Origin of the sequence: Caulobacter sp. UC70_42 (genome assembly GCF_044056025.1) — a bacterium.
In the GTDB taxonomy this organism is placed as follows: domain Bacteria; phylum Pseudomonadota; class Alphaproteobacteria; order Caulobacterales; family Caulobacteraceae; genus Caulobacter.
The window spans coordinates 220,693-336,035 of the sequence record NZ_CP171994.1 but is presented as its reverse complement, the minus strand read 5'-3'; the positions used below and the strand labels follow the sequence as shown (position 1 = coordinate 336,035).

83 protein-coding genes, 21 pseudogenes and 2 riboswitches (2 of these 106 only partly in view) are annotated in these 115,343 nt (G+C 69.1%); of the genes and pseudogenes, 44 read left to right on the top strand and 60 right to left on the bottom strand.

Annotated elements, in window-relative coordinates; all coding sequences use genetic code 11:
- Positions 1-1,026: the 5' portion of a bifunctional lysylphosphatidylglycerol flippase/synthetase MprF gene (gene mprF / locus ACHMW8_RS01885; protein ID WP_395444584.1), read on the bottom strand. It extends 1,578 nt beyond the left edge of the window; 1,026 of the gene's 2,604 nt are visible here — the first part of the coding sequence; the start codon lies at positions 1,024-1,026; its stop codon lies off the left edge, out of view.
- 329 nt (positions 1,027-1,355) lie between these two features.
- On the opposite strand from mprF, the gene ACHMW8_RS01880 reads away from it, so the two are divergent.
- Positions 1,356-1,937 (top strand): hypothetical protein, encoded by a 582-nt coding sequence (locus tag ACHMW8_RS01880; RefSeq protein WP_395444583.1) that lies wholly within the window; start codon positions 1,356-1,358, stop codon positions 1,935-1,937.
- A gap of 42 nt (positions 1,938-1,979) precedes the next feature.
- On the opposite strand, the gene ACHMW8_RS01875 is transcribed toward ACHMW8_RS01880, so the two are convergent.
- From ACHMW8_RS01875 to ACHMW8_RS01865, 3 genes and pseudogenes are all read right to left on the bottom strand, one after another.
- Positions 1,980-2,624 (bottom strand): sensor histidine kinase, encoded by a 645-nt coding sequence (locus ACHMW8_RS01875; RefSeq protein WP_395445868.1) that lies wholly within the window; start codon positions 2,622-2,624, stop codon positions 1,980-1,982.
- A 301-nt stretch (positions 2,625-2,925) separates the two neighbouring features.
- A pseudogene (locus ACHMW8_RS01870) lies at positions 2,926-3,357 on the bottom strand (sensor histidine kinase N-terminal domain-containing protein); the annotation flags it as partial.
- The gene (locus tag ACHMW8_RS01865) at positions 3,354-4,022 is read right to left on the bottom strand and encodes a response regulator transcription factor (RefSeq protein ID WP_125155640.1); all 669 of its coding nucleotides are present in this window, start codon (positions 4,020-4,022) and stop codon (positions 3,354-3,356) included. The gene ACHMW8_RS01865 and the pseudogene ACHMW8_RS01870, both read right to left, overlap by 4 nt.
- 88 nt (positions 4,023-4,110) lie before the next feature.
- On the opposite strand from ACHMW8_RS01865, the gene ACHMW8_RS01860 reads away from it, so the two are divergent.
- The 5 genes from ACHMW8_RS01860 (at position 4,111) to ACHMW8_RS01840 (ending at position 11,522) form a co-directional block, all read left to right on the top strand.
- Positions 4,111-5,145 carry an ABC transporter substrate-binding protein gene (locus ACHMW8_RS01860; RefSeq protein ID WP_395445867.1) on the top strand — a complete coding sequence of 345 codons (1,035 nt, stop codon included), beginning with the start codon at positions 4,111-4,113 and terminating at the stop codon, positions 5,143-5,145.
- Between the two features lie 267 nt (positions 5,146-5,412).
- Positions 5,413-5,500, top strand: a riboswitch (glycine riboswitch).
- A 3-nt stretch (positions 5,501-5,503) separates the two neighbouring features.
- Positions 5,504-5,595: riboswitch (glycine riboswitch) on the top strand.
- 130 nt (positions 5,596-5,725) lie between these two features.
- Positions 5,726-7,696 carry a TonB-dependent receptor plug domain-containing protein gene (locus ACHMW8_RS01855; RefSeq protein WP_395444582.1) on the top strand — a complete coding sequence of 657 codons (1,971 nt, stop codon included), beginning with the start codon at positions 5,726-5,728 and terminating at the stop codon, positions 7,694-7,696.
- Positions 7,584-8,441, top strand: coding sequence for a TonB-dependent receptor domain-containing protein (locus tag ACHMW8_RS01850; protein WP_395445866.1), 858 nt, complete (start codon positions 7,584-7,586; stop codon positions 8,439-8,441). The genes ACHMW8_RS01855 and ACHMW8_RS01850 overlap by 113 nt, the downstream gene beginning before the upstream one ends.
- Positions 8,442-8,527: 86 nt before the next feature.
- The gene (locus tag ACHMW8_RS01845; protein ID WP_395444581.1) at positions 8,528-10,480 is read left to right on the top strand and encodes a S9 family peptidase; all 1,953 of its coding nucleotides are present in this window, start codon (positions 8,528-8,530) and stop codon (positions 10,478-10,480) included.
- A 58-nt stretch (positions 10,481-10,538) separates the two neighbouring features.
- The gene (locus ACHMW8_RS01840) at positions 10,539-11,522 is read left to right on the top strand and encodes an amidohydrolase family protein (RefSeq protein WP_395444580.1); all 984 of its coding nucleotides are present in this window, start codon (positions 10,539-10,541) and stop codon (positions 11,520-11,522) included.
- A gap of 41 nt (positions 11,523-11,563) precedes the next feature.
- On the opposite strand, the gene ACHMW8_RS01835 is transcribed toward ACHMW8_RS01840, so the two are convergent.
- From ACHMW8_RS01835 to ACHMW8_RS01820, 4 genes are all read right to left on the bottom strand, one after another.
- Positions 11,564-14,893, bottom strand: coding sequence for an amidohydrolase family protein (locus ACHMW8_RS01835; RefSeq protein WP_395444579.1), 3,330 nt, complete (start codon positions 14,891-14,893; stop codon positions 11,564-11,566).
- A gap of 165 nt (positions 14,894-15,058) precedes the next feature.
- Entirely contained in the window at positions 15,059-15,706 is a 648-nt protein-coding gene (locus tag ACHMW8_RS01830) for a tetratricopeptide repeat protein (RefSeq protein WP_395444578.1), read from the bottom strand.
- Entirely contained in the window at positions 15,666-16,568 is a 903-nt protein-coding gene (locus ACHMW8_RS01825) for a serine hydrolase domain-containing protein (RefSeq protein WP_395444577.1), read from the bottom strand. The genes ACHMW8_RS01830 and ACHMW8_RS01825 overlap by 41 nt, the downstream gene beginning before the upstream one ends.
- Before the next feature lie 201 nt (positions 16,569-16,769).
- Entirely contained in the window at positions 16,770-19,169 is a 2,400-nt protein-coding gene (locus ACHMW8_RS01820; RefSeq protein ID WP_395444576.1) for a PAS domain-containing protein, read from the bottom strand.
- Positions 19,170-19,229: 60 nt separating this feature from the next.
- Here ACHMW8_RS01820 and ACHMW8_RS01815 point away from each other — a divergent pair, with 60 nt between their 5' ends.
- Positions 19,230-19,709, top strand: a complete 480-nt coding sequence (locus ACHMW8_RS01815; RefSeq protein ID WP_125155645.1) for a Dps family protein — start codon at positions 19,230-19,232, stop codon at positions 19,707-19,709.
- A gap of 16 nt (positions 19,710-19,725) precedes the next feature.
- Positions 19,726-20,964, top strand: a complete 1,239-nt coding sequence (locus ACHMW8_RS01810) for a cell wall hydrolase (RefSeq protein ID WP_395445865.1) — start codon at positions 19,726-19,728, stop codon at positions 20,962-20,964.
- A 12-nt stretch (positions 20,965-20,976) separates the two neighbouring features.
- Here ACHMW8_RS01810 and trxB read toward each other — a convergent pair.
- Positions 20,977-21,986: pseudogene (gene trxB, locus ACHMW8_RS01805) on the bottom strand (thioredoxin-disulfide reductase).
- Between the two features lie 120 nt (positions 21,987-22,106).
- On the opposite strand from trxB, the gene pseI reads away from it, so the two are divergent.
- Positions 22,107-23,159, top strand: a complete 1,053-nt coding sequence (gene pseI, locus ACHMW8_RS01800; RefSeq protein ID WP_395444575.1) for a pseudaminic acid synthase — start codon at positions 22,107-22,109, stop codon at positions 23,157-23,159.
- On the opposite strand, the pseudogene ACHMW8_RS01795 reads toward pseI, so the two are convergent.
- From ACHMW8_RS01795 to ACHMW8_RS01760, 8 genes and pseudogenes are all read right to left on the bottom strand, one after another.
- Positions 23,156-24,012: pseudogene (locus ACHMW8_RS01795) on the bottom strand (SDR family NAD(P)-dependent oxidoreductase). The gene pseI and the pseudogene ACHMW8_RS01795 sit on opposite strands and share 4 nt — an antisense overlap.
- Before the next feature lie 51 nt (positions 24,013-24,063).
- Positions 24,064-25,018: pseudogene (gene pseG / locus ACHMW8_RS01790) on the bottom strand (UDP-2,4-diacetamido-2,4,6-trideoxy-beta-L-altropyranose hydrolase).
- Between the two features lie 214 nt (positions 25,019-25,232).
- Positions 25,233-25,457 (bottom strand): hypothetical protein, encoded by a 225-nt coding sequence (locus ACHMW8_RS01785; RefSeq protein WP_125155651.1) that lies wholly within the window; start codon positions 25,455-25,457, stop codon positions 25,233-25,235.
- A gap of 46 nt (positions 25,458-25,503) precedes the next feature.
- Positions 25,504-26,650, bottom strand: a pseudogene (locus tag ACHMW8_RS01780) (mitochondrial fission ELM1 family protein).
- A 139-nt stretch (positions 26,651-26,789) separates the two neighbouring features.
- A pseudogene (gene greA, locus ACHMW8_RS01775) lies at positions 26,790-27,264 on the bottom strand (transcription elongation factor GreA).
- Between the two features lie 230 nt (positions 27,265-27,494).
- Positions 27,495-28,157, bottom strand: a complete 663-nt coding sequence (locus tag ACHMW8_RS01770; RefSeq protein WP_395444574.1) for a glutathione S-transferase family protein — start codon at positions 28,155-28,157, stop codon at positions 27,495-27,497.
- A 91-nt stretch (positions 28,158-28,248) separates the two neighbouring features.
- Positions 28,249-30,730 (bottom strand): annotated as a pseudogene (locus tag ACHMW8_RS01765) (ABC transporter permease).
- A 34-nt stretch (positions 30,731-30,764) separates the two neighbouring features.
- Positions 30,765-31,455 (bottom strand): annotated as a pseudogene (locus ACHMW8_RS01760) (ABC transporter ATP-binding protein).
- Between the two features lie 57 nt (positions 31,456-31,512).
- Here ACHMW8_RS01760 and ACHMW8_RS01755 point away from each other — a divergent pair.
- A complete protein-coding gene (locus ACHMW8_RS01755) occupies positions 31,513-32,178 on the top strand; it encodes a GDSL-type esterase/lipase family protein (protein ID WP_395444573.1) in 666 nt (221 codons plus the stop codon).
- Positions 32,179-32,220: 42 nt separating this feature from the next.
- Positions 32,221-32,652, top strand: coding sequence for a hypothetical protein (locus ACHMW8_RS01750; protein WP_395444572.1), 432 nt, complete (start codon positions 32,221-32,223; stop codon positions 32,650-32,652).
- On the opposite strand, the gene ACHMW8_RS01745 is transcribed toward ACHMW8_RS01750, so the two are convergent.
- From ACHMW8_RS01745 to ACHMW8_RS01730, 4 genes and pseudogenes are all read right to left on the bottom strand, one after another.
- On the bottom strand, positions 32,649-33,098 hold the full coding sequence (locus tag ACHMW8_RS01745; RefSeq protein ID WP_395444571.1) for a hypothetical protein: 450 nt from the start codon (positions 33,096-33,098) through the stop codon (positions 32,649-32,651). The two genes, ACHMW8_RS01750 and ACHMW8_RS01745, sit on opposite strands and share 4 nt — an antisense overlap.
- Before the next feature lie 235 nt (positions 33,099-33,333).
- Positions 33,334-33,677, bottom strand: a pseudogene (locus tag ACHMW8_RS01740) (DUF559 domain-containing protein).
- Positions 33,678-33,926: 249 nt separating this feature from the next.
- Complete coding sequence (locus tag ACHMW8_RS01735) at positions 33,927-34,262, bottom strand: hypothetical protein (protein WP_395444570.1); 336 nt, start codon at positions 34,260-34,262, stop codon at positions 33,927-33,929.
- Between the two features lie 729 nt (positions 34,263-34,991).
- Positions 34,992-36,677 carry a sensor histidine kinase gene (locus ACHMW8_RS01730; protein WP_395444569.1) on the bottom strand — a complete coding sequence of 562 codons (1,686 nt, stop codon included), beginning with the start codon at positions 36,675-36,677 and terminating at the stop codon, positions 34,992-34,994.
- A 225-nt stretch (positions 36,678-36,902) separates the two neighbouring features.
- Between ACHMW8_RS01730 and pgsA the strand changes: the two are divergent.
- From pgsA to ACHMW8_RS01715, 3 genes and pseudogenes are all read left to right on the top strand, one after another.
- Positions 36,903-37,521: pseudogene (pgsA, locus tag ACHMW8_RS01725) on the top strand (CDP-diacylglycerol--glycerol-3-phosphate 3-phosphatidyltransferase).
- 196 nt (positions 37,522-37,717) lie between these two features.
- Positions 37,718-38,596 (top strand): annotated as a pseudogene (locus ACHMW8_RS01720) (SLC13 family permease); the annotation flags it as partial.
- A 238-nt stretch (positions 38,597-38,834) separates the two neighbouring features.
- Complete coding sequence (locus ACHMW8_RS01715) at positions 38,835-39,335, top strand: SLC13 family permease (RefSeq protein ID WP_395445864.1); 501 nt, start codon at positions 38,835-38,837, stop codon at positions 39,333-39,335.
- A gap of 80 nt (positions 39,336-39,415) precedes the next feature.
- Here ACHMW8_RS01715 and ACHMW8_RS01710 read toward each other — a convergent pair whose 3' ends face one another.
- Complete coding sequence (locus tag ACHMW8_RS01710; protein ID WP_199743367.1) at positions 39,416-39,592, bottom strand: hypothetical protein; 177 nt, start codon at positions 39,590-39,592, stop codon at positions 39,416-39,418.
- Between the two features lie 367 nt (positions 39,593-39,959).
- On the opposite strand from ACHMW8_RS01710, the gene ACHMW8_RS01705 reads away from it, so the two are divergent.
- The 3 genes and pseudogenes from ACHMW8_RS01705 (at position 39,960) to carB (ending at position 45,231) form a co-directional block, all read left to right on the top strand.
- Complete coding sequence (locus ACHMW8_RS01705) at positions 39,960-40,169, top strand: cold-shock protein (protein ID WP_099575950.1); 210 nt, start codon at positions 39,960-39,962, stop codon at positions 40,167-40,169.
- A gap of 275 nt (positions 40,170-40,444) precedes the next feature.
- Positions 40,445-41,643 (top strand): annotated as a pseudogene (locus ACHMW8_RS01700) (patatin-like phospholipase family protein).
- 288 nt (positions 41,644-41,931) lie between these two features.
- Positions 41,932-45,231 carry a carbamoyl-phosphate synthase large subunit gene (gene carB / locus ACHMW8_RS01695; RefSeq protein ID WP_395444568.1) on the top strand — a complete coding sequence of 1,100 codons (3,300 nt, stop codon included), beginning with the start codon at positions 41,932-41,934 and terminating at the stop codon, positions 45,229-45,231.
- Between the two features lie 145 nt (positions 45,232-45,376).
- Here the strand turns inward: carB and ACHMW8_RS01690 are convergent, their stop codons facing one another.
- Positions 45,377-46,522 (bottom strand): alkaline phosphatase, encoded by a 1,146-nt coding sequence (locus ACHMW8_RS01690; protein WP_395444567.1) that lies wholly within the window; start codon positions 46,520-46,522, stop codon positions 45,377-45,379.
- 111 nt (positions 46,523-46,633) lie between these two features.
- On the bottom strand, positions 46,634-46,831 hold the full coding sequence (locus tag ACHMW8_RS01685) for a hypothetical protein (protein ID WP_395444566.1): 198 nt from the start codon (positions 46,829-46,831) through the stop codon (positions 46,634-46,636).
- Between the two features lie 236 nt (positions 46,832-47,067).
- On the opposite strand from ACHMW8_RS01685, the gene ACHMW8_RS01680 reads away from it, so the two are divergent.
- The 3 genes from ACHMW8_RS01680 to ACHMW8_RS01670 all read left to right on the top strand — a co-directional run bounded on the left by ACHMW8_RS01680 (position 47,068) and on the right by ACHMW8_RS01670 (position 51,115).
- Positions 47,068-47,205 carry a hypothetical protein gene (locus ACHMW8_RS01680; RefSeq protein ID WP_395444565.1) on the top strand — a complete coding sequence of 46 codons (138 nt, stop codon included), beginning with the start codon at positions 47,068-47,070 and terminating at the stop codon, positions 47,203-47,205.
- 131 nt (positions 47,206-47,336) lie between these two features.
- Positions 47,337-49,115, top strand: coding sequence for a DUF6311 domain-containing protein (locus ACHMW8_RS01675; protein ID WP_395444564.1), 1,779 nt, complete (start codon positions 47,337-47,339; stop codon positions 49,113-49,115).
- 59 nt (positions 49,116-49,174) lie between these two features.
- A complete protein-coding gene (locus ACHMW8_RS01670) occupies positions 49,175-51,115 on the top strand; it encodes a hypothetical protein (RefSeq protein WP_395444563.1) in 1,941 nt (646 codons plus the stop codon).
- 201 nt (positions 51,116-51,316) lie between these two features.
- Here the strand turns inward: ACHMW8_RS01670 and ACHMW8_RS01665 are convergent, their stop codons facing one another.
- From ACHMW8_RS01665 to rsgA, 5 genes are all read right to left on the bottom strand, one after another.
- Positions 51,317-52,042 carry a class I SAM-dependent methyltransferase gene (locus tag ACHMW8_RS01665; RefSeq protein WP_395444562.1) on the bottom strand — a complete coding sequence of 242 codons (726 nt, stop codon included), beginning with the start codon at positions 52,040-52,042 and terminating at the stop codon, positions 51,317-51,319.
- Positions 52,030-52,479 carry a GtrA family protein gene (locus ACHMW8_RS01660; protein WP_125155670.1) on the bottom strand — a complete coding sequence of 150 codons (450 nt, stop codon included), beginning with the start codon at positions 52,477-52,479 and terminating at the stop codon, positions 52,030-52,032. The genes ACHMW8_RS01665 and ACHMW8_RS01660 overlap by 13 nt, the downstream gene beginning before the upstream one ends.
- Positions 52,476-53,519 carry a glycosyltransferase family 2 protein gene (locus ACHMW8_RS01655; RefSeq protein WP_395444561.1) on the bottom strand — a complete coding sequence of 348 codons (1,044 nt, stop codon included), beginning with the start codon at positions 53,517-53,519 and terminating at the stop codon, positions 52,476-52,478. Before ACHMW8_RS01655 ends, ACHMW8_RS01660 begins: the two co-directional genes overlap by 4 nt.
- A gap of 86 nt (positions 53,520-53,605) precedes the next feature.
- On the bottom strand, positions 53,606-53,944 hold the full coding sequence (locus ACHMW8_RS01650) for a hypothetical protein (RefSeq protein WP_125155672.1): 339 nt from the start codon (positions 53,942-53,944) through the stop codon (positions 53,606-53,608).
- A 99-nt stretch (positions 53,945-54,043) separates the two neighbouring features.
- A complete protein-coding gene (gene rsgA, locus ACHMW8_RS01645; RefSeq protein WP_395444560.1) occupies positions 54,044-55,120 on the bottom strand; it encodes a ribosome small subunit-dependent GTPase A in 1,077 nt (358 codons plus the stop codon).
- A gap of 154 nt (positions 55,121-55,274) precedes the next feature.
- On the opposite strand from rsgA, the gene ACHMW8_RS01640 reads away from it, so the two are divergent.
- Complete coding sequence (locus ACHMW8_RS01640; RefSeq protein WP_395444559.1) at positions 55,275-56,066, top strand: tryptophan 2,3-dioxygenase; 792 nt, start codon at positions 55,275-55,277, stop codon at positions 56,064-56,066.
- Positions 56,042-57,235: an aminotransferase class V-fold PLP-dependent enzyme gene (locus ACHMW8_RS01635; protein ID WP_395444558.1), complete on the top strand. Its 1,194-nt coding sequence runs from the start codon at positions 56,042-56,044 to the stop codon at positions 57,233-57,235. Before ACHMW8_RS01640 ends, ACHMW8_RS01635 begins: the two co-directional genes overlap by 25 nt.
- Positions 57,236-57,358: 123 nt before the next feature.
- Here the strand turns inward: ACHMW8_RS01635 and ACHMW8_RS01630 are convergent, their stop codons facing one another.
- From ACHMW8_RS01630 to ACHMW8_RS01600, 7 genes are all read right to left on the bottom strand, one after another.
- Positions 57,359-57,928 (bottom strand): sigma-70 family RNA polymerase sigma factor, encoded by a 570-nt coding sequence (locus ACHMW8_RS01630; protein WP_125155676.1) that lies wholly within the window; start codon positions 57,926-57,928, stop codon positions 57,359-57,361.
- A gap of 130 nt (positions 57,929-58,058) precedes the next feature.
- Positions 58,059-58,907, bottom strand: coding sequence for a restriction endonuclease (locus ACHMW8_RS01625; protein ID WP_395444557.1), 849 nt, complete (start codon positions 58,905-58,907; stop codon positions 58,059-58,061).
- Positions 58,904-59,506: a hypothetical protein gene (locus ACHMW8_RS01620; RefSeq protein WP_395444556.1), complete on the bottom strand. Its 603-nt coding sequence runs from the start codon at positions 59,504-59,506 to the stop codon at positions 58,904-58,906. The genes ACHMW8_RS01625 and ACHMW8_RS01620 overlap by 4 nt, the downstream gene beginning before the upstream one ends.
- A 34-nt stretch (positions 59,507-59,540) precedes the next feature.
- A complete protein-coding gene (locus ACHMW8_RS01615) occupies positions 59,541-62,312 on the bottom strand; it encodes a class I SAM-dependent DNA methyltransferase (RefSeq protein ID WP_395444555.1) in 2,772 nt (923 codons plus the stop codon).
- A 155-nt stretch (positions 62,313-62,467) separates the two neighbouring features.
- Positions 62,468-64,381: an excinuclease ABC subunit UvrC gene (gene uvrC, locus ACHMW8_RS01610; RefSeq protein WP_395445863.1), complete on the bottom strand. Its 1,914-nt coding sequence runs from the start codon at positions 64,379-64,381 to the stop codon at positions 62,468-62,470.
- Between the two features lie 19 nt (positions 64,382-64,400).
- The gene (locus ACHMW8_RS01605) at positions 64,401-64,679 is read right to left on the bottom strand and encodes a type II toxin-antitoxin system RelE/ParE family toxin (RefSeq protein ID WP_395444554.1); all 279 of its coding nucleotides are present in this window, start codon (positions 64,677-64,679) and stop codon (positions 64,401-64,403) included.
- Positions 64,676-64,966 carry an antitoxin gene (locus ACHMW8_RS01600; protein ID WP_395445862.1) on the bottom strand — a complete coding sequence of 97 codons (291 nt, stop codon included), beginning with the start codon at positions 64,964-64,966 and terminating at the stop codon, positions 64,676-64,678. Before ACHMW8_RS01600 ends, ACHMW8_RS01605 begins: the two co-directional genes overlap by 4 nt.
- Positions 64,967-65,027: 61 nt before the next feature.
- On the opposite strand from ACHMW8_RS01600, the gene ACHMW8_RS01595 reads away from it, so the two are divergent.
- Together ACHMW8_RS01595 and ACHMW8_RS01590 are read left to right on the top strand one after the other, a co-directional pair.
- Positions 65,028-65,648, top strand: coding sequence for a TIGR02466 family protein (locus ACHMW8_RS01595; RefSeq protein WP_125155683.1), 621 nt, complete (start codon positions 65,028-65,030; stop codon positions 65,646-65,648).
- An 86-nt stretch (positions 65,649-65,734) separates the two neighbouring features.
- A complete protein-coding gene (locus ACHMW8_RS01590; protein ID WP_395444553.1) occupies positions 65,735-66,763 on the top strand; it encodes an AI-2E family transporter in 1,029 nt (342 codons plus the stop codon).
- Positions 66,764-66,828: 65 nt separating this feature from the next.
- On the opposite strand, the gene ACHMW8_RS01585 is transcribed toward ACHMW8_RS01590, so the two are convergent.
- Genes ACHMW8_RS01585 through ACHMW8_RS01575 form a run of 3 tightly spaced genes read right to left on the bottom strand, consistent with a single transcriptional unit; the run spans position 66,829 to position 69,882 of the window.
- Positions 66,829-67,401 carry a hypothetical protein gene (locus tag ACHMW8_RS01585; protein WP_125155685.1) on the bottom strand — a complete coding sequence of 191 codons (573 nt, stop codon included), beginning with the start codon at positions 67,399-67,401 and terminating at the stop codon, positions 66,829-66,831.
- A 29-nt stretch (positions 67,402-67,430) separates the two neighbouring features.
- Entirely contained in the window at positions 67,431-68,129 is a 699-nt protein-coding gene (locus tag ACHMW8_RS01580) for a DUF998 domain-containing protein (RefSeq protein ID WP_125155686.1), read from the bottom strand.
- 34 nt (positions 68,130-68,163) lie between these two features.
- Complete coding sequence (locus ACHMW8_RS01575) at positions 68,164-69,882, bottom strand: M20/M25/M40 family metallo-hydrolase (protein ID WP_395444552.1); 1,719 nt, start codon at positions 69,880-69,882, stop codon at positions 68,164-68,166.
- 357 nt (positions 69,883-70,239) lie between these two features.
- Between ACHMW8_RS01575 and ACHMW8_RS01570 the strand changes: the two are divergent.
- A pseudogene (locus ACHMW8_RS01570) lies at positions 70,240-70,474 on the top strand (flagellar hook protein FlgE).
- A gap of 60 nt (positions 70,475-70,534) precedes the next feature.
- Positions 70,535-70,639: pseudogene (locus tag ACHMW8_RS01565) on the top strand (hypothetical protein); the annotation flags it as partial.
- Positions 70,640-70,754: 115 nt separating this feature from the next.
- Here ACHMW8_RS01565 and ACHMW8_RS01560 read toward each other — a convergent pair.
- Both ACHMW8_RS01560 and carA read right to left on the bottom strand, forming a co-directional pair.
- Positions 70,755-71,114: a DUF6980 family protein gene (locus ACHMW8_RS01560; protein ID WP_125155689.1), complete on the bottom strand. Its 360-nt coding sequence runs from the start codon at positions 71,112-71,114 to the stop codon at positions 70,755-70,757.
- 12 nt (positions 71,115-71,126) lie between these two features.
- The gene (gene carA / locus ACHMW8_RS01555) at positions 71,127-72,311 is read right to left on the bottom strand and encodes a glutamine-hydrolyzing carbamoyl-phosphate synthase small subunit (RefSeq protein WP_395444551.1); all 1,185 of its coding nucleotides are present in this window, start codon (positions 72,309-72,311) and stop codon (positions 71,127-71,129) included.
- A gap of 272 nt (positions 72,312-72,583) precedes the next feature.
- On the opposite strand from carA, the pseudogene ACHMW8_RS01550 reads away from it, so the two are divergent.
- From ACHMW8_RS01550 to ACHMW8_RS01540, 3 genes and pseudogenes are all read left to right on the top strand, one after another.
- Positions 72,584-72,865: pseudogene (locus ACHMW8_RS01550) on the top strand (DUF1272 domain-containing protein).
- A 402-nt stretch (positions 72,866-73,267) separates the two neighbouring features.
- Complete coding sequence (locus tag ACHMW8_RS01545; RefSeq protein ID WP_125155692.1) at positions 73,268-76,351, top strand: TonB-dependent receptor; 3,084 nt, start codon at positions 73,268-73,270, stop codon at positions 76,349-76,351.
- A 269-nt stretch (positions 76,352-76,620) separates the two neighbouring features.
- A complete protein-coding gene (locus tag ACHMW8_RS01540) occupies positions 76,621-76,752 on the top strand; it encodes a hypothetical protein (RefSeq protein WP_233586415.1) in 132 nt (43 codons plus the stop codon).
- An 89-nt stretch (positions 76,753-76,841) separates the two neighbouring features.
- Here the strand turns inward: ACHMW8_RS01540 and ACHMW8_RS01535 are convergent, their stop codons facing one another.
- The 4 genes from ACHMW8_RS01535 to ACHMW8_RS01520 form a co-directional block, all read right to left on the bottom strand.
- Entirely contained in the window at positions 76,842-77,096 is a 255-nt protein-coding gene (locus ACHMW8_RS01535; protein WP_125155693.1) for a hypothetical protein, read from the bottom strand.
- Positions 77,097-77,301: 205 nt separating this feature from the next.
- On the bottom strand, positions 77,302-78,093 hold the full coding sequence (locus ACHMW8_RS01530; protein WP_395444550.1) for an alpha/beta fold hydrolase: 792 nt from the start codon (positions 78,091-78,093) through the stop codon (positions 77,302-77,304).
- A 351-nt stretch (positions 78,094-78,444) separates the two neighbouring features.
- Positions 78,445-80,472, bottom strand: a complete 2,028-nt coding sequence (mdoH, locus tag ACHMW8_RS01525; RefSeq protein WP_395444549.1) for a glucans biosynthesis glucosyltransferase MdoH — start codon at positions 80,470-80,472, stop codon at positions 78,445-78,447.
- A gap of 22 nt (positions 80,473-80,494) precedes the next feature.
- Entirely contained in the window at positions 80,495-82,027 is a 1,533-nt protein-coding gene (locus ACHMW8_RS01520; RefSeq protein ID WP_395444548.1) for a glucan biosynthesis protein, read from the bottom strand.
- 298 nt (positions 82,028-82,325) lie between these two features.
- On the opposite strand from ACHMW8_RS01520, the gene ACHMW8_RS01515 reads away from it, so the two are divergent.
- The 3 genes and pseudogenes from ACHMW8_RS01515 to ACHMW8_RS01505 form a co-directional block, all read left to right on the top strand.
- On the top strand, positions 82,326-83,009 hold the full coding sequence (locus ACHMW8_RS01515; RefSeq protein ID WP_125155848.1) for a heavy metal response regulator transcription factor: 684 nt from the start codon (positions 82,326-82,328) through the stop codon (positions 83,007-83,009).
- Complete coding sequence (locus tag ACHMW8_RS01510) at positions 83,006-84,439, top strand: heavy metal sensor histidine kinase (RefSeq protein WP_395444547.1); 1,434 nt, start codon at positions 83,006-83,008, stop codon at positions 84,437-84,439. Before ACHMW8_RS01515 ends, ACHMW8_RS01510 begins: the two co-directional genes overlap by 4 nt.
- A gap of 8 nt (positions 84,440-84,447) precedes the next feature.
- Positions 84,448-84,597 (top strand): annotated as a pseudogene (locus tag ACHMW8_RS01505) (hypothetical protein); the annotation flags it as partial.
- A 35-nt stretch (positions 84,598-84,632) separates the two neighbouring features.
- Here the strand turns inward: ACHMW8_RS01505 and ACHMW8_RS01500 are convergent.
- From ACHMW8_RS01500 to ACHMW8_RS01485, 4 genes and pseudogenes are all read right to left on the bottom strand, one after another.
- Positions 84,633-85,463 carry an efflux transporter outer membrane subunit gene (locus ACHMW8_RS01500; RefSeq protein WP_395444546.1) on the bottom strand — a complete coding sequence of 277 codons (831 nt, stop codon included), beginning with the start codon at positions 85,461-85,463 and terminating at the stop codon, positions 84,633-84,635.
- Between the two features lie 88 nt (positions 85,464-85,551).
- Positions 85,552-85,956: pseudogene (locus tag ACHMW8_RS01495) on the bottom strand (TolC family protein); the annotation flags it as partial.
- Positions 85,957-85,996: 40 nt separating this feature from the next.
- A complete protein-coding gene (locus tag ACHMW8_RS01490) occupies positions 85,997-87,106 on the bottom strand; it encodes an efflux RND transporter periplasmic adaptor subunit (protein ID WP_395444545.1) in 1,110 nt (369 codons plus the stop codon).
- A 17-nt stretch (positions 87,107-87,123) separates the two neighbouring features.
- Positions 87,124-90,375 (bottom strand): efflux RND transporter permease subunit, encoded by a 3,252-nt coding sequence (locus ACHMW8_RS01485; protein ID WP_395444544.1) that lies wholly within the window; start codon positions 90,373-90,375, stop codon positions 87,124-87,126.
- 145 nt (positions 90,376-90,520) lie between these two features.
- Here ACHMW8_RS01485 and ACHMW8_RS01480 point away from each other — a divergent pair, with 145 nt between their 5' ends.
- Positions 90,521-91,234, top strand: a complete 714-nt coding sequence (locus ACHMW8_RS01480; RefSeq protein WP_199743369.1) for an HAD family hydrolase — start codon at positions 90,521-90,523, stop codon at positions 91,232-91,234.
- Positions 91,235-91,342: 108 nt separating this feature from the next.
- Here the strand turns inward: ACHMW8_RS01480 and ACHMW8_RS01475 are convergent, their stop codons facing one another.
- The 3 genes from ACHMW8_RS01475 to manD all read right to left on the bottom strand — a co-directional run bounded on the left by ACHMW8_RS01475 (position 91,343) and on the right by manD (position 94,728).
- Positions 91,343-92,437, bottom strand: a complete 1,095-nt coding sequence (locus ACHMW8_RS01475) for an acyltransferase family protein (RefSeq protein ID WP_395444543.1) — start codon at positions 92,435-92,437, stop codon at positions 91,343-91,345.
- 166 nt (positions 92,438-92,603) lie between these two features.
- Complete coding sequence (locus tag ACHMW8_RS01470; protein ID WP_395444542.1) at positions 92,604-93,353, bottom strand: FadR/GntR family transcriptional regulator; 750 nt, start codon at positions 93,351-93,353, stop codon at positions 92,604-92,606.
- Positions 93,354-93,516: 163 nt separating this feature from the next.
- On the bottom strand, positions 93,517-94,728 hold the full coding sequence (gene manD / locus ACHMW8_RS01465) for a D-mannonate dehydratase ManD (RefSeq protein ID WP_125155702.1): 1,212 nt from the start codon (positions 94,726-94,728) through the stop codon (positions 93,517-93,519).
- Between the two features lie 197 nt (positions 94,729-94,925).
- Between manD and ACHMW8_RS01460 the strand changes: the two genes are divergently transcribed.
- The 4 genes and pseudogenes from ACHMW8_RS01460 to ACHMW8_RS01445 all read left to right on the top strand — a co-directional run bounded on the left by ACHMW8_RS01460 (position 94,926) and on the right by ACHMW8_RS01445 (position 100,726).
- The gene (locus tag ACHMW8_RS01460; protein WP_395444541.1) at positions 94,926-97,049 is read left to right on the top strand and encodes an alpha-glucuronidase family glycosyl hydrolase; all 2,124 of its coding nucleotides are present in this window, start codon (positions 94,926-94,928) and stop codon (positions 97,047-97,049) included.
- Between the two features lie 260 nt (positions 97,050-97,309).
- Complete coding sequence (locus tag ACHMW8_RS01455; RefSeq protein WP_125155704.1) at positions 97,310-99,469, top strand: ATP-binding protein; 2,160 nt, start codon at positions 97,310-97,312, stop codon at positions 99,467-99,469.
- A complete protein-coding gene (locus ACHMW8_RS01450) occupies positions 99,466-100,119 on the top strand; it encodes a response regulator transcription factor (protein ID WP_125155705.1) in 654 nt (217 codons plus the stop codon). The genes ACHMW8_RS01455 and ACHMW8_RS01450 overlap by 4 nt, the downstream gene beginning before the upstream one ends.
- An 84-nt stretch (positions 100,120-100,203) precedes the next feature.
- Positions 100,204-100,726: pseudogene (locus tag ACHMW8_RS01445) on the top strand (FKBP-type peptidyl-prolyl cis-trans isomerase).
- A gap of 123 nt (positions 100,727-100,849) precedes the next feature.
- Here ACHMW8_RS01445 and rutA read toward each other — a convergent pair.
- The 4 genes and pseudogenes from rutA to rutB all read right to left on the bottom strand — a co-directional run bounded on the left by rutA (position 100,850) and on the right by rutB (position 103,954).
- Positions 100,850-101,912 (bottom strand): annotated as a pseudogene (gene rutA / locus ACHMW8_RS01440) (pyrimidine utilization protein A).
- Positions 101,913-101,916: 4 nt separating this feature from the next.
- Positions 101,917-102,717 carry a pyrimidine utilization protein D gene (gene rutD / locus ACHMW8_RS01435; RefSeq protein WP_395444540.1) on the bottom strand — a complete coding sequence of 267 codons (801 nt, stop codon included), beginning with the start codon at positions 102,715-102,717 and terminating at the stop codon, positions 101,917-101,919.
- 4 nt (positions 102,718-102,721) lie between these two features.
- The gene (rutC, locus tag ACHMW8_RS01430; protein ID WP_125155709.1) at positions 102,722-103,111 is read right to left on the bottom strand and encodes a pyrimidine utilization protein C; all 390 of its coding nucleotides are present in this window, start codon (positions 103,109-103,111) and stop codon (positions 102,722-102,724) included.
- A gap of 126 nt (positions 103,112-103,237) precedes the next feature.
- Positions 103,238-103,954 carry a pyrimidine utilization protein B gene (gene rutB / locus ACHMW8_RS01425; RefSeq protein WP_395444539.1) on the bottom strand — a complete coding sequence of 239 codons (717 nt, stop codon included), beginning with the start codon at positions 103,952-103,954 and terminating at the stop codon, positions 103,238-103,240.
- A gap of 109 nt (positions 103,955-104,063) precedes the next feature.
- On the opposite strand from rutB, the gene rutR reads away from it, so the two are divergent.
- The 4 genes from rutR to ACHMW8_RS01405 all read left to right on the top strand — a co-directional run bounded on the left by rutR (position 104,064) and on the right by ACHMW8_RS01405 (position 108,754).
- Complete coding sequence (gene rutR, locus ACHMW8_RS01420; RefSeq protein WP_395444538.1) at positions 104,064-104,831, top strand: HTH-type transcriptional regulator RutR; 768 nt, start codon at positions 104,064-104,066, stop codon at positions 104,829-104,831.
- 108 nt (positions 104,832-104,939) lie between these two features.
- A complete protein-coding gene (locus ACHMW8_RS01415; protein WP_233586418.1) occupies positions 104,940-106,565 on the top strand; it encodes an ATP-binding protein in 1,626 nt (541 codons plus the stop codon).
- Positions 106,566-106,736: 171 nt separating this feature from the next.
- Positions 106,737-108,332, top strand: a complete 1,596-nt coding sequence (locus ACHMW8_RS01410) for a flavin monoamine oxidase family protein (RefSeq protein WP_395444537.1) — start codon at positions 106,737-106,739, stop codon at positions 108,330-108,332.
- A 5-nt stretch (positions 108,333-108,337) separates the two neighbouring features.
- Entirely contained in the window at positions 108,338-108,754 is a 417-nt protein-coding gene (locus ACHMW8_RS01405; RefSeq protein WP_395444536.1) for a c-type cytochrome, read from the top strand.
- A 130-nt stretch (positions 108,755-108,884) separates the two neighbouring features.
- On the opposite strand, the gene ACHMW8_RS01400 is transcribed toward ACHMW8_RS01405, so the two are convergent.
- The 3 genes from ACHMW8_RS01400 to ACHMW8_RS01390 form a co-directional block, all read right to left on the bottom strand.
- The gene (locus ACHMW8_RS01400) at positions 108,885-109,355 is read right to left on the bottom strand and encodes an SRPBCC family protein (protein ID WP_125155715.1); all 471 of its coding nucleotides are present in this window, start codon (positions 109,353-109,355) and stop codon (positions 108,885-108,887) included.
- Entirely contained in the window at positions 109,352-109,663 is a 312-nt protein-coding gene (locus ACHMW8_RS01395; protein ID WP_395444535.1) for an ArsR/SmtB family transcription factor, read from the bottom strand. The genes ACHMW8_RS01400 and ACHMW8_RS01395 overlap by 4 nt, the downstream gene beginning before the upstream one ends.
- Before the next feature lie 255 nt (positions 109,664-109,918).
- Positions 109,919-111,556: an aldehyde dehydrogenase (NADP(+)) gene (locus ACHMW8_RS01390; RefSeq protein ID WP_395444534.1), complete on the bottom strand. Its 1,638-nt coding sequence runs from the start codon at positions 111,554-111,556 to the stop codon at positions 109,919-109,921.
- Positions 111,557-111,621: 65 nt separating this feature from the next.
- Here ACHMW8_RS01390 and ACHMW8_RS01385 point away from each other — a divergent pair, with 65 nt between their 5' ends.
- Together ACHMW8_RS01385 and ACHMW8_RS01380 are read left to right on the top strand one after the other, a co-directional pair.
- On the top strand, positions 111,622-112,470 hold the full coding sequence (locus tag ACHMW8_RS01385; protein ID WP_395444533.1) for an oxygenase MpaB family protein: 849 nt from the start codon (positions 111,622-111,624) through the stop codon (positions 112,468-112,470).
- A 161-nt stretch (positions 112,471-112,631) separates the two neighbouring features.
- A pseudogene (locus ACHMW8_RS01380) lies at positions 112,632-114,273 on the top strand (DNA-packaging protein).
- Here the strand turns inward: ACHMW8_RS01380 and ACHMW8_RS01375 are convergent.
- The gene (locus ACHMW8_RS01375) at positions 114,270-114,686 is read right to left on the bottom strand and encodes an endonuclease domain-containing protein (RefSeq protein WP_395444532.1); all 417 of its coding nucleotides are present in this window, start codon (positions 114,684-114,686) and stop codon (positions 114,270-114,272) included. The pseudogene ACHMW8_RS01380 and the gene ACHMW8_RS01375 sit on opposite strands and share 4 nt — an antisense overlap.
- Here ACHMW8_RS01375 and ACHMW8_RS01370 point away from each other — a divergent pair.
- A pseudogene (locus ACHMW8_RS01370) lies at positions 114,658-115,343 on the top strand (phage portal protein) (it continues 611 nt past the right edge of the window). The gene ACHMW8_RS01375 and the pseudogene ACHMW8_RS01370 overlap by 29 nt on opposite strands.

Sequence of the window (115,343 nt, the reverse complement as noted above, 5' to 3'; positions counted from 1 at the left end):
GGCGCGGGTGATGGAGCGAAGGCCCGCGCTCGCGCGGCCTTGGGCGAGGCGGCCCAGCTGATAGGCGCCCAGGCCCAGGGCGGTCAGGCTCAGCGGCCCCACGGCGTAGATCAGGCGGTAGAGGATCAGGGCCGCGACGGTCTCGTGGGGCAGGGCGAACCGATGGCTGAGGCTCAGGACGACCGCCTCGAAGACGCCGACGCCGCCCGGCACGCCGGACGCGGCGCTGACGACGCTGCCCAGGATGAACACCGCCAGGAAGCCGGCGAACTGATCGGCCGAGGCCCCGGGCAGCAGGACGAACAAGGCCAGGCCCGACAGCGCCCAGTCCAGCAGCCCGCCGCCCAGCGCCCCCAGGCGCGTCGTCAGCGACGGGGTGGCCAGTTCGATGGCGGGCAGCAGGCGGCCCTTTTTCGGGAGGCGGGCGATCCAGAGCCCCGCGGGAGCGATGAGGATCACCGCCAGCCCGTAGAGGGGCGGCGGAAGGTCGTGGATCGCCAGCAGGGCCAACCCGGCGGCGACCGCGCCGCTGAGCGTGACCGCGGCGCCGGCCAGCAGGGTGACCGCGCCGATCTCCGACCCGCCAAGGCCCCAGGCCCGGTAGAAGCGAAGACGCGCGGCGGCCCCCGTGGCGAGGCTGAACCCCAGCCCGTTGGACAGGGCGTAGGAAACAAAGGTGACGAGGATCACCCGCCACGCCGCAAGCCGCCGGCCCAGATAGCCGAGCGCCAGTTGCTCCGAGGCCGCCAGGCACAGATAGCTGAGCAGGGTCGTGGCGACGGCGGCGCCAATCGCCCAGGGGGGAGTCGCCCGGAAGGCGGCCTGGATCGCCGACGGCGAGGCCGTCTGCACCTCGCGCCGCAGCAGCCACAAGGCGCCCAGGAAGACGGCGACCGCGAAGCTCAGCCTGAAGGCGTCGGACGCCAGGGCGTAGTGAAGCCTGGCCAGCATCCGCCGCAAAGTCTCGCGCCAGGCGGCGCGAACGCTCTGGCCGGCCTCGGGCGGTTTCGTCGTGGCGCTAGACATGTCCAAGGGCGAAGCCGCTTTCCGGGGTGTCCGACCGTCCGGGCCGATCCCGCCTCGAGGCGTGGCGAAGATAGGGCGCCGTTATTGGGGCAAGCATGGATACCCGCGCGTTGCGATGGTCACGGTGATACGGAGGTCCGCGGCGAGCGCCGCGAAGGCGAGCGGTTCCCTAACAAGCCGCGCCTGGGCTGAACATGGGTCATAGGACGCCCCCCGGCTCGGTCGGTCTTGATCTGGCGCAAGGGCGAGCAAGCAGGGCCTCCGTATCGACGGATCGGAAATACTGACATCTTGAGCGGCTCAATCCAGGAGGGGCCATGACACAGCGCATGAAGGAACTCGCCGCCGAGATCGTGCGACTTCAGAGCGAGCTCGACCGCGAGATCGAGGCGGGCCGGAAACGTCTCGGCTGGCGCCTGCGCGAGCGGGTCGTCGAATTCGAGCATGGGGTCACCATCGCTCATCGCGGTCTTCGCACAAGCGCGGCGCGCTACCTCAAGCAATCGACGCTCAGCGCGATGATCACGGCGCCGGTGATCTATTCGCTTATCCTCCCCGTCCTCATGATCGACGCCTGGGCGAGCCTCTATCAGGCGATCTGCTTTCGGGCCTATCGCATACCTCAGGTGCCTCGAAAGACGTACATTGTCTTCGATCGTCAGCGCCTCGGCTATCTGAACTGGATCGAGATCCTGAACTGCGCCTACTGCGCCTACGCGAACGGCGTCATCGCCTATGTCCGGGAAATCGCCAGCCGAACCGAACAATACTGGTGCCCCATCAAGCACGCCTTGCGGGTGCCGGATCCTCATCAGCGCTATTACGAGTTCCTCGAGTACGGTGACGCCGACGGCTATCGCGAGAGGATCGAGGCGTTCCGCGAGCGCCTCCGGGCGCCGTCCGTCGCCTGATCGGACGCCGGAGGCCGCCGGCGCCGCGCCCCGTCCTCGATCCTATGCCGCCGGGAAGCGGAGGTCGGCGACCAGGCCCGGCCTGGGATGGCGGGCGCGCAGTTCGAGATCGATGTCCAGGCGCCGGGTGATCGAACGCACGATGGCCAGGCCCAGGCCCGCGCCGGTCGACCCCTGGCCCGCGCTCCCCCGGTTGAAGGGCGCGAACACGTCGCGCAACGCGTCTTCGTCCAGTCCGGGGCCGCGATCCCAGATCACGACCCTGGGTCCGTCTCCATCCATCCTGGCCACGATACGCACCTTGCCCCCGCCATAGGCGCAGGCGTTGAAGACCAGATTGCGCAGAACCTCGCCGATCAGCACCGCGTTGCCGCGCGCGAGCCCCAGATCGGCGGGCAGGCGCGTCAGCAGTTCGACCTCGGGAAACGCGCGGGCGGCTTCGACCTGGATCGTCTTGAGCAGGGCGGCGAGATCGGCCTCGCCATCGGCCGCGGTCGCCTCGGAGCGGGCCAGGGCGAGGAACTGCGTCAGCACCTGGCGCAGGTTGGCCGCAGCGTCTCGCGAGTCGCCCAGCAGGGCCTTGTCGCGCGGCGTGGCGGCCGAGCGCTCCAGCAGGGCGAGGTTGGCGACGATGACCGACAGGGGCGTTCGCAACTGATGGGAGGCGTCGGCCGAGAAGCGCTCCAGCGCGCGGGGTGAAGCGCTCCAGGCTGCTCATCAGGTGGTTGAAGGCTTCGACGGCCGGCGACAGCTCGGCGGGGGTGTCGGCGGCGTCGATCGGCGCGAGGTCCGGGCGCGAGGCCTGGGCGCGGCGCTTCAGATCGGCCGTCAGGCGGCGCAGCGGCGCCAGGCCCCAGCCGACGGCCGGCACGACCAGAGCCGCGGCCACGGCGACCAGCAGCACAGGCAGGCCGATCAGGGTGGACAGCAGCTCGCGCACGCTGGCGCGACGCGAGTCGAGGCTTTGGGCCACCGCCACCACGACGGGCTCGCGCACGCCCGGCACCATCACCGTCGACTGGGCGATCCGCACCTCGTAGCCGCGCATTCTCGCATAGCTGAAACTGGTCTCGTTCGGCGCGGGCGCGGGCAGGCGGGGGAGGTCGTCATAGCCGGTGACCAGGCGCGAGCCCTGGCGCACCGCGTAGAACACCGCGTCGCGCTCGGGACTGTCCAGCAGGGCCAGGGACCAGGGCGGCAGGGCCACCTGGGCCTGACCGTCCCGCACGCCGATCTGGGCGACGATCGAGGTCACGGATCCGGCCAGCAGCCGGTCGGAAGACTTCTCCACGACCGCGCGGGCGGCCAGGGCGCCGGCCAGGGCGAGCGCCGCGCCCAGCAGGGCCAGGGGAACGACCTGCGCCAGCAGCAGGCGCCCGACCAGGCTGGGACGGCCGCCCTTCCAAGGCCTGGCCTTCATGGATCTATCCGGTAGCCCACGCCCCGCAGCGTACTCAGGCGCGGGCCGTCCGGCGCCAGCTTGCGTCGCAGTCGACCGACATGGACGTCCAGGGCGTTGGGCGAGGGGGCCTGTTCGTCGGGGAACACGTCGGCGGCCAGGCGGTCGCGCTCGACGACCCGGCCGGGACGCGCGGCCAGGGCCTTCAGCACGGCCCACTCGCGCGGGCGCAGGTCCAGCCGCCGCTCGCCGATCCAGGCCGCGCCGGCTTCCCAGTCGCAGACCAGGGCGCCGACATGGGCCGTCCGGGTGGCGTAGCCGCCCTTGCGCCGCGCCACCGCCCGCACCCGGGCCACCAGCTCGAACGGGTCGAACGGCTTCAGCACATAGTCGTCCGCGCCCATGTCCAGGCCGGCGATGCGATCGCGCACCGCGTCGCGCGCGGTCAACATGACGATCGGGGTCAGCACGCCCTCGCGCCGCAGCCGGCCCAGGATCTCGAAGCCGTCGATGTCGGGCAGGCCGATGTCCAGGATGACGGCGTCGAAGTCGGCCCCGTGCGCCAGGGCCAGGGCCAGAGCGGCCTCGCCGGTCTCGGCGCAGACGGGCTCGTGACCTTCGCTCTCCAGCGTCGCGGTCAGGGAGCGACGCAGAGGCGGATCATCCTCGACAACCAGTATCTTCATCGGGGATGTAGGAACCGAACACGCAGGGGAGGTCATCATCCGACGCCGATTGCCTCATCAGGTCAAGAGACGCGGGCCCGTGGCGATCATGGCGGCGCTGGCCCTGGCGTCCGCCCTGGCCGGCTGCGCGCCGAAGTCGATCGGACAGGCGACCAGCGGCTGGGATATTCGCGCCGCCGAGCGCGAGGGCGAGCTCGTCGTCTATCTCAACACCGATGTCCACCAGGTGATCGGCGAGGGCTTCCGCGAGCGCTTTCCCAAGATCAAGGTCCGCTTCGTCGAGTTGGCCGCCAAACCGATGCAGGCGCGCCTTATCGCCGAGACGGACGCGGGCGCGCCGGTCGCCGATGTGGCCTGGAGTTCGTCGATGGACATCCAGGTCAAGCTGATCAACGACGGCTACGCCCAGACCTATCGCAGTCCGGAGGCCAAGGGCCTGCCGGCCTGGGCCGTCTGGCGCGACCAGGGCTTCGGCGTGACGGCCGAGCCGATCGTCTTCGCCTACAACAGGAAGGCGCTGAAGGAGTCGGAGGTGCCCCGCAGCCACGCCGCGTTGCTGGCGGCCTTGCGCGCCAACCCCGAACGCTGGCGCGGCAAGATCGCCATGTACGATCCCGAAAAGAGCGGGGTCGGGTTCATGTACCTGTCGAGCGACCTGCAGGCCTATCCGGACGCCTGGCCCTTGTACGACGCCTTGGCCAAATCGGAGCCGGGCCTGTTCGTCCCGGGCGCGCCGCTGCTGACCAGTCTGTCGGGCGCGCACGATCTGGCCTACGACATGAACGGCTTCTACGCCGACTGGTGGGCGCGCCATCGCAACGCCGACATCGGCTATGTCGTGCCCAGCGACTATCATCTGTCGCTCTCGCGGGTGGCCTTCATCACCCGTTCGGCGCCGCATCCCAAGGCGGCCCGGGTGTTTCTGGACTATCTGATGTCGGACGAGGGGCAGAGGCGACTGGCCCAGGCCAGGCTGACGCCGATCCGCCCCGCCGGCGGCGCGCCGGCGCTGGGCGCGGCCGGCCGGCCGATCCGTGTCGGTCCCGCCCTTCTGGCCAATTTCGACCAGGGGCGGCGCGCTGAATTGCTGGCGCGCTGGAAAGCCGCGTCCGCCGATCGCTGATGTTGCTTAAATATAGTCCAGCGTTCGCCTAAAAAATAATCACGCCCGGCCAAGTTCACGAAAGCTTCGTGGTTTTCGCCCCTGGTCCCGATCAGCCCAAGCTGTCACCGACCTGTCACCTTCGCGGATCGCGCGGCGACGGACGAACGCGAGTCGTGCCCACCGGTTGAGCTCAGGGGGGATTCCTTTCGCCCTCATCGCGCGTCGGGCAACATTGTACCGGATTTCGACGCTTTGACGCGATCGGGCGAGCCGGTCGTATTGGCCTGGCTCTCGCGGAAGAGATCGGGTCAGCCCGACGCCGAAGGCGCAACCGCCCCGGAAACGCTCAGGCAACAGGGACCGCAGAGCACGAGGACGCTGGAAAGCAGGACCGCTCCACAAGTGAGCGGCCTCGCCGAAGGAGCAAGGGCGCGACCGCGCCTGAATCTCTCAGGCCAAGGGACAGCGGGGGCAGAGGAACCGCCTGGCGGAGTCCGGGAAGGCGCACGTCTTCCCGAGCGACGCGACCGACGCGACCGAACAAACGGGCGCGCGGGAGAGAGCGACTGTCGACTGCTGAAACATAGGGGATCTTACCTTGACTCTTTCACGCCAAACTCGCCGGGGACTGCTGCTGGGTTGCAGCCTGGTTCCCGCCGTCCTGGCCCTGCACGGCGCCGCCTTCGCTCAGGACGCCGCCCAGACCGCCGCCAAGACCGATGACACCAGCGTCGGCGAGATCATCGTCACGGCCTCGCGCATCGACCGCGCCGGCTTCGAGGCGCCCACCCCGACGGTGCGGGTCACCGCCCAGGACCTGAGCGTCGGCGCCCGTCCGAACATCGCCGCGGCCCTGAACGACCTGCCGCAGTTCCGCGCCACGACCTCGGCCCAGACCACCGGCACCAACACGGGCGCGGGCAACGCGCCGGTCGACCTGCGCGGCCTGGGCATCAGCCGCACCCTGGTGCTGCTGGATGGCCGCCGCTTCTCGGGCGACAACGACCTGAACCTGATCCCCAGCGTCCTGACCAAGGGCGTCGACGTCGTGACCGGCGGCGCTTCGGCCGCCTGGGGTTCCGGCGCCGTGGCCGGCGTGGTCAATATCAGCATTGACCGCACCTTCACCGGCCTGAAGCTCGGCGTGGAGGGTGGTGAGTCCTCGTACCACGACGCCAAACAGATCCGTCTCGAGGCGGCGGCGGGCAAGAGCTTCGCCGACGGCCGCGGCCATTTCGTGATCGGCGGCGAGTACATCGACAACGACGGCGTCATCCCGAAGAACAGCCGGCCGAACATCGGCCGCTGGGCCACGGTGTCGAACGGCGCGGGCCGCTTCGTGCTGGCCCCGGACGTCGGCTTCTCGAACGCGGCCTATGGCGGCCTGATCATGTCGGGCGTCCTCAAGGGCAAGGCCTTCAATCCCGACGGCAGCCTGCGCGACTTCAACTACGGCACCGTGATCGGCACGAACTCGGTCGGCGGGGAGGGCCCGTCGAACGACGACCTGTCGCCCCTGGTCACGCCGCAGAAGCGTTACGCCACCATGGCCAGCGTCACCTATGACCTGACCGACAAGGTCAAGATGACGGCCGAGCTGCGCCGCTCGCGGATGTGGAACAACTACATCTGGTTCGGCGACCACAACCGCGGCAACCTGACGATCAAGTCGGACAACGCCTATCTGCCGGCGGCCGTGAAGTCGGCCCTGGCGGCGGCGGGGCAGACCTCGTTCACCATGGGTCGCTTCAACACCGAGGCCTATCCGACGATCGACTTCGAGCGCGTCTCGACCCAAGGGACCATCGCGTTCGACGGCGCCTTCGGCGACGGCTGGCGCTGGAGCGCCTACTACAGCCACGGCGAGAACGAGAACAATATCGACACCCCTGGGTTCTTCCTGACCCAGAACTACGCCAACGCCGTCGACTCGGTGATCAGCCCGACCACCGGCCAGCCGATCTGCCGGGTCGCCCTGACCAACGCCTCGACCAACTGCGTGCCGATCAACCTGTTCGGCCAGGGCGCGCCTTCGCAAGCGGCGCTGGACTATGTGACCGGCACGCCGTCGATGCGCGAAACCAGCAAGCTGGACGTCGGCGGCTTCAGCCTGCGCGGCGAGCCCTTCAGCCTGCCGGCTGGCCCGGTCTCGGTCGCCGTCGGCGCGGAGGCCCGCAAGGAGTCGGTCGACCGCCGGGTGGGCGACCTGGACGCGGCCAAGGCCTTCACCACCTTCAGCTTCTCGGCCATGGCCGGCAGCTACAGCGTCAAGGAAGCCTTCGCCGAAGTGCTGGTGCCCGTCGTGCGCGACGTCCCGGTTCTGAACAAGCTGGAAGTCAACGCCGCCGCGCGGGTGTCCGACTACAACACGACCGGCTCGATCTGGTCGTGGAAGCTGGGCGCCACCGAACGAGTTCTTCCCAGGCTTCCGGGGGCGGATCACCAAGTCGCGCGACATCCGCTCGGCCAACCTGACCGAGCTCTTCACCACCAGCACGACCGGCTACAACACCATCGTCGACCCGAAGACCAATTCCAGCGTCTACGTGCTGACCAATGGCGGCGGTAACGCGAACCTGACGCCCGAGACGGCCAAGACCTTCACGACCGGCTTCGTCTATTCGCCGCCGGCCCTCCCGGGCTTCAACATCTCGGTCGACTATTTCGACATCGACATCGACAACGTGATCACCACGGTCTCGGCGCAGGACATCGTCACGCGCTGCGCCAACGGCAATGCCGACATGTGTTCGCGGGTCACCCGCGACGCCACCGGCGGGATCTCGCGGATCGTCTCGACCTACGTCAACCTGGCCAACTACAAGACCGACGGCGTCGACGCCGAGATCTCGTACGCGACCAATCTCGACCGCCTGATCCCCGACGCGCCCGGCCGCATCCGCGCCCGCTGGCTGATGACCTGGGTCAACAGCCTGACCACCAACGACGGCGTCAGCAAGATCGAGTACGTCAAGTCGCAAGGCTATTCGTTCGGCCTGGGCACGCCCAAGAGCCGCATGACCGCGGCGCTCGACTGGTCGGGCAAGGTGTTCAGCGCCAACCTGCGGGCGCGCTACATCTCGCCAGGCAACTACAACAACACCGTCGACCTCGTGAACGGCCACATCAAGGCCTACACCTATGTCGACCTGGGCGTTCAGGCCAAGCTGCCCGAGGTCATGGGCCATGAGGTCGAGCTCTACGCCAACGCGACCAATCTCTTCGACAAGGACCCGCCCGTCTCGTCGCTGTACTCGCCCTACTACGACGTGATCGGTCGCTATGTGACCGTCGGCGCGCGGATGCGTTTCTAGTCCCGCCCGACATCGCGCCGCCGGCTGCTCCCCCCCTGGCTTCCCCCGCCGGCGGCGCTTCCCCTTTCTTCAGAGGCATTCTCCAGATGATCTCTCGTCATGCCCTGGCGCTGGCCCTTTTGGCCGCCGCCGCCGCGACTCCGCTCGCCACCCCCTCGGCGGCCCAGACCGTCGCGCCGCCCGCCGCCATCGTCGTCGACGGCGCGCCCGCCATTCCGCAAGAGCTGGTCGCGGCCGCCGCGCCCTACCTGCAGGCGCGCCACGCCAACTTCCTGGGCTGGAACACCGCCGACCGCTCGATGCTGATCAAGACCCGCTTCGGCGGCTCCGATCAGGTTCACGTCGTGGCCAAGCCAGACGGGGCGCGACGCCAGATCAGCTTCGAGAACGAGCCGGTTCTGGCCGCGGCCCTGTCGCCCAAGGGCGACACGCTGGTGATCCAGAAGGACAAGGGCGGCGACGAGTTCTATCAGCTCTACGTGCTGGAGGCCGGCCGGCCGCGCCTGATCACCGATGGCAAGAGCCGCAACTGGTTCGGCGCCTGGTCGCCGGACGGCAAGCGGGTCGGCTACGCCTCGTCGCGCCGCAATGGCGCGGACATGGACCTCTATGTCGTCGACCCGAAGGACCCCAAGACCGACCGCCTGGTCGCTCAGGTCACCGGCGGCGGCTGGAACATCGCCGATTTCTCGGCGGATGGTTCCAAGGCGCTGGTGCTGAACCGCATGTCGGTCAACGAGGCCATGGTCTACGAACTGGACCTGGCCAGCGGCAAGATGAAGCCCCTGACCGATCCCAAGGCCAAGGTCTCGTACGTCGATCCGAAGTACGCCCGTGACGGCTCGGTCTGGCTGACCTCGAACAAGGACTCGGACTTCCAGCGCCTGGGCAAGCTGGACGGCAAGGGCGGCTTCGTCCCGGTCTCCAAGGAGCCGCGCTGGGACGTCAGCGACTTCGCCGTCTCGCCCGACGGTTCGTTCGCCGTCTACGCCATCAACGAGGCCGGCGTGTCGCGCGTGCGGGTGCTGGACCTGGCCACCGGCGCGGTGCGCCCGGTGACGGGCCTGCCGGCCGGCGTGATCCCCTACAGCATTGGCGCGGCGATCGACATCGCGCCGTGGGGCGAGATCGGTCTCAGCATGGCCTCGGCCAAGGTGCCGGGCGACGCCTTCTCGATCGATCCCAAGACCCTGGCCGTCACCCAGTGGACCCACAGCGAGACCGGCGGCCTGGATCCCAGCCTGAACGTCGAGCCCAAGCTGGTCGAGGTGGCCAGCTTCGACGGCGAGAAGATCTCGGGTTTCCTCTACCAGCCCGACCCGGCCAAGTTCCCCGGCAAGCGTCCGCTGATCGTCGACATCCACGGCGGTCCGGAAGGCCAGACCCGTCCCGACTTCCTGGGCGGCAACAACTATCTGCTGAACGAACTGGGCATCGCGTTGTTCTTCCCGAACGTGCGCGGCTCCACCGGCTATGGCGCGCGGTTCGTCAATCTCGACAACGGCCCGTTCAAGCGCGAGGACTCGGTGAAGGACATCGGCGCCTTCCTCGACACGCTGGAGAAGGACCCGGCCCTGGACGCCAGCCGCTTCGCCGTCAACGGCGTCTCGTATGGCGGCTACATGTGCTACGCCTCGGCCACGCACTACAGCCCGCGCCTGAAGGGCGCCAACTGCTACGTGGCGATCTCCAACTTCGTCACCTTCCTGGAGAACACCCAGGCCTATCGCCGCGACCTGCGTCGGGTCGAGTATGGCGACGAGCGCGATCCCAAGCAGCGCGCCCAGCTGATGAAGATCTCGCCGCTGACCAGCGTCGACAAGATCACCACGCCGCTGCTGGTGGCCACGGGCGGGACCGACCCGCGCGTGCCGCCGACCGAGGCCGACCAGATGATCAAGGCGGTCCGCGCCAATGGCGGTTCGGTCTGGCACGTGCTGGCCAAGAACGAGGGTCACGTTTTCCGCAAGAAGGAGAACGAGGACTACTACTTCTGGACCAGCGTCATGTTCTGGCGAAAGACCCTGCTGGGCCAGTAGGACGGGCGAGGGCGCGGGACCGAGGTTCCGCGCCTTTTTCTTGGAAGGATGCGGGACCTTGTCGACCTTCTTGCGTGGCGCGACGGCCTTGGCGCTGCTGCTTTCGACCGGTCGGGCCTGGGCGGGACCGGCGATCGACCACCACATGCACGTCCATTCGCCGGCGATCCTCGAGATCCTGCCGGCCTATTGCGCCAGTCCCAAGCGCAAGAGCCCGTGTGACCCGCGCTTCACCGCGCCGCTGACCGCCGCCGACGCCCTGAAGGCGATGGACGGCGCGGGGATCCGGACGGGCTGGCTGATGTCGACCGCCTATCTGGCCGAGAGCCCCCTGGGCCCGTCCCAGCCGGACGCCGCCCGAGTGGTCCGCGAGGCCAACGATTTCACGGTCGCCCTGGCGCGGAGCTGGCCCGACCGCTTCGCCGCCTTCGTCAGCGTCAATCCCACCGCGCCCGACGCCCTGGCGGAGATCGCCCGCTGGAAGGGCGACCGCGCGGTGACGGGGCTGAAGCTGCACCTGACCAATTCCGGCGTGGATCTGCGCGATCCGGCCCAGATCGCCAAGCTGGCGGCGGTCTTCCAGGCCGCGGCGGCCAATGGCTGGACGATCATGATCCACATGCGCACCGGCGCGGCCGACTATGGCGCGCGGGACGTCGAAGCCTTCATCGACCAGGTGCTGCCAGCCGCCCGCGGCCAGCCCGTGGTCATCGCCCACGCGGCGGGCTGGGGCGGGATCGACGCGGCGACGCTGGACGCCCTGGGCGCCTTCGCCGACGCGTTCGAGAAGGATCCGCGTCGCGTCGGCAACGTCCGCTTCGACCTGGCCCAGGTGTTCAAGGACAATGCGACGCCGGACGATCGCGCCCGGATGGCCGGCCTGATCCGCCGGATCGGTCCGGACCGTTTCGTCGCCGGGTCGGACTGGCCGTTCGCCGGCGACCTCAAGACCTACTTCGCCACCGCCTATGCGGGGCCGGAACTGTCGCCCGGCGAGTGGGCGATCGTGACCGGATCGACGCGCGAAAAAGGCGAGCCCTAGAGAGGGCCCGCCGTCTTCGGGCCGCGGAACGGTCCGCTGGCCTAACCGACATCCTCGGTCGTGGACTCCGCCGGTTGCGAGCCGCCGTAGGCCTCGCCGGAGCGCTCCCACCAGTACGGCTGGCGGACGCGCTTGCCGGTCTCGACCTCGTTCAGCGTCGTCGGATCGTAGAGCCGCCCGCCCAGCATCACGCGGTTGATCTTGTCGCTGTTGCGGATGTCGACCGTGGGATCGGCGTCCAGCACCAGCAGGTCGGCAAGCTTGCCGGGCTCCAGCGAGCCGACGTCCTTGTCGTAGCCCAGGCTGCGCGCCGAGCTGATAGTGCCGGCCGCCAGGGCCTCGACGGGAGTCCAGCCGCCGCGCACGAACGACCACAGCTCCCAGTGGGGGCCCAGGCCCGCCTGCTGGCCGTGGGCGCCGATGGCCACCTGCACGCCGCGATCGGCCAGCTTCTTGGCCTCGCGGGCCGTGGCGCCGTCGACATAGTCCTCTTCCGGCGCCGAGGTCCGGCGGACGTTGCGCGCGGCCAGCAGGGCCGGCGGGGCGTGCCTGGACAGCAGCGGGTGCTTCCAGACGTCCATGTGCTGGCGCCAGTAGGGATCGCCGGCCAGGCCGCCATAGGCCACCACCAGGGTCGGGGTGTAGTTGGTCTTGCTCTGCGACCACAGGGACACGACGTCGTCGTAGAAGTGTTCGACCGGCAGGTTGTGCTCGACCGTCGAGTTGCCGTCCTGCACCAGGCTGATGTCCATGCTGTAGAGCGAGCCGCCCTCCGGCACGACCTCCATCCCCTCCTTCTGGGCGGCGATCACCACCATCTGGCGCTGTTCGCGGCGGGGCTGGTTGTAGTTCTTGACGCTGTGGGCGCCCTGCGACTTCAGGCGACGGACATGGGCCAGGGCGTCGTCGAGCGTATTGATCTCGGCATAGACCTCCGGCGCCTTGGCCCCATAGATGATCTCGCCGGTCGAGAAGGTGCGCGGGGCCAGGATCTTGCCGGCGCGCTGCATCTCGCCCGCGACGAAGATCTCGGCGGCGCGGGCCGACGGATCGTGGATCGTGGTCGCGCCCATGGCCAGGTTGACCATCGACGACCAGTTCTGCTGCGGCACGAGATCGTCCTCGCCCTGCGGCCCGTGCGCGTGGGCGTCGACCAGGCCGGGGATGATGGTCTTGCCGGCCACGTCGATGACCTTGGCGCCGGCGGGGATGGCCGCGCCGGCCTTGGGGCCGACCGAGACGATGCGGTCGCCGTTGATGACGATGACCCCGTCGTCGATCACGCCGCCGTCCTTGCTGGCCATGGTGACGATGCGCGCGCCGGTCAGGGCCACGACGCCCGTCGGCTTGTCGGCGGCGACCTCCATGGAGAGAGAGACGCCCGTGGCGACCGGCTTGAACTTGCCAGACTCCTTGGCGCCGTCCTTCGGAGCGTCGGCCGGCGCCGGGGCGTTGGCGTACAGCGCCTCGGTGTCGGCCGTGAACAGGGTCGGGCCCATGCTCCAGTGGATCCGCGCGCCGCCGTTCGACCAGTTGATGAAGTCCGCGCCCTCGGCGCTGACCCGGGTGACGGGCAGGGGGCCGCCCTTCTGGTCGACCGAGACGTCCTGCGTGCCCGGCAGCAGCGGCATGACGAAGGCTTCGTAGTTCTGGCGGAAGGCCACGTTCTGGCCGTCGGGCGCGACCTGGTAGTCGTTGACCATCTCGCCGCTGGCGTGGACGTGCTTGGCCTCGCCGTCCAGGTTGGTGCTGACCAGCTGGCGCTTGCCCTTCTCGGACATCACCATGAACACGCGGTCGTTGCTGGCCCCGAACTGCGGCTCGGAGCCTTCACGGGAGATGCGCACCGGGATCCCGCCGGTCGCGGCCACGCGGTAGACGCCGGGGTCCTGCGACCAGCGGGTCGAGGTCAGGCCGCCGCTGCGGCGCAGCTCGAACACGATGGTCTTGCCGTCCGGCGAGAATTGCGGGACGGCGAAGTGGCCCGGCTGGCTCATCACGTTCTTGGCCGCGCCGCCGCTGGCCGAGACGGTGCGGATGTGGCCAAGGCCCTGATCGGTCCAGCCGACGAACACCACCGTCTTGCCGTCGCGCGACCAGGCCGGGAACAGCTCGAACTCGGCCTCGTCGCCGGAGACCAGCCGGCGCGCGGCGCCGCCGGCCGTCGGCTTGATCCACAGCTTGCCCAGGGTCTCGAACACCACCGACTTGCCATCCGGCGAGACGCTGGCCCAGCGCGGCATCTTGGTCTGGAACCTGTCGGGGGCGATCTCGACCTTCGGGTGGATGGCGTCGATGACCACGCGGGTGTCGTCGACCTTGAACGGGATCACGCTGTTGGCGCCGTCCGCGACGTTGACGCGGCGGATCTTGCCGCCGGCCCAGAACACCACGCTGGCGCCGTCGGGCGTCCAGGCCATGTTCGGATAGACGCCGGTGACCGCCCAGGTCTCCTGCACGTCCTGGTCCAGGGCGTCGTAGACTTTCTTCTCCTCGCCCGAGGTCAGGTCCTTCACATAGAGCTTGGACTTGGCGCGCTCACGGCGGACGAAGGCGATCTTCTTACCGTCCGGCGACGGGGTCGGGCGCACCGAGCCGCCGACGCCCGAGACGGCGGTGGTCACCTCGCCGGTCTCCAGGTTGTAGCGCTCGATGTCGAACAGGTCGGTGTTGGAGTCCTGGGCGTATTCGAAGATCGGGCCCGCGGTGACGTTGCGGACGTAGAAGATGCTCTTGCCGTCGGCGGCGTAGATCGGCTCGCCCAGCTCCTTCTGCAGCACCTCGCTGGCGCGCTTGACCAGCGGCACGCCGCCGCCGCCCGAGACGTGGTAGATCCACACCTCGCCGGTGCCCAGCGAGCGGCCGGTGGTGAAGTGCTTCTTGGCCACGATGAAGCGGCCGTCCGGGCTCCAGCTGGGCTGGTTCAGGAGGCGGAAGTCCTCCTTGGTCACCGCGCGCTTGTCGCCGCCGTCCAGGTTCATCACCCAGATGTTGTCGCCGCCGCCGCGATCGGAGGTGAAGGCGATGCGCTTGCCGTCCGGCGAGAAGCGCGGCTGGTGGTCATAGGCCAGGCCCTCGGCGATCCGCTTCGGCGTCCCGCCGGCGATCGGCATGGTGTAGATGTCGCCCAGCAGGTCGAAGGCGATCAGCTTGCCGTCGCGCGAGACGTCGACATTCATCCAGGTGCCGTTGTCGACGGCGATGCGCACTTCGCGGGTGGTCACGCCGGGCGGGGCGTTGACGTTCCACTTCTCGGGCTTGTCGGCCTTGGCCGCGTCGGCGGCGGGCGCCGGAGCGGGCGGCGCGGTCTGCGCCAGGGCCGAGCCCGACATCAACAACAAGGCGGCCAGCGCCGTCAGCCGACGATCCATTCCCAATACCCCCTCAAGCGCACGCGCGTAGGCGGAGCCTAGGGGGGAAGTCGGACGGAGTCACGGTGGCGGTTGCAAGGTTTTCGGCGGGGGATAGCCGCCCGCAGGCAGCGCCGCCGTGCAAGCGGGCGCTGTCGATTGCGAGTTCTCAGACCTGCATGTTTGTCACTTGCTATCGGGGCTTCGCTCCAAGTCCGAGATGCGCTGTCGGGCGTTCTGGTTTTCAGGATTGAGCGCGAGGGAGCGTCTGTAGCTCTGAAGAGCTTTACGGCGATCACCGTTGTTCTGAAGAGCTTCCCCAAGACTATCGTAGGTGTTGGCGCTGTCAGGATACAATCTGGTGTTCAATTGCAGAATGGCGACGGCCTGGCGGGGCTGCTGCTGTTCCATCAACTTATAACCCCAGGCGTTCAGGTCATTTTCGGTGAGGATGAACGTCGGATCTTTCAACATCATACGGCGGGCGATCTCGTCGGCCTTTTCAAATCCCTCCTTGAGCAGACGGGTTCGCAACCGTTTGATAGCGGGCGGCAGACCAAATCCGGTGGCCTCGTCCATGTCCGGGACATAGGCGGCAGCCAGACGGTCCATCATGTATTCAGGGCTGCTCCCCTGGAGATTGGTTAGGACGATGATGCCAAGGTCGTCTTCAAGGTAGTAGAACATGGCTGACCTTGTCCCGCCGACGGCGCCCGCCGCAGGATGATCCGGCCGAACCGCTATGGGCCATCCGAGACCCTGGCCGTTCAGCAGTTCATTGGGGCCGCCCAGTTTACCGTCGTTCAGGATGACGGGCTTCCACAATTCGGCCAAGCTTTGCCGGTTCAGGAGCGTTCCAGACCTGCAGGGCGACCAGCCATCGAGCCATGTCTTCAGCCGTCGAAAGCGCGCCCGCGGCGGTCCGGAAGAACTGCGGGAATTCGACGAACGCCGCCGCCAGGCGGCCACGATCGACCCAGCGCCCGTTGACGTTTTCGATTGTCGTGTAGCTGCCTGCGCTATTGGCGACGATGTCGGAAGAGTCGCCGTATCGGGTATGTTTCATCCCCGCCGCCCGGAACTGGCGCGCTTCAATGAAGTCCGTGAAAGGCTTACCCGACAGCTTGTCGATAATTTTGCCGAGAATGACGTAGCCGGTCTGGTTATACCTATATCGTGCGCCGGGCTGGAACTCGATCGGTAAGGTCTGCACCAAGCTCCAGGCTGAGGCCGCGTCCCCGGAGCCGATGATCCGCTCGTGGTCGTCGATGATGTTGGGCAGGCCGGAAGTGTGATTCAGCAATTGCCTTACGGTGACCGCGCGCCAAGCCATAGGCAGGTTGCTGATGTGCTGGGAGATCGGATCGTCGATCGAAAGCTTTCCGTCTTCCGCCAATTGAAGAATGGCGACCGCCGTGAAGACCTTCGTGATTGAATTGAGAGCGAACACGCTTTCGTTTGTCGTTTTCGCCTGATGTTCGATGCTTGCCAGGCCGAAACTTTCCAGCATTTCAACCTGACCGTGGCGGACGACCGCAACCTGTGCGCCGGGGATATGCGCGCGCTCCATACGCTGCTGGATCAATCCGGACACGACGACATTTGGCGCCTCGGCCAAGGATTTCGTGCTCTGCGCCGCAGCGTAGGAGGGCGCCATGAGGAGGCAAAGGACAGCCATGGATCTCAGCACGCTCATCTCCTCGTTTGTTAGGTTAGAGGCTTCGAGAGGCTCTGGCGGATGCACTCCGGAATTATTTTTTCACTTTGGACTATCGACGCTGCGGTCCGGTGCGTGGAGCGCAGAGGTGAAGGTTCGCTTTTAGCGCCAGCACGAATGTGCGGAGTTCACGGTGGCGCCAACGTTAGCAACTGGCGCTGAGCACTCCGTCGTCCGCCTCTAATGCGGCCGCGCCTGCGCCAGCGCCTGGGCCAGGCTCTCCAGGGAGAACGGCTTGCTCAGGAAGGGCCAGTCGCCCGCCCGGGCGCGGCCCTGGTCGCCGCCGGTGTAGCCTGAGCACAGCACCACCGGCAGGCCGGGGCGGGTGGCGGCCAGGGTCTCGGCCAGATCGACGCCGCTCATGCCGCCGGGCATGATCACGTCGCTGAGCACCAGCTGGATGTCGTCGTCCTGGGCCAGGCGCTTCAGGGCCTCGTCGACGCCGCCGGCGCGGACCACCGAGTGGCCCAGGTCGTGCAGCATGGCGTCGACCAGCTCGGCGACCTGGGGATCGTCCTCGACCAGCAGCACGTGCGTGGGGACCTGGGCCTGGACGTGGTCGACGGCGGGAAGCGCGTCGGCCGCCGGCGAGCCCTCGTCGATCGGCAGCAGCAGGGCCACGCTGGCGCCCTGGCCCGGCTTGCTTTCGATGTCGACCGAGCCGCCCGACTGCCGCGCGAAGCCGTAGACCTGGGACAGGCCCAGCCCCGTGCCCTCGCCAGGGGCCTTGGTGGTGAAGAACGGCTCGACGGCGCGGGCGATGGTGGCCGCGTCCATGCCCATGCCGGTGTCGCGCACGGCCACGCGCAGGTACCGGCCGGGCTCCAGCTCGCCCTGCTTGCGGGTCAGGGTGACGGGGCGGCTCTCGATGATGACCTCGCCGCCGGGCGGGGTGGCGTCGCGGGCGTTGACGACCATGTTCAGCAGGGCCGCCTCGAACTGGCCCGCGTCGATCCTGGCCGAGCGGACCCCGCCGCCCAGGCGCAGGGTGAAGGTGTAGGCGTCGCCCAGGGCGCGCTTGAGCAGGCCCTCGGATTCGGCGATCAGGCGGTCGACGCGGCAGACCTCGGGCTTCAGCGGCTGACGGCGGGCGAAGGCCAGGAGGTGCTGGGTCAGCTTCTCGCCCCGCCTGGCGGCGGCCAGGGCGGCGCTGATCATCCGCGCGCGCCGGCGCTCGTCCTCCGGATGGCGCTCGACGACGTCCAGGGCCCCGATGATGACGGTCAGCAGGTTGTTGAAGTCGTGAGCCACCCCGCCGGTCAACTGGCCGATGGCTTCCAGCTTCTGGGCCTGGAGCAGGGCGGCCTGGGCCGCGTCGCGTTCGGCCACCGCGGCGGCGACGCGCTCCTCCAGAAGCTCGTTGATCCCGGTCAGCTTGGCCTCGGCCTGTTTGGCGTCGGTGGTGTCGAAGGCGATGCCGATGAAGCCGACGAAAGCGCCGCTGGCGTCGAAGCGCGGTCGCGAGAACGACTTAAGCCAGCGCCATTCGCCGTCGCCCCGGCGATAGCGCCCTTCCAGCTGGAACGGCTTGCGCGAGGCCTCGCCCTGGACCTGGGCCTTGAGGATGTCGGGAAGGTCTTCGGGATAGAGGCGCGTGCGCCAGTCCATGGTCACCGCCGCCTCGTAGTCCAGGCCGGCGAACTCGACATAGGCCTTGTTGACGAACTCGCGGATGCCGCCGGGGCGCGTGACCCACATCAGGGCCGGAGCGCTGTCGGCCAGCATGCGGAAGCGGGCCTCGCTCTCGCGCACGCTTTCCTCGGCGCGGCGGCGGGTGGTGACGTCGAAGTTCAGGCCGATCATGCGGATCGGCTTGCCGTCCTCGTCGCGGACAACCTCGCCGCGGGCGTGGATCCACCGTTCGCCCTGGCTGGTGTCGGCCAGGCGGTACTCGACCTCGTAGTCCCCGAAGTCCTTCAGGGCCCGCCGCACCTGCGCCTGGATCATGGCGCGGTCGTCGGGGTGGATGTAGCGGGGGATGTCGTCCAGGCGGATCACCGCGTCGTCCGGCACGCCCATGCCCCGGCGGGCGGCCAGCGACATGTGGACCGCGCCGGTCAGCAGGTCGTAGTCCCAGGGACCCACGCCCGCCGCGGTCTGGGTGACGCGCAGCCGGGCCTCGGCCTCGGCGCGCTCCTCCCGCGCCTGGGCCAGGCCGCGCATCGCCCCGCGCAGGCCCTCGGCGGCGACCAGCACCATGACCGCGCAGAGCAGGTAGATGACCATGGTGGTCAGCTCGTCGCTGGACATCGGCACGGCGCCCTGGTCGCTCCAAAGCCACGTGGCGAAACCGGCGCCGGCGACCATGGGGACCAAGCCCCAGCGCCAGCCGGCGTACAGCGTCACCAGCATGATGGGCGGAAAGAAGGGCTGGGTGGCGCCGACGCCGCCGTGCAGGCCCAGCAGCGCGACGCGCATCAGCACGGCCATGGCCACGCCAATGAGCGCGACGATGGCGCATCGCCACGCCGGCGGTGGAACCGGAGGGATGAGCCAAGCGCTAACTAGAGCATCGATTCGACGGTGCTCGTCGGAAGCCAAGTTCGGGGCGTCTCTCTTCTCCACCTTCGCTCCCCGCAAAGATGTCTTGCCATGAAGATGGACACGCTTACCTAGAGCACGCAACACGGGAGATCAGTGATGGCCGATACCTTGAACACCGGACTGAGCGCCAAGCAGCGCGCCGACATCGCCGCCGCGCTGAACAAGGTCCTGGCCGACAGCTATGCGCTCTATCTGAAGACCCATGGCTATCACTGGAATGTTCGCGGTCCGAACTTCCAATCGCTCCACGTTCTGCTGGAAGGTCAGTACCAGGAGGAGTGGGCGGCGCTGGACGACATCGCCGAACGCATTCGCGCCCTGGGCGAGCTGGCCCCGCAAGGCTACGGCGCGTTCGGCAACCTCTCCAGCATCAAGGACGGCAATCCCGAAAACGAGTGGGAGGCCATGCTCAAGGAGCTTCTGGCCGACAACGAAACGGTGATCCGCACCCTGCGCGACAGCTTCCCGACCGCCGACGACGCCGGCGACGAGGCCACGGCCGACCTTCTGACCCAGCGCCTCCAGGCCCACGAAAAGCACGCCTGGATGCTTCGCTCCACCCTGGGTGGCAAGTAAGCTGACCGGGGGCGGGGTGGGGACCCTGACAGAGCCTCGGGCCTGGAAGGCCGCCGCGACCCTGCTGGTCGTCGGCGGCCTTTCCGCCTGCGCGACCTATTACGTGCCGGCCGGATCGGGGCGCGAGGCCGGACTGATGCGGGTGACGGGCAGCTTCACCGAGCGGGCGCTGCGCCACTATGTCGCGGACTTCGACCCCGCGATGCTGGCCCTGGCCAGGCGTCATGATCCCCGCCCGCACAAGGACTATTGGGGCCGCGTCGAGGGCTGGGAGGTCATCGATCTCAAGGACATCCCCCGCCTGGGCGACCGGGCGCCGGATTTCGACGAGGCGCGGGTGATCAACGCCCTGCGGCCGGCGGTTCCGGAGGATCTGGAGTTCGCCAAGCCATTCGTGCTGACCGGCTCGGCCGACGCCCGCGCCAAGGCGCTGAACTGCCTGACCCAGGCGGTCTATTACGAGGCCGGGTTCGAGCCGGGCGAGGGCCAGATGGCCGTGGCCCAGACGGTGATCAACCGTATGCGCCATCCGGGCTATCCGAAGTCGATCTGCGGCGTGATCTACGAAGGGGCGGCGCGGGCGACCGGCTGCCAGTTCAGCTTCGCCTGCGACGGCTCGCTGGCGCGCGTGCCGCCAGCGGCCTTGTGGGCCAACGCCCAGGCCGTGGCCAAGCGGGCGCTGAGCGGCTTCGTGTTCAAGCCGGTGGGCGTGGCCACCCATTATCACGCCGACTATGTCGCGCCCTACTGGGCCCCGACCCTGGTGAAGCTGAAGCAGTTCGGCCAGCACATCTTCTATCGCTGGACAGGCCCGGCCGGGACGCTGAAGGCCTTCAACGGCCGCTATTCCGGCAATGAGACGGTCAGCGCCGACATCCTGATGGCCGCCGACCCGCGCACCCTGGAGGCCGCGACGCCCGAGATCCTGGCCGCCCAGAACGCGCCGGCCAGTCCGGTGGCGACGGGCGCCATGGCCCAGATGCTGGGCGTGGACAACCTGGTCCTGCCCGACGCCAAGCTGGTCATGGCGCCCGACCCCAACTCACCGACCGGCGAGCGTCTGATGGCGCAGGGTTCGGTGGCCGGGCGGCGGATCCCGACGGCCGACGAGATCGCCCGGATCAACAAGGCGCTGGAGGCGGTCAGCGAGCCCGCGCCGGCGGTGGTCGCAGCCCCAGCGGCTCAGCCCGCGCCGCCGCCGCCTCCGCCGAAACCGAAGCCGCGACCGCCGAGCTTGCTCAGTCCGTTGAACTGAGGAGCGCCCGGCTCACCAGACGCCGATCTTGTTCGCCTCTTGATGGCTGATCGGATGGTGCGCGGCCTTGTGGTCTTCCTCGGCCAGGAAGCGCACGGCTTCCAGCGCCGCCATGCAGCCCATGCCGGCCGCCGTCACCGCCTGGCGGTAGACGTCGTCGGTGACGTCGCCGGCGGCGTAGACGCCTTCGATCGCCGTCGAGGCCGTGCCCGGCTTGACCTTCAGATAGCCGCCCGGGCCAACCTCCAGCTGGCCGGCGAACAGCTCCGACGACGGGGCGTGGCCGATGGCGATGAACACGCCGTCGGCGGCGACCTCGGTGGTCTCGCCGGTCTTGATGTTCTTCAGGCGCGCGCCGGTGACCCCCATGGGGTCGGTCTGGCCGGTGACCTCGTCGATGACGCTGTCCCAGATCACCTCGATCTTCGGGGTGGGCCAGCAGGCGCTCCTGCAGGATCTTTCTCGGCCCGCAGCTCGTCCTTGCGGTGGACCAGGGTGACCTTGCTGGCGAAGCTGGTCAGGAACAGGGCCTCTTCGACGGCCGTGTTGCCGCCGCCGACCACGATCACCTCTTTGTTCCGATAGAAGAAGCCGTCGCAGGTGGCGCAGGCTGAAACGCCGAAGCCCTGGAACTTGCTCTCGCTTTCCAGGCCCAGCCACTTGGCCTGGGCGCCGGTGGCGATGATGATCGTCTCGGCGATCCAGTCCTGGCCGCTGTCGGTCTTGACCATGAACGGACGCTTGGACAGGTCGACGCCGGTGACGATGTCGCTGACGAACTCGGTCCCGACATGCTCGGCCTGGGCGCGCATCTGATCCATCAGCCAGGGGCCCTGGATGACGTCGGCGAAGCCCGGATAGTTCTCGACATCGGTCGTGATGGTCAGCTGCCCGCCGGGCTGGATGCCGGCGATCAGCACGGGCTTCAGCAGCGCGCGGGCGGCGTAGATGGCGGCGGTGTAGCCGGCGGGGCCCGAACCAATGATCAGGCAACGGGTCTGGCGGGGAGCGGTCGTGGACATGGCGGATATCTAGGCGCGATTCCGCTCCGGCGCTACTCGAAGACGCCCCCAGATCGATTGACGCCTCATCCACTTTTGATGGGTTAAACTGGCGGTGACCACGTTCCCGGGTGATCCGCCATGTCCGCCCCCTTCATCGAAATCGCTGGACGCAAGATCGGCGCCGACTATCCGCCGTATGTGATCTGCGAGCTGTCGGGCAATCACAACGGCAGCCTCGAGCGGTGCCTCTCGATGGTCGACGCCGCCGCCGACACCGGCTGCGACGCCATCAAGATCCAGAGCTACACCGCCGACACCATCACGCTGGACGTCGACCGGCCCGAATTCAGGATCAGGGGCGGCCTGTGGGACGGGCGCACCCTCTACGAGCTCTACGCCGAGGCCCACACGCCGTTCGAATGGCACGCGGCCATCTTCGAGCGGGCCCGGAAGCGCGGCGTGACGATCTTCTCCAGCCCGTTCGACGAGACCGCGGTCGACCTGCTGGACGCCCTGGACGTCCCGGCCTTCAAGATCGCCTCGTTCGAGGCCGTCGACCTGCCGCTGATCCGGTACGCCGCCTCCAAGGGCAAGCCGCTGATCATCTCGACCGGCATGGCCAACCTTCAGGAGATGCGGACGGCGCTGGACACCGCCCTGGAGGCTGGCGCGCCGGGGGTGCTGCTGCTGCACTGCGTGTCGAGCTATCCGGCCACCTTCGCCGACGCCGATGTTCGGACCGTGCCCGACATGGCCGCCCGTTTCGGCTGCCCGATCGGCCTGTCCGACCACACGCCGGGCACGGCCGCCTCGGTGGCGGCGGTGAGCCTGGGCGCCTGCGTGATCGAGAAGCACTTCACCCTGGCCCGCGCCGACGGCGGACCGGACGCCGCCTTCAGCCTGGAGCCCGCCGAGTTCAAGGCCCTGGTCGGCGACACCAAGAACGCCTGGGCCGCGCTGGGCGCGGCCCACTACGACGTGCTGGGCGCCGAGCAGGGCAGCCTGCTCTTCCGCCGCTCGCTCTACGTCACCGCCGATGTGAAAGCCGGCGAGCCGCTCTCCCGCGCCAATATCCGCTCGGTCCGTCCCGGCAACGGCCTGCCGCCCGCCGAGCTGGACAACGTCCTGGGCAAGACCGCCACGCGCGACCTCGCGCGCGGCGAGCCGCTGGACTGGTCGATGGTGGGTTAGATCAGCCCCAGGCGCTTGCCCGTGATCCGGTCCAGGGTCCGCTTGGGCAGGATCTCGGTCATCAGCACCTGCATCGGCGACGGCGACACCACGTAGCGGACCCTGGGCTTCGTGGCGGTCAGGGCCGTGTGAATAGCCTCGCCGATCTTTTCCGCCGGCAGGCCCGACTTGCCCATCGACAGCATGTAGCCGCGCAACCGCTCGAGGGCCGGGGCGTAGACGGTGTTGGCGTAGCGGGTGGTGTCGGTCTCGTCCGCCTTGTCCCAGATCGGGGTGGCGACCGCGCCCGGGGCGACGACCACCACGTCGACGCCGAAGGGCAGGAGCTCGCGGCGCAGGGATTCCGACAGGCCCTCCAGCCCGAACTTGCTGGTGCAGTAGGGGGCCATGAACGGATTGGCGTTGCGGCCGCCGACCGAAGAGATGTTGACGATGCGGCCGGGGTCCTTGACCGGGGTTGAGCCGCCGCCGGCCCCGAGCAGCGGCGCGAAGGCCTGGGTGACGGTGACCACCCCGGTCAGGTTGACCTCCAGCTGCTGGCGCCATTCGTCGATCGGCAGGTACAGCAGCGGGCCGGCCACGGCGATGCCGGCGTTGTTGACCAGGCCCGCCAGGGGGCGCCGCCCAGGGCTCTTTCGACCTGGCGCGCGCCGGCGCGGACGCCGGGGCCATCGGTGACGTCGAACACCAGGGGCGTGAAGGCGTCTCCGAACTCGGCCTGCAACCGGTTGGCGTCGGCCTGTTTGCGGACGCTGCCGAAGACGTGAAAGCCCTTGCCGACCAGCACCTTGGCGGCTCCCCCGCCGATGCCTGTCGATACCCCGGTGATCACCACCGATTTCTTTCGCGCCATGTCGCCCCTCCCTTGGTTGCGGCCAAGATAGGGGGAGTTGAGCGCGGTTCGCTAGAGGGAGCTTTTGGCGAGCGCGCGGGTCAGGAAGGCCTCGGCCGCCCGCTCTGCGCCCCTCCCGTCGCACACCGCGGCGCTGGCGCGCGACAGGGCCGCCCGCTTGTCGGCGTCGGCCAGCAGCATGCGCGACGCGTCGATGAACACGGCGTCGAAGTCCGGCGCCTCGACCGCCAGGCAGGTCGTGACGCCGGCCGCCTCCAGCGCGCGGGCCGCGGCGACCTGATTGTCGGCCAGGATCAGGGTCAGGGTCGGCAGGGCCAGGACGCAGCGCTCCCAGGTCGTCGAGCCGCCTGCGCCGATGGCCAGGTCGGCGGCCAGGATCAGCTCGGGCATGCGCGGGGTGTCGACGTGCAGCGTCAGGCGCGGGTCGTCGGCGGCCAGGGCTCGCAGGGCCGGCAGGCTGGACGCGCCGCCGCCCAGGACGATGTCCAGCCTCGCCGCGCCGATGATGGGGCGCAGCAGGTCGACGACGCGGCCAGTGACGCCGCCGACATCGGTCAGGCCCAGGGAGACCGAGAATCCGGCCCACGGGTGCCCGCTCGGCGCGGCGGGTGAGCGCCGCTTCACGCAAGGCCGCGAAGGCGGGACGAACGGGGGCGTAGCCGGGGCCGAGCAGCAGCCGGGCGGTCGGCGGGACGAGGCCGGCATAGTCCCGCGCGGTCCGCGCCGGGCCGGAGTCCAGGACCAGATCGGCGGCCAGCGGCCGGTCGGCCAGGTCGTCGATGACCAGCGCAGGGCGGCCCTTGGCGACCGCGCGGTGGTCGTCGGCGGTCAGGGCGTAGCTGTCGAACACCAGGGCGTCGAAACCGTCGTCGCTGTTGGCGCGGGCCATGTCCGGCGCGAAGGCGTCCAGCAGCTTGGCGACCTCGGGGGCGACCTCGGGCGAAACCAGGAACGCGCAGGTCGCGCCGCGGGCCTCGAGGGTTCGCGCCAAGGTCAGGGACCGCATCACATGGCCGCCGCCCACCGTCGAGCCGGCCGCGCAGATGAAGAGGATGCGGGTCACGGCGTTGACCGCCGGCCTAAGGACAATGCGGGCTCTATCACGCCCGGTCGCGCTGCTTCTTCTCGCGATTGTAGTCCCGCATGAAAAACCAATGGACGCCAAAAGCCGAGGCGATGAACACAAGGCAGATCAGCATTGATTGAAAGATGGGGGCCATTCAGTCCTCCACGCGAAAAAGAATGTAGTGCAAGGCTCCTTGCAGGGCAACGAAGGCCAACAACGCTCCGGCCACCAGCAGCAGATTGGAATGGCCGGAAACCAAGGGCTGAAGGAGCGACGAACCTAGGAACGCGATGGCCGTTGCATTGCACGTCGCCGCTAGCGCCTTGCGCTGCTCGTTTCGCGCCGCCTTGCCCGGGCGGGATATGAACGGCTCAACCATATCGCGAACGTAACGCGAACATTCGTGCGGCCGCAAGCGGCAAAAATCAGGCTTTTGCTTTTGCCGCTCTAGGCTTGCGCGGCTTCGGCGCGGGCTTTTCGGGAGGTGGCTCCACAACCGCCTCGAACCGTCTTCGCCCGAGGTTTCCGCTTCGGCTTGGCGGCCTCCTCGACGACCGCGACCTCGACCACCGGCTCCGGAATCTCCACCCCGATCCGCGCCAGGACTTCGCGCGCCGCGCGGTCGGTCTCGTTGACCGGCGCATAGGTCCAGCCGTGGAACGCGCCGCCGTAAGGCCGCGCCGCGCCCTGGCTTTCCAGCTCCTCGTGGAACATGCGGAACTTCAGGCTGGAGCCGTCCATCTTCAGCACGAACACCGGCTTGCCGGTCGAGGCGGCCTCGGTGGCCATGTTGGCCGAGTCCTCGGTGACGAGGATGTAGTCGGCGGCCGCCAGGAAGGCGAAATAGGGGTTGGGGCCTTCGCCGCTCCACACCATGCCGGGCAGGTGGCGCAGGCGGGCGGTCATCAGGGCGCGGGCCGGCTCGGGCGTGCGGCGCGAGAAGGTCATCAGCAGCGACCCGCCGTCCTGCTCCAGCGGGATCTGGATCGAGTGGGCGATCTGGGCCGCCCGCTCGCTGGAGAGGTCGAAGGCCTTGGACTTGCCGCCGATCAGCACCGCCACGCGCGGCTGGGGCAGCGGATCGATCACGTCGGCGAAGGCCGCGTACTCGGTCTCGAGCCGCTGGGGCGTGACGCGGTGCGGCGAGCCGGTGATCGGCAGGATGTTGTCGCCGGTCAGGCGGTCGTGCTTGGGGGGGATCACCAGGTCGAACATGGTGGCCGGCACGCGCGGGTCCTGGATCTGGACCACGAAGGTCTTGCCGCCCGACCAGCGCTTGGCGCGGATGGAGAGGGGCAGGGTGGCGCGGCCGGCGGCGATCCACAGATCGGGCCAGTCGTCATCCTTGTTCCGAGGGATGCCGCTCTCCGGCGTCAGCCAGCGCTTGGGCAGCAGGTTCAGCCACCACGGCAGGCGGCCGATGCTGCCCGTCCAGCCCACGCGCTTGACGGTGACCTCGCAAGGGACCAGGCGCGCGATCGCCTCCGACAGGCCCACGACCTGGGCCTCGATGCCGGCGCGACCGTCGGAGACGGCCCACACCTTCAGAGGCGGTTTCGAAGCTTCGACCAAGTCGTCGACTCCGGGCAACGCAAAACGAAACGAGGCCGCTCTCAACTAATAGAGCTCGGGCCCGCCATGCGGCGGGCCCGTTGGAGCAGCCTCGCTCCATTGTACTCGATTTATGGCGCGGCTGGGGCGGCGGACCGCCCTACAGCCACTCCACCTTGAGGATCTCGTAAGCCTTGGTGCCGCCGGGGGTGTTGACCCTCGACCACCTCGCCGACTTCCTTGCCGATCATCGCGCGCGACAGCGGCGACGACACCGAGATCCGGCCCGACTTCACGTCGGCCTCGTGCTCGCCGACGATCTGGTAGCGGGCCTCGTCCTCGGTGTCCTCGTCGACAACCGAGACGGTGGCGCCGAACTTCACCTGCTTGCCCGACAGTTTCGACACGTCGATGACCTGGGCGCGCGCGATCTTGTCCTCGATCTCGGCGATCTGGCCTTCGATCCAGCCCTGGCGCTCCTTGGCCGCGTGATACTCGGCGTTTTCCGACAGATCGCCATGCGAACGCGCCTCGGCGATCGCGGCGATAACGGCCGGCCGTTCGATGGTCTTCAAACGCTTCAGTTCTTCGTCGAGGGTCTGATACCCCGCGACGGTCATCGGCACTTTTTCCATTGCGGATTTTAGCTCGGACGCCTTTGGGAGGAAATTCTTCCGGTCGAGGGCGCTCACAACCGGGGGCTGGGAGGATAGGCAGCCAGATTCCGATAAGCAAGGGGGCGTGGCGGCGCCTGAGGTCGATCGCGCCCGCTAGCGTACCGCCAGGGGCGTCCGTCTGCACGTTACAAGGTTGCGCTATCAAGCCGCTGGGACCTCGGCGGCGCTCGAAGCCCCTGGCCCGTCGCTCACGCGTAGGCGTAAGGCCCGCCCTTCTCCAGCGCCCGTTGATAGGCGGGGCGGGCGTGGATCCTGGCCAGGAAGGCCTTTACGTGCGGACGGCTGTCCGCCCCGGCCCGCGCCGCGCCGGCCTCCAGCGGGAAGCTCATCATGATGTCGGCGGCGGTGAACTCGGCGCCGGCGAACCAGGGCGTCTTGGAGAGCTCGGCCTCCCAGTAGTCGATATGGGTCTTGAGCTGCGGGTCGACGAAGCCCTGCTGGGCCTTGCCGGCGATCGCCTTGACCAGACCCTTCAGCAGACCCGGCGCGCGGGTCGGCAGGGCGGTGAACACCAGCTTCAGCAGCAACGGCGTCATGGCCGAACCCTCGGCGTAGTGCAGCCAGTAGGTATAGCGCAGGCGCTCGGGACCGCCGGCGGGCGGGATCAGCCGGCCCTGGCCATAGGTCTCGATGACGTACTCGACGATGGCGCCGGTCTCGGCGATCGTCTTGCCGTCGTCGGTGATGACCGGCGACTTGCCCAGCGGATGGATCGCCTTCAGCGCGGGCGGAGCCAGCATGGTCTCGGCGTCGCGCTCGTAGCGCTTGACCTCGTAGGGGACGCCCAGCTCCTCGAGCAGCCAGAGCACGCGCTGGCTGCGCGAATTGTTCAGGTGGTGGACGACGAGCATCGGGCGTTTCCCATCATGGATATCTTGTCGCGCGAACGATGGTCGCGTGTTCGAGGTTCGGCAAGGTTTCGCGCCGGCGGGCGCGCTCCACCTAGTCGCCGCGCAGAACCGGCGCGGGACGTTGCGACAGCGCCAGGCTGGCGGCGATCAGCCCGCCCAGGGTCGCCAGGCCCGTCGCGCCGGCCAGCAGCGCCAGCACCCCGCTCCAGTCGACGCTCCAGCTGGCCTCGAACACCTTGACCACCACTGGCCAGGCGGCGGCGAAGCCGAACGCCACGCCGGCCGCGCCGGCGATCAGGCCCACCGCGCCATATTCGATGACATAGGCGACCAGGATCTGGGTTCGCGTGGCGCCCAGCACCTTCAGCGTCGCGGCCTCGCGAGCCCGGGCCCGCGCCCCGGCGGCGATGGCCCCGGCCAGCACCAGCAGGCCCGCCAGGCCGGCGACCGCCGCCGCGCCGCGCACGGCCAGCGCCAGGCGGTCGAACAGGGCCGCCGCCGCGTCCAGCTGCTCGCGGACGCTGATCACATTGACCCCTGGAAACACCTCGCCGAGCTTGCGGGTCAGGGTCGCTTCCTGCGCGCGGCTCAGGCGGGCGATGGCCACGCTGCGCAGTTCCGCGCCCTCCAGGGTCGCGGGGTTGAAGATCAGGTTGAAGCTGGGGCCAAAGCCGCCGAAGTCGATCTTGCGCAGCACGGCGACCTTGGCCTCGATCTCGCGGCCCAGCACCAGGACGGTGAGGGTGTCGCCGACCTTGAGGCCCGCCGCCTGGGCGATCTCGGCGTTCAGCGCCACCTTGGGCGGGCCGGCGTCGTCGGCGGGCCACCAGCGGCCGGAGACCACGCCGGCGTTCCTCGGCTCCTTGGCCAGCAGCGACAGGCTGAGGTCGTTGTCGAAGGCCCAGCGCTCTGACGCCTTGATGGCCTTCACGTCGACCGGCTTGCCCTTCAGGGCGATGATCCGGCCTGTCGCGAATGGCATCCGCAGATAGGCGTCCTCGCGCAACGGACCGATGACGCCGGCCACGGCGGCGTCGAAGGCGTTGGCGCGGTCGCCGGGGATCTCGGTGAAGACCATGGCCGGGGCGGTGCGCGGGGCCACGTCGCTGACCTGGGCCAGCAGGGCCGACTGGATCAGCACCACGCAGGCCAGCAGGGCCACGCCCAGGCCGATGGCCGGGCTGGCGGTCCGCGCCGCCGAGCCGGGACCGGCCAGATTGGCCAGGCCCAGCTTGACGGGGCCTCGCGTCAGGCCGCGCGCCTTGCCCGCCAGCCAGGCGGCCGAGCGGCCCAGAACGGTGAGCAGGCCGAAGGCGGCGGCGACGCCGGCGATCATGATCGCCGCGGCCAGCGGGGTCGGGGCGGTGGCCACGGCCAGGGCGGCCAGGCCCACGCCGGCGACGACCGCGCCGAGGGTCTCCAGGCCCAGCGGCAGGCGGGCCTTGGGCGCGCGGCGGAACAGGGCCGAGGGCGGCGTGACCCGGGCGCGGGCCAGCGGGACCAGCGAGAACGCCGCCGCCGCCAGCACCCCGAACAGTCCGGCCTTGGCCAGCGGCCACGGATAGACCTTGAACAGCGCCGGGATCGGCAGGCTCGAGCCGGCCAGCTGGCCCAGCACCAGCGGCGCGACGGCCCCGACCGCCAGGCCGATCGCGACGCCCAGCAGGGCCAGGACCCCGATCTGGATCAGGTGCAGGTCGCGGATCAGGCCGCTCTCGGCGCCCAGGGCCTTCAGCACCGCGATGGCCGGCTCGCGCGTCGACAGATAGGCCGCGACCGCGCCCGCGACGCCCAGGCCGCCGGCCACCAGGGAGGCCAGGCCGATAAAGCCCAGGAAATATTCCAGCTGGTCGATCAGCCGCCGGGCGCCGGGGGCGCTGTCCAGGCGGTCGCGGACCCGCAGGTGAGACTTCTGGCAGCGCCGCCTGCGTGGCCTTGCCGATCGCGCGGGGATCCTCGCTGGGCTTCAGCGCCACCCGAACGGTGCGGCTGGTCAGGCCGCCGGGCGCCAGCAGGCCGGAGCGCTCCAGGACCTCGCCGCGGACCAGCACGCGCGGGGCCATCGAGAAGCCGCGCGACAGGCCGTCGGGCTCGCTGACCAGCCGGGCGCGCACGACCAGGGTCATCGGGCCGGCCTCGAACCGGTCGCCGATCTTCAGATGCAGGCGATCCAGCAGCGCCGGCTCGACCGCCGCGCCGGCCAGGCCGTCACGGTCGGCCAGGGCGGCGGCCAGGTTCGGCGCGCCCTCCAGGGTCACCGTCCCGGCCAGGGGGAAGCGGGCGTCGACGCCGCGCAGGCTGACCAGCCGGCGCTCGCCGCTGGGGGCCTGGGCCATCGCGCGGGCGACGGCGGCGTAGGTGGTGACGCCCAGCCTGTCGAAGGCCGCGCGCTCCTTGTCGGTGAAGTCGCGGTTCTCGACCGAGAACGACAGGTCGCCGCCCAGGATCTCGCGCGCCTGGCTGGCCAGGCCCTGGCGGAAGGCCTCGGCGGTCGAGCCGGCGGCGGCGATGGCGGCCACGCCCAGGGCCAGGCAGGCCAGGAAGATGCGGAAGCCGCGCACGCCCGAGCGCAGCTCGCGGGCGGCGAGGCGGAAGGAGAGGGGAGGCTCACGAGGCGATGCGCCCGTCGGCCATGCGCACTATGCGGTCGGCTCGGGTGGCGAGACCCGGATCATGGGTGACCATCACCAGAGCGGCCCCGACCTCGGCGACCAGGTTGAACATCAGGTCCGCCACCGAGGCGGCCGTGGCGCCATCGAGGTTTCCGGTCGGCTCGTCGGCGAACAGGAGGGCCGGACGCGCGGCCAGGGCGCGGGCCAGGGCCACGCGCTGCTGCTCGCCGCCCGACAGCTGGTGCGGATAGTGGGTCAGCCGTCCGGACAGGCCCACCCGACCCCAGCCAGTCGCGGGCGGTGGGCAGGGCCTCGCGCGTCCCGGCGATCTCCAGCGGGGTGGCGACGTTCTCCTCGGCGGTCATGTTGGGCAGCAGGTGGAACGACTGGAACACCAGCGCCGCGCGGCCGCGCCGCAGGCGGGCCCGGCCGTCCTCGCTCAGCGTCGCCAGGTCCTGGCCGAACAGCCGCACCGTCCCGGCGGTCGGCTCCTCCAGCCCGGCGCCCACCGCGATCAGCGACGACTTGCCCGAGCCCGACGGACCGACCACGGCCACGCGCTCGCCGGCGTTCACCGCCAGGTCGACGCCGCGCAGGATGTTCACGGGTCCGGCGGCGGAGGGCAGGGTCAGGGCGACGGCGCTCAAAACCAGGGGGGGAACCAGGGGCGAGGCGTCGTCGGTCATGGTGTTTCCTGTAGGGCCGGTCCTTGTTCGGCCGGCAGCCTGACTACATAGGAAGGCATGAGCCTGACCGCACAGCGTTTTCCCAGCCGTCGCCGCATTTTGCTCGGCCTTGGCCTCCTGACCCAGATCGCCGCCGCCCCCAAGCCGCCGGGGAAGCCGCAAATCGTCACCGTATTAGGCGAACTCGATCACGGCGGGCCTGGGCCTGCCGGCGCGCGACGCCATGCCGGCCCAGCTGCAGGCGGCGCTGGGCAAGCTGGGGGTCTCGGCCGTGGTCCGGCCGCGGGTGTCTCGGGCGACACCAGCGGCGGCGGTCTGGCGCGGGTCGGCTTCAGCGTCGCGGCCGACACCAGGGTCTGCGTGGTGGCGCTGGGCGGCAACGACTTGCTGCAAGGCGTCGAGCCGGCCCAGACCAGGGCCAATCTGCGCGGCGTCCTCCAGAAGCTTAAAAGCCGCGGCGTCGGCGCGGTGCTGGTCGGCGTCGGCGCGCCCCCGACCATCGGGGCGTCCTACGCCCGCGAATTCAATGCGATCTATCCCAGCCTGGCGCGGGAGTTCGGGGTCCCGCTCTACGCCAATATCCTGGCCGGGGTGGGCGGCAACGCGGCCCTGCTGCAGCGGGACGGCGTCCATCCCAACGCGGCCGGCGCCCGGAAGATCGGCGAGGCCCTGGCTCCGATCGTGGCCCGGGCTCTGAAGGGGCGCCCTAGGATCCGACATTGACTTGCGACTATTTGAGGTTGAGTCTGGCGCCCTCTATGTCGATTGCTAAGGGGCGACGCGGAATGGGTAGTCAACACAAGGTCTGGGCCGTGGTGGCGGCGATGGGGGGTCCTGGCGGCCTCCGGCGCGCGGGCCGAGAACGCCAAGGGCGAGGCGACGCTGGCCAAGATGCTGGAAGGTCGGACCGTTCTCGCCGGGGTCAACTGCCTCGAGACGCGCAAGATCATCACCACGCAGATCATCAACGGCACGGCCATCGTCTACCGCCTGCGCGGCAGCCCGACGCTGTACGTCAACCGGCCGACCGCGGGCCTCGACGACCTGAACTCGAACAACGCGCTGCTCGTCGGCGACACCCCGAGCCTGTGCGAGGGCAACAACCTGTTCGTGGGCGACAACGGTGGGCGCGGCGCGGCCGCCGGCTATACCGGCGGCGTCCGGCTGGGCGAATTCATCCCCTGGGCCAAGAACTAGAGGTCGTTCCGCGGCGCGGGCGGATGGGCCAGCGGCTTCAGGTCGGGGTCCACCCACCAGCGGCGAGCCTCGACCGAGAACAGCCGCTCGCGCGACCAGTGCGTGAGCGGCCAGTTCTTGTCGCCCAGCGGCGTGGCCAGCAGCAGGGCGACGGCCTCGGCGTCGGACGTTCCGGGCGGCAGGGCCGCCTCGAAGGCGCGGATCGCGGCCAGATAGGCCTGGGTGATGGTCTCGTGATAGCCGGCCGTCTCGGTGTTCTGGCCGCCGACCGCGACATTGTAGGTGCGGATCACCCACGGCAGGTCTCGCTCCAGGTTCGCGTCGCGCAGACGCACCAGGCGCAGGGTGGCGGTCAGGTGGGCCGCGTGGGTCCACTGGTCCTTGGGCAGGCTGCGGTCCAGCAGCCCCTCGGTCAGGGCGGCGATCTCGGCGTCGGTGTAGCTCATGCGGTCAGGATGTAGCTGACTCCGTGCGCGCGCGTCAGGTCCTTACGCAGTACGCCGTCATCCCCGCGTCCATGGCGGAAATCCATCGGGATCGACGATCGTCCCGACACTGGCGATCTGAGGGGCCGCTTGCCGGAAGAATGCTGGCGGGGGCTCCCGACCCTGAGCGGAACTTTATAACCCCTCTCTCATAGAGAGGGAGGGGCCCGCCGCGAAGCGGTGGGAGGGTGAGAGGTTACACCCTGTCCGAACGAAGCACCGCGAGAATGTCATCCGCCGTCCCGCCAGGATCTGTAAGGACCCGCTCATTGCGGACCCTCAGGACGACATAGCCGTATAGCTCCAGCGTCTGAGTGCGGCGCTCGTCATAGTCTTCGCGGCCTTCGTATGCGAGGCGCCGTCCAATTCGACGATAATCTTCGCCGCCTCGCAGACGAAGTCCGCGAAGTAGCGATCGATCGTGACCTGTCGCAGGAACCGGAACCCACCCAGGCGGCGATTGCGAACGAGGCCCCAGAGCACCTTTTCGGCCAGCGTCTGGTCCCGGCGAAGGCGGCGGGCATTGGAGAGCTTGTCCATAACAAGAGCATGGGCTCAGCCCTCGCGGCCGCTCAACGGAAGGAATCGGGATTTTCCGGTGGGCGATGAAACCTCTCACCCTCCCACCGCCTCCGGCGGCGGGCCCCTCCCTCTCTCTATGAGAGAGGGGTTTGTTTGGGGGGCGACTTCCACCCCGCCCAGAACTTGGCGACGTCCGCTTAGCGGACCTAGGCCGCCGCGGTGCTCACCGGAGTACCCATCCGGTGGGCACCGCACCCCAGCTGAAAGCTAGTTGAGGATCGCGCCGGTCTTGGCGCTCATTTGTACAAGTCCGGATTTGGCGACTACCGAGCTTTGTTCCTCGGTGAGGGGCGGAAAGGCGATGAACACCAAGCCACCGTCAGCCGGCTTGGTTGTAGGCTGCGGAACTGGAAGTGTCTTAGCCAGCGCGAGCGCCGAGTCCACCTGCTCAGGTCGTACTGCAATGAGCAGGGGCGCTTTGCCGTCCGAGACAGTTTCCCGATCGTGCTCAGGCGTTTGCTGACCGCAAGCTACTAGGGGTAGCGCGAGTATGATCGTGATTGCGCCTATCAGCGCCTTCATCCATGCACGGGCTAACATCACCGCTAGGTCCCTCGTCCTTGTCTTATTCTGATAGCACAAGTTTCGTGGCGACTTCCCGGCCCCTACGCGGCCCACGCTGGCGGCCCCGGCGCCGCGCCGGCGCGGGCGGCCTGACACTCCGCAGGGAATGTCCGAAGTCGGCGGGGATGTTACTTCGTGTGCCGACCCATGGCGGACCTCCGCGAGAGTGGTAGAGATGCAGGCTCATCAACTAGAGTTTGCATCATGCACTTCATCTTGATCGCAGCGGGCGTGACCGCGTCTCTAGCCACCTTTGCAATGGCTGGTACGCTGTTAATGGCGGTTGCTCAGCTTGCTGGCTTCTTAGCGGCCGTTGCGGGGGTAGCTCTCTGGTTGAAGGCGTATGGCCCGCCACCCGCCAATGGCTCGATTGAAGGACTTCTCCGACACGAAGCGCGCCGGCTTGGTAGTCTATCTAGTGGGTTTAGGCTGCCTCGGTGTTGCCTTTTACTTTCTAGCCTACCCGGTCATATTTACCCGACGTGTATCTGACCTCCTGTACTGGCGACAGACAGGAGCGGTCTTCGCTCTGTCAGGCTTGCCAATCTTCACTGCAGGTTGGTTTTTAACGCGGTTCGGCAAACTGCGGTGATGGCACTGGCATGCTTACGTCAGCTAACCACCCCGAACAGACGGCCGGAATGTCCGCTGTTAGGGCGGTCGGTGGAGGCTCCCGGCGCAAGGGCGGACCGGCGGGGCTTTCCGTCCTCAGAAGGTGTTGCTCCATCGCGCCTGCTCGGGCAGGGGCAGGTCGGCTTCGAAGACCAGGCCGTCCGGTCGGAAGTCGAACCGGGCCTGGCCCTTCTGCTCGCGGCGGATGGAGCTTTCGATCAGGCGGGTGCCGAAGCCGGCCGAGGCGGGCGGGGTGACCGGCGGGCCGCCGACGTCGCGCCAGATGAAGACCAGGTTGTCGGTGACCGGGTCGCGCTTCCAGGTCACCTCGACCCGGCCGCCCGGCGCGGACAGGGCGCCGTACTTGGCGCTGTTGGTGGCCAGTTCGTGGAACACCATCGACAGGCCCACGGCCGTGTGCGGGGCCAGGGCCACCTCGGGACCGGACCGGTCGACGCGCTCCACATGCGCGCCCAGGCTGGCCTCGACCAGGGCGGCCATGTCGGCCTCGCGCCAGCCGGTGCGGGTCAGCAGGTCATGGGCGCCCGAGAGCGCGATCAGCCGGTCGGTGAACACCTCGAGCGGCGCGCCCTCGTCCTTGGCGTTCGGCGTCTTGGCGAAGGTCTGGCGGGCCAGGGCCTGAACCGTGGCCAGGGTGTTCTTCACGCGGTGGTTCAGCTCGTTGATCATCACCTCCTGGCGCTCCTCGCGGGTCTTCAGCTCGCGGGAGGCTTGGCGGAGGGCGGCGTGGACGGCGGCGATCTCCTCCAGGCTGTCGGGGTCGGCTGGCGGCAGGGTCTCGCCGCGACCGATGGCGCCGGCGTCCGACACCAGGCGACGGATCTCCTGGTTGATGCGCCGCGAATAGACCAGCGCCAGGGCCACGCCGAGCACCAGCAGCAGAAGGAAGATCCCGGTTCCCACCGCCACGGCCCGGTTGACCGTGCTGGCCAGGTCCTCGCGTGGGATGGCCACCACCAGGGTCCAGCCGGTCTGGGGCGAGCGGGTATAGGCGACCATGGTCGGCACGCCTTCCAGCGAGATGCTCTTGCTGACGCCTTCGGTCGAGTGGCGGAGGTTCTCCTCCATGTCCTTGGAGGCCAGGCGTCCGGTGAACGTCTCGTTCAGCCGCGAGCGGGCGATCACATGGCGTTGGTTGTCCAGCAGGGTGGCCACCCAGCGGTCGGGGACCCGCTGCTGGCGGAACACCGAGGCGAACGAGGCCGCGTCGACCACGTAGGACAGGACGTAGAACCGGCCCTTGACGACAATCGGCGTGCCGACCGTGATCACCGGCTTGCCGGCGACGGGGCCGTCCAGCAGGTCCGAAACCTTGCTCCGCCCGGCCGAGAAGGCGGCGGCCTCCTCGCGGGTGCGCTTGATGCGGGGCAGGGGGCGCCCATAGGGCTTGAGCGTGTTGACCACCTGCTGGCCGTCGGCGTCGGCGATGACGATCCAGCCGGGGCGTCGCTCCATGGCGCGGCGGGCGCGGGCGTGGAAGGCGGCCCAGTCGCCGTTGACCAGGGCCTGGTCGGTGGCCAGGGTCTCGGCCGTCGAGACGCCCACGGCCGCCTGGCGGTCGACGGCGCCGTTCAGGGCCCGGGCGGTGGTGACCAGTTGCTGGTACAGGCGCCCGCGCGATTCGCGGTCGGCGCTGGCCAGCAGAAAGCCCATCGACAGCAGGGCCGGAACCAACAGGCTGACGGTCAGGAGCACGAGCCGGCCGCGCACCGAACTGACGCCGCGCCGCCGTCCAAAGCCTCGCTGGTCCGGGTCTTCCATGCCTGGGCGGCCCCGCCGTGACGAGCGCCTCGCCGCTCTTCGAACTTGTATAGCGAAGCGAGTTCGCGCCCGGCGTCTCAAAAATCAGACGTCTCGGTTAAAGCGCGTTAGGCGCCGGCGGCAGCGGTTTCGCCGCTCGCGATCCCGGGGCCGGAACGCGCCAATGAGGACTCCAAGGAGCGTGGCCGTAGCCCCTTCGGGCTTTTGTGCGTTATGAACAGCGCCATGAAGAACCTGCCCAATATCCTGACCGGCTCGCGCCTCGTGATGGCGCTGTTCATGTTCGTCGCCCTGGCGGCCGCGGCGGGCGCCGTGCCGTATCTGAGCGAGACCCTGACGGCCGAAGCGCAGCTGCGGCTGGAGCGCTGGGCGTTCTACGCCTTCGTGGTGGCCTCGGTGACCGACTTCTTCGACGGCTGGCTGGCGCGGAAACTCGACGCGGTCAGCGTCTGGGGCGCGATCCTCGACCCCATCGGCGACAAGATCCTGGTCTGCGGCGCCCTGCTGGGCCTGATGGCGCTGGGGCCCAACGCCATGGTCGTGCTGCCGGCCGGCCTGATCCTGTTCCGCGAGTTCGCGGTCAGCGCCTTGCGCGAGGTGGGCGCGGGCAAGGGCGTCAAGCTGCCGGTGACCCTGCTGGCCAAGTGGAAGACGACGCTGCAGCCTGGTGGCCATCGGCGCCGAACTGATCCTGGCCAGCTGGGGCGCGTTCGGCCTGTCGCCGGAGCCGAGCGTGATGGGCGGCTTCACGATCATCGCGCACGGCCTGCTGTGGCTGGCGACGCTGGTCACCCTGATCACCGGCGCCCAGTACTGGGAAGCCGCGCGCAAGGCGCTGAACTAGGGTCGGATGCTCCTCCGTATCGCGGGGAGCATCTTTCACCGCTCCGCCCGTTTCCCCGAAGCACAGCTTCGGGGAACTCCACACGTGACACTGCACCAAGGCCTCGCGTTCGGTCTGATCGCGGCCACCATCGCCGCGTTCGTGTGGGGGCGGTGGCGTTACGACCTGATCGCCCTGGGGGGCGCTGGCGGCGGGCATGGCCATGGGCCTGATCCCCGTGAAGGCGGCCTTCGAGGGCTTCGCCAACGACATCGTCATCATCATCGCCAGCGCCCTGGTGCTGAGCGCCGCCGTCGCGCGCTCGGGAATCGTCGACCTGGTCATGGCCCCGCTGCTGCCCAGGCTGAAGGACGAGCGCACCCAGGTTCCCGTGCTGGCCGCGACCACGGCCGTGCTGTCCATGGCCACCAAGAACGTCGGGGCCCTGGCCCTGATGATGCCCAGCGCCCTGCAGATCGCCCGCCGCACCGGCGTGTCGCCCGGTCGCCTGCTGATGCCGATGAGCTTCGGCTCGCTGGTCGGGGGGCTGGCCGTGCTGGTCGGGACCTCGCCCAACATCATCGTCTCGGAGGTGCGCCAGGAGGCCCTGGGTCAGCCGTTCAGGATGTTCGACTTCTTCCCGGTCGGCGGCATCCTGACGGTGATCGCCGTCGCCTATCTGACCTTCGCCTACCGGCTGCTGCCGCGCGACCGCAAGGCGGCCATCGATGTCGACGCGGCCCTGGCGGCCAGCGCCTATGTCACCGAGGTCGAGGTCCCCGAGGGCTGGAGCTTCCAGGCCGGCAGCGTCGGCGCCCTGAAGAGAGCCGCCGAGGGCGCGGTCTCGGTGGTCGCCATCCTGCGCGGACGCAAGCGCATCGAGGCGCCGCACGCCAATCTCAAGATCCATCCCGGCGACGTGCTGTTGCTGGAAGGCGAGCAGCAGGAGCTGAACCAGCTGATCGTCGCGGCCAAGCTGCGCCTGCGCGACGCCGACCGGCCGGTGGCCATGAACGAGCCGACCGAGGAGATCCGCGTGGTCCAGGCGGTGATCGGCCGCGAGAGCGACCTGATCGGCCAGTCGGCGCGCGGCGTCACCCTTTCCGACACCCATGGCGTCAACCTGCTGGGAGTGTCGCGCGGCGGGCGCCGCATGGCCGGCCGCCTGGCGACCATCCGCCTGAAGGCCGGCGACCTCGTGGTGCTGCAGGGCGCCGAGCAGTCGCTGCCGGGCGCGCTGCAGGCCCTGGGCCTATTGCCGCTGGCCGAGCGCGAGGTGCGGCTGGGCGGAGTGCGGCACGCGCTGGCGCCGGGTGGCGATCCTGGCGGTGGCCATGGGGCTGGTGGCGACCGGCGTGGTCCCGGTGGCGGCGGGCTTCTTCGGCGCGGCGGTGCTGGTGGTGGCCGTCGGCGCCCTGCGGATGCGCGAGGCCTACGCGGCCCTGGAGGCTCCGGTGCTGGTGCTGGTCGCGGCCCTGATCCCGGTCAGCGACACGGTGCAGAAGACCGGCGGCGCCGACCTGATCTCGGCCTGGCTGTCGGGGGCCTTCCACGGCCTGCCGCCGATCGCCACCCTGACCGCGATGATGGCCGTGGCCATGGCGGCCACGCCGTTCCTGAACAACGCCGCCACGGTGCTGATCGCCGCCCCGATCGGCATGGGCGTGGCGCAGCGGCTGGGCCTGTCGCCCGATCCGTTCCTGATGGCCGTGGCCGTGGGGGCGGGCTGCGACTTCCTCACGCCCGTCGGCCACCAGTGCAACACCCTGGTGCTGGGCCCGGGCGGCTATCGATTCGGGACTACGCCCGGCTGGGCGCGCCGCTCACCGCGCTGATCCTGCTGATCGCGCCATGGCTGATCGCCTGGATATGGCCGTTCGCGAAGTGAGGCGGAGGGGGAGGGGGCCCCGCTCGGTCACTCCGCGACCGTTCTCCCGCGGGAGAACGTCCATCGCTCCAGCGCCTCGACCATTTCCGGCTCCGGCGCGCCGTCCAGCAGCGACGCCGGTTCCGGCGCGCTCCGCTCTTCGGGCTCGCGCTCGGCCCGCATCATCGACGCCAGCCAGCTGGCGCCCGTCTCCCGCAGAACCATCGTCGTCTCCTCGCGATGATGCTTATGAGAATGAATTGCAATTACGAGTTCTCGCAAGACCGATTTCGCGCGAGCCGCGATCTTCGAGCGGGCGGGCGGGCGCGTCGGTGACGTCCGGCCGGCTGACGAGGCAAAGCTTGAAGCCCAGCGGGGGGCCGAGATTCCCGTTAAGTAGACCGGAAATTCCGGCCTTGATTTCTGAAATAAAATCGCCGACTGTGGGGTATCGAATTCGCTGCCGCTCGGCCTGCTATTCCTTGCTCCCGTGGTGGAGCGCCGGACGCGCCTTCCGAACTTCCAACGAAATTTGATCGTCGATCGGGACGTTTTCGGCCGACGAACACACTTGTCTACAAGGATACTCACCATGGCTACTGGCACCGTGAAGTGGTTCAATTCCACCAAGGGCTTTGGCTTCATTCAGCCGGACAACGGCGGCGCGGACATCTTCGTGCACATCTCGGCCGTCGAACGCGCGGGCCTCGGCTCGCTGAACGAAGGTCAGAAGATCTCGTTCGAGCCGGAAGTCGACCGCCGCAGCGGCAAGACCTCGGCCGGCCAACTGCAAGCGGTCTAATCGACCCGACGCGGTTGGACCCACGGGTTCAAGTCAACAGGCCAGCGCTCGCGCTGGCCTGTTTTCGTTTGGGCCGCCCTCTTTACTCGCCCGCTTTCATTCGGCCGCTCGGCGCGCCGCGCGCGTTCGGCCCGCGCCTCCGTGACCATCATCCGCCACGCGAGATCGTCTCATTTTCTATCAATAATGACTTGCAAGCATCGGCCTGGGGCAGACGGGTCATTCCCCTGGCGGGCCAATTTGGCTAATTATCGCCCCAAATCCGGAGACGCCCCATGCGCGGCCTTCGCGCCCTAGCCGCTCTGACCCTCGTCCTGGTCCTCACGGCCTGCGGCACCCTCCCGCGCGATGCGTTCACGGCTTCCGACCTGGGGTCGGTCGCCCCGAGCGGCCTGGTCGATGTCCGCTTCAGCGCGGTCGATCCGGAGGCCAGCCTGAAGTTCGCCCAGGGCGTTCACGACCGCATCGCGGGGCGCAAGGTCAATGTGCTGGCGATCTCGGGCGGCGGCTCGAACGGCGCCTACGGAGCGGGCGTTCTGGTTGGCTGGTCCGACGCCGGAACCCGGCCGGAGTTCGACATCGTCACCGGGGTTTCGACCGGCGCCCTGACCGCGCCCTTCGCCTTTCTGGGCAAGGACTGGGATCGGCGCCTGACCCAGGCCTACACCAGCGACGCTGTCGACCGCATCCTGCAGAGGCGCGGGCTGGACCTGTTCTTCGCGCCCAGCGTCTTCCGCAACCACGCGCTGCGGCAGCTGGTCGACAAGTATGTCGACTACCCCATGCTCTACGCCGTGGCCCTGGAGAACGCCAAGGGGCGGCGGCTGCTGATCGCCACGACCAATCTCGACACCGAGCAGACGGTGATCTGGGACATGGGCGCCATCGCCGCGCGCGGCGACGCGGCCTCCCTGCAGCTGTTCCGCGACGTACTGGTGGCCTCAGCCAGCATTCCGGGCGTGTTCCGCCCAGCCTGATCGAGGTCCAGGGCGCCAATCGCAAGCTCTCGGAGATGCATGTCGACGGCAGCGTGACCACGCCCTTCTTCATCGCGCCGGAGGCCCTGCTGCTGTCGATCCTGCCCGGGCGCGACAAGGCCGGGCCCGGCGAGGTGCGCGTGATCGTCAACGGTCAGATCGACGGCGGCTTCGGCTTCACCAAGGGCGACGCCCTGTCGATCCTGGGGCGCTCGTGGATCGCCATGAACAAGGCCCAGATGCGCACCAATCTGACCGCCAACGCCGCGTTCACGCGCCGCAACGGCGGGGTCTTCCAGTACACGGCCATCCCGGACGACGCGCAGGGCGACTTCTCGGGCCTGGACTTCTCGTCCAAGAGCCTGCGGTCGCTGTTCACCCTGGGCTACAAGATGGGCAAGACGGGAGCCGCCTGGGTCGCGCCCACCGATCCTTCGGCGGAGGCGAAGGCGGCGGCCGCGGCGTCGAAGGACGCCTCGGCGGCGGCGAACCCCTAGAGCCTTCATGTTCGCCGCATCGCCGCCGAAAAGGCGGTCCATGCGCTCAGAACCGCGCCGACCGTCGCCGCGCTACGACGCGGACCGTGACAGCCTTCCGCGCCAGTTCTTCGACCTGAAGAGCTGCGACGCTCGCTGAACTTCGTTCGGCAAGCCTGGCGTTAACCGCCTCGTGAGACGCGGGGGTTGCGCCGGGCCGACTCCGTCTCTAAACGGGCGGCTTAACCTGCAAGATGGTCGACAGCGGGCGCGCGGATGTGCGCGACCGTGTCTTTGCGCGAGTTAGCCATGCCCAAGAGAACCGACCTTTCCTCGATCCTGATCATCGGCGCCGGCCCGATCGTCATCGGTCAGGCGTGCGAGTTCGACTATTCGGGCGTGCAAGCCTGCAAGGCCCTGCGCGCCGAGGGCTACCGGATCATCCTGGTCAATTCGAACCCGGCCACGATCATGACCGATCCGGACGTGGCGGACGCGACCTATATCGAGCCGATCACGCCTGAGATGGTCGCCAAGATCATCGAGAAGGAGCGTCCCGACGCCCTGCTGCCGACCATGGGCGGCCAGACCGCGCTGAACACGGCCCTGGCCCTGGAAGCCGACGGCACGCTCGCCAAGTTCGGCGTCGAGATGATCGGCGCCAAGGCCGAGGTCATCGACAAGGCCGAGGACCGCCAGAAGTTCCGCGACGCCATGGACAAGCTGGGTCTCGAAAGCCCCAAGTCCAAGGCCGCCCACAACATGGACGAGGCCCGCGAAGGCCTGGAGTTCGTCGGCCTGCCGGCGATCATCCGTCCGTCGTTCACCCTGGCCGGCACCGGCGGCGGCATCGCCTACAATGTCGAGGAGTTCGAGGAGATCGTCGCGCGCGGTCTGGACCTCTCGCCGACCACCGAGGTGCTGATCGAGGAAAGCGTCCTCGGCTGGAAGGAATACGAGATGGAAGTGGTCCGCGACACGGCGGACAACTGCATCATCGTCTGCTCGATCGAGAACATCGACCCGATGGGCGTCCATACCGGCGACTCGATCACCGTCGCCCCGGCCCTGACCCTGACGGACAAGGAATACCAGTGGATGCGCGCGGCCTCGATCGCCGTGCTGCGCGAGATCGGCGTCGAGACCGGCGGCTCGAACGTCCAGTTCGCCCTGAACCCGAAGGACGGCCGCATGGTCGTCATCGAGATGAACCCGCGCGTGTCGCGCTCGTCCGCCCTGGCCTCGAAGGCCACTGGCTTCCCGATCGCCAAGGTCGCCGCCCGCCTGGCCGTCGGCTACACCCTGGATGAGCTGAAGAACGACATCACCGGCGGCGCGACCCCGGCCTCGTTCGAGCCCAGCATCGACTATGTCGTCACCAAGATCCCGCGCTTCGCCTTCGAGAAGTATCCGGGTTCGGAACCGCTGCTGACCACGGCCATGAAGTCGGTCGGCGAGGTGATGGCCATCGGCCGCACCTTCAAGGAAAGCGTCCAGAAGGCCCTGCGCGGCCTGGAGACCGGCCTGTCGGGCTTCGACGAGGTGGAGATCCACGGCGCCGACGATCCCGACACCGGCAAGGCCGCGGTGATCCGCGCCCTGGGCACGCCGACGCCCGACCGCCTGCGCGTCATCGCCCAGGCCTTCCGCCACGGCCTGACCGTGGAAGAGGTCAACGCCGCCTGTTCCTACGAGCCCTGGTTCCTGCGCCAGATCGCCGAGCTGATCCGCCAGGAAGGCTGGGTCCGCGCCGGCGGCCTGCCCAAGGACGCCGCGGGCTTCCGCGCTTTGAAGGCCCAAGGCTTCTCCGACGCGCGCCTGGCCAAGCTGACAGGCTCGACCGAAGGCGCCGTGCGCGCCCTGCGTCAGGAACTGTCGGTCCGCCCGGTCTTCAAGCGCATCGACAGCTGCGCCGGCGAGTTCCTGGCCTCGACGCCCTACATGTACTCGACCTACGAGACCGGCGCCCTGGGCCAGGTCCCCGAGTGCGAGAGCGAGCCGTCTGACCGCAAGAAGGCGGTGATCCTGGGCGGTGGTCCCAACCGGATCGGCCAGGGCATCGAGTTCGACTACTGCTGCTGCCACGCGGCCTTCGCGCTCGACGCCATCGGCATTGAGTCGATCATGGTCAACTGCAACCCCGAGACCGTTTCGACCGACTACGACACCTCCGACCGCCTGTACTTCGAGCCGCTGACGGCCGAGGACGTGCTGGAGCTGCTGCATGTCGAGATGAGCAAGGGCGCGCTGGCCGGCGTCATCGTCCAGTTCGGCGGCCAGACCCCGCTGAAGCTGGCCCACGCCCTGGAAGAAGCCGGCGTGCCGATCCTGGGCACCAGCCCCGACGCCATCGACCTGGCCGAGGACCGCGAGCGCTTCCAGCAACTGCTGAACGGCCTCGACATCGCCCAGCCCGAGAACGCCATCGCCCGCACCTGGGACGAGGCCCGGGCCGAAGGCGACAAGATCGGCTTCCCGTTCGTGATGCGTCCGTCCTACGTGCTGGGCGGCCGGGGCATGGAGATCATCCGCGACCACGAGCACCTGGAACGCTACATCGCCAACACCGGCGAGATCTCGTTCGAGCACCCGATCCTGCTGGACCACTATCTGAGCCGCGCCACCGAGGTGGACGTCGACGCCCTGTGCGACGGCAAGGACGTGTTCGTGGCCGGCGTGCTGGAGCATATCGAGGAAGCCGGCGTCCACTCGGGCGACTCGGCCTGCTCGATGCCGCCCTTCTCGCTGAAGGCCGAGACAGTCGAGGAGCTGAAGCGCCAGACGGTGAAGATGGCCCTGGCTCTGAACGTCCGCGGCCTGATGAACGTGCAGTTCGCCATCGAGGAGCCGCACGGCGAGAACCCGCGCATCTATGTGCTGGAAGTGAACCCGCGCGCCTCGCGCACGGTGCCGTTCGTGGCCAAGACCATCGGCCAGCCGGTCGCCGCCATCGCCGCCAAGATCATGGCCGGCGAGACCCTGACCAGCTTCGGCCTCAAGGACGTCCCCTACGATCACATCGCGGTCAAGGAAGCGGTCTTCCCGTTCGCCCGCTTCGCCGGCGTCGACACGGTGCTGGGCCCGGAAATGCGCTCGACCGGCGAGGTCATGGGCCTGGACTGGAAGCGTGAGGGTGAGGCCGACATGGCTCCCGCCTTCGCCCGCGCCTTCGCCAAGAGCCAGCTGGGCGGCGGCGTGAAGCTGCCCCGCAAGGGCGTGGCCTTCGTCTCGGTCAAGGAGAGCGACAAGCCCTGGATCGTCGAGCCGGTGAAACTGCTGCAGGCGGCCGGCTTCACGGTGCTGTCGACCGAGGGCACGCGCGCCTATCTGGCCGAGCAGGGCGTCCAGGTCGACTATGTGAAGAAGGTCCTGGAGGGCCGTCCGCACATCGTCGACGTGATGAAGAACGGCGGCGTCCAGCTGGTGTTCAACACCACCGAGGGCAAGCAGGCGCTGGAGGACAGCTTCGAGATCCGCCGCACCGCCCTGATGATGAAGGTGCCGTACTACACGACCTCGGCCGGGGCCCTGGCGGCGGCGCAAGCCATCGCGGTGGCGCCCGAAGAGGTCCTGGACGTGCGCCCGCTGCAGAGCTACGCGGCGGAGTAGGGGCTTAGCTGAAGATGCTCCCCCGCGATGCGGGGGAGCTGTCGGCGGAGCCGACTGAGGGGGCGAGTGCTGCCCAGGCCGAGCTGGCCCCCTCCGGCCCTCTGGGCCACCTCCCCCGCAGCGCGGGGGAGGATCTATGCGGAAGCTACTTCCCGTCCTTCTTCCAGCCCCAGGCGTCCATCATCACGTCGAACAGGTGGGTGTTGGGGAAGTAGCCCCGCACCCGCTCGGACCCGGGGCCGACAGCCAGGGCGGCGACTTCCTCGCCCGTGTGGCTCCGGTTGACCATGACGTTCTTGAGGCGGATGACGTCCTCCTCCTCGGCGCCCGGCGTCTGGGTCGCCTTCCAGGCCTCGTAGCCTTCCAGCAGCGGCTCGCCGCGCCGGCCGCCGTCCACCTGCAGGCCGAAGGAATGGTCGGCGGTGAACACCAGCAGGGTGTCCTTCAGGTCGACGCGCGTCTCGACCTCGGCGATCAGCTTGTCGAAGTCGACGATGTGCTGAAGGCCCTCGCGCGGGTCGTCGGTATGGGCGTCCCATTCGACCACCAGCAGATAGCCTTTGGGCGAGCCCTTCAGCAGGTCCAGCGCCCGCAGGGTCGCCGCGCGGGTGTCGATCTGGTCGGCCACGACCACGGGCCTGGCGTTGGCGGACGGGGCGTCCTCCAGCCGGGCGTAGATCGGACGCTCATGCGCCTTGGCGATCTGGTCGAAGCCGGTTCCCGACGCGGCCAGCTGCTTTCCGATCTTGGCGCGGCCGGTCCCGAACAGCACGTCGACGCCGTCGCCGTAGCGCGGGGCGAAGGCCTGCTGGAAGATCTCGCCCCACTTCCCGCGATCGTTCGAATGGGCGTAGGTCGCCGCCGGCGTGGCGTCGGCGACCGGCTGGGAGGTGACCACGCCTGTGCGCAGACCATGCTCCTCGGCGTATTCCAGCAGGGTCTTTGTCGGCTCGCCGTCAGTCTTGCCGCGCACGGCGGCGGGCGACTGGCTGATCACGCCGTTGCGGGTCTTCACGCCGGTCATGATCGCCGACATGCCGTTGGCCGAGTCCGACACGAACTGGTCGACCGGGGTGGTGTCGCTGAGGCCGAGGTTGGGCCAGTGCTGGACGCGCAGCTTCAGGGGCTCGCCGTAGCCGAGCAGGCTGGCGGCGCTCACCGACGAGACGCCGCCCGCGTCCGCCAGGAACAGGATGACGTTCTTGGCCTTCGGCGGGGGGGCGGGCTGCGCCAGGGCGGGCGATCCGATCGCCAGCGACAACGAGGCGGCGGCCAAAAGACCTTTGAGCATGGACGTCTCCCAGGGAAGCAAGGTTCGATGGAGACGGCTTCTAGCGGCTGCGGGGCGCGATCGGTGTGACATGACCATGACAGCCGAAGTCTGGCGCCCGAGACCGTCGACCTATTGCCGCGCGCCGTTCCGCACGGTGTAGCAATGCCGCCGCCCGGCCTCGCTGCCGCAGAAGCCCGGCTCCAGGGTCCCGGCGTGCAGGGCCACATACTGGTCGCGGCGGCACTCGAACCACGCCTTCTGGAAGGCGACGTGGTCGACGTCCTGGTGGAACACCGGCCGCTGGTCGACCGTGTAGAACCGCACCATGCTGGAGAGGCCGCCGAAGCTGCCGCGGCCGTTGACCAGGCCGCAGATCCGGCCCGTCCGGGGTGGCCCACACCGCGCCCAGCTCCAGCGGCAGGGTCTGGTCGAGGCGGCTGTCGAGATTGGCCCGCACGATCCGCCACTCGGTCTGGGCGCGGGGACGATAGCGGGCCAGCTGTTCGGGGCTGGGCCGGGGCAGGAAGGCGTTGTCGCGCTCGAACGAAGCCAGGTCGAAGCCGGTGAACAGCAAGGCCCCCAGCATCCCGATCACGGCCACGCCCGAGAAGATCAGCGGCGTCCACCGCCGCCGCGTGGTCCGCGTCCCGAAATCCCGCACCGTCATGGCCTGCCTCCCATCCGTCCCTGGCGAGGTTTGACGACGAATTTGAGAATTACAAGTCTAAACTATTTACAAGTGTAATTGTTCCGGCGACGTCCCGGCCATCGGCGGGGCTGCGCGGGGCGAAGCTTCGATGTTAAGCAGGGCCTCGAGTTCTCGGGGGAGCGCATGGTTTCGTTCAAGGTCGATCCCAAAAGCGATGGGAGTCGGATCCTGTTCGCCCTGGCGGCGACGCTGATCCCGGTCGTGCTGTGCGGCTTCATGTTCGGCTTCGACATCGCCTCGGCCAAGGCGGTGTTCTGGACCCGGCCCAAGGGCGACATGGCCGTGATGAACGCGGGCTACGAGGCCTTTCTGCGCCAGCCCTGGCATTGGCCGCTGACCGCAGTGAGCGGCCTGGGCGACAAGCCGATCTCGATCGTCTTCACCGACAGCATCCCCTGGCTGTCCCTGGTGTTGAAGGCGACCGGCCTGTCGCACGTGTTCAACCCGATCGGCCTGTTCCTGCTGCTGTCCTATCCGCTGCAGGCCTGGAGCATGATCGGCCTGCTGCGGGCCCTGGGCGTCACCGACCGCTGGACGCTGCTGCTGGGCGGACTGATGGCGCTGATGGTTCCGGCCTGGATCGCCCGACAGTTCGGCCATATCGCCCTGTCGGGACACTGGATCCTGCTGCTGGCCCTGACCCTGTCGGTGCGCTCGGCGCGCGAGGGGCTGACCTGGCGGCGGATCGCGGGCTTCGCGGCGCTGCTGGCCCTGGTGGTCGGGGTCCACGCCTATCACCTGCCGCCGGTGGGCGCGGTGTTCGGCGCGGCCCTGCTGGCCGAGCTGCTGCAGCGCCGGGCCGGCGCCTGGGGCCGGGTGGCCGGAGCCGTGGTCCTGGCCGGCGCGGCGGTCGCCGTCTCGGTCTGGCTGCTGGACTACCGGGACGGCCGGGGCTGGACGGGGGCGGCGACGGCGCTGGGCCTCTATTCGATGAACCTGGTCGGGCCGTTCTGGCCGCAGGCCTCGACCCTGGCCGGCCAGGCCTGGAACGGCTCGTGGTACGAGGGCGTGATGGACGCCACCGGCGGCCAGAGCTTCGAGGGCTTCCAGTATCTGGGCGCGGGCGCTCTGCTGCTGGTCCTGGCCATGGCCGGCTTCCACGCCACCCTGGCCGTGCGACAGGGCGGCGTCTCCAAGGCCTTCTGGGTGCGCTGGGCGCCGATGACCCTGGCCATGCTCGGCCTGACGGTCTGGGCGGTGGGCTGGTCGGCCTACGCCTTCAAGACCCACGTCTATGATCTGCCGCGCCCCAAGGGCGAGATCGCCGAGGTGATCGGCGGCTTCCGCGCCTACGGGCGGTTCTTCTGGGCGGTCGGCTATCTGCTGCTGGCGCTGGGCGTCGCCTGGGCCAGCCGCCTGCCGCGCCGGACGGGGATGGCGGTGCTGGCCGCCGCCCTGGCCGTGCAGGCCGTCGACACCAGCCATCTGCGCCACGGCGTGCGCGAGACCTTCGCCTCGCTGGACCCGCTGAGCTATCCGGTCGCCCTGGTGTCCAGCCCGAAAACGGCCAACCGGCCCTGGGTCTTCGTTCCGACCTACTACTGCTCGGCCAACTGGCGCGACCTGAGGGTCATGCGGCAGATGTTCCAGGCCATCGGCCGCGTGGGCGGCACGGGCAACACCTTCCCCACCGCGCGCGACAGCGACCCGCCCTGCATCGTCACCCGGCCGGAGACCTTCGTCGACGCCGCGCCCGGCGACCGGCGCATCACCGTGGTGGTGGCCGACGGGGTGGCGCGCGGCGGCGTGCTGGCGCCCATCGCCAAGCGGACGGACTGCCACCGCTTCGGTCCTGGCGTGGCCTGCGGCCGCGACCTGGCGGGAAATCCCGGGCCTGACGCCCGTGAAGCCCGGCGAGCTGGCGGCGCCCTGAGGCCTTCGCCCCCAAAGCTTTCACCCTAGCGTTTTGCTGCTAGAAAACCTCGCGCGTGGGGCGCGCGAGAATCGAGTTGAGGGATCCAGTGGCGAACAACACCAAGTGGATGTGGGGCGTCGGCGCGGCGGTCTGGTGCGTGCTGCTGGCCGGCCTGCTGTCGACCGACCGCCTGCTGTCGCTGTCGGTGGACAGCTCCTACCACCTGCAGGTCATGGAGGTCGTGCGCCACGCCTTCCTGATCCCGCAGAAGGGTCATGAATTCATGGCCGAGATGTTCATCTACCCCAAGCTCAGCCACCGGTTCGCGGCCCTGTTCGCCACCCTGGGCTGGTCCGAGCTGAACGCCCTGCTGATGGCCGGGGTGCTGTCGGCGGCGGTGGTCTGGCTGGTGCTGTTCGACCAGGCGCGGCGAGTGTCGCTGACCTATCTGGTCGCCAGCCTCGGCTTCATGCTCGTCAACATCTTCGCCGTGCGCGGGGCGTTCGGGGCCGAGCTGGTCAACAACTTCTTCTTCCCGCAGATCGTCGGCGAGGCCGTGGCCATGCTGTGCCTGGTCGGCGGCGCGGCGCTGCTGCCCCGCTCGCGTCCGCTCTACGTGGTCTACGCCACCGCCGCGGTGCTGTTCTGCGGCTGCTTCCACCTGGTGCCGACCCTGAAACTGGCCGGCGCCCTGATGGCCATGCTGGGCCTGGCCTGGCTGCGCGACCTGATCCACGCCCGCCGCTTCGACTGGGTCGGGCTGGTGGGCCTTGTCGCCATCGCCGGCGGCGTCGTCGGCAGCCCCTATTTCTGGCGGATGCGCTGGATGGCGGCCAACAACGGCAGCCTGCACCTGGCCACCGCCATGCCGCTGAACGGCCTGGCCGCCGCCGCCATCGTGCTGGCCCTGCTGTCGGCCTGGGTGCTGCTGGTCGAGCTGCGCCGCGACCCCGGCGCGGTCGAGGCCGACGCCGGCCCGACCGCCGCCGCCGTGTTGCTGGCCTGCCTGGGCGCGGCCGCGGCCCTGGCCATGCTGGCCCAGTACGGCATGTACGTGTTCAAGGGCGACGGCTCGGAATACGCCGTCCTCAAGCACAGCTTCGGGGTCTTCACCCTGTTGGCTTTCGTGACGCCGCTCTGGTTCCTGACCGTGCTGGGCGTGCGCGCGGTCCCGGCCGAGGCCCCCGCCGAAGACAATAGACCCGCCTGGGTTTCCGCGCTCGGCCCGGCTCCGGCCTTCGCCGCCCAGCTGGTGGTGATGCTGTGCCTGTTCCTGCGGCCCAGCGCCCTGGACGTTCCCCGGCTGAACGCCATCCTCCACGACGTGCGCGAGGTGCGCCTGACGCGCGGCCTGGAGGGCGAGAAGGTGATGTTCTCGGCGTCCGACGTGAAGCCGGTGACCACCTACATGGCCACCATCGCCATGCTGCGCTCGCCCCACGGCGGCAATGTGCTGAGCCTGCTGGCCGACGGCCGACCGGACCGTCCGGGCGACGTCGACTATATCGTGACCCTGCCGGGCGACGCCTATGACAAGCCCGGCTGCCGCTCGGGCAAGCCCGTCGGCCTGGTCGTGGTGATGATCGGTCCGTGCATCGAGCCGCGGTCGCTGCTGTTCAAGGCGGGCGGCTCGGGCGTGCCCTATCTGCGCGAGGGCTGGGGCCTGCCGGAGGGCGGCGGCGTCTGGTCCGGCGGCAAGCGCGCGGTCGTCGAACTGCCGATCTCGCCGGCTCAGCGGACGCTCTCCAGCGCCTCGGTGCAGGTCGCGGCCTTCGGCTTCCTGCCGCCGCAGTCGCCGTCGCGCACGGTCACCGTCTCGGTCCCGGGCGGTCAGCCGGAGACCTTCACCTTCGGCCTGCACACGGCGCTGCGCCACGACTACCTGCTGGCCCTGCCGCCGGAAGCCCTGAAGGGCGAGACCGTGAAGGTGACCTTCGACATCCACGATCCGAAGACCCCGCGCGAGCTGGGCGCGGGCCCCGACGACCGCCAACTGGGCGTGGGCCTGGAGGCGATGCGGATCATCCCGACGCCGGTCATGCGGTAGGGGAGCGCCGAGACGGACAGTGGTTGGCGGTCGTGATCCGAATGTCCGCCGGCCGGCCGGAAGCCCATGGCGTGCTTCGACCCTGAGCGGACTTTAGAACCCCTCTCTCTATGAGAGAGGGGTTTGTTTGGGGGGCGACTCCCACCCCTTACAGACGATCACAATGTCCGCTTCCAGCAGGCGGCCGACCCGCCGATTTCGCTAAGCCTTTCGCGCGATCACTGCGATCGACAGGCCGAACGGCAGGCCGCCGCCGACGGCCAGGGGGGCCTCCAGCGAGAACACGCCGGCCAGGGCCTTGTTCAGCCAGGACGGCGGCATGGCGTCGTCGGCGCTGTCGTCCTTCAGCAGCTTCTTGGCGGTGCGCTGCACGGCGGCAAGCGGGAACAGCAGGGTGTTGAAATAGGTCGCGGTCTCGACCTTCAGGCCCGCCTCTTCGAACAGGGCGCGGTAGCGCGGCAGCAGGTAGCGGCGCTTGTGGTGGTGCAGCACGTCGTGGTGGCTCCACATCCACTGATAGGCCGGCACCGTGGTCAGGATCGCGCCGCCGGGCTTGACCAGCCTGGCCAGGGCCTTCACCGAGCCGGCGTCGTCGTCGACATGCTCGACCACGTCGAAAGCGCAGACCAGGTCGAAGGTCTCGGGCGCGTAGGGCAGGCCGTCAGGCAGCAGGCCGGTGTCGATCGCCAGGCCCAGACGCTCGGAGGCGTAGGCGCGTGACTCGTCGTCCGGCTCCAGGGCCTTCACGTCGCCGAACTCGCGCAGCAGCGGGACATTGCCGCCCGCGCCGCAGCCGACCTCCAGGATCCGGGCGCCGGCCGGCGGGGCCAGGCGCTGGAGCAGGCCGCGCAGGATCTTGCGGCGGCCGACGAACCACCAGTGGTCGGTCTCCAGCTCGCGGATGCGGTCGTAGATCAGGCGGTCCATGCGGGGTCCCGGTCGGCGGTGGGTTGGTGGGCGAAGACCCAGAAATGGCTCAGCAGGAAGAGCGCGGCGGTATAGCTTGCCACGGCCGCGCCCTGGGCGGCGACATCGAACAGGGCGCCGTGCGGCAATACCATCCGGGCCAGGGTCAGCACGCCCTGGTTCAGAGCGAAGGCCGCGGCCACGGCCACGCCGTAGCGCAGCGGCGCCGAGCGCGCGGCGCGGCGGGCCTTGAACACGAACAGCTTGCTCAGGGCGAAGCTGACGCAGACCCCGACCGCATAGCCGACGGCGTTGGCGATGTGGGGGTCGACGTGCAGCCCGACATCGAGGGCCAGGATGATGGTCAGGCCGACGAGGGTGTTGGCCACGCCCGCTACGCCATAGCGCAGGGCCGAGACCAGGAACTCGCGTCGGGCCGGGGTCAGCAGGGCGCTCACGCGTCCGGACCTTGCGCGCGATCGAAGCCGTAGCGGTCCATGATCACGTACAGCGGCCGACCCTTCACTTCCTGATAGATGCGCGCGACGTACTCGCCCAGCGAGCCTATGGCCAGCATCTGGATGGCGAAGCCGGACAGGATCACCACCATCAGCGACGGATAGCCGGGGACCTTGTTGCCTTCCAGCAGGGTGCGCAGCACCAGGAACACGGCCGCCGAGGCCGCCAGCAGGCCGGCGATCAGGCCGACATAGCTCCAGATCCGGATCGGGGCGGTGCTGAACGAGGTGATGCCGTCGAGCGCGAAGTTCCAGAGCTTCCAGTAGCGGAACGAGCTGGTCCCGGCCGCGCGCTCCGGGCGGGCGTAGGGGATCGGCGTCTGCTTGAAGCCGACCCAGGCGAACAGGCCCTTCATGAAGCGGTTGCGCTCGGGCAGCTGGCGCAGCACCTCGACCACGCGCCGATCCATCAGCCGGTAGTCGCCGGCGTTGTAGGGCAGGTCGACATCCGACATCCGGTTGAAGGCCTTGTAGAAGCCCTGGGCCGTCAGGCGCTTGACGAAGGTGTCGCTGCTGCGGTCGACCCGCACGCCATAGGCCACGTCGGCCCCGCCTTCCCACGCCTCGATGAACTGGCCGATCAGCTCCGGCGGATCCTGCAGATCGCAGTCGATCGGCACCACCATGTCGCCGGTCACCGCGTCCAGGCCGGCCGACAGGGCGACCTCCTTGCCGAAGTTGCGGGCCAGGTTGATGACCTTGATGCGCGGGTCGCGCTGATGGTGCTTCAGCAGCACCGCCAAAGTGTGGTCGCGGCTGCCGTCATTGACGCAGACGATCTCGTAGTCGACGCCCAGCCTGGCCAGCTCGGCGTCGATGCGGTCGAAGAACAGGTCCAGGACCTCCTGCTCGTTATAGCAGGGGGCGACGATCGACAGTGTCTTGCCGACGCGCGAGCGCGTGGCGACGGGAGCGGGCTGAAGCGCGGCTTGGGGCGCGACAGGGGGCGCGGCGATGACGGACGCGGACGACTGAACCATGAGGAAGGGTTTAGCGAGGTTACGCGCGGAGGGGGAGGGGAAAGCGCCGCCGGCCCGCGCCTGAAAGCGGGCCGGCGGGCTCAAGGTCAGGAGGCTTCGGCTTCCGCCTCGGTCTCGTCGGTCCCGTCGCGGAACTCGTCCGCCGGCAGGAAGGCGATGCCTTCCTCGTCCAGCACCCACGCGCCCAGGAACGCGGCGTGGCTGGGATCGACCTCTTCGTCGATCAGGTCGCCTTCATAGAGGCCGACATGGCTGTAGTCGAAGTCCAGCGACAGCTGGTTGGCCATGCTGAGCATCTCGTCGGCCATGCGGCGCGAATAGCCCAGGGCTTCGCTGTCGCTGCCGAACTCATCGGCCAGCGAGCTGACCTCCGCCGCATCGCTGCCTTGGGTCGCACTGGTCGTGACGATGGTGAAAGCGGGCATGGCAAGGGTCTCTCTTCGGTCTGGAGCTCCACCCCTAACCCGTTCGGCCGGGGGAAGGGTCCAAATTCTCAGAGAACGGCGTGCGGCGGCGCGGCGCGATCAGCGATCGGCGCCGCCGCGAACGTCCTTCTTGGTGGCGCGATAGACCTTCTGCAGCCCGCCCTGGCGTCGCCGCTCGGCGTCCCGCGCCAGGCGCTCGGCCTTCTGCTCCATGGCGGCCAGCTCCAGCCCCAGCTTCTGGAAGTGCGCCCAACGGTCGGGATCCAGCGTCCCATCGTCCAGGGCCGCGCGCACGGCGCAGCCGGGTTCGTTGGCGTGGGCGCAGTCGCTGAACTTGCAGGTCCCCGTCAGCTGCTCGATGTCGTCGAACACCACGCTGACGCCGTCCTCGGCGTCGACCAGGCCGATCTCGCGCACCCCGGGGGTGTCGACGATCAGCCCGCCGCCGGGCAGCAGGACCAGTTCGCGGTGGCTGGTGGTGTGGCGGCCCTTGTCGTCGCCTTCGCGGACGGATGCGGTCGCCATGCGCTGCTCGCCCAGCAGCACATTGACCAGGGTGGACTTGCCGACACCGGACGAGCCGATCAGCACGCAGGTCTCGCCCGGCGCCAGATGGCCCAGCAGGGCGTCCAGGCCGACCCCCTGCCGCGCCGAGATGCTGACCACCGGGCAGCCGGCGGCCAGGGCCTCGATCTCTGCGGTCTGCGGGCCCGTGTCGGCGCACAGGTCCGACTTGGTCAGCACGACCACCGGCCGCGCGCCGCTCTGCCAGGCCGCGGCCAGGTAGCGCTCGATCCGGCGCGGATTGAGGTCGCCGTTCATCGAGGTGACGATGAAGGCCAGGTCGACATTGGCGGCGATGACCTGCGGCGTCTGCAGGCTGTCGGCGGCCCGGCGGATGAAGGCGGTGCGGCGCGGCAGCAGGGCGTGGATGGTGGCGGTGCGCTCGGCGGCGTTGACCGACATCGCCACCCAGTCGCCGACGGCGGGATGGCCGATCTCGCGGGCCTCGTGGCGCAGGCGGCCGGACAGCTTGGCGCGCAGCTCGCCCCGGTCGGCGGTCACCAGATAGCCGTCGCGCCGCTGGACGACGACGCGCCCGGGAACGTAGCCGGCGCGGGCGTGCGGCTTGAAGTCCCGCGCCAGCGCGTCGGACCATCCGTATTGCGTGATCAAGTCGAGGCTTTCAAACGCCAGGGCTCCTTGGGGCGGTTCTGGGAGTGCGGGTTCGGAAAAGCCCATTCTAGGGCCGCCGACCGCCGACGGCCAGCCATCCGCTTCACCCGCCCCGGAGTAGCGAGGCGCCGCGAAAACCGGCATAGGGGTCTCCATGGCGAAAGACATGACCTACGCGCGCTATCTGGCGCTGGACGAACTGCTCGCGGCCCAGAAGCCGCAGAGCGACCGGCACGACGAACTGCTGTTCATCGTCATCCACCAGACCAAGGAGCTGTGGCTCAAGGAGATCATCCACGAGGTCGAGCTGGCCAAGCGGCTGATCGCGGCCCACGACGTCGAGCCGGCCTACAAGGCCCTGGCGCGGGTGTCGCGGATCCAGACGGTGATGACCCTGTCCTGGGACGTGCTGGCGACCATGACGCCCGCCGACTACCTCAGCTTCCGGGGCGACCTCGGCTCGTCCTCGGGCTTCCAGTCGCACCAGTTTCGCACCCTGGAATATCTGCTGGGCCTGAAGGACCAGAGCTTCCTGAAGTTCCACGAGGAGGGCTCCTCGGCCCTGGGGCAGCTGCAGGCCGCCCTCGACGCGCCCAGCCTCTACGACGTGGCCATCGCGCAACTTCCTCGGCACGGCCTGGCCGTGCCGGACAGCGCCCTGAACCGCGACTTCAGCCAGACCTACGCGCCCTCGCCCGAGGTCGAGGCCGCCTGGCTGGAGGTCTATCGCGACCCGCAGCGCTATTGGGAGCTGTACCAGCTGGCCGAGAAGCTGGTCGACCTGGACGACGCCCTGGTCACCTGGCGGCATAAGCACGTGCTGACGGTCGAGCGGATCATCGGCGGCCGGCCGGGGACGGGCGGCACCGACGGCGTCGGCTATCTGGCCTCGACGCTGCGCCGCCGGGCCTTCCCCGAGCTGTGGTCGCTGAGGACGAAACTCTGATGACCGCGCGCAAGGACCTGTTCTCCAAGGCCCTCGCTGTCCCTGGCCGGCTGCACATGGCGGCCCACAGCCATCACCTCTGGCCCGACGCCACCCTGGCCGGCCAGGTCGAGGCCTGGGAGGACGCGGTGGTCCTGGCCGACCACAAGTGGGACAAGGCGCTGGGCCAGGTCTATCCGGCCGCCCAGGGCCTGGTCGCCCGCGAGCTGAACCTGCCCGGCGCCGACAGCGTGGTCTTCGCGCCCAACACCCACACCCTGCTGGCGGTCCTGGCGTCGGCGATCGCGCGCCCTGCGCCCGACCAGCCCATTCGGGTCCTGTCGACCGACGGCGAGTTCCACTCGTTCCGCCGCCAGGCCCAGCGCTGGGTCGAGGCCGGACAGATCGAGCTGACCCTGGTCGAGACCGACCGCCCCGACTTCGCCGAGCGGTTCCTGTCCGCCGCCCGGACCGGGACCTACGACCTGATCTTCGTCAGCCACGTGTTCTTCAAGACCGGCTTCGTGTTCGAGCGGGTGTGGGAGCTGGCCGAGCTGGCCCGGCCCGAGGGGCCGTGGGTCGCCGTCGACGGCTATCACGGCTTCCGCGCCGTGCCGACCGACCTGTCGGCGGTGGCGGACCGGATCTTCTATGTCGCCGGCGGCTACAAATACGCCATGGCCGGGGAGGGCGCGGCCTTCCTGCACGCGCCGGAGGGCTTTGGCCCGCGCCCGGTCCTGACCGGCTGGTACGCCGAGTTCGGCGACCTGGAGGGCCCGCCCGGCGGGGTCGGCTATGTCCGCGACGCCGGCCGGTTCATGGGGGCCACCTTCGATCCGTCGGGGCTCTATCGCTTCGTGGCGGCGGGGCGGATGCTGGAGGCGCAGGGCCTGAGCACGCCGGCGATCGCCGCCCATGTCGGGCGCCTGCAGCGACTGTTGCTGGACAGGATCGCCGACGGCGAGGCCGGACCGCTGAAGGACGCCGTGGTGCTGAACCCGCCGGGCGAGGGCCCCCAGGCGCGGTTCCTGGCCCTGCGACACGAAAAGGCCAGCGCCTGGAAACAGGCGCTGGCCGAGAAGGGCGTGGTGACCGACGTCCGCGACGACGTGCTGCGGATCGGGCTGTCGATCTATCACGACGAAGGGGATGTGGCGGCGTTCTGCCGGGCGTGTAGGGCGCTAGCCTAAAGATGCTCCCCCGCGTTGGGGGGAGCTGTCGCGGAGCGACTGAGGGGGCGAGCTTGGCGAATGTCGCGTTGGCCCCCTCCGGCCCTTTGGGCCACCTCCCCCGCGTTGCGGGGAGGATCTAGCCTAGGCCGCCAGGCGCTCCAGCGCCCGCAGCATCGAGCCCATGGCCTCGTGCACCGGCTTGCCGTCGCGTTCGTAGCTGCCGGTCTCGAAGATCTGGACCAGGTCCGAACGAGCGCGGCTGACGCGGCTCTTCACCGTGCCGACGGCGACGCCGATGATCTCGGCCGCTTCCTCGTACGAGAAGCCGCCGGCGCCGATCAGGATCAGCGCCTCGCGCTGGTTCTCGGGCAGCATCAGCATGGCCTGGCGCAGGTCGTCCAGGGCGATGGCGCCGTCGAAATTGGTGTTGGCCACCAGGGTCCGCTCGGCGGTTTCCTGGTCCAGGCCCACCGAGCGCCAGCTGCGGCGCTTTTCCGAATAGAACTGGTTGCGAAGGATCATGAAGGTCCAAGCCTTCATGTTGGTGCCCATGGCGAAGCTGTTGCGGCTGGCCCAGGCCTTGGCCACGGCTTCCTGCGCCAGGTCGTCGGCGGCGGTGGCGTCGCCGCACAGCGAGCGGGCGAAGGCGCGCAGATGCGGAATCAGCGCGACCAGGTCACGCTCGAAGGTCTTTTGGTCCTGATGGTCCATGACGGTCCCCGCTTGAAAACACTCAAGCTATCAAACGAGGCTGGAGAACATTGGTTGCGCCGGAGAACGGCGTTCTTTCGGGTGGGGCCAAGTCTCTCTCAAATCGCGGAGAGGGCGGCGGCGTCGATCGTCACCCGCTCGACCATCTCGACCCGCACGCCCAGGCGATGCTGGCGCAGCAGGTCGCACAGCATCTCGCCGTCCACCAGATCGATGGCCGGCGCCCGTCGCGGACGGCCTCGCGGCGGGCCTCGGCGGTGAAGGTCCCGGTCGTCAGGATCAGCCCCTTGTCGGCCCGCCCGACCATCGCGCCCCGGAAGTCCCGCACCGTCGGCGCCCCCACCGAGCCCTGCCACCGCTTGCACTGGAAGATCACCTGGAACGACAGCAGGTTCATCCGCAGCACCCCCGTCCCGTCGATCCCGCCGTCCCCGGTCTTGCCGGTCACCTCGACCTTGGAGAAGCCGGCTTCGCGGAGCAGGCGCTGGCACAGCCGCTCGAAGGCGGACGGGTCGAGGGCCAGGAGCCGGGCCATCAGCGCGCCGCGCCACGGTTCTTCACCCTCGATCTCCGCGGCCGCGTCGAAGGCGGTCGATGGGCTGGGCGTGTCGTCCAGGGAGAAGCGCGGCGAGGCGGCCGCGCGCTGGGCCGCGTAATCCTGCTGCACCTGGCGAGGACCGCCGCGCACCTCGGCCTCGGTGATCGCCGCGCCCTTCGGCGTTAGCGTCCAGACGCCCCGACCGCTGTTCTCCAGCGCCCCGATCTTCTTCAGATAGGTCCGAGCCCAGGCCATCCGGTACTCGACCTCGGTCTGGCCCGAGTTCCCGTGCGGCGCCGACCGCACCGCCTCCGACAGGCCCATGTGGGCGCTGACGTCGTCCAGCATCTCCTCATTGGTCATCGAGCGTCCATGCGCCCGCAGGCGCTCGACGATCGGCCACATGTAGGCGTCGTAGGAGGGGACGGCGGGGGCGGTCATGCGGCCTCCTTACGCTGGGAGCGGCCGGCGAAGCGGCCGTCGGGCAGGGCGGTGACGTGACCCCAGCGGACCAGGCTGGTCAGGGCCTTGACCACGCCTTGCTCGATACGCTTGCCGCCCTTCTTGAAGCGGCGGGCCAGGGCGGGGACGTCCAGCGGCTCGCCGGCGGCCTCCAGGGCGGCCAGCACGGCCGGCGGGCGGTCGGCGGCGTCCTTGGGGAAGTCCAGCAGCTCGTCGTCCGCCTCGGCGGGCGCCTCGCCCAGGTCGAGGTCGCCGCTCTTGGCGGCCGCGCCCTTGGCGAAGCGGGGGATCTGGTAGTCGGGCCGCAGCCAGCGCACATGACCGGCCGCCTCCTCGCGCGCCCGCTCGGCGTTCAGGGCCACAAGCCGCTCCAGGATCTGCTCGTCGGTCAGGTCGCGCGGCCAGCCGTAGGCGTCGGCCGTGGCCGCGTCGATCTGGTCGTGCAACTCCTTCAGGATCAGCACCCGGCCGCGCGTCTTCTGGTCCTGCTCGACCGGCGTCAGCTCGGCCCCGGCGCGGACCTTTTCCAGCAGGTTGTAGAGCCCGGTCAGGGTCAGGTCGTCGTTCTCGGCCAGCACGGTCTTGCGCGTGGCGTCGAGTTCCTCGCCGAGGTTACGCAGGCGGACTTTCGATGTCCTCCGGCGGGTCGGGGAAGGGGAAGGGGTCGAAGCAGCGCGTCTTGTTATAACGCGGACGATCTTCAAGGGTGCCTCCCTGAGCCAGCGCCCATACTACATGGTGACGGGAGGATAGCTCGGCCAGGGTTTCAGCGTTTTCGATGGCGATACCGACAACCATATGGTCATGTAGGAACGACCCGTCCACAAAACGGAACACCCTATGCTTAGCCGTTTCTACGGTTGCGATGTATCGTGAGGCCCCCTTTAGTGCCTCTCTATACTTTGGATTGTTCTCCCCGAATAACCACCATTCCCTTTCTCGATAGGTTTTTATATTACCAATGCGGCTTGGGCGTACTGTTTCGACTAGGTGTTCGTAAATTTCAGGAGCTTCTGTCCTGACTTGACTCTCAGTGAGGCCATAAAGATCGATTGCGTACTGATCTTTCCAGCCGTCATAGAGAGCTTTTCCTTTTATGTAGGGCTTTACTCTTTCAGTCAAAACATCCCGGGTGCCGAGGCCTAGATGCATAGCTTCGCTTTTGGTCACCATAAAGCCCGCGCCGGACAGCAGCATCCCGTTGGCACAGACACCGGCGTTTGCCTTGAGTTTTTTAGCTTTCGTAAGGTTAGGGCCGACCTCGAGATTTGAGTGTATCTGTCCAGTGCGCGTCGAGAAGAGTATATTAGGGTCGTCTGATCCAATATTTTCCTCTCGGGTAATTTTTAGGCAAATACCATCGCCATTTCCTCTAGATGCAGAAGTCATTGCAATTCTTACGGCTGCGGAATCTCTAGTGGCTTTTGTCCATGGATGATCGGCTACCGCAAATATCAGGTAGATAGGATTTTTTCCAGATGTGTGATGCTCAATAACTTTTCTATTGAAGGTTTGGGCGATGGAATTCGTCGTGACAAAGCCAAATTGCCTAAGTTTAGAATTCTTGCTAGCCAGTATGCTGGCTGCTCTGTCCCACCAGTACATCACGAAGTCGATGCTGTCCGGTAGGTGGGGATTTACAGCCGACAAGCTATCTACGTACGCGTCTCCAAGTGGGCCACGCATGAAAGCGCCTTTACCTAAGAATGGCGGGTTGCCCACGATGAACTCCGCCTCCGGCCACTCCGGCCGCCGGGCGTTGGGATAGCTCTCGACCCGCTGGCCGTCCTTCTCGACGACCGCCGGAACCGGATAGCCGTCCCAGGTCAGCACCGCGTCGCGGTTCTCGATGTTCTTGAAGGCCTTCAGGATCGGCTCGGACGGGTGGCCGTCGCGGCTGCGATAATGCTGTTGCAGATAGCCCAGCCACAGGACGAGCTCGGCGATGGCGGCGGCGCGGGGATTGAGCTCGATCCCCAGGAACTGGTGCGGATCGACGGTCTCGAAGCCCAGGCCCTCGGACTCGCCCAGCTGGGCCAGGGTTTCCAGGACCTCGGCCTCCAGCACCTTCATCAGCTCCAGCGACACATAGAGGAAGTTGGCCGTGCCGCAGGCCGGGTCCAGCACGCGGGTGGTGCAAAGCTGGTGGTGGAAGGCCTTGACCGCCGCCCGGGCGCCGGCCAGGTCGCCTTGGTCGGACAGGGCCTCGGCCTTGGTGCGGGCCGCGCGCCAGTCGTCGCGCAGGGGCTCCATGACCGTGACATTGACCAGCCGCTCGACATAGGCGCGCGGGGTGTAGTGGGCGCCGAGGCGCCGGCGCTCGTCCGGGTCGAGGGCCTGCTCGACCAGGGTGCCGAAGATGGCCGGCTCGACCTGGCGCCAGTCGCGCTCGGCGGCGGCCAGCAGCTCGCCGATCTCCTCGCGACCCAGCGCGAAGGCCGTGGTGTCCTTGAACAGGCCGCCGTTGAAGCGCAGGACCTTGGCGTCGATGGCCAGGGACTCGCCGCCCTGGTCCATGGCCTTCCACAGCTCCTTGACCCGCTGGGGGAAGCGGTCGGGGCTGTCCAGAGACTTGCGCAGCAGGCCCCGGAAGCTGTCCTTGGGCAGCAGCTCCACGTCCTCGGCGAACATGGTGAAGATGCTGCGCATCAGGAAGTGGGCGACGTCCGCGGCCTTGGCGCCCGAGGCCTCCAGCGACTTGGAGACGGCGGCCAGACGCTCGGCGATCTCCCGGGTGACGCGGGCGGCTTCGCGGGAAGGGTCCAGGCTGTGCGGATCGGTCCAGATCTTCTGCAGGCGTTCGCGGACCTTGGGATCGCGAAGCTCGTCCAGATAGATCCGATAGCCCTTGCGGTCCGGGAAATAGGCGTAGCCGCGCCCCGTGCCCGAGAAGTCGGCGTAGATCTCCAGGCAGTGGCCGATGTCGGCCACGATCAGGAACGGCGGGGCCGGGTGGTCGGTCGGCAGCAGGTGCACATAGTCGACGGCCTGGTTGTAGGCCTTGCGCATCAGGACGTCGAAGTTCCGGTTGGCCGCGCGACGGCCCAGCTGCTCCGGCTCGCTGGCTTCGGGGGCCGCGCCCAGGCCCAGGGCCAACTGCTCCGGCGCGGCCTTGTCGCCGCCCTTGGCGTGCGACTGCTTGGCCTCCAGCAGGAAGCAGCCCTTCTTGTAGAGGTCGATGCGCTTGGCGCTGGCGCCGTCCAGGGTGGTGGAGCGCACGGCGCGTTCGAAGACGTAGTCGTTGCGGCTGCGATCGGCCTCCGCCGGATCGGGTTCTGGCAGGCCCAGCACGCTGCAGAACTGCGTGAAGAACATCTGGTAGTTGGCGCGCTCGGCCCCGCCCGTTCGCGAGGTCCAGCGCGCGATGAAGTCGTCTAGCGTCATGGTGCCCAGTACGCCCCCCGTAGTGATCTCAACCTAGACGGCTTCGGCGGCGCTTGGCGAGGGCGTCCTTTTCCCCTTGCGGGTCGGGCGGGGCTCGCGCGACCCCTCGCCCGGCGTTTCAGGCCACCCTCTCCCGCAAGGGGGCGGGGAGGTCCTCACCCCTTGCGGAAAACCCGATGGATCCGTTCGGCCAGGGCCTGGCTGACGCCCTCGACCTTGACCAGGTCCTCGACGCTGGCCCGGCCGACGCCCTTGGCTGAGCCGAAGGCGTGGAGCAGGGCCTTCTTGCGGCCCGGGCCGACGCCTTCGATCTCGTCGAGCGGGTTCTTCTTCAGGTCCATGGAGCGGCGGGTGCGGTGGGCGCCGATGGCGAAGCGGTGGGCTTCGTCGCGCAGGCGCTGCAGGTAGTAGAGCACCGGCGACTTGGGCTCGAGCATGAACGGGGTCTGGCCGGGGATGAAGAAGCGCTCCAGCCCCGCGTCGCGGTCGGGGCCCTTGGCCACACCGACCACGGCGATGTCGTCGACGCCCAGGTCGGCCATGATCTCCAGGGCCGCGTCCAGCTGGCCCTTGCCGCCGTCGACCAGCACGAGGTCGGGGCGGTTGTCGCTGTCGCCGTCCTCCTCCTCCTTGACCAGGCGGGCGAAGCGGCGCTTCAGCACCTCCTTCATCATGCCGTAGTCGTCGCCGGGCGTGAGCTCGGTGCTCCTGATGTTGAACTTGCGGTACTGGCCCTTCATGAAGCCTTCGGGGCCCGCCACGATCATGCCGCCGACGGCGTTGGTGCCCTGGATGTGGCTGTTGTCATAGACCTCGATCCGCTCGGGCGGGGCCTCCAGCTTGAAGGCCTCGGCGACGCCGGCCAGCAGCTTGGTCTGGGCGCTGCCCTCGGCCATCTTTCGCCCGAGGGCTTCGCGGGCGTTGGTCAGGGCGTGCTGAACGAGGTCGGCCTTCTCGCCGCGCCTGGGGACGGCGATCTCGACCTTGCGGCCGCTCTTCAGGGCGAAGGCCTCGGACAGCAGTTCGGCCTCGGCCGGCCGCAGGTTGGAGAGGATCAGGCGCGGGATCGGCTTGTCGTCGTAGAACTGGCCGAGGAAAGCGGTGAGGATGCGCTGCTCCTCGGTGGTGGTTTCGTCCTCGGATTCGTCAGCATTGCCGGTGACGCGCGGGAAATAGGCGCGGTTGCCCCAGTTCTGGCCGGCCCGGAAGAAGAACACCTGGACGCAGGCCTGGCCGCCCTCGACGTGCAGGGCCACGACGTCGGCCTCGTCGACGGTCTCGGGGTTGATCTGGGTCTCCTGGGCGACGCTGGAGAGGGCGCGGATGCGGTCGCGCAGGCGGGCGGCGCGCTCGAACTCCAGCTCCTCGGCGGCCTCTTCCATCTGCCTGGCCATGCTGGACATCACCGCGCGGGACTTGCCCCGCAGGAAGGCCTCGGCCTGGTCGACCAGGGCCTGGTAGTCGTCCTTGCCGATCAGGCCGGTGCAGGGGGCGGCGCAGCGCTTGATCTGGTGCAGCATGCAGGGGCGGTCGCGCGTCTCGTAGACGCTGTCGCTGCACGAGCGGAGAAGAAACGCCTTCTGCAGGGTGTTCAGCGTGCGGTTCACCGCCCAGGCGCTGGCGAACGGTCCGAAATAGTCGCCCTTGATGGTGTGGGCCCCGCGGTGCTTGCGCAGCTGCGGGGCGTCGTGGTCGCGGCGGATGACGATCTCGGGGAAGCTCTTGTCGTCGCGCAGCAGCACGTTGAAGCGGGGTTTCAGCTGCTTGATCAGGTTGATCTCGAGCAGCAGGGCGTCGGCCTCGGTGCGGGTAGTGATGAACTCCATGGCCCGCGTGGCGTCGACCATGTTGGCGATGCGGTTGGTGTGGAAGCGGCCTTGCGCGTACTGGACGACGCGCTTCTTCAGGCTCTTGGCCTTGCCGACATAGAGCACCTCGTCGGCCTCGCCGATCATCCGGTAGACGCCGGGCGCGTCGGGCAGGCGCGTGACCTCGTCCTTGATCAGGGCGGCGCCGGACAGGCGAGGGGAGGCGGGGGTGTCGGTCGTCGTGTCGGTCACGGGGCAGATATAGGCGAGTCCGGCGCGTTCAGCGACGTTCGAGGCTGTGTCGGATGCGGAGGATCACGACAGCGTCCTGGTGCGCACGATATTGCAGGACATAGCCGTGAGCGCCGAAGGAGACATAAAGTTCTCGCATGTTCTGGGATTTTCGGCGGCCGAGGTCTGAATGCTCGGCGAGCTGCTCCGCCCGGCTCAGGATAAGGTCGATGGCCCTGTCGGCCGCTGAGGGCGCTCGGTTCAGGAGCCAGCGCCGCAACTTGGTCAAGTCACGTCTGGCGCGAGGGCCGAGCTCGACGGATTTCATCCCCTGGCCTTGATCCTCGGCTCGGGCGGCGGCAACTCGTTTTCGGTATCCCAGGAAGCGACCCAACGCTTGACGTCCTCGAGCGGAATACCGCCGTCGCGCAGGACCTCGTCGGAATGAGTACGCAGTTCACGCCAATAGGCGTCGTCGTCCGTGTAGCCCCAATCCTCGTCGGACATCACGTGGAGTGCGTCGAGCGCGAAGGTGTTGACGTCCGTGCCCTCGGCCTCGGCGGACGCCTTGAGACGTGCGGCCAGTTCGGCGGGAAGGGTGATGGTCACGCTCATGTTCTCATCATGTTCCATCGGCGGTTTGTCGTCAATCACAAGGGGCGCTATGACGCCGTCCATGACCACGCGCCCGCTCTTCGTCACGCCGCTCTATGAAGCCAGCCTCGCCAGCGACAAGGACGCCGAGGCGTTCATCGACGAGCTGCACGACGCCTGCATCGCCATCGCCGAGGACGACGAGGCCGGTCAGGCCTGGGCCTATAACAAGGGCTATCTGGGCTATACCTCCTACGCCTCGCTGAACGACCTGCCGCAGCGCGACAGCCTGTTCGAGACGCTGAAGAAGAAGCTGGACAGGCACGCGGCGGCCTTCGCCAAGGACCTGGCCTTCGACCTGGCCGGCGGCAAGCTGGTCATGGACAGCCTGTGGATCAACATCCTGGAGCCCGGCGGTTCGCACAGCGGCCACATCCACCCCCACAGCGTCATCTCCGGCACGGTCTATGTCACCATCCCGCCGGGCGCGTCGGCCCTGAAGTTCGAGGATCCGCGGCTGCCGATGATGATGGCGGCCCCGACCCGCGTCGACGACGCGCCCGAGACCCTGCGGCCGTTCATCTATGTCAGGCCGTCGGCCGGCGCGGTGCTGATGTGGGAGAGCTGGCTGCGCCACGAGGTGACCACCAACCAGGCCGACGAGCAGCGGATCAGCGTCAGCTTCAACTACGCCTGGCGGTAGGCGCGCGTGGCGACGGGCGCTTCGGCCAGGGACATCCGGTCGCGCGCGGGCGATGATCGCCTTCGAACCGGATTCGCGGAGATCAAGTGAGCAAGACCGGCACATCCTTTCTGGTGAACTTCGCCGTGGGGGCGGGTCTGCTGTACGTGTTTCGCGCCGTGCTGTGGCCCTTTACCCTGGCGCTGGTGCTGGCCATCCTGATCACGTCGCTGAGCGATCGGGTCGTGCGGTTGCTGCCCAGGGCGCGGCGCTGGATGGTGTTCGCCATCACCGCCGTGATCGTGGGCGGGATCATCGCCGCCAGCATGGCGATGGTGATCGAGGGCGCCTCGCGGATCGTCGCCGAGATGCCGGCCATGCTGGCGCGGATCGACCACTTGCTGGCCCTTGTCCACCCGCCCGGCGGCGGGACCCTGAGCCTGGAGTCCCTGGCCCAGAAGGTCGAGCTCGCGCCCCTGGCCGACCGCTTGCTGGGCAGCGTCCAGGACGCCTCGGCGGGGCTGGGCCTGACCCTGATTTTCCTGTTCTTCCTGCTGATCTCGAGGCCGATGATCGAGAAGCGCGTCGAACGGATCGTCGCCGAGCGCGGCGGACGGGGTCTGGCCTCGGTGCTGGAGCGCAGCTTCTCGGGCGTCGAGAGCTACATGTACGTCCAGTCGGTCACCGGCCTGATGATCGCGGTCGGTTCGGGCGTGGTGATGTTCGCCGTGGGCCTGGACAACGCCCTGTTCTGGAGCCTGGTGATCCTTCTGTTCTCGTACCTGCCGGTGCTGGGCGTGATGGCTGGCAGCGTCGGGCCGACCCTGTTCGCATTGCTGCAGTTTCCCAGTCTGACGCCGGCGATCGCCGTCTTCGTCGGCATCCAGATCGTCTCGTCGGTGGTCGGCAATCTGGTGCTGCCCAAGATGCAGGCCGACAGCCAGAACATCGACCCGGCCGCCAGTCTGATCGCGGTCGGCATGTGGACGGTCATCTGGGGCGTACCGGGCGCGTTCCTGGCCATCCCGCTGACCCTGGCCCTGATGTACGCCCTGGCCCAGTACGACGACCTGCGCTGGCTGGCGGTGCTGATCTCGCACGACGGCGACCCGACCCCGATGGAGTCGGCGGAGTAGGGGGCGCTCGCATCGCGGTCGGCGCGAACCGCCGTCCGCTTCGTCGAAAATGCTCCAGGCGGCGCCTACGGACCGCAGGTCCAGGTCCCCGCGAACACGCGCTTGGCCCCGTCGGCGCGGTCGTAGGTCAGCGTGGCGGGGGAGGGCGGCGACTCGCCGCCGCCGGTCGCCGGACCGGTGATCGCGATGGTCACCGTCTTGCCCTGGCCGCCGAAGGCCGTTCCCTTGACCATGGCGTCGTAGCCGCCCGGCGCGACCACCTGCTCGACGGAGTCCAGCACCTTGACCAGGCCGAAGCCTGGTTCCTTGACGCCCGAGAAGCCCGAGGCGACCAGCAGCAGGGCGCCGGCCTTGTCGCGGAAATGGCAGCTCAGTTCGCCCTTCAGCGGATGGGCCTGCTGGTCGGCGAGGGTGAGGTCCGACAGCTGGATTTGCGAGCCGTCGCCGCCGACCGTCGCGCCTTCGTCGGGGGCGGCGGCCACGGGCGCGGGGACGGCGGGGGTGACGGCCGGCGCGCGGGTCTCGTCGCCCACGGCCGGGGTCGGCGTGGCGGCCGGCTGGTCCTCGGTCTTCTGCTGCGAGCAGGCGGTCAGGACCAGTGCGGCCAATCCGAGGGTCGCGAAACGATATCCGGTCATGGTGGGCGTTCTCCCGTTGTCGGGAGACCCTAGACCGCCGCCGGCTCGGTCGCCAGGGCGCTCGCCTTCCAGCCCTTCTCCAGGCTCCAGGCGGCGATGGCCAGCCACAGCAGGCCCAGGAACGCGTGGCCGCGCTGCCAGTAGCCGACGTCGTAGCCGGTGCGGACGTTCCACACCCCGGTCAGCAGGGCGAAGACCAGTAGCAGGCCGAAGAACCAGCCCAGCGAGAACTGGGCCAGCCGCCGATAGCCCGGTCTGCCCCACAGGGCCCAGGCGGTGAACAGCGGGGCGAACTGCATGGCCAGGCCCACGCCGCAGGCGCGATGCATGGGGTCGGGCCAGTGGAACACGCCGGCGAAGAAGGCCCCCAGACCCGTCAGCGCCACGAACAGGCCCGCGAAGGCCGAGACCTGGCGCCGGCCGCCCGCGTGCTCCAGGGCGTGGGTGAAGCCGGCGCCGGCCAGCAGGCCCGCGACGCCGGCGATCATCATGCCGTAATTGAAGATCTCGGGCAGGGGCGCCTTGGGGCCGCCCAGCTCGCTGATGAACTGGGCCCCGGCGTCGAAGCCCGGGAACAGGCGCTGGGCCAGCGCCACGTCGGCCACCATGATGGCCGGCGCGATCACGCCGATCTTCAGGAAGGCGCCAGTGCGGGCGGTCACGCTTTGCAGGTCCGTCATCAAAAACAAAGAGGGCGGCAGAATCCCTTCCGCCGCCCTCCGGGTCAATCGTGCTTTTCAGCCCGGCTTACTTCGCCCCAAATCACTTGGCGGAAGACGGATGCCCCGCTGGCGCGAACGTGCCGCCGAAGAAGTCGCCCTTCTTCCAGACCGGACGGGCCGGGGCGTTGGCCAGCTCGCGGGCGATCTCGTAGTTCACGAGCGCGAACTTGGCGGCCGCCTGGTAGTCGATCGGCTGGTTCAGGTCGTCGCCCGGGTGGTGGTAGTTGCCCTTCAGGAAGCCCTTGAAGGCCGCCTCGCCGCCGTTCTGGAAGCCGGTCATCAGGAACACCGACGGGATCCCCTGCTCGACGAAGCGGTAGTGGTCCGAGCGGGTGAACAGGCCTTCTTCCGGCATCGGGTCGCCGGACAGCGCGACGCCCACGCGGCCGGCGGCGTGCTTGACGGCCTCGCCGATGGTCGAGCGATCGGCGCCGAACGCGATCACGTCGGTGAACGGGTACAGCAGCACCGGCATGTCCAGGTTCACGTCGGCGGCGATGTCGGCCTTCTTCACGGTCGGGTTGTTGGCGAAGTAGTCCGAGCCGACCAGGCCCTTCTCCTCGCCGGTGACGGCCAGCAGGATGATCGAGCGCTTGGGCTTGACCTTGCTGTTCTTGAAGCCGCGCGCGACCTCCAGCAGGGTGGCGATGCCCGAGGCGTTGTCGAGCGCGCCGTTGTTGATCTTGTCCTCGCCGGGCTTGGCGTTCTCACGGACGCCTATGTGGTCCAGGTGCGCCGACAGGATGATCGTCTGGGCCTTCAGGGCCGGATCCGCGCCCTCGATCAGGCCGACGACGTTGCTGCTCTCGCGCTTCTCGATCTCGGTCTTCAGGACGATGCTGGCTTTGGAGGTCAGGGCGAAGCCCTTGACCGCGCCCTCCGGCTTCTCGGCCTGGGCCATTACGTCGGCCAGGGCCGCCGGGGCGCCGGCGAACAGCTTGGCCGCGCCGGCCTGGCTGATCGAGGCCAGGGCCGGGGCGGCCGGCGCGCGGATGGCGCCGACGTCGTTGGCGTCGCGCCAGATCACCCGCCAGCCGCGCATCATGCCGACGCCGGCCGCGAACGGACGGCGCTTCTCGGCGCTGGGACTAGACAGGGTGACGACGCCGATGGCGCCGCGCTTGGCGGCTTCCTCACGCTTGGTGTTGGGGTTGGCGAAGTGGGCGCGTTCCTCGGTCTGCAGCGACGACGGAGCGCCGTTCAGCATGACGACGATCTTGCCCTTCACGTCGAGGCCCGCGTAGTCGTCGCGGCCCGTGGCCGGGTTGACCAGGCCATAGCCGACGAAGACCAGCGGCGCGTCGACCTTCAGGTCGGCGGCCTGGGCCTGCGGATTTGGCAGATAGTCCTCGCCGTACTTCAGGGCGACCGTCTGGCCGTCCGCGCCCGTCAGGCCGAACGAACCCTCGCCGGCCCCGCGGAAGGCGATCAGCGGCACGTGCTGCTGGTACGAGACGCCGGTCGCGGTCTTGTCGCCGGCCGGCTTGACGCCGAGCAGGGCGTACTGGGCGGCGACATAGTTGGCGGCGATGTCATAGCCGCGCGTGCCGGCCTCGCGGCCTTCCATAAGGTCGTCGGCCAGGAAGGTCATGTGGGCCTTGATGGCCTCGGGCGAGGGAACGAAGTCCGAGGCCGGCGCGGCCTTCCTGGCGATCTTCTGGGCCGCCGCGACGGGCTTGGCCGGTGTGGCCGCGAGAACCGGTTGCGCCACCATGAGCAGGGCGGCGCTGGCGAGCGCGACACGACGCGTGAACGACATTTCTAAGGAGACTCCCGGGGAGCGGACCGCCCCCGGCCCGCGAAGGGGCGAACCATGTCGGGACGATGACGGCTTGTCGATACGGCCGAGCCTGAACGTTTTGTAATGTTGGACGGGTTTTGCGCCGACGGCGGCCTTGACGCCTCGCATCGCCGCGGGGGCGCGCGCCTTGCGAAAACGGCGTTCGCGCTGGGTTTGGTTGGCGGAAGATTCACCCTGTCGCGGTCACCCGGAAAGGGCCGCTCAAAAGGTTAACCGCCGCTAAAAAAGATGACCAAGGTGTGAATTTTACCATTTTTGGTTGTAAGCTCTTAACCCAACCGGCCGGATAACCAAGGGGTAGAACGGAGACACCCCATGCAGGCTCTCTCAATCGCCGCCTCGGGCATGATGGCCGCCGCCGACCGGCTCAACGCCTCGGCCCAGCGGGTCGCGGCTTCGGACGCCCAGGCCGCTGAGAAGTCTCGGGGACGTCGACTACGTCAAGGAGCGCACCGAGCAGATCGGCGCCGCGACCGACTTCAAGGCCAATGCGGCGGTGGTTCGCGTGGCCGACGAGATGAACAAGCGTCTGCTCGACCTCAAGGTCTGAGCGCCCAGTCTTTCAGTTCCAGCGTTAAAGGCCTGTCTTCGCTCGGGGCGTCCCCCGGGCCTGGACAAGCGCGCCCCGCCAGACGCCCGAAGTGCGCCCCCCTTGCCCAGGGTGTCTGGCCGCCGCCTCCCGCTTTGCCCCCTAGTCTTGCGGGAGGCGGCCCCCCTTTGCCTTCTCCCCTTGCGGGAGAAGGCGCCCCGAGGGCCTGATGAGGGGGGGAAAGCCCCGTCGGAACGGCCGCGCGGGCCCCCGGTCCAGCCTGCCCGCTCAGTCCAGCCCCTCAGTCCAGCTTGGCCAGATCGGTGTCGCGCCACCAGGCGTCGGCGCGGTAGGCGGGCGGGGCCAGGAAGTCGACCGGCGGCGCCGCGTCGACGGGAATGGCGCCCGCGGCCTCCAGGGCGTCGTACCACTCGTCGCGCAGGGATGGCGGCAGGCGACGGCCCGTGAGCGGGCAGTGGTTCAGCACATAGGCCGACACCCCGTCGGCGTTGGGAAGCGTGAACTCGCGCAGCGCCGGTTCGTAATAGATGATCGCGCCGTCGGCGATGGCGTCGAACAGTTCGGGAAACAGCGCGTAGTCGTGGAGCGCCCGCAGGCGCTCGAGGCCGGTGTTGGGTTCGATGCTTTCGATCCCGAACACCGCCGTCGAACCCTATTTCGCCTTGTCCATCAGCCCCGCGAAGCGTTCGAACAGATAGAGGCTGTCCGTCGGGCCGGGCGAGGCTTCCGGGTGGTGCTGGACGCTGAACACCGGCTTGTCGGCCAGCTGGATGCCGGCGTTGGTGCCGTCGAACAGCGAGACGTGGGTCTCCTGAACCGGGGCGGGCAGGCTCTCGCTGTCCACGGTGAAGCCGTGGTTCATCGAGACGATCTCGACCTTGCCGGTGGTCAGGTCCTTGACCGGGTGGTTGGCGCCATGGTGGCCCTGTTCCATCTTCACGGTCTTGGCGCCCAGGGCCAGGGCCAGCATCTGGTGGCCCAGGCAGATGCCGAACACCGGCTTGCCGCTTTCGACCAGCTTCTGGATCTCCGGCACGGCGTACGCGCCGGTCGCGGCCGGGTCGCCGGGGCCGTTGCTGAGCAGCACGCCGTCCGGGTTGCGGGCCAGGATGTCCTCGGCCGAGGTCGAGGCCGGCACCACCGTGGCGCGGGCGCCGACATGGGCCAGGGCGCGCAGGATGTTGCGCTTCACGCCATAGTCGATGACCACGACCTCGTACTTGGGCTTGTCCAGCTTGGCGTAGCCTTCCGGCCAGGACCACAGACCCTCGTCCCAGGTGAAGGTCTGGGTGGTCGAGGCGTCCTTGGCCAGATCGAGGCCTTCCAGGCCGGCCCAGGCCTTGGCCTTGGCGACGAGAGCCTCGAGGTCGAACTTGCCGTCCGGCGAATGGGCGATGACGCCATGCGGCATGCCGGTCTCGCGGATCTTGCGGGTCAGGGCGCGGGTGTCGACGCCGGCCAGGCCGATGACGCCCCGGGTCTTCATCCAGGCGTCGAAGTCGCTGTTGGCGCGCCAGTTGGCCTGCTCGGTCGGGACCTCGCGGAACAGGGCGCCGCGGGCGGCCGTCTCGGCCACGCCGGTGATCTGCTCGACGTCCTCGGCGTTCGTGCCGACATTGCCGATGTGCGGGAAGGTGAAGGCGACGATCTGAGCCATGTAGGACGGGTCGGTCAGGATCTCCTGATAACCCGTCATGGCGGTGTTGAAGCACACCTCGCCGACCGCGTCGCCGACCGCGCCGCAGCCCACGCCCTGCAGGATCGTGCCGTCGGCCAGGGCCAGAACGCCGGTGACGCCTGGAAGAAGAGCGACGCCGGGGAGAAGGTCTTGGGACATTCTGTGGAGCGCTCCTGACGCATTCTGACGGATGTTCATTTTTGCAAAAAAGCGGGCCAGGGGTAACCCCTGCCCGCCGCGCAAACGGCGGGGTGTCTAGGGGCTATGGGGCAGGGGGTCAACCCCCGCTGATCACGCGGATTTCGCTTGGCGCCACATTCCCGTGATCGACGAACGCGCACCCTCGCGCGACGGGCTCAAAAGCCCTTATGGTACAAGGCTTCCAGGCGCAAAAGACCTGAAGCACCAGACGAACACGGGAGGACGGCCCCATGCTCGAACTGCGCCCCAATTGCGAGTGCTGCGACGCGGACCTGCCGCCGGCCAGCGCCGCGGCCGAATCTGCACCTTCGAGCACACCTTCTGCGCCGACTGCGCGGACGTCCGGTTCGAGGAGATCTGCCCAGATTGCGGCGGCGGTCTGGTGCCCCGGCCGATCCGCCCCCGACGCCCAGCTGCACCGGTACCCGGCCTCGCTGCGGCGGGTGAACAGGGGTCATCGCTACGCGCCGGCCGCGCGCCGCGACCCAGAGCGCCCGGCCGGCTGGAACTAGGGCCGTTTCCGGTCCAGCCGGATCGATGAACGGCTCCGGTCTGGCGCCTTCACACCCTTTATGACGATGAACCCACGTCCGCCGCGTCGCGCGGCGCGTCGGCGTCGTCTCGCCCGCGCGGCCGCCAACGCCTCCTGAACACGCCAGGATCGCGAACGGGTCTCCCTCGGCCGGCGCGTGAGCGTGGCTCTGGCGCCTCACTCCCCGCGAAGCTTGTGAAAGGGGCATGACAGCGAGGTCAGACCACATTGACTTGAGAGGACTTACCTCGTAACCGTGTCGAGTGTGACCGCTACCACCGCCAAGCGGAGCGTAATCGTCGGCCAACCGGGAAGGGGCGGCCGATCAGCCGTACGGCGACAACGAAACAAGTGCTCAGAGCACTGTCATGGGGAGAGAAACATGTCGTCCATTCGACACCACGGGTCCGTTCGTCGCCTGGCCTTGATCGGCGCGACCTGCCTGACCACTTTGGCGATTGCCCAGGCCACTTACGCTCAGACGACCGCCCCGGCGCCGGCCGCGGACACCGCCGTCGACGAGATCGTCGTCACCGGCTATCGCAAGAGCCTGGCCCAATCGACCGTCGCCAAGCGCGAGACCACCGGCTTCGCCGACGCCATCTTCGCCGAGGACATCGGCAAGTTCCCCGACTCCAACATCGCCGAGTCGTTCAATCGCATCCCCGGCATCACCATCACCCGCGACATCACGGGCGAAGGCACCAACGTCGCCATCCGCGGCCTGGGATCGAACTTCACCAACGTGACGCTGAACGGCGCCTCGATCGCCGTGGCCTCCTCGGGCGCCACCGACGCGCAGGGCACCGACCGTTCGGTCGACCTTTCGTTCTTCCCGACCGACCTCTTCACCAAGCTGACGGTCAACAAGAGCTATTCGGCCAGCCTGCTGGAAGGCGGCGCGGCGGGTAATATCGACATGCGCTCGGCGCGTCCGTTCGACCGCCCCGGCCAGCACCTGACGATGAACGTCCAGGGCGTGAAGCCCGACGGCGCCAAGCTGGGCGGCAAGGGCTCGGTGATCGCCAGCAAGACCTGGGACAATTTCGGCGTCCTGTTCGGGGTTTCGGGCCAACGCCTGCACACCGACACGCGCGGCTACGAGACCATCGGCTTCACCAATCCGAACCTGTCGGCGGCCCAGTGCGGCGCGACCAGCGGCTGTAACGCCACGGGCGGCGGCAACTGGACGATCCCGGCCACGGTGCCGGTCGGCGCGGGCGCGGGCCTGGTGGCCGGCACGGTCATCGACCGCGATTTCCTGCTGTCCAAGAACCCCGGCGCGACCATCCAGCAGATCGACAACGGCCTGCTGCCGCGCCTGGGCCGTCCGTCGGCCGAGTATGGCCGCCGCGACCGCCTCAACCTGGTCGGCAGCCTGGAATGGCGCCCGAACGACAACGTCAATTTCTATATCGACGGGATGTACGGCTACAAGAAGAACGACCTTCTGCGCGAGGACATCGCCTGGATCGTCCGCAACGGCGCGATCATCCCGACCAACACCAAGTACGACAAGACCGACTGCTCGGCCGGCTGCACGGTCACTCAGGGCACCTACGCCAACTCGCAGTTCTTCCTGGAATTCCGTCCCTATCTCGAGAAGACCGAGCTGTGGGGGATCAATCCGGGCGGCGAATGGCGCATCAACGACAAGCTGAAGGTCGAGGCCCAGGCCAACTACACCAAGAGCAACTTCCATCGCGAAAGCCCGACCTTCGGTCCGGTGACCGCCCTGGGCGTCGGCACGACGGTGGACTACACCTACAACCCGAACGGCCCGCCGACGATCAAGAGCAGCGTCGACCTGAACAACCCGGCCAACTACGTCTGGACCGGCGGTCGCCTGAACATGCAGGACGAGAAGCGCTGGTACGAGACCAAGGGCGCCCGCGCGGCCATTACCTGGGGCGACGAGAAGCTGAACCTGAAGTTCGGCGGCAACTATGACGACGTCTCGCGCACCATCCGCGGCTACGACAACACCACGCCGTGGCAGAACGCGACCTGCGGCAACAACCCCAGCATCAACCTGACCTCGCCGAACGGCACCCCGCCGTGCCAGGGCCTGAACCAGCCGGGCGCCGCTCCCGCCGGCTATCCGACCTATCCGGGCTACGGCACGGGCGCCACGGCCGGCCAGACCGGCACGCTGACCTACGGCGGCTCGCTGATCCCGACCGCCAACCTGGCCAGCTACCTGAAGCCCGGCCCGGCCGGCTTCGTCACGGTCGACTGGGACAAGGTCAAGCAGGCCACCGGTTACGACAAGCTGCATGACGCCTCGCCGGAGACCGGCGGCTCCAACACCGGCGCCAGCGGCGGCTATATCAACGAGAAGAACAGCGCGGCCTATACCGAGCTGAACGGCGTCACCCAGGTGATGGACAGCGACCTGCGCTTCAATGTCGGCGTCCGCTACGTCCACACCAAGCAGACGATCGGCGGCCGCGTCTCGCTGGCGGATCCGCGCAACACCCTGCCGGGCGGCGCTCAGCTGCCGGACGGCGCGCGTTATCCGAACATCACCAACTTCGTCTACACCGAGAACACCTATTCGAAGTGGCTGCCGGCCGCCAACATCGCCTATGACGTCGGCGAGCACGCCGTGGCCCGCGTGGCGGTGTCGGAGACGATGACCCGTCCGGACCCCGCCGCCCAACTTCCGGGCGTCAGCTTCGGCGCGCCGTCGGCCGACCAGGCCACGATCGGCAACTCGGCCCTGAAGCCGTACTTCTCGAAGAACATCGACCTGGGCTTCGAGTTCTACACCGGCCAGGAAGGCGTCATCGCGGTCAACGCGTTCCGCAAGTCGCTGACCGGCTTCACGACCAACAACGTCGTGACCCAGCCGTTCTCGGCCCTGGCCCAGTACGGCATCACCTACGACACCCTGAACGACACCCAGAAGACGGCCATCAACTCGCGTGGCGGCCCGACCCAGGCTCAGGTGCAGATCCAGTCGCAGATCAACGTGCCCAACAAGCTCACGATCAACGGCCTGGAATTCCAGTGGGTGCAGCCGCTCGACTTCCTGACCAGCCGCTTCGGCGTCGAGGGTCTGGGCGTCAACGCCAACGCCACCATCGTCGACCAGACCAGCAACGGTCCGGCCATCGCCTACGGCGTTGCCAAGTACACCTACAACCTGACGGGCTATTACGAGCACAACGGCGTCAGCCTGCGTCTCAGCCACGTCTACCGGAAGGGTTCGCAGTCCAGCGGCGCCAACCAGAACGGCGTCACCGCCGCCGCCCTGTTCGCGGACGACTACAAGCAGACCGACTTCTCCTCGAGCTACGATCTGGAGAAGATCCTCGGCATGAAGAACGCCCCGCAGCTGACCTTCAACGTGACCAACCTGACCAACGAAAAGCTGCGCTCGCACTTCCAGTACGACAACGCGACCTTCACCTACTACAAGCCCGGCCGCCAATACGTGGTCGGTCTGCGGATGAGCTTCTAGGGCTCCTCCGACGCGGTCCCGTCCGCCGGTCCGAAATCCTCGGACCGGCGGCCGATCGCGCTCCATCCACCTTTCAAGCGCGGGTGATCGACCTCCTCCCGCCCGCGCGGCCTCACGGCGCGTCCCGTTCCCGGGCGCGCCGATTTTTTTGGGGAAAGCGCCGGTCTGGACGGCGGCGCCGGACAACTTGTCGCGGCGCGGGAGCCGTCCAAGATTCAGGATCATTAACGGTTCAGGGTGCAAGCTCCACCGTGCAAGGAGCCCCCGCCATGACCCCCGCCGCCGCCCTGTTCAAGCCGCCCAGCCGCTCGGTCTTCAGCCTGACCGAGACCGTGCTGAACATGGCGCTCGTGGCGGCGATCCCGATCAGCGCGGTGGTCTTCGTGGTGCTGAGCTTCTAGAGCATTTTCCGACGAAGTGGATACCGGTTCGTCGTCAGAAAATGCGTTAAAACAATAGTCTAGAGCAAACCGCGCGCGCCGGGGCGCCTTCAGGGCTCGCCTCGACCCCGCAGCCGCGACCAATGCTGGGTCGCGCCCTCGCCGAATTGGTCCAGCGCCTCGTCCAGGTGGACCAGGATCCGCGCGGCGCCGAAGACCAGCAGCCACACGATGGCGAAGAACCGCAAGAGATCGGCCTGATGCGGGGCGTGGGCGGCCCAGGCCAGAAGGCCCGAGAAGCCGCCGAGGCCGGCGACCAGCAGGATCATCAACAGGCGGCGGTGAGCGGGGGAGGGCATGTACATGGCGGTCTGTCCACTAGAGCCTGTCCGCTTCTGATGGATACATCAGAAGCGGGTAAACAGGATCTATTTCAAACACTTAGAGCGTGGCTGGCGCCGAAGCCGCGCACACTTTCGGCTGCCACGCTCTAACGCGCCTCTCGTACCCCCGCCCTGCATAAGCGCTCCAGATGGAAGGGAGCCTTCCCGCGTAAGGGCCGTATAAAACTCAGGCGATCGGCGCCAGCCCGTCCATGATCGCCGTCAAGGCCAGCACGGTCTGGGCTTCCATCGCGCTGTGGCCGGCATTGGTCTTGACGTAGCTGGCCGGGGTCGCGCCCACCGTCGCCATCGCCGCCACCAGCCGCGAGGCCTGGGTCAGCGGGCAGACCTGGTCGAAGCGGCCGTGGACGATGTGGGTCGGGATGGCGGCGATCCTGTCGACATGGCCGACGATGTAGTCCGGCTCCAGGAACAGGCCGTTGGCGAAGAAATGGGCCTCGATCTGGGCGAAGCACAGGGCGAAGTCGGCCTCGCCGAACTTGCCCGGGTCGCTGTCCTGCGGGACCATGTTCGAGATCGTCCCTTCCCAGACCGACCAGGCCACGGCGGCGCGCAGCTGGCGGGCGCGGTCGGCGTCATTCGCCGGGATCATGTCGAAAATCGCCTTGTAGGCGGCCATCATGTCGCCGCGCTGGTCCGCCGGGATCTCCTCGACGAAGGCCTTCCACTCGTCGGGATAGGCGACATAGCTGCCCGGTTCGGTCAGGGCGTAGGGCGCGTCGGCGAAGGTCGCGGCGTTGCCCTGGTACATGTAGAGCAGGTCCTCGGTCGCCCCCAGGAAGATGCCGCGCAGGATCAGCGAGGCGACCTTGTCCGGATGGCGGATGCCGTAGACCAGGGCCAGGGTGCTGCCCCAGCTGCCGCCGAACACGTGCATCTTGCCGGTGATGCCGAGAGCGTCGCGGAGCTTGTTGATGTCGTCCACCAGATGGTCGGTGTCGTTGCGGGTCAGGGCCACCTGGGGGGCCGTGGGTCGCGACGGTCGGCTCGCTCTTGCCGCAGCCGCGCTGGTCGAACAGGATCACCCGGTAGCGCCGGGGATCGAAGAACCGCGACATCACCGGCGCGCACGCCCCGCCCGGACCGCCGTGCAGGTACATGACCGGCTCGCCGTCCGGATTGCCGTATTCTTCCCAATAGAGCTTGTGGTCCGGTCCCTGGTCGACCTGAAGCAGGCCCGCGCGGTTGGCCGGCGCCAGCGGATACTTCCACTCGGTGGTGACGGTGCTGACGGCCTGCAGCTTCGAGAAATCCATGGGACGCGCTCCGAGGTTCGGTGGCCCTGGCCTACTCCGATGGACGACGCGCCTCAAGCCGCCCGGCTGACCACCTTGGCCCGCGCGCGCGTCTGGATGGCGTCGGGGCCGTAGACCATGGCCGGGGCGCGAAGCAGCTTCTCGATCGCCCGGCGCGTGGGGGCCTCGCGGTCGTAGGCGGCGCGCAGTTCGGCGGCGCGGAGGGCGACGCGGGGCGGGCGGCGCTCCTCGGGCGTCTGGAACAGGCCCAGGAAGTCGCCAATCCGCGGCTGCGACAGCAGAAGGGCCAAGGGCGCCGACAGGATCAGGCCCAGATAGACCGGGCTGGACCACCAGAACATCACAGGATCCAGGGCGAAGACCAGGGCCGCGGCGACGCCGCCGATGCCCATGTGGGCGCGGTGGACGCGCCAGGCCTCGCGCCTGGTCAGGCGGCCGGGGTCGCGCTGCTGCGTCGCCCAGCCGGCGTCGCGACCCAGCAGCACCTGCAGCACCGACACGCTCTGCATCAGCATCAGCACGGGGGCGACCAGGGCCGACAGCACGATCTCCATCGCCATGCCGACGATGAACCGATAGCCGCCGCCAAACGCCTGGCGCTGGGCCCGGCTGCGCAGGATCAGCGCCCCGGCCATCAGCTTGGGCCCGATCAGCAGGGCCATGGTCAGGCCGAACAGCCAGGCCGCGGCGTCGGCGCGGATCAGCGCCGAGGCGCCGCCCTGCTCCATCCACACCCCGGCCCCGGCGATCAGCAGGAACAGCCACAGCGGCGAGGTGGCGTAGGACAGGACGCCGCGCAGCAGGTGCAGGCGGCTGACCCAGTGCAGGCCCTGAGCCCCGATCACGCCCAGGTGCTGCAGGTTGCCCTGGCACCAGCGGCGGTCGCGGATGGCCATGTCGAGGATGGTCGGCGGGGTCTCCTCGTAGCTGCCGGTCAGGTCGGTCGCCAGGCCGATCTTCCAGCCGCCCCGACGCATCAGGGCCGCCTCGACGAAGTCGTGGCTCATGATGTGGCCGCCGAACGGGCGGGGGCCCGGCAGGTGCGGCAGCCCGGCCTGCTCGGCGAAGGCCCGGGTGCGGATCATGGCGTTGTGGCCCCAGTAGTTGCCCTCCGCCCCCGACCACCAGTCCTGGCCAGCCGACAGCATCGCCCCGTAGGCGCGCGAGGCGAACTGCTGCAGCCGCGCGAACGGCGTCTCGCCATTGATGATCGAGGGCGAGGTCTGCAGCAGGCCCAGCTTCGGGTCGCGCTCCATGCGGTGGGTCAGCCGGATGAGGGTGTCGCCGGTCATCAGGCTGTCGGCGTCCAGGATCAGGAACTGCGCGTAGGCCCCGCCGAAGCGCTCGACCCATTCGGCGATGTTGCCGGCCTTGCGGTCGGTGTTCTTGACCCGGCGGCGATAGAAGATCCGCGCCTTGGGGCCCAGCCGCGCGCGCAGCCGCAGCACGCCCACGGCTTCCTCGCGGGCGACGTCCTCGACCCGCGTGTCGCTGAGCACGAAGACGTCGTAGAGCTCGGCCACCTCGCTCTGGTCCAGTTCCTCGTACATCGCCTGGATGGCGGCCAGGACGCGGCCGGGATCCTCGTTATAGGTCGGGGCCAGCAGGGCCGTGCGGGTCAGGATCACCGGCCGCGGCTGCTCGCGGCCGTCGCGCGTACGCCAGCAGGTCCAGAAGCCGCCCAGCGCGCTCATGAAGGCGAAGGCCACCCAGGCGAACAGCAGCACGAACAGAGCGAAGGCGACGCCGTCGACCAGGCTGAAGCCGCCGGGCGAGAACAGCAGCGCCGTCACCGCCGCCGTCACCGCGGTCAACACGCCCGAGCCCGTCAGCAGCACCCAGCGGCGTCCGGAGACGTCCGGACCGTCCACGGGCGTCAGCCGGCCCTCGCGCAGGCTCTGGGCGGGCATGGCCAGCGGCGTTTCCGCCGGCAGCCAGGCGGCGAAAGAGGCGGGCGCGGGCCGGGCCGGCGGCGGGGCCAGCTTCAGGGCGGGAGGGGACGGGCGCTCGCGCGCCGTTCGGAAGACAACAAAGCCACTGCACTCTGGGTTCGGGGAAGCGGGGAGCCATCGGCGAGCCAAGCTCGCGACGGCGCGGTTGGTTTCACGGCGCGGGCGGAAAAATCAGCGCGGTCCAGGTTTCGCTCAAAGGCCGACCATTCTGCCTGAGGACGACGCGCACATCGGCCGGTTCCGCGCCATCGCACACGACGTCGAAGGTGACGCGCCAAAGGGCGTCGGTCTCGTTCTCGTGGCGGGCGCCGGGATAATGCGACAGCAGGCGGATCTGGCCGTTGCGGGCGGTGACGTCGGCCTCGATGTCGATCGCCGTTCGCAGCGCCAGCAGGTTTGCGCCCCGGAATTCGACGGCCACCTTGCGGCCTTGCGCGGCGGTGTCGCGGCCCGGCTCGCCCGGCCGGCCCGAGCGGGTGGCCACCACCTTGGCGAGCTCGGTCTCCGGCGCGTCGGCCGTCCAGTGGAGGCGGTAGCTCAGCTCGACCTTGCTCCCGGCCTTGACCGGCGCGTCCGGCGTCCAAAAGGCGACGATATTGTCGTTGGTCTCGCTGTCGGTCGGGATCTCTACCAGGCGGACCGAGCCCTTGCCCCAGTCGCCGATCGGCTCGACCCAGACGCTGGGCCGACGCTCGGCCTTGGCCTGGTCGTCGTGATAGTGCTCGAAGTCGCGGTCGCGCTGGATCAGGCCAAAGCCCTTGGGGGTCTGGTCGCTGAACACGCTGGTCACCACGCGCCGGGGGTTGGAGAGCGGCCGCCACAGGCGTTCGCCCGCCCCGGTCCAGATCGCCAGGCCGTCGGAGTCGTGGATCTCCGGCCGCCAGTCGACCGCCGGGACCGCGCGGTCCTCGCCGTACCAGAACATGCTGGTCAGGGGCGCGAGACCCATCTGGTCGAAGGCCCGCCGGAAGAAGACGCTCGCCTGCACGGTCTGGGTCAGGGCCAGGCCGTCGCGGTCGTTGACGAACCTGTAGGCGCCGACGATCCCCGGGCTCTCCATCAGGGCGTGGATGACGAGGCGCCCCTGCGCGTCGCGTTCCAGCCAGACCTCGCGCCAGTCGGGAAACTCCTCGGGCTGGACGGCGTAGGTGTCGGCGGCGATGGCGCGGGCCGACAGGCCGTACTGGCCGAACGGCGCGGGCGAGCGGAAATAGGAGGCGCCGTGGAACACCAGCCACTCGCCGCGGTCGTCGCGGCTGATGGCGCGGAAACCCGAGAAGCCGGCCTTGGCCGGCAGGGCGCGGACCGGGCTGCCGGCGGGCGAGGAAAACATGGTCGGGTCATAGGCCAGCGGCTTGGCGCGGCCGTCCTCGACCAGATGGATGGTCACGGTCTTGGAGACGCCCTGGCTCAGCGGGAACAGTTCGATCCCCCAGTCGCCGCCCCACAGCGGGATCTTCTCGCGATAGAATCCGACCGCCTGGGCGGCGTCATAGTTCATGGCCGCGACCTCGGCGGGCGGCGGCGGCGGGGCGACATAGGGGCGGCCGGCCAGGGCGCGGGCGCGGGCGCGCACGGTCTCGAAGGAGAAGGACGCGGGGCGCGCGTCGGCCTGTCCGGGCGACAGGTTGGCGGCGACGGCGCCGCCGGCCAGCAGCGTCAGGGCGGCGCGGCGATCAAGCAAGGACAATAGGAAACCTCGGGCGGATACCGACTCGGCGCGGATTTGGCGCGCGAATAAAGGAGACTTACGGCCGAAATGGTTCAACCGGGTCGATGGAAAACCGCGCTTCCGGTCAGAAATGTCATCCGGCGGTCAGGCTGACGACCTCGCGGGCGCGGCAGTATGCGTCGTCCTCGCCTCGCCGCCGGACCTAGTCCCCCCCACCCACCAGCGATGGCGGCGGAGGCGAGGGCGCCTTATCTTGCCCATCCGGAAGGCCTCCCGGTCCGGGCCGCTGGTCGTGAGACGCCGCACTCTGATGAAGATCCTGATCGTCGAGGACGAGCCCAAGACCGTCGCCTACCTGCGCAAGGGGCTGACCGAACAGGGCTATGCCGTCGACTTCGCCGGCAATGGCGAGGACGGCCTGCACCTGGCCCAGACCCTGGACTATGACGCGGTGGTGCTGGACGGCATGTTGCCTGGGCTGGACGGGGTCGAGGTGCTGGCGCGCCTGCGTCAGACCCGCCAGACGCCGGTGATCATGCTGACCGCCCGCGACAGCGTCGAGGATCGTCTGAAGGGCCTGGGCGCGGGCGCCGATGACTATCTGGTCAAGCCATTCTCGTTCCTGGAGCTGCTGGCCCGGCTGCAGGCCATCACCCGTCGCGGGCGCAGCGAGTCCACGACCATCACGGTGGGCGACCTGCACCTGGATCTGCTGGCCCGCCGCGCCACGCGGGCGGGCAGGCGGCTGAACCTGACGGCCAAGGAGTTCGCCCTGCTGGTCGTCCTGGGTCGCCGCCAGTCGCAGATCGTCTCCAAGACCATCATCACCGAGCTGGTCTGGGACATCAATTTCGACACCAACACCAATGTGGTCGAGGTCGCCATCAAGCGGCTGCGGGCCAAGATCGACGGGATGTTCGAGACCAAGCTGCTGCACACGGTGCGCGGCATGGGCTATGTCCTGGAGCACCGCCCCGAGGGGACCGCGCCGTGACGCCCCGTTCGCTTGCCCCCCTTTCCCTGGCCCCCCTTTCCCTGGCCCCCAAATCCATCGCCGGCCGCCTGGCCCTGATGTTCGCCATCGCCACCAGCCTCGTCTCGATGCTGGCCGGCGTGGCCCTGTTCAGCTTCCAGAGCCTGGAGCTGAAGCGCCACCAGGCCGAGGAGCTGAGCGCCCGCTCGCAGATCATCGAGGCGATGATCCGCAAGCTGGAGGACCCAACCCGCTGGCCGCTGATGACCGACAAGCTGAAGTCGTTCACGCCGGCCGACGGCAGCCTCCGCTATCGGATCGAGTCCGCCGACCCGCGCTTCCGGTTCACGCCGGGGACGGCGCTGGAGCCGGCCCGCGACGGCCTCGGCGTCATCCATGCCGACGGCAAGCGGTTCATGACCCTGGCTCGGCGCGTGCCCGCCTATGGGCGGCGTCCGGAGGTGCGGCTGGTCATCGCCGCCGACACCGCGCCGTTCGACGCCTCGCGCTATGTGCTGGGCGTCGCGGCGCTGGGCATGTCGGTGCTGACGACCGGGCTGGTCAGCCTGCTGGGCTGGTGGATCGCCCGACGCGGCCTGGCCCCGGTCGACCGCCTGTCGCACCGCGCCGGCGCCCTGAACCCGGCGGATCTCAGCCTGCGGATGCCGACCCGCGACCTGCCCGTCGAGCTGGTCGGACTGATGAGCGCCTTCAACGGGGCGCTCGATCGCCTGCAGGCGGCCTATGAGCGGCTGGCGGCCTTCAACGCCGACGTCGCCCACGAGCTGCGCACGCCGCTGGGCAACCTGATCGGCCAGACCCAGGTCGCCCTCTCGCGCCCCCGCGACACCGACGAGCTGGAAGAGACGCTGCACTCCAATCTCGAGGAGCTGGAGCGCCTGCGCACGATCATCAACGACATGCTGTTCATGGCCCGGGCGGACCAGGGCGCCCTGGCGGCCAACCTGGCCCCGCTGTCGCTGGCGGCCCTGACCCACAAGACCGCCGACTTCCTGGACGTCCTGTTCGAGGACGCCGAGGTGCGGTTGGAGGTGCGGGGCGACGCGACGGTCAACGCCGACGCCGCGCTGCTGGGGCGGGCGGTGACCAACCTCCTGGACAACGCCATCCGTCACGGGGTCGCCTGCAAGACCGTGCGGGTGATGATCGAGCCGCGGGACAAGGCCGTCTGCCTGTCGGTGCGCAACCGCGGCGGCCCGATCCCCGAGGCGCATCTCGCCCGCCTGTTCGACCGCTTCTACCGCGTCGACCGCGCCCGCGAGCACAGCGGCGAGATCCACGGCCTGGGCCTGGCGGTGGTCAAGGCCATCGTCCTGATGCACGGCGGCTCGGTGTTCGCCCGCTGCGAGGGCGGCGAGGTGCTGATCGGGTTCCTGCTGCCGGGGAGCGAGGGGGCGGTGTCGCCTGAGCGGGAGACGGTGGGGGTTTAGGGGAACTACCTCCCGAATTTCAATACCACCGTCATTCCCGCCCTTGTGGCGGGAACCCCTCTATCCGCCGCAGGTGCGGGAGGGGCGGATCACCAGCGATCCGCTGGCATCTCACGTGCCAGCTGAACCAGGGGTTCCCGCCACAAGGGCGGGAATGACGGTGCTTTTTTGTGGAGACGAGTTGTGGGTAGGCTTACCCCGCCCCCCAGCCCCCGCCCAGCGCGCGGATCAGGTTCACGCTCGCCGACAGCCGCCGGGTCCTCAGGTCCTGCGCCTCGCGCCGCGCCTGCAGTTCCGCCGTCTGGGCGGTGACCACGTCCAGGTAGCTGGCCGCGCCTTCGCGGTAGCGGGTGGTGGCCAGCGCGGTGGTGCGGACGGCGGCGGCGACGGCCTCGTCCTGGCGGTCCTGGGCGGCGGCCAGGCGGTTGGCCAGCACCATCTGGTCCTCGACCTCGCGGAAGGCGTCCAGCACGGTCTGGCGGTAGCCGGCGGCGGTCTCGTCGAACACCGCGCGGCCGCGGGCGACCTCGGCCTTGCGCGCGCCGCCGTCGAACAGCGGCAGGGCGGCGGCCAGCGGGCCCAGGGCCCAGACGCGGTTGGCGGCGGTCAGCAGTTCGCCGCCATTGGACTGGTAGCCGCCGGCCGCGGCCAGGGTCACGCTCGGGAACCAGGCGGCGCGGGCCACGCCGACCCGGGCGTTGGCGGCCGCCATCCGGCGCTCGGCCGCGGCGATGTCGGGCCGGCGCCGCAGCAGGGTCGAGGGCGCGCCGACCGGGGTGACCGGGACCTCGGTCAGCGCCGGCGCGGCGGCCAGGCTGAAGCTGGAGGCCGGCTCGCCGACCAGCACGGCGATGGCGTGTTCCAGCAGAGCGCGGTCGGCGACCGCCTGCTCGTACTGGGCCTGCGTCGCCGCAAGCTGGGTCTGGGCCCGGCCGGTGTCGAGCCCGCTGGCCGCGCCGCCGGCCTGGCGGCGGTTGGTCAGGTCCAGCGCCTGGCGATAGGCCTCGACCGTCGAGCTCAGCACCGCGATCTGGGCGTCGGCGCCCCGGAGGCTGAAAATAGGTGTCCGCCAACTCCGCCTGCAGGCTGAGGCGCACGCCGGCCAGGTCGGCGGCGCTGGCTTCCGCGTCCGCCCTGCCGGCGGCGACCAGGTTGCGGACCCGGCCCCAGAGGTCCAGCTCATAGGCGGCGCTGGCCGCCAGGGTGGTGGTGTCGTAGCGGCCATTGGCCGGGGTGCGCTGGCGCTCGACGCTGGCCGAGGCCCCGACGCTGGGGAGGAGAGCGCTGGAGGCCTGGCGCGACAGGGCGCGGGCCTGATCGTAGCGCGCGAGGGCGGCGGCCAGGTCGGCGCTGCCGGACTCCAGCCGGCGCTCGAGGCCGTCCAGGGTCGGGTCCTTGAACACGGCCCACCAGGTCCCGTCGCGGACCGCCTCGGCCGGCGTGGCGGGGGTCCAGGGTCCCGTATCGCGGAAGGCGGCGGGCGCGGCGGGCGTCGGCGGCGCATAGGCCGGGGCCATCGAGCAGCCGGCGAGCCCGAGACCCGCCAGGATCAGGAGACTAGCCCTTCGCACCGGCGGCTCCCTTCTTGGCCTTGACGACGTTGACGTGGTCGCCGGTGGCGATGGCGTCCGGCGGGCTGGTGACAATCCAGTCGTTGGCCGCGATCCCGCTGGCCAGTTCCAGCTCGGCGCCGTCGTCGCGGGCGATGCGGACCGGGCGGATCGAGACGGTGTTGTCGCCGCCGACCACCGCCACGGCCGTGCCTTCCTTGCGGAACAGCAGGGCGTTGGACGGGATCCGCACCGATGCGGTCGAGGTCGCGCTGGCGGCCTTGAGGTCCAGGCTGACCTGGGCGTAGGCGCCGGGCTTGAGGGCGCCAGCGGCGTTGTCGACGTCCAGCTGGATCAGCATCGCCCCCGACTGCGCGTCGACCGCGTCGGCCGTGCGCGCCAGGCGGGCGTTGAAGGTCCGGCCCGGCAGGTCGGGCGTGGTGAAGGCGGCGCTCATGCCCGGACGGATCTGGCCGGCCAGGCTCTGCGGCACGCTGACATAGAGCCGCAGGCGGCGGGTGTCGGACACGGTGAACAGCGGCGAGGGCCGGGCGCCGCCGGCGCTGATCAAGGCGCCCTGGTCGGTGTCGCGGCTGGTCACCACCCCGTCGAACGGGGCGACGATGCGCTTGAAAGCGGTCAGGCTCTCCAGCCGGCGGACATTGGCGATGGCTTCGTTGCGCATGGCCTCGCGGGCGGCCAGGTCGCCGGCGCGCTCGTCGGCCTCCTGCTGCGAGACGGCGTTTTCGCCGACCAGCCGCTTCCAGCGGGCGGCGGTGGTGGCGGCCAGATCCCGCTGGGCCTGGGCGGTGGCCAGGGCGGCGCGGGCGGCGACCAGCTGCTGGTCGACTTCCGGGGCGTCGATCTCGGCCAGCACCTGGCCCGCCTTCACCGGCTGGCCGATGTCGACGTACCAGCGGCGCAGATAGCCGTCGGTGCGGGCGTAGACCGGAGCCTCGGCCCAGGCCTGCAGGCGCCCCGGCAAGACGAGGTCGGCGCTCTCGCCGCCGCCCGGCTGGATGACGTGGACCGTGGTCAGGGCGCTGGCCTGGCTGGTCTTCTTCAGGTCCTGGCTGGCCATCAGCCGCGAGGCCGTACCGGCCGCCAGGATCAGCACGAAGCCGGCGCCGCCGATCAGGGCCAGACGGCGCAGGCTCCGGGGGCTGGTCTTCGGGAAGTCGTCAGAGGGGGGCAGGGGGGGGACTCGACATGGGCGACGCCTTCGGGGGAGGCGGCTTCCGCGCGGGGGCGGCGGCCGTGGACGATGGAGAAGATGGCGGGGACGAACAGCAGGGACGCGCAGGTGGCGAAGATCAGGCCGCCGATCACCGCCCGGCCCAGCGGGGCGTTCTGCTCGGCGCCTTCGCCCAGGGCCAGGGCCATCGGCGCCATGCCGATGATCATGGCCAGGGCCGTCATCAGCACCGGGCGGAAGCGGGTGACCCCGGCCTCGAAGGCGGCCCGGACCGCGTCGCCGGTGGCCGCCAGCCGCTCGCGGGCGAAGCTGACCACCAGGATCGAGTTGGCCGTGGCCACGCCCATGCACATGATCGCGCCGGTCAGGGCCGGCACCGACAGCGGCGTACCGGTGGCGAACAGCATCCAGGCGATGCCGGCCAGGGCGGCGGGCAGGGCCGAGATGATCACGAACGGGTCCAGCCAGGACTGGAAGTTGATGACGATCAGCAGATAGATCATCACCACCGCGCCCAGCAGGCCCCAGCCCATGCCGGAGAAGGCGGTGTTCATGGTCTGGAACTGGCCGCGCAGGGTGACGCGGACCTTGGCGGGCTTGTCCTTCTCCAGCTTTTTGAGGGCCTTCTGGATGTCGGTCGCCACGCCGCCCAGATCGCGTCCCTGGGTGGCGGCGAAGACATTGACCATCGGCTGGATGTTGTACTGCGAGACGACGGCGGCGGTGGAGCCGCGGCTGAGCGCGCCCAGGCCGCCCAGCACCTGCGGCGTCGGGTCCGCGGCGCGGGCCCCGGTGACCGGGATCGACCGCAGCTTGTCGAAGCTGTCCAGCATGTATTCCGGCGTCTGGGCGACGACGGGATAGGAGACGCCGTTCTTCGGGTTCAGCCAGAACACCGGGGCGGTCTGCTGGCTGCCGGCCACGGCGCCGGCCAGGCTGGCGGTGACGTCGCGCTCGTCCAGGCCCAGGGCGTGGATGCGGGTGCGGTCGACGTCGAAGCGGAGCTCCGGCGCGGCGGCCGGCTGCTGGATGCGGACGTCGGCGATGCCCTTCACGCCGCGGATCTCGCGCAGGATTTTCTGGGCGTAGGCTTGGTTGGTCGCCGCGTCGCCGCCGGTCACCTGGATGTCGATCGGGGCCGGGCTGCCGAAGTTGAGGATCTGGCTGGTCACGTCGGCCGGCAGGAACGAGAAGGTCGCGCTGGGGAAGGCCTTGGGCAGCTCCTCGCGCAGCGCCTTGATGTAGTCGTCGGTCGGGCGATGGCCCGTCTTCAGGCTGATCAGGATGTCGCCGTCCTGTGGGCCGATGGTCCCCGAGGCGTTGTAGGCGGTGTTGATGCCGCTGGTGGACAGGCCGATGTTGTCGACGATCGTCTCGACCTCGTCGGCCGGGATCACCGTGCGGACGTGGCGCTGGATGCGGTCGAACAGGGCCGCCGACTCCTCGATCCGCGTGCCGACCGGGGCGCGGACGTGCAGGGCGATCGAGCCGGAGTCCACGGCTGGGAAGAAGTTGCGGCCCAGGAACGGGACCAGCGTCAGGCTCAGCAGGGCGAACGCCAGGAAGCCGATGACGAACACGCCGCGCGCGTCCAGGGCGAAGCCCAGCAGGCCGGCATAGGCGTCGCGCACCTTGGAGAAGCTCCGCTCGAAGCCGCGCTGGAACCGCACCAGGCGATGGGGCGACGGGGCCTCTTCGTCGTGCGGGACGTGCGGCTTGAGCAGATAGGCCGCCATGGTCGGCACCAGGGTCCGCGACAGCAGGAACGAGGCGATCATCGCGAACACCACCGACAGGGCCATCGGCACGAACAGGAAGCCCGACACGCCCGGCAGGAAGAACATCGGCACGAAGACGATGCAGATGCAGAGCAGGGAGACGAAGGCCGGGGTGACGATCTGGGCCGCCCCGTCCAGGATCGCCGTCCGGACATCCTTGCCGTGCTCCAGGTGCCAGTTGATGTTCTCGATGGTGACGGTGGCGTCGTCGACCAGGATGCCGACGGCGAGGGCCAGGCCCCCCAGAGTCATGACGTTCAGGGTCTGGCCGAACGCCGCCAGGGCCCCGATCGCCGCCAGAACGGCCAGCGGGATCGAGACGGCGATGATCACCGTCGAGCGCCAGGAGCCCAGGAACAGCAGGATCATCAGCGAGGTCAGCACGGCGGCCAGGGCGCCTTCGTGGACCACGCCCTCGACGGCCGCCTTCACGAAGGTCGACTGGTCGTTCAGAGGGGTGATGGTCAGCTCGGGCGGCAGCTGGGCCTTCAGGTCGGGCAGGGCGGCCCTGATCCCGTCGACGATGGCGATGGTCGAGGTGGCGCCCGACTTCAGCACCGTCATCAGCACCGAGCGCTGGCCGTCGACGTGGACGATGTTCTGCTGCGGGGCCGAGCCGTCGCGTACGTGGGCGACGTCGCCGATGCGGATGGTCGCGCCGTTGATGGTCTTGACCGGCAGGGCGTTCAGCTCCTCGACCGTGCCGGGGGCGTTGTTCAGGCGCAGGCTGTACTGGAACTCGCCGATCTTGACGAAGCCGGCCGGGGTGATCTGGGTCTGGGCCGCGATCGCCGCCCCGACGTCGCTGGCCGACAGGCCCTTGGACAGCAGGGCCTGCGGGTCGATGTCGACCTGGATCTGACGGGTCTTGCCGCCGAACGGCAGGGGGATGGCCGCGCCCGGCACGGTGACCAGGCGCGTGCGGATGACGTTGGTGCCGAAATCGGACAGCTGCTGCTCGGACAGGCCCTGGCCGGCCAGGGCCAGCTGCAGGATGGGCACGGTCGAGGCGTTGTAGTTGAGGACCAGCGGCGGGGTCACGCCTGGGGGCAGCTGGCGCAGCAGGGTCTGCGAGATGGCGGTGATCTGGGCGTTGGCCAGGCGCACGTCCGCTCCCGGCTGGAAGTAGATCTTCACCACCCCGACGCCCTGCAGCGAGGTCGCCTCGATATGGTCGATGTCGTTGACCGTGGTGGTCAGAGCCCGCTGGTAGGGGGTCATGATCCGCCCCGCCATGTCGGCCGGCGACAGGCCGTTATAGGTCCAGGCCACCGCCACGACGGGCACGCGGATGTTGGGGAAGATGTCGGTCGGCATGCGCAGGATCGCCAGGACGCCGACGATCAGGATCATCGCGGCCATCACGACGAAGGTGTAGGGACGCGCCAAAGCCGTCCGCACGAGCGAGATCATACTAAATTCCGTCGTTGCGGAGGGGAGGTTGGGCCCGGTCTAGCAAGGCCAGTGGGTCCGCAGCCTGACGGCTAGCTGACAAGATGGTCAGGGAGGCGCAAGGGGCCTCTCGCGACCGTCGGGCCGTTTTGCTATGGCTGCCTCAATGAGCACCATCACCACCGTCGGCGTCGACGCCGACGACACCCTCTGGCACTGCGAGAGCAAGTTCCGGCTGTCCCATGCGCGGTTCCTGGACCTGCTGTCCGACCACGGGGACGCCGAGAAGATCGAGCAACAGCTGGTCGCCGTCGAGAAGCGCAATTTGCGGGTCTATGGCTACGGAGCCAAGGGCTTCACCCTGTCGATGATCGAGACGGCGCTGGAGGTCACCGACGGCCGCGTCGACACCCGGGTGATCCGCGAGATCCTGGCCGTCGGCCGCGAGATGCTGACCGAGCCGATCGAGCCGCTGTCGGGCGTCGACAAGGCGCTGGCCGAGCTGTCGGAGCGCTACCGCCTGGTCCTGATCACCAAGGGCGATCTGCTGCACCAGGAGCAGAAGCTGGCCTCGTCGGGACTGGGCGACTACTTCGTGGCGGTCGAGATCGTGTCCGAGAAGGACGCCGGCACCTATCGCCGGGTGTTCGACCGTTACGGCACGGGGGCGGAGCAGGCGGTGATGGCCGGCAACTCGATGCGCTCGGACATCCTGCCGGCGCTGGAGGCCGGCTGCTGGGGCGCGCTGATTCCCTATCCGCTGGTCTGGTCGCACGAGGCGGCCGAGGCGCCGGTCGGGCATGAACGCTACGCGGAGCTGGGGAGCATCAGCGAACTGCCGGCTTGGGTGGATGGGATTTCGGGAAACCCTCTCTCTTAGAGAGAGGGAGGGGCCCGCCGCGAAGCGGTGGGAGGGTGAGAGGTTACAGCGGTAGCCGCAGCGCCGGCACGCCGTCGAACCTCGTAACCTCTCACCCCAACCCTCTCTCTAAGAGAGAGGGAGCTTTTCGCGCTTCCCCAGCCGCGCCACCCAGTCCCGCGCCGGCCGCTCGAACCCCACCAGCGACAGATAGGCGATCGGGAACAGCAGGATCACCCACAGCAGACACCACAGCCGCATGGCGTCGCCGGAGAGGCCCCAGGCGCCGAAGCCCACCCAGTTGAGGGCGATCTTCAGGGCGATCGGGTGCAGCAGGTAGAGGCTGAACGACAGCTGCGCCCACGGCGCCAGGCGGCGGCTGATCCCGCCCTGGACGCCTTGGGCGTCGGCCGCCACGCCGGCCAGGCCCACGGCGTAGATTAGGAACAGCAGGCTCGTCCGCGACGCGCCCGCCCAGGACGCCACGAAGAACGCCGCCAGCAAGGCCCACATCACGAAGCGGGCGAAGGGCAGTTTCGCCAGCACGTCCTTCCGCTGGAACGCCAGCATCCCCAGCATGAAGCCCGGCACGGCGCGGGCGACGCCGAAATCGTAGGTCCACTGCGAAAAGGTCTCGCCGTTACGCGAGATCCACAGCAGCAGGGCCAGGCTGCCGAAGGCGACAGCCGCCGTCGCCTGCCAGCCTCGGGCGGTGATCCAGAACAGCAGGGGCAGGGCGATATACATCCCCATCTCGGCGCTGATCGCCCAGCTGACGAAGTTCCAGGTCTGGGCGTGGCAGGTCCCCCAGGCGTGGATGAAGAGGACGTTCTGGGGGATGCAGGTCACGTCGTAGCGCGACGGATCGCGCTCGTTCAGCACTCCGGCCCAGCCGAGGGCGGCGATGGCCACGAACACCAGCATCGTCGCCCAGTGCAGCGGACCCAGGCGCGCGACGCGCTTTTGCAGGAAGTCGCGGTACTTGGCGAAGGTGGTCAGGCGGCCGGTATAGATGGCGGCCATCACGTAGCCGGAGATCAGGAAGAACAGGTCGACGATCAGGCTGAAGTTCTTGATCGTGTCGTCGGCGGCCTGCCATCGGCCGTCCAGATTGATGAAGCGGTTGAAGTGGAAGACCACGATCATCAGCGCCCCGACGATGCGCAGGGCGTCCAGGTGCAGCATCTGGTCGGAATCGGGCTTCAGGGTGGGGAGCTTCAGCATGGTGAATGAGTGGCATGGGACGGGCGCGGCGCCCAGATGGATGCTCCCCCGCGTTGCGGGGAGCTGTCGCGGAGCGACTGAGGGGGCCTTCACTGCGTAGGCGGAGCTAGCCCCCTCCGGCCCTCTGGGCCACCTCCCCCGCATCGCGGGGGAGGATCTTGAGGTGTTAAATCGCGACCCTCTTGGCGATGGCGTTCCGCCGCGCCTTGGTTTCCTGCTGGGCCTTCTGCACGGCCTCGGTCTCGGTCGCGTGCAGCAGGTGGTCGATCACCCGTTCCAGGTGGTCGCGCATGGCCTGGCGGGCGGCGGCCGGATCACGGGCCTTCAGCGCGTCGACCACCCGGCGGTGCTCGGCGATCCGGGGCTCCAGCCCCATGCCGCGGGCGCGGGTCAGGATGTTGCGCGCCAGGGGCGAGCGGTTGCGCCAGTCCCACAGGTTCTCGATCGTGGCGATGATCGCCCCGTTGCCGGTGGCGCGGGCGATGATCATGTGGAAGTCGCGGTCGGCCTCCTCGCCCCGGATCTCCTCCTCGACATGCATCCGCTCCAGCAGGCCTTCCAGCTCGCCGATCTGCTCGTCGCTGATCGAGGTGGCGGCCAGGGCGGCGGCCTCGCCCTCGAACAGGCGGCGGGCCTCGATCAGCTCGAAGGCGCCGATCTCGAAGTCGATATCGGCCGAGGGGGCGACCGGGCGGACATTGCCGGTGACATAGATGCCCAGGCCATGGCGGGCCTCGATCATGCCCAGCATTTCCAGCGCGATCATCGCCTCGCGCAGGGTGGGGCGCGAGACCCCGAACTGCTCGGCCAGCTCCCGCTCGGTCGGCAGGCGGTCGCCCAGCCTGTACTGCCCGGCCTCGATGGCGTCGGCCACGGAGTCGGCGATCCTGCGGTAGAGCTTGACGTTGTCTGACATGTTTGGGCGGAGGCTCGGAAGGACGCTTGTGCCCGACGGGGCGTTGTCGGGCCCCGATTTACTAACACGGCGCCCGGCGCGAATTGTCCTGTTTTTTCGCCTTTCCGTCCGGGCGGTCGGGTTTGGCTATCCCGTGGTTTGGCCTTAAGGCCTGACCATCGCCTCACCAGTCGTGCATCGAGCCGTCCAGGCGCCGCGCGACCGGCAGATAGGCGCGCTTGTAGGGATATTTCGCGGCCAGATCCTCGTCGATGTCGACGCCCAGGCCGGGCGCCTCGCCGGGATGCAACATGCCGTCGCTGAAGGTGTAGGCGTGAGGGAACACCGCGTCCGTCTCGGGTGTGTGACGCATGTATTCCTGGACGCCGAAGTTGGGGATCGACAGGTCGAAGTGCAGGGCCGCGCCCATGCAGACCGGCGAGAGATCCGTGGCCCCGTGGCAGCCGGTCCGGACGTGGTGCAGGTCGGCGAAGCTGGCCAGTTTCTTCAGGTGCGTGATGCCGCCGGCATGGACCACCGTGGCGCGGATATAGTCGATCAGCTGTTCCTCGATCAGCTGCTTGCAGTCCCACACCGAGTTGAAGATCTCGCCGACGGCCAGGGGCGTCGTCGTGTGCTGGCGGATGATCCGGAAGCTGGACTGGTTCTCGGCCGGGACGGCGTCCTCCATCCAGAACAGGCGATAGGGCTCGAGGTCCTTGCCCAGACGCGCGGCCTCGATCGGGGTCAGGCGGTGGTGGACGTCGTGCAGCAGGTGCAGGTCCCAGCCCAGGCGGTCGCGGGCGGCGGCGAACAGGTCCGGAGCCGTGCGCAGGTAGCGCTCGGTCGACCAGACCGTTTCCTTGGGCAGGTCGCTGTCGGCCGGCTCATAGAAGAAGCGGTCCTTGGAGACGCCATAGGCCCCCGGCATGCCCGGAACCCCGGTCTGCAGGCGGATGGCCTTGTAGCCCTGTTCGGCATAGACGGCGGCGTTGTCGAGGGTCTCCTGGATCGTCTCGCCATTGGCGTGGCCATAGACCATCACCCCGGTCCGGCAGGCGCCGCCCAGCAGCTGATAGACCGGCAGGCCGGCGATCTTGCCCTTGATGTCCCACAGCGCCATGTCGACCGCGGCGATGGCGGCCATGGTCACCGGGCCCCGGCGCCAGTAGGCCCCGCGATACAGGAACTGCCAGATGTCCTCGATCTGGTGGGCGTCGCGGCCGATCAGGCAGGGTATGACGTGCTGGGAGAGATAGGCCTCGACCGCCAGCTCGCGGCCGTTCAGGGTCGCGTCGCCGATGCCGTAGACGCCCTCGTCGGTGACGATCTTCAGGGTCACGAAGTTGCGACCCGGGCACGTGACGATGGTCTTGGCGGCGATGATCTTGGGCATGATGGCCTTGGGGACGCTTTGTCTGCAATCGTTTGGCGGGACCGAAAGACCGAAGGCCCGCGCGAAACGAGGCGCGCGGCGTCCATCTTCCTCCCTGCCTATCGGTTTACCGCTACCATAAGGGTTGTCAACCCAGTGGTCAGACCACTATGACTTTGGTGACCCGACCTCATGAAGTCGCGGCAGGGAGTGAAACCATGCGTGTTCTGGCGCTGATCCTGGGGCTGGTCCTGATCGCCCCCGCCGCCCGGGCGGAGGACGGCTATGACCTCTGGCTCCGCTATCGGCCCGTCGAGGCGTCGGCCAGGCCGGCCTACGCCGCGCGCGCCGCCGCCATCGCGCCTCCGGGCTCCTCCGCCCCCGACACCCCGACCCTGAAGGTCGCCCGCGCCGAGCTTGAGCGCGGCCTGACCGGTCTGGTCGGCAAGCCCGCCAGCGCCGCCGCCGGGGCCCGCGATGGCGTGATCCAGTTGGCCGTCGCGCCGGCGAAGGACCTGGGCGACGAGGGCTTTCGCATCCGCACCCTGGCGGTGAACGGCCGGAAGACCACGGTGATCTCGGCCAACAGGGACATCGGCGTTCTCTATGGCGTTTTCCGTTATCTGGAGCTGATCCAGACCCGGCGGCCCGTGGACAGCCTCGACCTGACGTCGGTCCCCAAGGTCAAGCTGCGGATGCTGAACCACTGGGACAACCTCAACCGCACGGTCGAGCGCGGCTATTCGGGCCAGTCGATCTTCGACTGGTGGCGTCTGCCCGGCCATGTCGACGCTCGCATGGTCGAATACGCCCGCGCCAACGCCTCGATCGGCGTCAATGGAACGGTGCTGAACAACGTCAACGCCAAGGCCGACAGCCTGACCCCGGCCTATATCGCCAAGGCCGCCGCCCTGGCCGACACGTTCCGGCCCTATGGCATCAGGGTCTATCTGTCAGCCCGCTTCTCGGCGCCGATCGAGATCGGCGGCCTGAAGACCGCCGACCCGACCGACCCGGCGGTCGCCGCCTTCTGGAAGGCCAAGGCGAACGAGATCTACAAGGCCATCCCGGACTTCGGCGGCTTTCTCGTGAAGGCCAATTCGGAAGGCCAGCCTGGCCCTCAGGACTATGGCCGCACCCATGTCGACGGGGCCAACATGCTGGCCGACGCGGTCGGCCCTCACGGCGGCGTCGTGATCTGGCGGGCCTTCGTCTATTCGCACGAGCAGCCCGACGACCGCGCCAAGCAGGGCTATTCGGAGTTCAAGCCGTTCGACGGCCAGTTCCGCGACAATGTGGTCATCCAGGTCAAGAACGGCGCCATCGACTTCCAGCCGCGCGAGCCGTTCCACCCGCTGTTCGGGGCCATGCCGAAGTCGAACCTCGGCATGGAGTTCCAGATCACCAAGGAATATCTCGGCTTCTCGACCCACCTCGTCTATCTGGGCCCGCTGTTCGAGGAGACCCTGCGCGCCGACACCATGGCCCACGGCAAGGGCTCGACCGTGGCCAAGGTGGTCGATGGCTCGCTGGACGGCCACAAGCTGACGGTGATGGCGGGCGTGGCCAATATCGGCAGCGACCGCAACTGGAGCGGCTCACAGTTCGACCAGGCCAACTGGTACGCCTTCGGCCGCCTGGCCTGGGATCCGGAGGCTTCGGCCAGGGACATCGCGACCGACTGGACGAAGATGACCTTCGGCGACGAACCGCGCCTGGTGAAGCCGGTGGTCGACATGATGATGGGCTCGCGCGAGGCGGCGGTGGACTACATGACCCCGCTCGGTCTGCACCACCAGATGGGCGAGGGGCACCACTACGGCCCCGGTCCCTGGGTCAGCGGCGGGCCGCGCGCCGACTGGACCAGCGTCTACTACGCCAAGGCCGGCCCGGACGGGATCGGCTTCGACCGCACGCCCTCGGGCAGCAACGCCACGGCCCAGTACGCGCCGGCCGTGGGGGCCTGCTTCGCCGACCTCAAATGCGTCGACGAGAAGGACCTGCTGTGGTTCCACCACCTGCCCTGGGACTACCGACTGAAGTCCGGCGACACCCTGTGGGACGGCATGGTCAAGCACTACGGCCGGGGCGTCGCCTATGTCGACGGCATGGAGAAGACCTGGGCCGGCCTGGCGCCCTATGTCGACGCCCAGCGCCACAAGGAGGTCGCCGACTACCTGAAGATTCAGCGCGACGAAGCCCAGTGGTGGCGCGACGCCTCGGTGGCGTGGTTCGGGAGCTTCTCCAAGCGTCCGTTGCCGCCGGGCGAGAAGGCGCCGGCGAGGAGCCTGGAGTACTACGAGAGCCTGAAGTTTCCGTGGGCGCCCGGGAACGGGCAGTAAAGCCCTCACAATTCTTGTCATCCCGGAAAGCGCGTAGCGCTTGTCCGGGACCCAGGGGCCGGCGCATTGCGGCCGCCCCTGGGTCCTGGCTCTCCGCTGCGCTGCGGCCGGGAAGACAAGTTTTGTAGCCACACGACTGGGCGGCCGGTTCGCGCAACCCCCAGAACGGGGGGTGTCCCCGTAACGGCGTTCCGTGATGGTTGCGGTCGCGCTAGTCCTGTCCCAAGGTCTGCGTCCCCAATCGTTTACAGTAAGGCCGGATGCGCGCCTCGTCCCCCACGACCCTGCTGCTCGGCGTCGTCCTGCTGTGCGTCGCGACGGCGCTGATCGGCGTCTGGATGGCGATGAGCCCGCCGTGGCTGGGCGCGGGCTTCCAGGCCAGGCCCGACGGCGCCCTGGTCATCACCCGCCTGACGCCCGGCGGGCCGCTGGACCGCGTCGGGGCCAAGGTCGGCGACCGGCTGGCCGGCGTCGGCTCAGATCGCGCCGCGCCGGTGCTGCGCGCGCCCGAGATCGGCGGGCTGGACACCCCCGACACCCAGGCCGCCGCCGCCGAGCAGAGCCGCCGCCGAGCGGCCTTCGCCGAGCAGCTGGCGGCCCGGCCGCTGGTCCTGCGCCTGGCGGGGAGCGACGGCGTCCAGCGCGTCGTGACGCTGGACAACCGCGTCCGGCCGCTGTCGACCCTGGGCGCGGAGTTCTGGGCCAATCTGGCGTTCGGCCTGATCGCGGCCCTGATCGTCGGCTGGGTCTGGGCCCTGCGGCCGCGCGAGCTGTCGACCCAGCTCTTCGCCCTGACCGGCCTGTCGATGCTGGCCTTCACCTTCGGCTGGGCGGTCAATTCCAGCGTCGAGCTGGTCATGGACGGGACGCTGGCGACGATCGCCATGCGGCTAAACATGATCGGGGCGGTGGCCTATGGCGGGGCGATGATCGCCTTCTTCCTGGCCTACCCCAAGCGGGTCACGCGGCTGCCGGTCATGCTGTTGGCGCCGTTGTGGGTGCTGGTCTGGGCGCTGACGCCGCTGCTGCCGGGCAATCCGTCGACCGAGAGCATGGGGCAGGGGATCACCTCGATCGAGATGGCCCTGATCGTGGTGGCCATCGGCGTGCAGGCCTTCGCCAGCCGCAAGGACCCGGCCGCCATGGCCGCGACCCGGTGGCTGGGCCTGTCGGTGATCGTTGGGGCCGGGGCCTTCATCGGCAATGTCGCCGTGCCGATCGCCCTGGGCATGCGGCCATTCCTGGACCCGCGCTTCTCGCTAGGCTTCTTCGTGATCATCTATGTCGGCATGGCCGTGGGCCTGCGTCGCCATCGTCTGTTCGAGCTGGACCAGTGGGCGTTCCGGATCCTGTTCTACCTCAGCGCCGGCGCGGCGCTCTTGGCCCTGGATGGCGTCCTGATCACCGCCCTGGGAACCAGTCCGCAGGCGGCGCTGGGCGTGTCGCTGCTGATCGTGGCCTTCGCCTACCTGCCGTTCCGCGACGTGCTGTGGCGGCGGACCATCGGCCGCAAGACCCTGAAGGACCACGAGATGTTCGCCGCCGTGGCCCAGGTCGCCCTGATCCACGGGACCGAGGCGCGGGCGGATGCCTGGAGGGCGCTGCTGTCCAAGGTCTATGAGCCGCTGGAGATCGCTCCCGCCCAGGCCGCCAGAGCCAAGGCCGAGATCCTCGAGGAGGGCGTGGCCCTGGGCCTTCCCGCCGCCGCCGGGACCACGGCGCTCACCCTGCGTTTTCCGTTCCGGGGGCGGGGCCTGTTCGGCACGGCGCAGGTCCAGCTGGCCGACCAGCTGGTGAGTCTGCTGAGCCAGATCGAGGAAGGCCGCGACGCCTATGCCCGCGGCGTGGTCGAGGAGCGTCTGCGCATCGCCCGCGACCTGCACGACGACGTCGGCGCGCGCCTGCTGTCGGGCCTGCACCGCCAGGACCTGTCCCAGACGCGCGAGGCCGTGCGCGGAGCGATCGGCGACCTGCGGGCCATCGTCTCGGGCCTGTCGGGCCAGGACCTGCCGCTGGAGGCGGCGCTGGCCGACCTGCGCCACGAGACCGCCGAGCGGCTGGAGGCGGCCGGCATCGCCCTGGACTGGCCGCCGGTCGAGCTGGTCGATCCCGGCGTTACCGCGCCCTACCGCGTCTACAAGAACCTGACCTCGGCCGTGCGCGAGGTGGTCACCAACGCCATCCGACACGCCGGCGCGACCACCGTGGCCGTCACGGTCCACGAAGACGGCGGCCGGCTGGAACTGACCCTCGGCGACGACGGCGTCGGCCTGCCGCGCGAACCGGGCGGGCGTCGCAGCGGTCTGGCCAACCTGGAGCGGCGACTGGGCGAGATCGGCGGCACGGTGGAGTTTCCCGAAACCCCGAAGGGTACGGTGGTCCGCCTGTCGACGCCCTTGGATGCGAGCGCCCCGGCATGACCCTTCCCTCAACCGCTCTTGTCCTCGAAGACCAGGCCGAGACCCGTGAGCACCTGCTGGCGGCCTTGTCAGAAGCCTTCCCCGGCGTGGTGGCGCGCGGCGCGGCCGACCTGGCCGAGGCGCGCTCGTTCCTGTCCGACGGCGCGCCCGACCTGGCCCTGGTCGATCTGGCCCTGCCGGACGGGCGCGGCGTCGACTTCCTGCGCGACCTGGCCGAGCGCTCGGGCGGGGCGACGCGGTCGGTGGTGGTGACCATCTACGCCGACGACCACCACCTGTTCGACGCCATCGCGGCGGGGGCGGGCGGCTACCTGCTCAAGGACATGGGCCGCGACGAACTGGTGCGATACCTGCGCCGCCTCGAGGCCGGCGAAACCCCGCTCTCGCCCGCCGTGGCCCGGCGGATGCTGGACTATTTCCGCGCCCGGCCGGTCCTGATCCAGACGGTGGAGCCCGAGGCGGCCCTGACCCCGCGCGAGACCGAGGCGCTGCGCCTGATCGGCCGGGGCCTGCGCTCGGGCGAGGCGGCCAAGGTCATGGGCGTCACCGAGCTGACCGTGGCGGGGTACGTCAAGGCGATCTACCGCAAGCTCAACATCTGCTCCCGAGCCGAGGCGGCGCTGGAGGCGCAGAAGCGGGGGCTGGTTTAGGGGCCGCCCAAAATTTCGCCGCGAAGTTCCGCTCAAGGATCGCTACGGTGTCGGTCACTGACACCAGCGTTCGAAAGACCCTTGATGCGCCTTCTCGCTCCCCATTCCTTCGTTGCAGGGGCCCTTGCCGCCTTCCTCGTCGCCGGCGCGGCTTCCGCCCAGACGCCCCAGCCGTCGGCCCCGCCGCAACTGAACGCCGGCCCCTCGGCCAACGCCCTGGCCGGCAAGGCCTTCCTGGAAAAGAACGCCAAGACCCCCGGCGTCGTCACCCTGCCGTCGGGCCTGCAGTACAAGGTCGTGACCTCCGGTCCGAAGACCGGCCCGTCGCCCAAGCTCGGCGACATCGTCAAGGTCAATTACGAGGGCAAGCTGCTGGACGGCACGGTCTTCGACTCGAGCTTCGCGCGCGGCAAGGCGGCGATCATGCCGGCCGACGGCCTGATCCAGGGCTGGCTGGAAGCCCTGCCGAAGATGAAGGTCGGCGACGAGTGGACCCTCTACATCCCCTCCGAGCTGGGCTACGGCCCCCGCGACATGGGCGAGATCCCGCCGGACAGCGTGCTGGTGTTCCGCCTGCCAGCTGCTGGGCATGCTGGCGGTGGATTAGGTATATTACTGGCCCCCTCCGGGCCTTCGGCCCTCCTCCCCCGGAGGGGGAAGAAGGCCATTCTTCCGCCCCCTCCGGGGGGGACGACCGCGAAGCGGTCAGGGTGGGGGCAAGTGACCTGCCCTAGGTTCGCCGCGACTTCATCAGCGGCTGGATCTTCTCGCCGAAGTCCTCGAACGCCCTTCACGAAGTCGTCGAAGGTCAGCAGCACGCCCGCCGTGCCGGGGACCTCGGCGATCTCGTCCATCATCCGGGCGATGCTCTCATAGCTGCCGACCAGCGTACCCATGTTCAGGTTCACCGCCGATTCCGGCGCGGCCAGCTGGGTGGTGTTGGTCGTCGCGCCGGCCTTGGCGTTGGGGGCCGCCTGCTGGGTCAGCCAGGCCAGGGCCTCCTGGTCCGCGCCGTCGCGGTACTTCTGCCACTTGGCCATGGCCTTCTCGTCGGTCTCGTCGGCGATGATCATGAACAGGATGAACGACTTGACGTCGCGGCCGGTCTTTTCGGCGGCCGCCTCCAGCCGCTTGTTGACGCTGGCGAAGGCGGTCGGGGTGTTGGTCCCCTTGCCCAGGGCGAAGCTGTAGTCGGCATATTGCGCCGTGAAGGCCAGGCCCTCGTCGGACGAGCCGGCGCAGATCAGCTTGGTCTCCTTCGGGTGGGGGCTGACGCGGCAGTCGTCCATGGTGAAGTACTTGCCCTTGAAGTCGGATACCCCCGTCTCCAGCAGGTCCTTCAGCACGGTCGTGTATTCGGCCAGGTAGTTGTAGCGGTCGGTATAGTGCTCTTCGCCCGGCCACAGGCCCATCTGGCTGTACTCGGCCTTCTGCCAGCCGGTCACCAGGTTGATGCCGAAGCGGCCCGGGGCGATCGAGTCGATGGTCGAGGCCATGCGCGCCACGATGGCCGGCGGGATGGTCAGGGTGGCGACGGTGGCGAAGATCTTGATCTTGCTGGTCACGGCCGCCAGGCCCGACATCAGGGTGAAGCTCTCGAGATTGTGCTCCCAGAACTGGGTCTTGCCGCCGAACCCGCGCAGCTTGATCATCGAGAGCGCGAAGTCGAAGCCGTACTTCTCGGCCTTCTGGGTGATCTCCTTGTTGAGCGCGAAGCTGGGCATGTACTGCGGCGAGGTCTCGGAGATGAGCCAGCCGTTGTTGCCGATGGGGATGAAGACGCCGACCTGCATGGGTTTATTCCCCCTCTAGAAACTTGATCAGACCCTCGTTGAAGGTCTCGGGATCGGTGACGGTGAAGCCGTGGCCGCCCCAGGCGGCGACCTGGTAGTCGGCGTTGGGCAGACGGCCGGCCAGGCGCTGCGAGCAGCTCATCGGGACCAGCATGTCGTCGGCGCTGGCGCTGATCAGCACCCGGTGGGTGATCTCCTCCAGCCGCGCGTCGACGTCGAAGGCCAGCAGGGCGTTGATCCGGGCCAGCATCACCTCGCGCGGCGGGAAGCCGGCCACGTGGTGGGGCTCCTCGGCCTGCAGGCGCGCGTGGTTCCGCGAGATCCAGTCGGCCGGATAGAGGAAGATCGGCTGGGCGTGGACATAGGCTTCCGGTCCGCTGTCGTTCAGCAGATGGATGCGGGTGTCGAAACAGCGCCTGATGTGCGGATCGGGCCGCGACCAGCCGTTGACCACCACCAGCTTGCCCAGGCGATCGGGCTGGTCCAGCGCGAGCTGCAGGCCCGCATTGCCGCCGGCCGCGTGGCCCACCACGTGGGCCTTGGGCAGGGCCAGGGCGTCCATGACCTTGACCATGTCCTCGGCCATGTGGGCGACGGCATAGTCGTCCGGCAGCTCGCGGACGCTGCGGCCCGTGCCGCGATGGTCGTACAGCACGACCGGCCAGCGCTCGGTCAGGGCCGCCATCTGCGGAGCCCAGAACGCGCCCGAGCCGCCCAGACCCGAAGACAGCAGCACGACCTCGCGGCCGGCGACCGGACCGCCGTGCAGCTCGTAATGGAGGCCGTCGACCGTGCCGGAAGTCATGCGGCTACTTCTTCCCGATGTGCGCGACCGAGGCGATCTCGACCACGAAGCCGGGCTTCACCAGGCCGCACTGGATGCAGTAGCGGGCCGGCTTGTCGCCGGGGAAGTACTCGGCATAGACCTTGTTCATCGGCGCGTAGTGGGCCCAGTCGGTCAGGAAGATGTGGTTCATGGTCACGTCCTCCATCGTGCCGCCGGCGGTCTCGATCACCGACTTGATGGTCTCCAGCACCTGCCGGGTCTGGGCCTCGGCGTCGTCGGGGAAGGCGACGTTGTTGTCCTTGTCGAAGGCCAGGGTGCCCGAGACGTAGACGATCCCGTCGGCCAGCGTGCCGGGCGAGAACGGGGCGATCGGCGTGCCCGTCCCGGGCGGGGTGATGACGGTCTTGGGCATGGTGGTCTCCTCTGTGCTGCCCCCTCAGTCGGCTTCGCCGACAGCACCCCATGAAGGGGGAGCAGGGCCTGGGTTGTCCTCCCCCCTTCATGGGGGAGGTGGCGCGAAACGCCGGAGGGGGCCGCGCTAGTCCGGCGCCAGCTGCCCGAACGCCCCCTTGAAGTCAGCGGTCGTCGAGACCCAGCCGAAGAAGCTCTCGATGTTGAACAGCGCCGCCTTCTGCACGAAATCCGGACCCGCCTGGTGGGTGGCGTCCTCCAGCACGGTCCCGAAATATTCGAGGAAGAAGCCATCGCGCAGGGTCGACTCGACGCAGACATTGGTGGCGATGCCGACGAACACCAGGTGGCGGATGCCGCGCGCCCGCAGCACGCTGTCCAGCTGGCTGTTGAAGAAGCCTGAGTAGCGGGTCTTGTGCAGCTGGATGTCGCCCGGCTCGGGCTTCAGCGCGTCGACCAGCTCGTAGTCCCACTGGCCGCGCGCCAGGAGCTTGCCCTGCAGCTCGGGCCGGGCGCGCATGGTCTTCAGGGCGTTGGACTTCCACCAGTTGGGCGAGCCGGGACCGCCGGCTTCCACGTACTGGTCGTCCCAGCCGTTCTGGAAATAGATCACCTGCATCCCGGCCGCGCGGGCCACCGGCAGGATGGCCTTGATCTCCTGGATCACCTTCGCCGCCCCGGAGATGTCGAAGCCGGCCAGGTCGAGATAGCCGCCCTTGGACGCGTAGGCGTTCTGCATGTCGATGACGATCACCGCCGTCGTCTTCGGGTCGACCGGGATCGGCTCGGGCCGCGCGGGCAGCATGATCGCGCCGGGCGAAAGCGGAGTGATCGGAGAGCTCATCGACGCGGCTCCTTGTGAAGTCCGAGGGGCATGGAATACCATCCCGCGTAACGTTGCAATCCGAACCGTTCGGTCCATGTTTGACCAAATGGTCCAAGTTCGAGCTGGCATGACCGACGCCGCCGCCAAGACCGTCAAGCCGTCGCGCAAGGCCGCCGGCAAACCGGCGTCCAAGCGCGCGTCCGGCGCCCGCGAGCTGGTCAAGGCCGCCCAAAGCGTGGGCGACATCAAGGCGGCCGAAGCGCTCGAGGGGCATCGCGCCCCCGGTCCTCGCCAAAGGGCCGGCGAGGCCCGCAAGGCCGCCATCCTGAAGGCCGCCCTGGGCGTCTTCGCGCGCCTGGGCCTGGACGGGGCCAGCGTCGAGGCCATCGCCCAGGCGGCGGGGATCTCCAAGGCCAATCTCCTCTACTACCACCCGACCAAGGAGGCCCTGTACGTGGCGGTGCTGGAGCAGGGGCTGTCCCTGTGGCTGGCGCCCCTGAGCCGCTTCAGCGAGGGCGACGATCCCGCCGAGGCGATCGCCGCCCTGATCGACGCCAAGCTCGTGCTGAGCCGCGACCACCCGGAGGTTTCGCGCCTGTTCGCCCTGGAGATGCTGCGCGGCGCGCCGCTGCTCAAGCCGGTGCTCTCGGGGCCCCTGAAGGCGGTGTTCGACGCCAAGGTCGCGGTGATCGAGGCGTGGGCGGCGGCGGGCAGGCTCGCGCCCGTGGACCCGCCGCACCTGATCTTCGCCCTCTGGGCCCTGACCCAGCACTATGCCGACTTCGCCGTCCAGGTGCGGGCCCTGACCGGCAAGTCCTTGTCCGACAAGCGCTTCATGGAGGAGACCCGGGCGGCGGTGACGGCGCTGGTCCTGGACGGCTTAAGGCCGCGTTAGGCCTGAGCTGCGTCCACACGTCACCTTACGGCGAACGTCGTTGTTCATCATGGTGACCGTCCAATGACGCGACCGCACCGACCGCCTCCGACCGCCGAAGCCCGGCCTATGCAACTGATCCACGGGATCGTTGGCGCGGCCGCCGTGCTGGTCGTCGTCTCGATCCTGGGCGGACTGGCCCTGATGATCCTGGCCGCGCGCCAGCTGGATCGCATGGAAGCGGTCGACGAGATCGAGATCACCCAGCGCACCATCGTCCGCACCCTGGAGCGGACGGAGCGCGAGGTGACCTCGGCCACGGTCTGGGACCAGGCCTACAAGGCCATGGGCTGGACGATCGACGCGGCCTGGGCCGACACCGATTTCGCCACCTATTATCACGAGCAGTTCAAGCACGACCTGACCTTCGTCATCCGCTCGGGGCAGGTGGTCTACGCCTCGGCCGGCGGCAAGCGGGTTTCGGCCGACGCCCTCGGCGGCTTTCCCGCCGAAGCGGCCCCGATCGCCGCCGATGTGGCCGCCAAGGCCCGCGCGGCGCGCCGCGCCGGCAAGCTCAGCACCGCCGGCGAGGTGACGCGGACGGGCCTGATGCGGATTGACGACGAGGCCTATCTGGTCGCCTTCGCCGCCGTGACGCCGGAGAGCCGGGCCGTCGCCGACCTCTATGACGGCCCGCCAGCGATCGTCGTCAGCGCCCGCCGCATGGACGCCGCCTTCGTTCATCAGCTGTCGGACGACCTGGGGCTTGACGACCTGGTCCTGCTGCGCCGCCCGGGCGGCGATCCGCCGAAGGTCACCTTGCGCGACATCGAGGGCCAGGCGTTCGGGACCCTGGCCTGGAAGGCCAGGAACCCTGGCCTGAAGCTGCTGAAGAGCGTCGCGCCGTGGCTGCTGATCGGCTTTCTGGTGCTGGCCGCCGCCGGCGCCGTGCTGACCCAGCGCGTCGCCGAGGCCCTGCGCAAGCTGGAGGCCGGGCGCCTGGAGCTGCTGGCCGCCAAGGAGGAGGCCGAGTCCGCCAACGCCGCCAAGACCCGCTTCCTGGCCAATATGAGTCACGAGGTCCGCACCCCGCTGAACGGCGTGCTGGGCATGGCCCAGGTGATGGCCGCCGACACGCTCAGCGAGACGCAGGGCCGCCGCCTGAAGATCCTGCAGGAGTCCGGTCAGGCGCTGCTGGCCCTGCTGAACAGCATCCTCGACATCGCCAGGCTCGAGACCGGCGCGGTGCGGTTGCGGTCCGAGACCTTCGACCTGTCGGCCCTCGTCGAGGCCTCGTGCGCGGCCTTCTCCGGCGCGGCCGCGGCCAAGGGCCTGGACCTGACGTCGGACATCGCGCCCGAGCTGCGCGGCCGCTGGGTCGGCGACCCGATGCGGCTGCGCCAGGTGCTGGGCAATCTGGTGGCCAACGCCGTCAAGTTCACCGACCACGGCGGCGTCACCGTCCGCGTCCGTCCCACGGCCAAGGGTCTGCGCTTCGAGGTCGAGGACACGGGCCTGGGCATCGCCGCCGAGGACCTGCCCGAGCTGTTCAAGACCTTCTCCCAGGTCGACAGCTCCATGACCCGCGTCCACGACGGCGCCGGCCTGGGCCTGTCGATCTGCCGGGAGCTGGTCGAGCTGATGGGCGGCGCGATCGGCGTCCATTCGACGCCGGGACAGGGGTCCAGCTTCCACTTCGTGATCCCGCTGACCCAGGCGGTGTCGGACCGGCCGACTCTGCGGGTGGTGCGGTAGGGAGACGGCTGCACAGTTCCCGCGCAGCCCCATCGTCAGGGCGCCGATAAATCGGGGTCTTTGACGCCACCGCATGGCCTGACGGCCGGCCAAGCCTCGCTCCGGCCGTCGCCCCTGCTAGCCCTTGTCCACACCGTCGGCTTCGACGGTTCTGTCGGGGACGGGCTTTCAATGGAATCGGGTGTGAGGGCGCCGACGCGGCGTCAGCTTCTTTCGGCCATCGCCAAGGTCGGCGGCACGGCCGCTTTGTACCAGGCCATGACCACGCTGGGCCACGCGGCCGAGACTCAGTTCCATGGCCCGCCGAACCTGCAGGGCGCGCGGCCCGGCGCTTCGGTGATCGTGCTGGGCGCGGGCCTGGCGGGGATGCTGGCCGCGTTCGAGCTGACCAAGGCCGGCTACAAGGTCAGGATCCTGGAGTTCCAGAACCGCGCCGGCGGCCGCAACTGGTCCCTGCGCGGAGGCGACACCTACACCGAGCTGGGCGGGGCGACCCAGAAGGTGGCCTTCTCGCCCGGCAACTACCTCAACCCCGGCCCCTGGCGCATCCCGCACCATCACCGCACGCTGCTGCACTACTGCAAGGCCTTCGGCGTGGCCCTGGAGCCGTTCATCCAGTTCAACCACAGCGGCTGGGTCCACTCGTCCCAGGCCTTCGACGGCAAGCCGGTGCGCTTCAACGCCGCCGCCGCCGACTTCGAGGGCAATATCGCCGAGCTGCTGGCCAAGTCGGTCAACGCCAAGGCCCTGGACGACACGGTCACCCAGGAGGACCGGGACAGGCTGCTGGAAGCCCTGAAGGGCTGGGGCATGCTGGACAACGACTACAGGTACTCGGCGTCCTTGAAGGCCTCCAGCCACCGCGGCTTCGAGCGTCCGCCGGGCGGCGGGGTCAACGGCGCGCCGATCCCGTCGAAGGACCTCTACAAGCTGCACGACGTGCTGGACCCGCAGGTCTGGACCTCGATGGCCTTCTTCATGGGCCACGAGATGCAGACCACCATGTTCCAGCCGGTGGGCGGCATGGACATGATCGGCAAGGCCTTCGCCCGCCAGGTCGACGGCCTGATCACCTACAACGCCAAGGTCAGCAAGATCGCCCAGGACGACAAGGGCGTGGTGGTGACCTACGCCGACACGGCCACGGGCAAGGTCACGGACGCCAAGGCCGACTGGTGCGTCTGCACGATCCCGCTGGGCATTCTCGGCCAGATGGATCTGCAGGTGACCGATGAGATGATGGCCGCGATCAAGGCCGTCCCTTATTCGGGTCAGGTCAAGATCGGCCTGGAGATGAAGCGCCGCTTCTGGGAGGAGGACGACTACATCTACGGCGGCCACAGCTTCACCGACCAGGAGATCGCCCTGATCTCCTATCCGAACAACAACATGTTCAAGGACGGGCCGGCGGTGCTGCTGGGCGCCTTCGCCCGCGAGATGGGGGCCTATCGCCTGGCCGGCATGACGCCCGAGCAGCGGATCGAGGTGGCCCTGGCCCAGGGCTCGGTGATCCACCCGAAGAGCTACCGCCAGGAGTTCGCCAGCGGCGCCTCGGTCGCCTGGAGCCGCGTGCCCTGGACCCTGGGCTGCTGCGCCCGCTGGAACGAGGACACCCGCAAGGAACACTACCAGACCCTGGTCGGCATGGACCGCCGGATCGTTCTGGCCGGCGAGCACGCGTCCTACGTCGGCTGCTGGATGGAGGGGGCGCTGCTGTCGTCCATCGACGCCATCACCCGTCTGCACAAGCGCGCGCTGGAGGCTTGAGGATCATGCGGAAGATCATCGTACTGACGGCGGCCCTGATCGCCTTTCCGGCCATGGCCCAGACTTCAGGCGGCGGCGACACCGGCGGCGGCGTGGTCCGGGCGCAAAAGCCCGTGACCGGCGAGCAGGTCTATGGCGCTGTCTGCCAGGCCTGCCACATGGCCGACGCCAAGGGCGCGACGGGGGCGGGGACCATCCCGGCCCTGGCGAACAATCCGCGGCTGGCCGGGGCCGCCTATCCGATCATGATCGTGACCGGCGGCAAGGGCGCCATGCCGGGGTTCGTCGGCACGCTCAGCAACGCCCAGATGGCCGAGGCGGTGACCTATATCCGGACGCACTTCGGCAACAGCTACGCCAAGCCGGTGACGGAAGGCGACGTGGCGAAGTTCGCCAAGCCGCCAGCGGCTGGCGGGCATTAGGCCGATATCCTTCTTCCCCCTCCGGGGGAGGAGCGCCGCAGGCGCGGAGGGGGCGAGTGAGCAAGATCCACTTGCCCCCACCTGACCTGCTCCGCAGGTCGTCCGCCCCCGGGAGGGGGCGGAAGGATGGCTACCCCTCCACGATCGGCGCGATCTGCTCCATCAGCTGCCGGGTGCCGTCCTCGCGGCCCTCGGGCGAGTAGTAGCCGTCCAGGAACACCCCGACCTCGGTGATCACCAGCCGGGTCTTGGGCCCCTCCGGGCGGATCTCGATGGTCGAGACCGACACCGAGGCCAGGTCCTCGCCGTGGTGCATCCAGTAGGTGTAGACGATCCGCTCATCGGGCACGATGTCGTGGTAGCGGCTGCGGAAGTGGTGCGGCGGCTCGCCCGGCGGGCGGCTGACGGCGTAGTCCTCGCCGCCGACGCGGAAGTCCATGCCGCTTTCCGGCGGACCCCATTCCTCGGGGCCGTGGAACCACTGGGCCTTCTTCTGCGGATCGGCGAAGGCGGCGAACACCCGGGCGGGCGAGGCGGCATAGACCCGCTCGACGACGAAGGTGGCGTGGATGGCGCTGCGGGCCATGGGGCGGTCGGTCATTTGGTTTCCCCGTCTTCCTCGGCGGCCAGAAAGGCGCCGAGCCGGTCGAGGCGCTGCTCCCATTGGGTGCGCCTCTGGTTGATCCAGTGTTCGGCAAGGCTCAGGACTTCGGGATTGATCCGGCAGGTGCGCACCCGCCCGATCTTCTCCGACGCCACGATCCCGCCCGCCTCCAGCATGGCCAGGTGCTGCATGACCGCCGGCAGCGACATGTCCAGCGGCCGGGCCAGCTCGCTCACCGAGGCGGGACCCCGGCTGAGCCGCTCGACCATGCTCCGCCGCGCGGGATCCGCGAGGGCCTGGAACATCAGGTCGAGCGAGGGCTGTTGGTTAGGCATGTGCTTAAGTATCTAGGCGTGGGGTGATAGTCAAGCGGTTGCTTAAGTGTCAGGGTAAAAGAAAGGCCGCCCCGGCGGAGCGGCCCAAATCCTTCTTCCCCTCCGGGGGAGGAGCGCCGCAGGCGCGGAGGGGGCAAGTCGGAGCGAAATCACCCTACTTGCCCCCACCTGACCGCGCGTCGCGCGGTCGTCCGCCCCCGGAGGGGGCGGAAGGATGCCGTAGCCTCAGCCCACCTTCATCTTGCCATCCACCCGCCGGGCGATCCCCAGGGGGTTTTCCGTCCGCAGTTCCGTCGGCAGCAGCGTCTCGGGCAGGTTCTGGTAGCTGACCGGGCGCAGGAAGCGCGCGATGGCCAGGGTGCCGACCGAGGTCGCCCGGGCGTCGCTGGTGGCCGGGAACGGGCCGCCGTGGACCATGGCGTGGGCCACCTCCACCCCGGTGCCGAAGCCGTTGACCAGGATGCGGCCGGCCTTCAGCTCCAGCGCCGGCAGCAGGGCGCCGGCCAGGGCATGGTCGGCCTCTTCCAGGTGGATGGCGATGGTCAGCTGGCCTTCCAGGGCGTCGATGACCTTGGCCAGCTCGGCTTCGTCGGTCGCGCGGACGACCACCGAGGCGGCGCCGAACACCTCCTCGTGCAGGTGCGGATTGGCCAGGAAGTCGGCGGCCTTGACGCTGAACAGGGCCGCGCGGCCGGTGTGGCTGCCGTCCGCGCCGGGCAGGCCGCGCGCCACGGTGGTGACCGCCTTGTCCTGCGAGAGGGCGTCGACGCCGTGGGCGAAGGCCTGGCAGATGCCCGGGGTCAGCATGACGGCGGCCGGGGCGGCCTCCACCACCTTGCCGGCGGCCTCGACGAAGGCGTCCAGCTCGGGACCGTCGATGGCCAGGATCAGGCCGGGATTGGTGCAGAACTGGCCGGCGCCCAGGGTTAGGGCGGCCACGAAGTCCGGGGCGATCTTCTCGCCGCGCGCCTTGAGAGCGGCCGGCAGCAGGATGACCGGGTTGATGCTGCTCATCTCGGCGTAGAACGGGATCGGCTCGGGCCGGCCTTGGGCGATGGCGGCCAGCGCCAGGCCCCCGCGGCGCGAACCGGTGAAGCCGGCGGCCTTGACGCGCGGATCGGCGACCAGGGCCACGCCCATCTCGTAGCCGCTGTCGTGGATCATCGAGAACACGCCCGGGTGCAGGCCGACCGAGGCGACGGCGGCCTGGATGGCGCGGCCGATCAGCTCCGACGTGCCGGGGTGAGCCGGGTGGGCCTTGACGATGACCGGGCAGCCGGCCGCCAGGGCCGAGGCGGTGTCGCCGCCGGCCACCGAGAAGGCCAGCGGGAAGTTGCTCGCGCCGAACACGGCCACCGGGCCCAGCGGCACGTTGCGCAGGCGCAGGTCGGGACGCGGCAGGGGCTTGCGGTCCGGCATCGCCGGGTCGATGCGGGCTTCCAGGAAGCCGCCGTCGCGCAGCACGCTGGCGAACAGGCGCAGCTGGCCGGTCGTGCGACCCCGCTCGCCTTCGAGGCGGGCGCGGGGAAGACCGGTCTCGGCCATCACCCGGACGATCAGATCATCGCCGATCGCCTCGATATGCTCGGCGATGGCCTCCAGGAAGGTGGCGCGGGTCTCGTAGGGCAGGGACCGATACGGTCCGAACGCCTCGGCCGCCAGGGCCGCGGCCTGCTCGACATCGGCCTTGGTCGCGCCGCCGAACGCGGGCTCCAGGGTCTCGCCGGTCGCCGGATTGACGCCCTTGATCTCGCCGTTGGTTCCCTTGCGGCTTTCGCCGCCGATCAGAAGCTCGCCCGTCAGATGCACGTTCGTCGTCCCGCGGTTAGTGGTTTCAGTCGGTATAGATGGGAGCGCTAACATGACAAGTCCATGCGCGCGACGGCGGGTTCAGGCGTAGAAGGGGCTGAACCGTGCCGGAGGCGCCCTTGAAAGCCCGTTTCGCCGACGCCGCCAAGGCCTTGTTCGCCAAAACCCTGTTGGAAAGTCCGGGCGGTCCGCGCGTGGATTTCACCGTCCCGGCGGGCGAACCGGCCCTGGCGGCGCCGGATTCGGTGTCGTGGCGGGTGTTCAAGAACCCGGTCGCCCTGTTCGTCGGCGGGGTGACGGCGGTGATCCTGGAACTGGCCGAGCCGCGCGTGCGCACCGGGGTGTGGGAGCATTCCAGCTTCCGGACCGACCCGATGACCCGGCTGAAGCGCACCGGCTTGGCGGCCATGGTCACGGTCTATGGCGCGCGCTCGGTCGCCGAGGCGATGATCGCCGGGGTCGGCCGCCAGCACGCGCGGGTCGGCGGCGTGACGCCCGGCGGCGAGGACTACCAGGCCTCCGACGTCGCCTTGCTTGACTGGGTGCAGGCCACGGCCAGCTTCGGCTTCCTGAACGCCTATCACGCGCTGGTCGCGCCGCTGTCTCTGGAGGATCGCGACCGGTTCTACGCCGAGGCCGCCCCCGCCGCGCGGCTCTACGGGGCTGTGGGCGCGCCGGCGTCCGAAGCCGCCTGGGAGGCCCAGTTGGCGGCGATGCTGCCGCGGCTGGAGCGCTCGGCGATCGTGCTGGAGTTCCTTGAGATGATGCGCGGGGTCAGGGTGGCCGGACCGCTGAGCCGGCTGCAGCATCCGCTGATCCGGGCGGCGGTGGGGCTGGTTCCGAGCGAGGCGCGCGCCGTGCTGGGCCTGGGCCGTGAATGGCTGCCGAGGCCGCTGGAGCTGCCGATCATCCGGGCGGCGGCGCGGTTGGCGGACCGCACGCCGGTCCCCCGGCGCGCCGCCCTATGAGGCCTGCGTGCGGATGGGCCTGCCGGGGACCTGGCTGTACCGGCGCTGACCTCTCCACCGCGTGGCGGCGCCAGGTATGGGGATTGAAGCCGCTGGATCCCCGGCGTTGGCGAAACGGAAGCAAGCGAAATCAATAGCTTGTCACTTTTACGGTCGCCTGAATGATCCGCGCCCGCTGGCGCCGTACCTTTGTGTCATGGCCGGAAGAAGCGACGAGCCGCAGGGCTGGAGCGAGACGCTGCAGACCAGGCTCCGGGCGAAGATGGACACCCTCATCGACGCCTTCGAGACCAGCACGGACCCCGCCGAGAAGGCCCAGATCGAGAAGGACGCCCGCACCTGCGGGGTCTTCGCTCGCTCGGCCAAGGCGATCGAGACGATGGTCCCAGAGCCGCCCGCCGAGAAGATCAAGCCCGCCGCCCCCACCTCCGGCGAGGCGGCCAATGACGACGAGGCCTCCATGCATGACGGCATCCCCGACGACCCCGAAGAGATTCAGGCCGCTCTTGCCGCCCGGTTCGATCGCTTCGCTGAGCTCCTCGAGCTCAAGCGTCGAGCGGAACTGGCTGACGGCGGCGACGCGGACGCTGACCAGGGAGGACCAGCAGCGCCTGCTTAGCGCGCTCCTGGGCGACCCGCTGATCCACCAGATGACGCCGCGCGACGACGCCTGGTCGACCTGGCTGATGCTGGGCGGACGGGGCGCGGGCAAGACCTTCGCCGGCGCGCGCTGGGTCACCTTGAACGCCCTGGCCTATTCGAACCTGGCCCTGGTCGGCCCCACGCTGCACGACGTGCGCGAGGTGATGATCGAGGGCCCGTCCGGGCTGAAGGCGATGGGCGGGCCACTGTTCCGCCCCCGCTGGGAAGCCTCCCGCCGGCGGCTGGTCTGGCCCAACGGCGCGACCGCCTACGCCTTCTCGGCGGAAGATCCGGACAGCCTGCGCGGCCCGCAGTTCCACGCCGCCTGGGCCGACGAGTTCTGCGCCTGGCCGAAACCGGCCGAGACCCTGGCCATGCTGCGCTTCGGCCTGCGGCTGGGCGAGGATCCGCGCCTGGTCGTCACTTCGACGCCCCGGCCGATCCGGGCGCTGAAGGCTCTGATCGCCGAGTCCCGGCGTGGCGGTGACCCGCGCCGGGACCAGCGCCAACGCCGGCAACCTGGCGCCGGCGTTCCTGCGAACGCTGCAGACCCTCTATGGCGGCACCAGACTGGCCGCCCAGGAGCTGGACGGGATCATCGTCGAGACCGACGGCGGACTGTTCCGGGCCGAGGACCTGGCGCGCTGCCGGGCGGCCAAGCCCGCGCGCTTCGACCGCGTGGTCGTGGCGGTGGATCCGCCGGCGACCGCGACCGGCGACGCCTGCGGGATCGTGGTGGTCGGCCGTCGCGACGACCGCGCCTTCGTGCTGGCCGACGAGACCGCGCGCGGCCTCTCGCCCGCCGGCTGGGCGGCGAAGGCCGTGGCCGCCGCGCGGGCCTGGAACGCCGACGCCCTGGTGGCCGAGGCCAACCAGGGCGGCGACATGGTGCGCTCGGTCCTGGCCCAGGCCGATCCGCCGTGCCGCGTGAAGCTGGTCCGCGCCAGCATCGGCAAGCGCGCCCGCGCCGAGCCGGTGGCGGCGCTCTACGAGCAGGGCCGCGTGCTCCACTGCGGCGCCTTCGTCGCGCTGGAGGAAGAGTTGATGGCGCTCGGCTCCGGCGACCTGGAGCACAGCCCCGACCGCGCGGACGCCCTGGTCTGGGCGGTGAGCGAACTGATGCTCGGCGGCCGGCAGACGCCGCGGTTGCGGGCGCTCTAGTGGCGGCCGCCCGCACCTTCTTCCCCCTCCGGGGGAGGAGGATGCGCAGCATCCGGAGGGGGCAAGTGCGCGATGTGTTCCCGGATCGCCGAGAGCGTGTCGTCCACGGACGCGATCACGTCATGCGCGGCAAGTCTCAGCGTCCGCACGCCTTGTTCAAGAAGCCATTGATCCCGGATCGCGTCTCTTCGCGGCCGCGAACCGATGCAGTGGGCATAACTGTCCACCTCCACGTCCAACCTTAGAGCCGAGCAGTAGAAGTCCAGCACATACGGCCCGATCGGATGCTGCCGACGGAACTTGTGGCCATCCAGGCCGCCGCGCCTCAGGGCGTGCCAGAGATTCAGTTCCGGCTTCGACATTTCCTTCCTGAGGCGACGCGCATTGGCGACGGTCGTCCTGGGCGCGGGCATCGCGAACTCCCTGACTTGCCCCCTCCGGGCCTGCGGCCCTCCTCCCCCGGAGGGGGAAGAAGATTGTTGTCGCCACCCTAAATTGTTCACTCTTCGTTCTCAACTCCGAACCCCGGAGCGATCCCTCATGTCCCTTTTCAAACCCCGCCCGCCGGAGCGTAAAGACTCCCGCGCCGCGCGCCTGATCGCCCTCACCACGGGCGGACGGCCGCAGTGGACGCCGCGCGACTATGGCGCCCTGGCCGCCGAGGGCTTCGCCAGGAACCCCGTCGCCTATCGCTGCGTCCGCCTGATCGCCGAGGCCGCCGCCTCGAACGCCGCTGGCGGTGTTCGCGAGCGGCCGGCGCGCCGACGATCATCCGCTCAAGCGCCTGCTGGACCGGCCCAATCCCGAGCAGGGCGGGCCCGACCTGATGGAGGCGTTCTTCGGGAGCCTGCAGGTGGCCGGCAACGCCTATCTGGAAGCGGCTGGCGACGCGGCCCCGACCGAGCTCTACGCCCTGCGCCCCGACCGGATGACCGTGGTCCCCGGACCACGCGGCTGGCCGCTGGCCTATGACTACCAGGCCGCCGGCCGCACGGTTCGCATCGCTCGCGACGCCGACGGCTGGCTGCCGGTGCTGCACCTGAAGCTGTTCAACCCGACCAACGACCACT

Coding starts and splice junctions, on each gene's coding strand:
- ACHMW8_RS01880 (WP_395444583.1), top strand. CDS start 1,356: ATGAAGGAACTCGCCGCCGAGATCGTGCGACTTCAGAGCGAGCTCGAC.
- ACHMW8_RS01865 (WP_125155640.1), bottom strand. CDS start 4,022: ATGAAGATACTGGTTGTCGAGGATGATCCGCCTCTGCGTCGCTCCCTG.
- ACHMW8_RS01860 (WP_395445867.1), top strand. CDS start 4,111: ATGGCGGCGCTGGCCCTGGCGTCCGCCCTGGCCGGCTGCGCGCCGAAG.
- ACHMW8_RS01845 (WP_395444581.1), top strand. CDS start 8,528: ATGATCTCTCGTCATGCCCTGGCGCTGGCCCTTTTGGCCGCCGCCGCC.
- ACHMW8_RS01835 (WP_395444579.1), bottom strand. CDS start 14,893: ATGGATCGTCGGCTGACGGCGCTGGCCGCCTTGTTGTTGATGTCGGGC.
- ACHMW8_RS01825 (WP_395444577.1), bottom strand. CDS start 16,568: ATGAGCGTGCTGAGATCCATGGCTGTCCTTTGCCTCCTCATGGCGCCC.
- ACHMW8_RS01815 (WP_125155645.1), top strand. CDS start 19,230: ATGGCCGATACCTTGAACACCGGACTGAGCGCCAAGCAGCGCGCCGAC.
- pseI (WP_395444575.1), top strand. CDS start 22,107: ATGTCCGCCCCCTTCATCGAAATCGCTGGACGCAAGATCGGCGCCGAC.
- ACHMW8_RS01785 (WP_125155651.1), bottom strand. CDS start 25,457: ATGGTTGAGCCGTTCATATCCCGCCCGGGCAAGGCGGCGCGAAACGAG.
- ACHMW8_RS01770 (WP_395444574.1), bottom strand. CDS start 28,157: ATGCTCGTCGTCCACCACCTGAACAATTCGCGCAGCCAGCGCGTGCTC.
- ACHMW8_RS01755 (WP_395444573.1), top strand. CDS start 31,513: ATGAGCCTGACCGCACAGCGTTTTCCCAGCCGTCGCCGCATTTTGCTC.
- ACHMW8_RS01745 (WP_395444571.1), bottom strand. CDS start 33,098: ATGAGCTACACCGACGCCGAGATCGCCGCCCTGACCGAGGGGCTGCTG.
- ACHMW8_RS01730 (WP_395444569.1), bottom strand. CDS start 36,677: ATGGAAGACCCGGACCAGCGAGGCTTTGGACGGCGGCGCGGCGTCAGT.
- ACHMW8_RS01715 (WP_395445864.1), top strand. CDS start 38,835: ATGGGGCTGGTGGCGACCGGCGTGGTCCCGGTGGCGGCGGGCTTCTTC.
- ACHMW8_RS01710 (WP_199743367.1), bottom strand. CDS start 39,592: ATGGTTCTGCGGGAGACGGGCGCCAGCTGGCTGGCGTCGATGATGCGG.
- ACHMW8_RS01705 (WP_099575950.1), top strand. CDS start 39,960: ATGGCTACTGGCACCGTGAAGTGGTTCAATTCCACCAAGGGCTTTGGC.
- carB (WP_395444568.1), top strand. CDS start 41,932: ATGCCCAAGAGAACCGACCTTTCCTCGATCCTGATCATCGGCGCCGGC.
- ACHMW8_RS01690 (WP_395444567.1), bottom strand. CDS start 46,522: ATGCTCAAAGGTCTTTTGGCCGCCGCCTCGTTGTCGCTGGCGATCGGA.
- ACHMW8_RS01685 (WP_395444566.1), bottom strand. CDS start 46,831: ATGGTGCGGTTCTACACGGTCGACCAGCGGCCGGTGTTCCACCAGGAC.
- ACHMW8_RS01675 (WP_395444564.1), top strand. CDS start 47,337: ATGGTTTCGTTCAAGGTCGATCCCAAAAGCGATGGGAGTCGGATCCTG.
- ACHMW8_RS01665 (WP_395444562.1), bottom strand. CDS start 52,042: ATGGACCGCCTGATCTACGACCGCATCCGCGAGCTGGAGACCGACCAC.
- ACHMW8_RS01655 (WP_395444561.1), bottom strand. CDS start 53,519: ATGGTTCAGTCGTCCGCGTCCGTCATCGCCGCGCCCCCTGTCGCGCCC.
- ACHMW8_RS01650 (WP_125155672.1), bottom strand. CDS start 53,944: ATGCCCGCTTTCACCATCGTCACGACCAGTGCGACCCAAGGCAGCGAT.
- ACHMW8_RS01640 (WP_395444559.1), top strand. CDS start 55,275: ATGGCGAAAGACATGACCTACGCGCGCTATCTGGCGCTGGACGAACTG.
- ACHMW8_RS01630 (WP_125155676.1), bottom strand. CDS start 57,928: ATGGACCATCAGGACCAAAAGACCTTCGAGCGTGACCTGGTCGCGCTG.
- ACHMW8_RS01625 (WP_395444557.1), bottom strand. CDS start 58,907: ATGACCGCCCCCGCCGTCCCCTCCTACGACGCCTACATGTGGCCGATC.
- ACHMW8_RS01615 (WP_395444555.1), bottom strand. CDS start 62,312: ATGACGCTAGACGACTTCATCGCGCGCTGGACCTCGCGAACGGGCGGG.
- ACHMW8_RS01605 (WP_395444554.1), bottom strand. CDS start 64,679: ATGAAATCCGTCGAGCTCGGCCCTCGCGCCAGACGTGACTTGACCAAG.
- ACHMW8_RS01600 (WP_395445862.1), bottom strand. CDS start 64,966: ATGAGCGTGACCATCACCCTTCCCGCCGAACTGGCCGCACGTCTCAAG.
- ACHMW8_RS01595 (WP_125155683.1), top strand. CDS start 65,028: ATGACCACGCGCCCGCTCTTCGTCACGCCGCTCTATGAAGCCAGCCTC.
- ACHMW8_RS01585 (WP_125155685.1), bottom strand. CDS start 67,401: ATGACCGGATATCGTTTCGCGACCCTCGGATTGGCCGCACTGGTCCTG.
- ACHMW8_RS01575 (WP_395444552.1), bottom strand. CDS start 69,882: ATGTCGTTCACGCGTCGTGTCGCGCTCGCCAGCGCCGCCCTGCTCATG.
- carA (WP_395444551.1), bottom strand. CDS start 72,311: ATGTCCCAAGACCTTCTCCCCGGCGTCGCTCTTCTTCCAGGCGTCACC.
- ACHMW8_RS01545 (WP_125155692.1), top strand. CDS start 73,268: ATGTCGTCCATTCGACACCACGGGTCCGTTCGTCGCCTGGCCTTGATC.
- ACHMW8_RS01540 (WP_233586415.1), top strand. CDS start 76,621: ATGACCCCCGCCGCCGCCCTGTTCAAGCCGCCCAGCCGCTCGGTCTTC.
- ACHMW8_RS01535 (WP_125155693.1), bottom strand. CDS start 77,096: ATGTACATGCCCTCCCCCGCTCACCGCCGCCTGTTGATGATCCTGCTG.
- ACHMW8_RS01515 (WP_125155848.1), top strand. CDS start 82,326: ATGAAGATCCTGATCGTCGAGGACGAGCCCAAGACCGTCGCCTACCTG.
- ACHMW8_RS01485 (WP_395444544.1), bottom strand. CDS start 90,375: ATGATCTCGCTCGTGCGGACGGCTTTGGCGCGTCCCTACACCTTCGTC.
- ACHMW8_RS01480 (WP_199743369.1), top strand. CDS start 90,521: ATGAGCACCATCACCACCGTCGGCGTCGACGCCGACGACACCCTCTGG.
- ACHMW8_RS01475 (WP_395444543.1), bottom strand. CDS start 92,437: ATGCTGAAGCTCCCCACCCTGAAGCCCGATTCCGACCAGATGCTGCAC.
- ACHMW8_RS01470 (WP_395444542.1), bottom strand. CDS start 93,353: ATGTCAGACAACGTCAAGCTCTACCGCAGGATCGCCGACTCCGTGGCC.
- manD (WP_125155702.1), bottom strand. CDS start 94,728: ATGCCCAAGATCATCGCCGCCAAGACCATCGTCACGTGCCCGGGTCGC.
- ACHMW8_RS01460 (WP_395444541.1), top strand. CDS start 94,926: ATGCGTGTTCTGGCGCTGATCCTGGGGCTGGTCCTGATCGCCCCCGCC.
- ACHMW8_RS01455 (WP_125155704.1), top strand. CDS start 97,310: ATGCGCGCCTCGTCCCCCACGACCCTGCTGCTCGGCGTCGTCCTGCTG.
- ACHMW8_RS01450 (WP_125155705.1), top strand. CDS start 99,466: ATGACCCTTCCCTCAACCGCTCTTGTCCTCGAAGACCAGGCCGAGACC.
- rutD (WP_395444540.1), bottom strand. CDS start 102,717: ATGACTTCCGGCACGGTCGACGGCCTCCATTACGAGCTGCACGGCGGT.
- rutC (WP_125155709.1), bottom strand. CDS start 103,111: ATGCCCAAGACCGTCATCACCCCGCCCGGGACGGGCACGCCGATCGCC.
- rutB (WP_395444539.1), bottom strand. CDS start 103,954: ATGAGCTCTCCGATCACTCCGCTTTCGCCCGGCGCGATCATGCTGCCC.
- rutR (WP_395444538.1), top strand. CDS start 104,064: ATGACCGACGCCGCCGCCAAGACCGTCAAGCCGTCGCGCAAGGCCGCC.
- ACHMW8_RS01415 (WP_233586418.1), top strand. CDS start 104,940: ATGCAACTGATCCACGGGATCGTTGGCGCGGCCGCCGTGCTGGTCGTC.
- ACHMW8_RS01410 (WP_395444537.1), top strand. CDS start 106,737: ATGGAATCGGGTGTGAGGGCGCCGACGCGGCGTCAGCTTCTTTCGGCC.
- ACHMW8_RS01405 (WP_395444536.1), top strand. CDS start 108,338: ATGCGGAAGATCATCGTACTGACGGCGGCCCTGATCGCCTTTCCGGCC.
- ACHMW8_RS01400 (WP_125155715.1), bottom strand. CDS start 109,355: ATGACCGACCGCCCCATGGCCCGCAGCGCCATCCACGCCACCTTCGTC.
- ACHMW8_RS01395 (WP_395444535.1), bottom strand. CDS start 109,663: ATGTTCCAGGCCCTCGCGGATCCCGCGCGGCGGAGCATGGTCGAGCGG.
- ACHMW8_RS01390 (WP_395444534.1), bottom strand. CDS start 111,556: ATGTTAGCGCTCCCATCTATACCGACTGAAACCACTAACCGCGGGACG.
- ACHMW8_RS01375 (WP_395444532.1), bottom strand. CDS start 114,686: ATGCCCGCGCCCAGGACGACCGTCGCCAATGCGCGTCGCCTCAGGAAG.